The organism is Alteromonas antoniana (assembly GCF_019249295.1).
GTDB lineage: Bacteria > Pseudomonadota > Gammaproteobacteria > Enterobacterales > Alteromonadaceae > Alteromonas > Alteromonas antoniana.
In genome coordinates this window covers 1-115,343 of record NZ_JAESDH010000011.1, presented here as the reverse complement: position 1 = coordinate 115,343, position 115,343 = coordinate 1, and the positions used below count along the sequence as shown (strand labels likewise).

The following is a 115,343-nucleotide window of genomic DNA, read 5'->3' as shown; positions in this document are numbered from 1 at the left end:
TAGCCAACTCAGTGCCAGTGATCGTCGCCAATCGCACTGGTTTTGAAGCCTCACCGGTGGAAGGCGATCCGGGTATACAGTTCTGGGGACAGAGTTTTATCACCGGCCCGCAAGGCGAGATTCTGGCGCAGGCTGATGCCGACAGTGAACAAACTCTATCCGTGGAACTGGACATGTCACGTACCGAATCTGTGAAGCGTATCTGGCCTTATTTCCGCGATCGCCGCATTGACGCCTACGACGAACTCACCAAACGCTGGAGAGACTAACGCCAGCCTGGCTGTTGTGTAATCATTAAACGGCAGCGACCAAGTCAGAAGCCGGGACTACAACCTTCCCGGCTTCTGGCCTGTTACCTCATTCGGTGAATTTCACCGTTGCCGGGCAATCAGAATGTTAACGATGCTTCTCTGTGCTGTCTTTTATTCATCTACCCGCTACTCACATCACTATGGCACCTACCCCTTTGCAGTAGCCGCGAGCAGTACCTTCATCACTTCATCTGAAGTATTCTTTTTATATTAAAGGATCGCTTTGTAAAGCGGCAAGTACGCCTTACTTTTCAGGCGCATTCTTCAGCAAGGTGACAATATCTTCACTGCCATTGAGTTTGGCCAGATCAATCAAATAGTCTTTTTGCAGTTCATCCAGCTTACGCCCTGCCAGCAACTCTTTTACCCGATTTGTCTCGCCATTCGATATTGCGGCCTGAAGGCCTTCCATATTTGCGATAGCTTGTTCTGATGACATATCCAATCCCTTTTCGTTAACTCACAATGCGCACGATGATGTTGCCCACACTGATTTATATTCACTCATTACCTGCCTTTGCAGGCTGACGCGCTTAAAGTGACGTTCTGTTCTACAGGCTCTGTACGTGTGAATAGGACTTAAGGCACAACTCAGTGTAGATGCAGGAGTAAAATACAAATATACAGTGACCTTGCGACATTGATGTACTACGCTGTAAAACGCGCGATGGCAAATAACCGGACAGAGCCTGAGCTCGCTATGTCAGAGGTATAAAATGCGTTTTGTTTTGTTGTTACTGGTCTTCATTTTCGGACAGGTTCTGGCTGCACCGTCTTCTCTGAAAATCGCTGTCAATGTGGGCCCGCCGTGGGCATTTTATGATGGTGAGCAAGGAGTAGTGGGCATCGATGTCGATATTCTGACACATGCGTTCAGTGAGCTGGGCTACAAAACAGAGTTTCACTTGCTGCCTTACAACCGGCTGATCAAAGATTTTCAGGATGGCAAATTCGATGTTGCCAGCCCCGCTGCATTTACCGCAGCACACGGTTACTTCAGTACCTATTATCTTCCCTTTGAAGACGTGGCAGTTTCACTGAAGTCACGCAATCTGGACATTTCCAGTATTCAGGATCTCAGAGGCAAGCGCGTGATAGCCTACCAGTCGGCACGTAACGTATTAGGCGAAGAATTTGCTGAGGCGGTTGACGGGAACAGCTACCTTGAAGAGGCCGAGAGGGAAGTCCAGCTTACACTGCTAAAAAATGGAAAGACCGATGTAGTGGTGGGCGAAAAGCGCCTGCTCACTTACATCATGAGCAAGCGATACCCGGATGTGGCGCTTACCGTTCATCCCATCTTCGATATCAAACCCTATGGTGCCATCATCAAACAGGAGTTTCTGAGAGACCGCTTCAACCAGCAGATAAAGAAAATGCAGGCCTCCGGGAAGTTTCAGGAAATTATGGATAAGTGGCAATAGCTCTCTTTTCTCAAAGACGACTCACACTGCAATAAGAAGATTGACCTTACTTCACGGGAGGATAGATGCAGTTGTCGTACAGTAAGTAATGACGCCGCTGGCGTCGCGGCGCAAGCGCCAGTAGTACCTCATGATTAATATCCAGCCCGCCGGTATACTGGCCGAACGCGGGCATGATCATCATGGAATCGGTCATCAGAAAGCACCGCCCGCGAAAGCGGTGACGTTTCACCGCGCGCTGACATTTCGGATGGTAGTGCCCAATCATCTGATACGCCGCGTCCGGCTCATGCTCATGTGCCAGCTGAATCTGACCCGCCATCAGTGTATCTACCGCTACCCCGCCCATGCTAACGGGAATGTCCGGGTCGTGATTCCCCTGCACCCATACCCACTTTTGAGTACGTTGCTGCAGACGTGAAAGCAGCGCTTTGTCTTCTTCGCGAATACGGCTGAAGCTATGGCGGTCATGAAAACTATCCCCAAGGCACACCACTGTGGCTGGCGCATAGTCAGTAATAAGACCATCCAGTCTTAATAACGTGGCGTAGGTATCTAACTGCGATATCGGGTTACCGAAGCTGTGCAGAAAACTGCCTTTTTCGAGATGAAGATCGCTGACTACCAGCCAGTCCAGCTGCGGAAAATAGCAGGCGCCACGGGCATCCAGCAGAATTGGCATATCCGCCAGTCTGACCGGAAATAATCGTCGGCACTGATGTTGCGCTGAAAGCCAGTCAGGCGTGATTGCCACTGAGTAGTGCCCTTACATCATCCAGCATCGCTTGTGCTTCTGCGTATAAATCTGCCTGCTCTAACATCGCATGAGCTCCTGCACCTTTCACTTGCTCACTTCTGACATCCAGTACGATAGGAATCGCCATCGGAGAGACTTTTTCAAGATTTACCAGCACGGTGCTGTCCACAAAGCGTATCAGCATATCTGCCAGACGACGGAGGTCAAGCAACTCACGTTCAGCATCCGCCCGTGCCACAGACAATAAAATATGGTCGGGATCGTGCTCACGCAGTGTGTCGTAGATGAGATCGGTAGAAAACGTTACCTGTTTCATGGTTTTCTGACTGCTATGATAACGTTGTTCCGTTAGCCCGCTAACGACGGCGACCTGGCGAAAAGAGCGTTTCAGCATAGGCGCCTGCAGCATCCAGTCCTCAAGTTCATCGCCCAGAATATCCGGCTGGAACAGGCGGGCGAGTTGCGACGATGTCACCGGATTCACACTGCATACCGACAACCCGTAGTCTGTCACACTGAAACTCAGGGGTTTCACCCCGAATTTTTCCATACGCCGGGTCAGCAGCATTCCCAGCGTCTGGTTGGCTTTGCGCCCTTCAAAAGTATAGTAAAGCGTATACCAGGCGTTACGATACGGGAATTGCTCTATCAACACGTTTTCGGGATCCGGAATTTTCGAGAAAGCCTGTTGTAGCTCCAACCATTCCTGCACCTGCATGGGCAGCTTCTTCCACTGCGCTGGCTCTGCCAGAATAGACCTCACCCCATCCGCAAGATAGGTCGATAACGGCATCTGTCCGCCGACGTAACTGGGGATTTTAGGCTCGCCGCCTTTCACCGGCCGGGCATGAAGCTGCATGTCCCGGATCGCCTCAAACTTAAGCACCTCACCGGCAAAAATAAAGGTATCACCGGCGACCAGTTGGGAAGCAAAATACTCCTCGACTTCACCTATGATCTTGCCCTGATTTCCGCGTCGGATACGTTTCACTTTCAGCCTGCCGGCTTCTACGATAGTACCGATATTCTGCCTGTGTCGCTGAATCACCCGTCGATTGGCTGGTTCGTAACGCCCGTCGTCGCGTTTGGTCAGTCGCTGGTATCTTTCGTACGCGCGCAGCGCATACCCGCCATCTACGGTAAACCACCATAGTTTTTCAAAGGTCTCCCAGTCCACCCCCTGATAAGGCGACGCGTTAAGTACCAGTTTATAGAGTTGTTCCGGTGTATCCGCCTGGCTGCACAAACAGTTCAGGATAAACTGGGGGAGAATATCCAGCGCGCCGGACTGCGGTTTATCCCCGTCTAATTCGTCAGCCATGACGGCATTCAGCGCAGCCTGACACTCTAGGGCCTCAAACCGGTTCGCCGGCACCAACATCGCCCTGCTTGGCTCGTCCAGCCTGTGGTTCGCCCGCCCAATCCGCTGCAGCAGACGACTGACGCCCTTAGGCGCGCCCACCTGAATGACCTGATCTACGTCACCCCAGTCAATTCCCAGTTCCAGCGCCGACGTGCACACAATTGCCCTGAGAACACCCTGCGCCATCAGCGCCTCAGTTTTACGACGCTGTTCTTTACTTAATGAGCCGTGGTACAGAGCAATTGGCAATGCTGCCTTATTTTGTTCCCACAACATCTGAAACAATAATTCTGATTGCGCCCGGGTATTCACGAATACCAGTGTAGTCTGCGCCCGACTGACTGCCTGATAGATATCATCAATGGCGTAGCGCGCCATGAAGCCGCCAAACGGCATGCGTGTTTTTGATTCAAGAATGTGTATTTTCGGTTTGGTGGTAGCAGGCACCTGCAGGATCCCGGCAGGATTATCAGTCCCTCCCAGCCAGGACGCCAGCAGTTCTGGCCAGGCAACGGTCGCAGACAACCCGATCCGCTGACACTGCGGTGAAAACTGCTGCAGTCTGGCCAGAGCTAACGCCGTAAAATCCCCGCGCTTGTTAGCTATCAGGCTATGCACTTCATCCACAATGACGCGCTCGACGTTGCCAAACAACCTGTCGGCATCGGCATAACTTAGCATAAGCATCAGCGATTCGGGGGTAGTCAGCAACATATTCGGGGGCCGCTTGCGCTGACGCTGGCGTTTGTGCGACGGTGTATCACCAGTGCGGGTTTCCACGGTAATATCCAGGCCCATCTCCTCCACCGGCTCAAGCAGGTTGCGATGAATATCCTGCGTTAATGCTTTCAGTGGCGAAATATACAGCGTATGCAAGCCATCCCGTGGCGCGGTGTGAAGCGAGGTTAATGAGGGCAAAAAACCGGACAGCGTTTTACCGGCACCGGTTGGCGCAATCAACAGCGTGGCCTTTTCGGTTTGCGCTCGTTCCAGCATGTCGCGCTGGTAGTCTCTCAACGTCCAGCCACGCTTTTTAAACCAGTTAACAAACGGTTTCGGCAGAGTTATATCGACACTTTCTGACGGGGTCATTCAGGAATTCAGATTATTGCTATTTCCAAGACTATACGAAAGCAGTTAGGTTAAAGATTTTTCTATGTTTTCTTTTCAAATTGCGCTTGGCAAGCGTGCCCGGTGGATCTACAGTAGAAACCATAAAAATAAGTAGTTGCAGGTAGTATTGTTATGCGTAAGCAGGAAAAGGGATTTACCCTCATTGAACTCATTATCGTCATTGTCATACTCGGCGTACTGGCGGTGGTTGCCGCCCCCCGCTTTGTTGACTTCACCGATGACGCGCACCGCGCCACCGTATCGGGCACCGCCGCAGCTTTTGAGCAAGGGGTGAAGCAGGTGCATTATGCGTGGTTGATCCGCGGCAACAAACAGGCCGTTCAGGATTTCATTCCCATTTCAGACAGCGCTGTGGGCGGTGACCTGTCGGTCAATGAGTACGGCTATCCGGCGGATACCCGGGGCACCAGCCTGACGTTAAGCAGTGACAATGACTGTCTTGATGTTTGGCGAGCCGTACTCGCGACGCAGGACGCCAGTGTGGAAAATGACGACAGCGCAATGTATACCGCCACATACGATGGTGATTTCAGCTGTACTTACGATTACAACGCCGTAAGCGGTGTTTCGGTGATGTACAACTCCCAATCGGGCGAGGTAACTACCACGCTATAATCGCCAGTGCCGGCAAGAGTTCACTCGTGCTGTATTGCCGGCCCGCTGCACCGACCACGCCGCTCTGTTTTGCCATCAGGTTCATGCAGGGCGCTGACTTTTGGCCTCTTTACCCCACTACCGGCAGGTTTCTCTCTTTCAGATAATCCCATTTCACCATTACACCGTAAACGCTAGTCTGTATTGATCGCTACCCGGATTTTGCCGGGCGGTTATAACTGACTGGAGACTGTGTGCATCCCCGAGACTGGATGAGGGTTAACGACACTGGCTTATACTGTGAGCCTGCCGATGCGTATATCGACCCTATGGTGCCGGTCACCAGGGCCATCATCACACACGGCCATGCTGATCACGCCAGAGCCGGGCATGATCACGTTTATGCCACCCCCACTACCTTAAAAATCATGACAACCCGGTACGGGGAAGAGATGGCCAGAGAGCAAACTGCGCTGGATTACCGGCAGTCTGTGACACTGGGTGATGATAAAGATCCGGTAACTGTTACCTTTTATCCTGCCGGTCACATTGCCGGTTCGGCGCAGGCACTAATTGAGTATCGCGGAGCCAGACTGGTCATTTCGGGCGATTATAAACGACGTCCTGATCCCACATGTGAGCCGTTTGAGGTGGTGCCATGCGATGTGTTTATCACCGAAGCCACCTTTGGCCTGCCAGTGTTTACCCACCCCCCGATTGACCAGGAAATACAAAAGCTTCTTCATTCTCAACAGGTGTTTCCCGACCGTTGCCACGTGGTAGGCACCTATGCACTGGGAAAATGTCAGCGCGTGATACTGGCGTTGCGTGATGCCGGATACACCCGCCCACTCTATCTGCATGGTGCGCTTATTCGCCTGTGTGACCTTTATCAGGAACTGGGTGTGGCACTTGGCCCACTTGTGGCTGTCAGCGAGGTGGAAAACAAACAGGATCTGGCGGGTGAAATCATTCTGGCGCCGCCCTCGGCGCTGGCTGACCGCTGGTCTCGTTCACTGCCGAAAGTACGCACAGTGATGGCATCCGGATGGATGCAGATACGTGCACGGGCCCGACAGCGTCAGGCGGAACTGCCGCTGATAATCTCTGACCACTGCGATTGGCCGGAACTGCTGCAAACCCTTGAAGAAGTAAACGCACCGGAAGTATGGGTTACCCATGGCAGAGAAGATGCGCTTATTTATCAGGCAGAGAAAATGGGCTTTAACGCCCGCGCGTTATCGTTACTGGGGTATGAAGAAGAGGATGATAGCAGCGAATGAAAGCCTTCAGCGACCTGTTAGATCAGCTCTATTTCACCTCAGGCAATAATGCCAAAGCCGCCATTATTAAAGAGTACCTGCGCTCAACGCCCGACCCGGACCGGGGCTGGGCCATTGCCGCTATCGCAGGCACACTGAAATTCGACTTTTTTAAACGCAATACCGTAAAGACGCTGATGCTTGAACGGATTGATCCCGAATTATTCGCAATGAGCTACGACTACGTAGGCGAGATGAGCGAGACCGTAGCGCACCTCTGGCCCGACAGTCAGGCTACGCAAACAGACTCGATCCCGCGCCTTGCCGATATTGTCGAAGAGTTTCAGAATGCCAGCCGTCAGACAGCAGGCAAGCTACTGAGTGGCTATCTGGATTTGCTGGATGCGTCACAGCGCTGGGCACTGATAAAGCTTGGTACCCGCGGGCTGCGCGTTGGGGTATCAGCCAGAAGCATGAAGCAAATCCTTGCCAGTTACGGCAACGTCGATATAGAGGACATCGAATCGCTATGGCACGGCGTAGCGCCGCCCTACACTGAGCTGCTCGCCTGGCTTGAAGGCAAGGCGGAAAAACCGGATATTTCCGGTGAAGTCACCTTTCACCCGGTCATGTTGTCGCATCCCATCGATGATCAAACCCTTGAGCAGATAACGGTAAACGACTGGCAGGTGGAGTATAAATACGATGGAATTCGGGTACAGCTGGTCTGCACTGAAAAAGGCAAAGCCCTGTTCAGTCGCACCGGAGATGATATCAGTCAGGCGTTTCCCGATGTGCTTGAAGGCATTAGTGGCGATGGTGTGGTGGATGGTGAGCTGCTTATCATGCACGGCAAGGATGTTGACTCTTTTAATGCGCTGCAGCAACGGCTTAATCGTAAGAAACCACCCGCCAAATTAATTAAGTCGCTGCCCGCCGGCCTTATCCTTTACGATATTTTACGCAACGGCGACACCGATGTGACGCAATCTGCGCTGACAGAACGTCGACAAATACTCAGTCAGTGGATAGCCGGCCAGCAATGTTCGCATTTGCACCTCTCGCAAACTCTTAACCTGACAGACGCTGCGTCACTAAGAAAGAAACACGAACAGGCCTCTGATGATGTTGCTGTAGAAGGGCTCATGCTGAAGCGAAAAGACAGCCGGTATGTTCCCGGGCGGCCTAAAGGTCAGTGGTACAAATGGAAGCGCGATCCGAAACTGGTCGATGCGGTTATCATGTATGCACAGCGAGGACACGGCAAACGTTCCAGCTACTACTCCGATTTTACCTTCGGCGCATGGCAGGATGATAAGCTGCTGCCTATCGGCAAAGCCTACTCTGGTTTTACTGACGAGGAACTTAAAAAGCTGGACAACTGGGTCAGGCGCAATGCGGTTGGCCGTTTCGGCCCGGTCAGAGAAGTCAAAAAAGAACTGGTAATTGAAGTGGCGTTTGATGCAGTGCACCCTTCACCCCGCCACAAATCAGGCATTGCATTGCGTTTCCCTCGTTTTCACCGCATTCGCTGGGACAAACCGGCTGCGGAGGCAGATACTCTGGAGACCATCAAAGCGCTGATACACAGCACAGATTAGTGACTGGCCGCTACCGTTATGCCACGGTTTACTCGGTGTCGTCACCATGATTATTCATTGTTTGCAAATTAACCAACGCACGGAACCCCAAAAGGGTCTATACTCAATTATGTACCACAGTTTGGGCTAACAACACGTCAGCAACAGCTTTGACATACCGTAGACCGCAGAGTCACGCCGTTTTTCCACTTCAGGCAAATAACACATTACGCAGATCATTTAACTGTGGGGCTCATGCGCAGCAGGTGTCACTTCAAGCGTGCTGCCACAATGAATTCCAGGGCCCGTTAAGCCCTGCTCCAACGCCAGACTATAAGGTGCCCGACAAGTTCGCAGGGGCTTGATATGCAGCCCATACAAAATGACTTCCCTGTGTTCGCTACCGTACAGATTCACGTTGACCATGTTGCAATAATTATACAGATGGCAACGCCTACCACGTTTAAAAGGAAATACTATGAACGCGCAGATCCCGGTTTCCCCCGGACAAGTTACGCCTTTACATCCACTCACCACAAAAGAAGATCCACCTGTAGTCAGCCCGCACTGGCCCAAAGCACTTATTGTAAAGCGGAAAAGTCCAGAGCGCAGAGACGCCGGGCAACGACCTGAATAAAGTGAAGCCTGAACGTCAGCGTTGCCAGCGCTTGCGACAGTGCACTTAAGTCATATCGTTGCCATACCCAGCGTGTGTGAACGTGTTGTGTGCCTGAGAATATTATCATGATGTTTGTCATTGTCTGGCAGGACAAAATAAGGCGAAGAAACCGTGAAAACGAATTTCAGTGCACTTGACTCAATGAACCAATTGGGGATTCTGGCTTGCTACACAACGTTTATCCTTGCCATCACGCTGATTGACAGCCTTTCTTTCTTCACAGTATCACTCGCACCGCTACTGCTTTTACCGGTGGTGCTTTCAAGCTGGTATGGAGGCGTTCGCGTTGGGCTATTAATAGCATGTATCAGCGCCATTGCCGTCCTGTTTTCTCACAGTGTGGAGCTATCGTCAGGACTAACGCGAGTTGCTGTCTATTCATCGCTGGTCTATCTCACTGCATTCTGTATTCTGACCCTTCTGGTAAGCAATTTTAACGTTGCGTTTAAGATGCAAGCTGCTGCTGCAGAACATGATCCGCTAACCGGGTTACTTAATCTGCGAGGATTAACTACATTGATAAACGAAGAAATCGCCCGCTCTAAGCGCTACCACCATCCTTTTACTGTCGCCTATATTGATATTGATGACTTCAAGTCGGTCAATGACAGCGATGGGCACGCAAACGGTGACAGGCTTCTTTGTAACGTTGGCAAATTAATTTTGTCCTCTATCAGAGAAAGCGACTATACGGCAAGAATTGGCGGCGATGAATTCGTTTGTCTGTTACCGGAAACCGCGCAACAAGACGCCCGTCATGCGTTCAACAACCTGCGGACGAGGCTGGCGAATACCTTTGTTACAGAGCGAGTACCGGTGACATTCAGTGTGGGGGTTGTGACCTTCGAAAGTCCACCCGACAGCGTTCAGGAAGCACTGTCACTCGTCGACACCCTGATGTATAAAGTGAAAAAAGTTGGCAAAAACGACGCTGCCTACGAGATATACAACAGGCCCACTCTTCGTTAGCGCATCCGCTTTCCCATAGTTCGAAACCGCTTCCCCTGAATCCCGAATTTGTCATGTGATAGCGACCTTGTTGATACGCATGGAGCGTATCACGAGGTAAATACGCAACAGACTGGAAAAGTACACCTTCTCACTCACCCACCTCCCAGTAAGGTAGGGTTTTCGAGAAATACCCGTAATCGACGCTGCTCGGTCTCAGAAAAATCACGGCGAAGGCGGGCGGTTTTTTTTTCGTTAATCTGCGCTTGCGTCAGGTTTGATTCCGACAGGCTATTCATCCACTGCTGGTATGCATTGACGCGAGCCTTCCATTCTTCCTGAAGCTGCGATTTTTCCTGCATTCGCTGTGCAACATCATGGCCGAACTCAGCAGCTATAGCCTGATAACGTGTCTCTGGATTCTCGTAGGTATTGGCTAGCGAGCCAATGCGGTTTACTGCAAGGCTAGGCGCAAAGCTTGCCTGTTGATCAGCGGGCAGGGTAGCCAGCTGCGCATCAATAAGTCGCTGTTTTTCTGCATCAGACAAAGAGGCATCAGAAGCTATGCGCAGCCGTGCCAGCGCGGCCTCATCGTATTGCGCATCCTGTGAAAACAGATAATGGTATTCCTCGGCACTAAACACGTTGTGACGTAAATCGTTGCGGGCTTCAAGACGACTGGCGATGGCGTTAATGTCCTGCACATCTGCCTGCCCATCCAGGCTTTCCAGCTCGACTTTGTATTGTACATAACGCGCAAAAAGCGCTTCCAGGTAGGCCTGTGAATCAGACGTAAAGCCGCGCTTTGCTGCTGCTTTGGAATAAGCCTCTGTTAGTGCTGACGGGCTATTGTCTTCGTGCTCGAAAATAAACAGGTCGAATTCTGACTTCAAACCAAAGTGCAGTGAGAAGGTCTTACCGGTATCAGCGGTAGCAGCGGTTTCAGGCTGATTTTGAGAAAGAGACTGCGCCGGTTTCGAATTGGCCGCCATGTTGTCACTTCCTGCCTGCAGCGGAGTGGCACCATTTTCATCATCACCGACCAGCACACCATACAACAGGATCCCCAGCACAATGCCGGGGATCCCTGTCAGTAACAGCTTACGCACGCTTACAGACCAATCGACTTCAGACGATTTGCCTGGGTAATAAATACCTGAACCGGGTCTGTTTCAAACAGGTGGTGGATCCCTAACGTCTGATTCACCTCATCAAGATGGTTCATGCGATAATCATCACGGATAACGTATCCCAGCTGTGAACTACAGGACGACACCAGGCCATCATTCTTCTCACCAAACGCCAGTCCGGTAACTGCCAGTAACGGATCAGCCACATCCAGTACGTTGGTGTAGGTGCTGCCGCCGCTCCACGAGAAGTAGAACACGCCGTTATCCTCCAGAACTTTGCCATCGTTAGCGCAGTAGCTGCTTGGCAACCCCTCCGGATATCGCGCATTGAAACTCTGGCTGCCCTGGGTAGACAGGGAATTCAACGCGGCGATGCTGTCGGTGGGAAGCGCTGAAATACCGGAGCCTGATACCAGTTCCAGCACATTGGCGAAGGCGTTGAACACAGTGCCTGCAACGCCTTCCAGGGTGGAGCCATCCTGCAAACCGGCGCGGACAATATCAGCAACTTTGCTGCCGTGGTTCACCCCTGCAACCGATGTCACCGAAGCCACTTTCTCCGGTGCGACACTGGCCGCGTACCGGATAGTGGGGCCGCCGTGACTGTGGCCAATCAGGTTCACTTTATCCGCGCCTGAATGCGCAAGTACCTGGTCGATATATCCCAGCAACTGCTCGCCGCGAACTTCGCTTGAGTTAGCCGGTGACACGGTTGCGGTATACACCGTCGCCCCTTTGTTAGCCAGCTTGTAAGGAATTTTGTAAAAGTAATCAACCCATAAGACATCGTCAAAACCAAAAAGACCATGAACCAATACAATGGGATACTGGGTTTTGGCATACGTTGAGGCATTCGCCTGGGTAAAGGGCGTAATTAAAAAAGCCAAGAGTGCGGCGATTAGCAGTGTTCTTTTCATTATGTGTTCCTGTCGTCGTCCATCGCTCCCAACTACTCGGAGGTCAGATGTGTTAATAAGTTGTAACAGGATAGTTAATTGTTTTCGCTATTCAACCCCAGTGGTGAAGCTATGATCTGCATTGCGGTGACTTACACAGGCCAATAAAAATTTAACTGCATGATATAAAAGAAAAAACTAATAATCCGACAACAAATATAAACGACATTTACACAGTGTATCTTGAGGATAATTTTTATGAATGATGCTTGAGAATGAAATTAAGGGGAAACGAGTCAGGTTGTGGTCACACGTTAGCGCGTGACCACCTTGTTTGCGCCCTTAAGCAGGGCTTCTTTGTCAATTTTGTTGGGTACTTCAACACCGCGACGTGCCGCTGGCCTGGCTTCTATGCTGTTTTTCCAGCGTCGAAGTGATGACAGTCCGTCAATACTCACACCAGACCATTCGTAAGTACGCACCCAACACCAGTTAGCCATATCAGCAATACTGTAGTCACCTGCCAGCCATTCCCTGGAAGCGAGGTGTCCGTCCAACACCTCAAACAGACGCCGGACTTCATTTTGATACCGGTCAATGGCAACGGGTATTTTTTCTTCAAGATACCGGTGAAAAACATTCGCCTGTCCCATCATCGGACCGACGCCCCCCATCTGAAACATCAGCCACTGTATTACCTGACTTTTTTCTTTGGGGGTATCAGGTAAAAACCGGCCGGTTTTCTCAGCCAGATAAAGCATGATGGCCCCGGACTCAAATACCACATGATCGTCCGCGTCATGATCGACAATCACCGGAATGCGGCCATTCGGGTTCATGGCCAGAAAGTCCGCGGTTTTCTGCTCACCTTTCATCAGATTGACGGGGACTACCGTGTATTCAAGCCCCATCTCTTCAAGTGCTACAGAGGCTTTCCAGCCGTTCGGGGTCGCAGCGGTATAAAGCGTAATCATCAGGCTTTTGCACTCTCTCGCTGACTGACTCTTCCGTACCACTCTTTCAGGTTGTTATGCTTTTCCTGCAGACGAATATCCACTACCCGCCCAAAATCAATTGCGCAGAGTGCAGTGATGTCGGCAATGGTGAAGTGTTCTCCGGCAATATAGGGATAACGCTCCAGACGTCGCTCAAGAATGTTCAGGTACTTAGCAGCATTGACGCCCGCTTCTTTTCCGAAATCGGGAAACGGCGTCATGCGATCTTTAAAGTATCCCGTGGTGTGCTGGAAGCACATGCCTACCTGCAGCATCAGCGCCATTTCAACCTGACGCTGCCACATAGCAATGGTGGCTTTTTCCACCGGCGAGGTGCCCATTAGCGGCGGCTCCGGTTGTATAGCTTCAAAGTAGGTACAAATGGCATCGGTCTCCGCAATGCAGGTTCCGTCATCCAACTCCAGTACAGGCACTTTGCCCAGCGGATTTTTTGCACGCATTTCCGCACTCAGGTTTTCGCCTTTTTGAATATCAACCTGAACATAGTCCATGCTGATCCCCTTTTCAGCCAGGAACATGCGAACCCGACGGGGATTGGGCGCGGTTTTGGTTTCATATATTTTCATTTCTGACTCCGGCGGTTAATACGTTTGCCTGACTCACGCGTTCATTGGCACAGGCTGCAGATAACAATTCATTAACACTAAATGCCTTCGCGCTGCAGCGCAAATTAAACAAACTATGAAATATCTATTATTCAGATGAATGTCAGCATACGGCAGGTACAGCAGTGAACCTGGTCAGGTCAGACTATGAGTGTAATTCAGTCTCTTCGCAGATGCCTCAGACGTAGACCTCGGCGCTGCGAGAAAACAGTGGTAGGCAGCATGTTTAAAAATGCAGATTGCAGGGACTGTTCGGACCGGCTACTCAGCGCGCTTTTTTGCCTGATAACATTGCAGGTAGTTCACCGCGGTGCTGTCGCAGCACGACCAGGTTTGGGTAAATGGATTCATGCGCACGCCCGTCTCATGAATCAGGGTGAGGTTATCGCCGGTCCAGGCATTCAACTCTTCCGGTTTCACAAATTTCTTCCAGTCATGCGTGCCTATCGGGAGGTAACGCATGACATATTCGGCACCGATAATCGCCACAATATAGCTTTTTGCAGTCCGGTTCAGCGTAGCCAGAAACAATAACCCGCCGGGTTTTACCATCCGTGCACATTGCGCAATCAGCGCTTGCTGGTCCGGCACATGTTCGACAACTTCGGCGTTAATAACAATATCATATTGCCCGCCTTCCGCGGCCTTGTCTTCCGCCAGTTGATGCTGATAGGTAATATCCAGCGACTGCGACTCGGCGTGTCGCGTTGCGACCTCTACACTTAGTGCACTGGCATCTATGCCCAGCACATCTGCTCCGTGACGGGCGAATGGCTCACAAATAAGCCCCCCGCCAGAGCCTACGTCTAAAACCGTTTTGCCTTTCAGCAAGTCAGCAGATACAGGCTTGTTGAACTTTTTACTTAGCACCCGCAGCATTTCCTGCACCCGGGCTTCGTTGAAAGCCAGCGCCGTTTTGTATTTACCGTTTGGATCCCACCAGGATTCAGCGAGCTTATCAAACCGCGCGATTTCAGATTCAGACAGGTTCTGTTGTGGTTCTATCGGATCACTTAAACGACTTTTATCCAGCATATCAGTCTCATTTGCATACAGGTAAATACGACGAGCTCGTACTATGATACGGTTGACGACACAGAAAGATCCGGGGGAAACCGATGGCGAACGCAAAAAATATCTATGGAAAGCCGCTTCAGCTGTGCTGCGGAAATACCGGTTTTACGCGAGAAGGATTTTGCTACGTACCACCATCCGATTTGGGCAATCACAGCGTTTGCGCGGTAGTTGATGAAGCGTTTCTGGAATTTTCTCTTGCCCAAGGGAACGATCTCGTGACACCACGTCCTGAGCTGGCGTTCGACGGCTTGAAACCGGGCGACAAATGGTGCTTGTGCGCTGCTCGCTGGATGGAGGCCTATGAAGCCGGCGTTGCGCCCACGGTAAACCTGGCAGCAACCCACGAGAAAGCGCTGGATATCATCCCGCTGGCAGTTCTGGAGATGTACGCGCAATCTGACTGACATAAAAAAGCCGGACGCTGAGCGACCGGCTTGTGTTGCAATAAGTGCGGTTAAGTTGCAGAACGCTTGCTCTGCAACTATGAACAATCAGGCTTTGTGTGGATTACGAATAACCAGCAGCCGCGTTTCCGTCATATCTTCTATTGCATAACGGATACCCTCACGGCCCAGTCCGGAGTCTTTCACACCGCCATAAGGCATGTTGTCTACCCGCCAGCTTGGCACATCGCCAATGACGACACCACCGACTTCCAGTTCATCCCACGCTTGCTGAATTTTATAAATATCGCGGGTGAAAATTCCGGCCTGTAACCCGTAGCGGCTATTGTTAACCTCTTTTAGTGCCTCATCGTAGCTGTCGAAAGGCATCAGCACTGACAGCGGCCCGAAGGCTTCTTCGGCACTGGCGTCGCAGTCGGCAGGTACGTCTTCCATGACCGTCGCTTCCAGCATGGCGCCATCACGCTTCCCGCCGCAAAGTATTTTGCCTCCGGCCTTGTGCGCTTCCTGGATCCAATTGTCCAGTCGCTCGGCTTCATCTTCAGAAATCATTGGACCGATAAACGTATTTTCATCAGAGGGATCGCCTGATACCAGCGCTTCTACACGCTTCACGTAAGCAGCCTTGAACTCGTCATAAATTGCACGATGCACCAGCAAACGCTGCACGCTGATACAGCTTTGGCCAGACTGATAATATGCGCCTACGATGATCCGGTTGATAGCATCTTCAATATCAGCATCTTCATCCACGACGCAGGCCGCATTCCCGCCCAGCTCAAGCACAACAGGCTTCTTACCGGCTTTGGCCTTCAAGGCCCAGCCTACATCAGGTGAACCAGTAAAGCTGAGTAATTTCAGGCGCTCATCAGTGGTAAACAAATCTGCGCCATCGCGACTACAGGGCAATACCGAGAATGCCCCTTTGGGTAAGTCGGTTTCAGCAAGCACTTCGGCAATGATCAGCGCACCAATTGGCGTTTTCGATGCGGGTTTGAGTACAAATGTACAACCTGCAGCAATAGCCGGTGCAACCTTATGCGCCGCCAGGTTTAGCGGAAAGTTAAACGGCGAAATAAACGAGCACGGACCAATGGGCACTTTTTTCGTCATGCCCTGGTAACCTTTTGCCCGCGCTGATATTTCCAGATTGACCACTTCACCGTTAATACGTACGGACTCTTCCGAGGCAATACGGAAAGTATCAATCAGGCGGGTTACCTCGCCTTTCGCGTCATTAATCGGTTTTCCCGCTTCAATGCATAACGCATCCGCGAGCTCATCGAAACGTTCTTCAAAGCGTTTAATACAATGATCCAGCACCGCCTGGCGTTCATACGGCGTCATCTTGGTCATAGCCGGCTGCGCCTCCTCGGCAGCAGCAATCGCTTTATCGATGACCTCAGCATCAGCCAGTGCGACACGCGTGGCGACGTCACCGGTGTATTTGTTAGTAACTTCCAGGTCAGTATTGGCAAACACCGCTTCGCTTGCCAGATAATAGGGGTAGCTGTCCTTCATAGTGTTCTCCTTATAATTTTGCACTCAGTTCACGGATGGTGTGATGCAGGGTCTCATCATTCATGCTGTAATCAACAGGACAATCCACCACATGTACACCCGGTGTATTCAGGCACTCTTCAACGATGGGCCCCAGCGATTCCGCTGAGTCGACTCGCCACCCTTGCGCGCCATAACTTTGCGCATATTTAACGAAATCCGGATTACCGTAATCCAGACCAAATTCGTCAAACTGCATATTGCTTTGCTTCCATTTGATCATGCCGTAGGCATCGTCCCGCAGCACTACGACGACAATATCCAGGTTCAGACGCACTGCCGTTTCCAGCTCCTGGCTATTCATCATAAAGCCGCCATCTCCACACACGCTGAGCACTTTACAGTCGTTGTGTACCAGCTTTGCGGCAATAGCCGAAGGCAGTCCTGCGCCCATGGACGCCAGCGCGTTATCCAGCAACAGGGTGTTTGGCATATACGCCGGATAGTTTCTGGCAAACCAGATTTTATAAACGCCATTATCCAGCGTGACGATACCGTCCTCTGGCATGACTTTGCGGATGTCTCTCACAAAACGCTCGGGCAAAATCGGGAAACGGTTGTCATTCTCGGCTTCATTGCGGTGATTGACATAGGCTTCATGGACATCAAGGTAGAAATCCAGTTTCCAGTCGTTTTGTGGCGTAATGCCTTCTTTGATCTGCCAAACGCTGTTAGCGATGTCTCCCACCACTTCCAGCTGCGGGAAGTAAACCGGATCGACTGCCGCCGAATCGAAGTTGATGTGAATCACCTTCATGCCGTCGTGATGCATGAAAAACGGCGGTTTTTCTACCACATCATGGCCGACATTAATAATAAGGTCTGCCCGGGCGATGGCACGATGGACAAAGTCGCCATCCGAGAGGGCGGTATTGCCGACAAAGAGCTTGTCGCGCTCATCCAGAACGCCTTTCCCCATTTGCGTGGTGATAAACGGGATCCCGGTTTTATCGACAAATTCCCTCAGCATTTTCGCGGTTAGTTTACGGTTTGCACCAGCGCCAATGAGGATCACCGGCGATTTGGCTTTTTCAATCATGTCGATAGCAGCGTTAATTGCCTTGTACTCGGCAATCGGCCGGCGCGCCATACTTTGCTTTAACAACGGTAAACTGGTTTCTTCCTCTGCAATGTCTTCCGGCAACTCTATGTGCGTTGCACCGGGGCGCTCCTCGTGCGCGATCCGGAACGCTTCTCTGACCACCGACGGAATACGATCACCACTCACTACCTGAGAGGTATACTTGGTGATGGGACGCATCATATCCACAACGTCAATTACCTGAAACCGTCCCTGCTTACTGGTTTTAATCGGTTTCTGTCCGGTGATCATCAGCATTGGCATTGCTCCAAGCTGTGCGTAGGCGGCAGGCGTAACCAGGTTAGTGGCGCCCGGTCCAAGGGTAGACAGGCACACACCGACTTTTCCGGTCAGACGTCCGTAGGTCGCTGCCATAAAGCCTGCGCCCTGTTCATGGCGGGTCAGTACAAGTTTGATGTTAGAGGTTCTTAAGGACTCAAGAAGATCGAGGTTTTCTTCTCCCGGGATACCAAAGATATACTCCACGCCTTCGGCTTCCAGGGCTTTTACAAATAAATCTGACGCTTTCATCGTAAACAAACACTCCTTTTTTACGGCGTCGAGAAAGCACAGCACAGCCTACAGATACTCGTTGTCTGTCTTGCTGTCCGCGTATGCGCTCGCGCTTAAAAGGTTTTCAGAGACTGAAAACGGTTTCCTGCTTTCAGTTGGATACTATGCCTACGGTTTCCACCACGATTTCGATTACACGGATGTAATACTGTAAGTATGCTGGCGTAAACTGTATTTTCCCTATGGGCTTTGAATACCGCTAACACTAGGGTCTGTTGATCTTTACCAGAGAGATGAGAACGACAGGGTTGAAAGCCGGATAGAGGTAACACGCCGGGGGCGGCGGTGGGGCATTGATTGGTGCAACAGCAAGCAGGGTACGCCTTGGTGCAACGGCAAATCGGGCAGACGTTGACGCAATCGCAATCTACCATGCGCCGGCGTTAACACTACACGGATTCAGCGTTTATTTTTTTCTGCTTCCTCAAGTCGCGACTCCCATTGCTGCAGCTTTGCCTGAGTGGCAGTATCTACGCTGGCTTTGTTTTCTTTCACCCACCATTTTTCCAGAATCCGAACGTTTTTCTGATTTGCTTTGTAGAATACATCCGCAATGTCCCCAATCAGAGGAACAAAGCCTAATCCGAAGTCGATAGCCGAGTTTTTTACCATTTTAGTAAGCAGCGCTTTTGGCACACCCATCCGCTTTGCCAGCCAGATAATACGAAACGATGCGCCCAGCATCAGCGCGTCACCGGCACCAGGAATTAAGCCAATCAGGGAGTCGAGACCAACCCGAATAGGAATGATGGGGAGTTTTACCGCGGTATCTAACAGGTTCGCCATGTCCTGCGCTTTGCGCAATTCTTTTGGCGCCTGTACGTCGCCTTCTTGGTGTGATGATGACCGTGTCACTTCGCAGCTCCTTGTGCCCGTGCCAGCGCGGCACGTTGACTCATATTGTCATCTGTACGCCAGCCGTGCAAATTTCGCTCAACTAAAGAGAAAAGGAAATCCAAATGACTGTCATCGGCATTCAACGCTTCGATGTATTCGTAGCGTTTACCGCCCGCTTCCATAAAGTATTCGCGGTTCTCCTCGCCTATCTCCTCTATCGTTTCCAGGCAATCTGCGGAGAAGCCCGGACAACAAACCTGTACCGACGTAACACCATTGCCAGGCAGGCCTTTGAGAGTCTCGTCAGTGTAGGGTTTTAACCACTCTTCACGACCAAAGCGGGACTGAAAAGTCGTCATGTACTCGTCCGGCCTAAGCGCCAGCTCTTCCGCCAGCAAGCGGGAGGTTTTATGGCACTCGCAGTGGTATGGGTCACCGTTCATCAGGTAGCGTTTCGGTATGCCGTGATAAGAAAACAGCAGTTTGTCAGCTCTGCCGTGCTTTTCCCAGTGAGCACGGACTTTCTGTGCAAGCGCTTTGATGTATCCGGGTTCGTCGTGATAATGATTAACAAAACGCAGTTCCGGCATCCAGCGTCGGGCGGTGAAATCTTTGGCTACCGCATCAAAGGTCGACGCGGTGGTAGACGCGCAATATTGTGGATAAAGCGGCAAAACAACCAGCTTTCTGACCCCCTGCGCCAACATATTATCTATCACATCGCTCACCGCCGGATTGCCGTAGCGCATTGCAAAGTCAACCACAACGTCGTCGCCGTACGCGGCTTTACATTTGGCGGTAAGTTTATCGCACTGCGCTTTGGTAATAGACATCAGCGGTGAACCGTCTTCTGTCCAGACCGTGGAATACGCTTTTGCTGAACGCGCTGGGCGGATATTCAGAATGATCAGATTCAGTACAAACCACCAGATAGCACGAGGCACTTCTACCACGCGGGGATCAGATAAAAACTCTTTCAGGTAAGGTCGCAATGCTGCACTGGTCGGGCTCTCTGGCGTACCAAGGTTAGTGATCAACACGCCCAGTTTGTCTTTTTGCGAATGTGAAAAGTTGGTATTACCTTTGTACTTCATGAGAGGCTCGTATTCATTGTGAATAAATTTCGCTGACAGCAATCACTTGCCCACTGTGCGTTTACGCACAGATAAGGGATATAAGGGAATGGTCCCGAGGGCGACAGACTTATCAGCACATTATTTTTATTGACTGTATTATACTGATATCCAATCTGTTTTGATCGCTGCCAGGGCAAATAATCGTCCGCATCGTCCGATTAACGTAATCTATCAATTCGAAGACTGCGTTGTTTTGGGTCACGCACCCGGTAAGGCCCGGATGCGATATTACCGGGAGTAGGATCATCAGCCATTCACTTTGGCCTGACAGGTACCCTCTCACCTTACCGCCTGTTCACAGATCCGGAAGCTGCCTGCGCAATCGCTGCGGCATTTTCGCTTGCATAAAAAAAGCGGCTCAGGAGCCGCTTTTTGGTGAGTATTGTTCGTTCTGTTAAGGCTGGTAATACGTCGCAGCGCCAGGTCCCACCGGCATGCCAAGCAAGAATACCCAGACAAAAAACAGAATAGACCAGCCAAGAATAAATACCATGGAGTACGGCAACATCATGGCAATGAGCGTCCCCATTCCAAGGTCTTTCTTGTAGCGCGCAGCCATTGCCAGGATCAGGCCGAAATAACTCATCATCGGCGAGATGACATTGGTAACTGAGTCGCCGATCCGGTACGCCGCCTGAATCACCTCAGGCGCATAGCCGATAAGCATCAGCATCGGAACAAAAATAGGAGCAGTCACAGCCCACTGAGCCGAGGCGCTTCCCAGTGACAAGTTCACGATGCCACACATCAGGATAAACAGAATAAATACCGATGGGCCATCAAGCCCAACCGCTTGCAGCAACGCGGCTCCTTTCACCGCAAGTACTGTGCCCAGGTTTGTCCATTTAAAAAAGGCCACAAACTGCGCTGCGAAGAATACCAGGGTGATGTACAGACCCATTGCGCCCATACTCTTGGACATGGCGTCAATGATGTCACGGTCATTCTTCATCGTTCCTGCGGCGCGTCCGTAGACGAAGCCTGGGATAGCAAAAGTAATAAAGATAAAAGCAACGATTCCTTTAAGAAACGGCGAACCAGCAACCTCTCCCGTTTCAGGATGACGCAATATGCCGTTTTCCGGCACAATAGTCAGCGCCAGCACGGCACAAACCGCAACAAAAGACAGCCCCGCCAGCTTCAGTGCACGCTTTTCTTTATCGGTTGGCGCTTCCATTGACTGCTTTTCAAGCTCAACAGAGGCGTCGTTTTCGTCAAATTTCCCTAAGCGCGGCTCGACAATTTTTTCCGTTACCAGTGCCCCCATGGTGGCAACCACGAACGTACTGATAAACATAAAGTACCAGTTAACCTCCGGCCCTACTGCATAGTCAGGATCGATCATGTGCGCAGCGGCCTCTGTGATACCTGACAGCAAGGGGTCGACCGTCCCTAACAGCAGATTCGCGCTGTATCCAGCCGACACACCCGCAAACGCCGCCGCCAGACCTGCCAGCGGATGACGCCCTAATGAGTGGAATATCATGGCGGCAAGTGGAATAAGAACGACGTACCCAAGTTCTGAGGCCGTGTTAGATATGATGCCAGCAAAGACAATCGCAAATGTGACTACACGTTTAGACGCATTCATTACCAGCGAACGCATAGCTGCTGATAGCAAGCCGGAATGCTCGGCAACCGAGACCCCAAGCAAAGCAACTAATACGGTACCAAGGGGCGCAAAGCCCGTAAAATTGGTTACCAGACCGGTCACGATGCGTTGTAACCCCTCCGCACTCATCAGTGAAATCACTTCAATCATGCCATCAGCATTACGGCCCTTTGCGCCTTCAGGACGCGGATCAGCAACCGCGATATCAAAGTAACCAAGGATGCCACTTAACAGCACAATAAATACGGAAAGCAACGCAAACAGCGTTACCGGGTGAGGCAGCAGGTTGCCCAGCCATTCAACCGTCGCCAGAAATCGCGAGAACAAACCACTCTGCGACTGCTCTTGCGGCCGGTTTTCTACATTTGCATTATCGGAAGACAAAACATTCCCCTGTCGTTATTGCCTCAGGCTTATTATTGTTAAGTTACCGGGCATATCTGATACGTTGAGACAGACACACTTTTCAGTCAGATACCGGTTGGCGTCTCTCAGGACACCACGAATTGCCTGTGCTTTACTACTCAAACCGCGCGATTTTACCTGATTTCACTTAAATTTTGCAGTCAGACGCCGAAAAAATCCGCTATACCTGTAGTAAATGGCTTCCGCAGCGACGTAAACCTGACAGATATCATCAGGTTACATTATTCAGGTAATGGCTATTTTGTCAGTCAGATAGGGGCTTGCAGGGAAGGGCGGGTTTAGTATCCCGAAGGAGTATAGATTTATTCTGGTCTTATGCGACTTTACTCATAAAACCTGTCTTTTATGCGCTTAATGCTTCCTTTATTTCCGGCAAAAAAAAAGGCCGGTTAAACCGGCCTTTGTTGTGTCTTGCTTTAGGACTTAGTTGTCCGAACGTCCGCTTTTAGAGTTCATGAAGCGGAAGAACTCACTGTCTGGCTCTACCACCAGAATATCCTGCTTCGAGTTAAAGCTTTGTTCGTAAGCGTCCATACTTCTCAAGAAGCTGTAAAACTCAGCATTTTGCGAATAGGCATCGGCGTAGATTTGCGCTGCTAGCGCATCACCTTCACCGCGAACCTGACGCAGGTTACGCTCAGCTTCAGCAAGCATAACCGTCACTTTCGCATCGATATCTGCGCGAATGACTTCAGCCTGCTCCTGACCTTCTGAGCGGTGCTCTCTGGCCACGGCCGCACGCTCTGCGCGCATACGCTGGAATATCGAGTTACTGACTTCGGTTGGCAAGTTAATCTGCTTCACACGCACGTCAACAATTGCGATACCAAGCTCATTCGACGAGGTCGATGCCTGCTCCATTGCCTGGTCCATTAACGCGGTACGTTCACCAGAGACGATTTGTGCAATCGTACGGGTACCGAATTCAGAACGCAGTCCGTTGTTTACTTTCTGCTTCAGAAGCGCTTCTGCCTGTAGCTTATTACCGCCGGTTGACAGGTAGTAAGTGGCGAAGTCTTCGATACGCCATTTCACGTAAGAGTCGACGATTAAGTCTTTTTTCTCTGACGTTACAAAACGGTCTGGCTGATCATCCAGCGTCTGAATACGTGCATCCAGTTTCTTCACTGTATCGATGAACGGGATCTTAAAGTGAAGTCCGGGTTCAAACACGCGGGTATCACCAGAGGCGTCATCACGCTGCACTTTACCGAACTGGATCACGATGGCGCGCTCGCCCTCTTTCACCGTAAACAGTGCACCTGTCGACAGCACGGCCAGAATAACTATGATAATTAATGCTAAATTCTTCATGAATTATTCTCTCCCCTCGCGAGTGGTGCCGCCACGTAAACCGGTTGTCGGACTACTGTTACGATTACGCAACATCTCTTCGACCCCCTCATTTTGTAACCCTTCTAACGAGTTGCGATTATTGCGGTTAGGTGACGTGTTATTCTGGCGCTCCATAATTTTATCCAGCGGCAGATACAACATGCTGTTACCGTTTTGGCTGTCGACCATGATTTTACTGGTGTTACTAAACACTTTTTCCATGGTTTCCAGGTAAATACGCTCACGGGTTACCGTTGGGGCCCGCTCGTACTGTGGTAATAGCTCTGAGAAACGAGCGACTTCACCCTGCGCTTCCAGGATCACACGCTCTTTATATGCCTGCGCTTCTTCATTCATGCGGTTAACCTGACCACGGGCACGTGGTTCGATTTCACGGGCATAAGCTTCGGCTTCACGAATGAAACGTTGTTCATCTTCCTGTGCAGCGATGGCATCATCAAATGCATCTTTTACCTGCTCAGGCGGACGCGCATCTCGGAAGTTCATATCAACAATGGACACACCCATGTTGTAGGGTTCCAGAATCGACTGCAGTTCTTCCCAGACTCGCTGACGTGTTACTTCACGACCATCGGTCAGCACATCATCCATTGTCGAGTGACCGACAACGTAACGGATGGCACTGTCCAAAGCCTGACTCAGGCTGGTTTCCGGGCTTTCTACTGCGAAGGTCCAGCGATATGGGTCAACAATGCGGTATTGCATTTCCATTTCCACGCGAACCACGTTCTCATCCTCTGTCAGCATTGAGCCAGAAGACGACTTATCGCGAATAGACTCAACGTCAACCGGAATCACCGAGTCTACAAAGGTAGGCGCCCAACGCAAACCGGGCTCAACCTGTTGATAGTATTCACCGAAGCGCAGTACCACACCTCGCTCTGCTTCACGGATAGTGTAGAAACCGCTGATAAACCAGATTATGACCAACAGGCCAATCAGGATACCGGCACCGATGCCGCCCAGGCTTTTACCTGAACCACCACCGTTTCCACCACCCATTTTTCCGAATTTTCCGAATAAGTTTTTGAACACATCATCCAAATCCGGGGGTCCCTGATCGCGGCCACCGCGATTTTTCCAGGGGTCGTTATTTTTGCCACCCGGCTCATTCCAAGCCATGCTGATACTCCATAAAGTGATTAATAATTTTTCTTATCGAAGCCCGTACGTCTTGCATTATCCGTAATTTCAAGCAATCAATGACGTACTACGAAGTTCGACAAACCTTCATCCAGTCGTTTTTCCAGACGGTTCCAGTCAGCAGTGGGCATTCTCACGTCCACTACCCAGTCACCCTCTGAGTCGTATGCTTCATTCGATATACAATTCAGCTCGTATAATACTCCCCGCAGGTGACTCTGCACCGGGGGAATTCGTAATGTATAACTTACCATGCTTTGTGCAAGACACTCTGTCAGCGCCTCGCCGAGAAGTTCCGTTCCCTGTCCGGTCTGGGCTGAAAGCCATACACGGATGGGGACTCCTTCTTCATTTCTATCTATACGTGGTTCGATGCCTTCAAGTTTATCAATTTTGTTACAGATAACGAGTTGTTGAATCTCGTCGGCATCAATTTCTTCGAGGACTTCATTCACTTCGTCCATCGTTTCGCGGTAGTTGGCGTCTGCCATGTCTACCACGTGAAGCAACAAGTCCGCTTCTTGCGTCTCTTGCAGTGTCGCCTTAAAGGCCGCTACCAGATCATGGGGCAAGTGACGGATAAACCCAACCGTATCGGCTAAAATCGCCGGGCCTACGTCCTGGAGATCTATCTTTCTCAACGTCGGATCAAGCGTCGCAAAGAGTTGATCAGCCGCGTAGACATGCGCGTCAGTTATCGTATTAAACAGCGTCGATTTGCCTGCGTTGGTATAACCAACCAGAGATACGGTAGGAATTTCTGCACGCTTGCGGGAGCGACGGCCCTGCTCTCGCTGCTTCTGCACTTTTTCCAGACGACGCAGGATCGATTTTATCCGCCCGCGCAATAAGCGTCGGTCGGTTTCTAATTGCGTTTCACCCGGCCCACGCAGACCTATTCCCCCTTTCTGGCGCTCAAGGTGAGTCCAGCCGCGGATAAGGCGTGTGGAAATATGCCGAAGCTGGGCCAGCTCAACCTGCAACTTCCCCTCATGCGTGCGCGCGCGCTGAGCGAAAATGTCCAGAATTAACCCGGTTCTATCAAGAACCCGGCATTTGCAAATGGCTTCTAGATTTCGCTCCTGAGAAGGAGAGAGCGCATGATTAAAAATTACCACATTGGCTTCATGAGCCTTCACAGCGGCGGCAATTTCTTCGGCTTTTCCGGAGCCGACAAAATATTTAGCATGTGGTGCAGCACGCGACGTCGTTAACACATCGACAGCATCAACACCTGCAGAAGACACAAGCAGCTCTAACTCCGCAAGGTCTTCCTTACTATTTTCGTCAGCAAAATTGACATGAACGAGTACAGCCTGTTCACCGGCTTCATAACGGTCAAACAAGCGCGATACCTTTTTGTTTATTCACTTTTAGTATTTTCTGAGTCTCCTTGGGTAGAACTCGGCATTGTTATCGCTCTGGCTGGAACGACAGTAGAAATGGCATGCTTATAAACCATTTGGCTTACTGTATTTTTCAGGAGAATCACGAATTGATCGAATGATTCAACCTGTCCCTGTAATTTAATTCCGTTTACCAGATAGATGGAAACAGGGATACGCTCCTTGCGTAACGCATTTAAAAACGGGTCTTGTAATGATTGCCCTTTAGCCATTTGAAATCCTTAGTTTTTATTATTTCAGTAACTAACAATGCAGCTTGCTACCGCGCGTTAATGTATACCACACTCCGACACTTAAAGTGTGACTTTTGCTCTAATTGTAGTCAAATTATCTTTAGCAAATGTGTCAAGCCAGGTGAGGTCTTGCCATCCTCTCAACCACGTTAGCTGTCTTTTTGCTAACTGACGGGTTGCAATCACACCTCGCTCGCGCATTTCCTCTTTACTAAGCTGACCTTCCAGATACTGCCAAACCTGCCGATAGCCCACAGAACGTATAGAGGGTAAATCTTCATGAAGATCACCCCGTTCATGAAGTTTTTTGACTTCCTCAATGAACCCGTCAGCCAGCATTAAATCGAAGCGCTGGGCAATACGTTTGTGAAGTACGGCTCTGTCTTGTGGCGCAATCGCAAACTGCGTGATTGCATACGGACAGGGTTTTCCTTTTTCCTGCTGCCATGCCGTCAGATTTTTTCCGGTGCTTTGATACACTTCCAAAGCCCGTAACAGTCGCTGCGGATCATTAGGATGAATTCGTTTAGCGCTTACCGGATCAACCCGGCTCAATTCATCATGTAATCGCTGCCAGCCTGTCTCTCTGGCTTGTGCTTCTAAACCAGCACGCACCTTTTCATCTGACTTAGGTAGTGGCGAAATGCCATTTATCAAGGCATTAAAGTACATCATTGTACCACCGACCAGAATCGGCACCCGATTTCGGTCGTGAATATCCCCTATCAGACTTATAGCATCTGCACAGAACTCTGCCACAGAATAACTCTCAGTGGGGTCCAATGTGTTTATCAGCCAGTGAGGAACTGCGTCCATCTCCGCTTGTGAGGGCTTGGCTGTACCAATGTCCATACCGCGATACACTAATGCGGAATCGACACTGATAATTTCACAATCTACCTGATCGGCAATCTCCAGTGCCAGGCCTGTTTTACCTGACGCCGTAGGTCCCATAATCGCTATGACAGGCAATGCATCATTTGTGCCATTAGCCATCCGTTTGCTCCATGCAGGCAATCAGTGCTGATAGTGGGCGGACTGTACCAAACTCGCGGATCCATTCCCACCGCTTTGCGGTCGATTGTGCGTCAAACCACTGCCAGACGGGTTGACCGGCATTATCGTCCTGCTCGATGATGAGTTTACCCAGCAGTGCAGGTATGTCGTTTACCGAGTGAATAGGGTGTTCGAGCATCGGGCCAAAAACGGCGAGCCATGGCAGATGCCGTGTTCCGGCAGGTACTTGTTGTAAGCGGCATTTGCCGGCTGCGCGACTAACCACAAACGACGAGGCGTTCAACGTATCAAGGGTTTCTTTGCTGACGTTTTCTCCGTGCACCGATACCGGCATCAGAAGCGGCTGTGAGGTACTTGCACTGCCAATCAAATCTTCTAGCCATAGCGCAGCAAGCCTGGTGGCATTAACCAGGTAGGCGTTATTGTCGTCACTAAATAAACGATGCTTAGGATCCAGGGCAATCGCGGATAGCAGAGGACTCACAGCACCTGAACTGTCGCCATTTGGCGTCATTAACTGTTGGTAATTCGCCTGGTACTGACTATCGCTAACATTACGTGCCGGGCCCGTGCGTCCTCTGGACGGACTTTGACTGCGTGGCAATGCTGCCTGCGATGCCGGTGGCGCAGTATAAGTCGCGCCTGATTGTCGTTCCGTTGCCGTATTCGCCGGTGTTGCCGAAACCAGCGGGCGAATATAATCGTGCTCAGGGGACGTCGATGCAGGGGTTGCCAGGGCATCTGCATGTGATTGTGGCATCAGTGCATCGGCGACAGTTTTGCAAATAAAATCATGCACCAACCGGCTCTGCTGAAAACGTACTTCATGTTTCGCCGGATGCACGTTTACATCAACATCCTCTGGCGGAACAGTCAGATATACGACAAATGCAGGTTGCTCCATGATGCCCCAGGCACTTTCATAGGCTTGTCGTATGGCATGCAGAATCAGTTTGTCGCGCATACCGCGGCCGTTCACAAAACTAAACTGACAATCCGTGCTGCTTCGCAACACATTTTCGTTGCCAAGCCAGCCTTCAATCACAATGCCGTCGTACTCTGTGTGACAATAAATGGCGTTGCTTAGAAACTTCTGCCCAGCGACAGCGCCTATTCTCGCCGCGCGATCCTGCTTATCTACGGCAAGGAATCGTCTTACCGTTTTGCTATTGTGGCGAAGAATAAACGTCACCTCCGGGTGACTTAGCGCAATCCGCCGGATGACATCATCGATATGCTGAAATTCGGTTTTTTCGGTGCGTAGAAATTTACGTCTTGCGGGCGTGTTGTAGAACAGATCTGCCACATCTATGGTGGTGCCGTCGGGATGCGCAACCGGGTTAAGCTTTACCGCCATGTCACGACCCTCACAATGAGCCTGCCAGGCCTGCTCCTGCTCAGCCGGTTTCGAGCTCAGTGTCAGGCGGCTTACCGAACTGATACTGGCTAACGCTTCACCGCGAAAGCCCAGCGACAAAATGCGCTCTAAATCTTCCAGAGTACTGATTTTACTGGTGGCGTGACGGCTGAGCGCGAGCTCCAGTTCATGCTGGGGAATACCGCAACCGTTGTCACGCAATCTGATGCGCTTGTGACCGCCTTTCTCAATAGCCAGTTCGATTTTTGTCGCACCGGCGTCCAGACTATTTTCAACCAACTCCTTCACCACAGAGGCAGGACGCTCGACGACCTCACCTGCTGCGATCTGGTTAGCCAGTCGGGGCGGCAATAACTGTATAGGCAATGGTATTTCCGTTTGTTTGTTGTTTTCAGGTGCTGGGGATGGTCAATACCTGTCCGATTCTGACCACGTCGCTTCGCAGATTATTCGCTTCTTTAATACTGCTGACTTTCACGTTGTAACGTTGCGCCAGAAGTGACAAAGACTCACCGCTACGCACTCTGTGTGTGCGGTTTCTCTCTTTTTGTGCAGCCCACAGGGTACCATCGGGTGGCACCTGCTTAAAATAACGCTTCGAGGCATTAAAGATAGAAACCGCGAGTCGTTCTCTGTGTTCTGCCCAGTTCAGGTTTTTCTCTTCCTGCGGATTAGAGATGAAGCCTACCTCCACCAGTATTGAGGGAATATCGGGCGATGTCAGTACCGCAAGGCTTGCTGCTTGTGGCGTGCGCTTGTGCAACGAAGTGATTTTGCGCATTTCCTGAATAACTTTATTGCCGAGATCGTAGCTGGTAGCCATGCTGTGATCCATCGACAGCCCCAGAATCGTCTCTGCCAGATACCGTTCGCTGGCCTTGTCTGTTATGACTTCTGCCGCACCGCCCAGCAGTTCAGAGTGTCGCTCTGTGCGTTCCATCCATCGTCCCAGTTCCGTACCGGCTCGTCCGGTAGATAGTACCCAGACCGATCCGCCGCGAGGTTCCGGCTGGGTAAACGCGTCGGCGTGAATCGACACCAGTAAATCGGCTTTTTGTTTGCGCGCAATCTCCGGGCGCTTATTCGGTGAAATATAGTAATCGCCGGTACGCGTCATTACCGCGCGCATGCCTGGCTCCCGGTTAACCATCGCCTCCAGCTTTTTCGCAATGCTTAATGTGATATGTTTTTCATAACTTCCTGAAGGGCCGATAGAGCCCGGATCTTCGCCACCGTGACCGGCGTCAATCGCAATAATAATGTCGCGGTCACGTTCGTTACTGGAGCTGTCAATCACCACACCAGAGGGGCCGGAGCGTTGCTGAGAATCTTCTAAATCGATAACAAGCCGGTGTCCGTAGGGCTTAGTAGGCGTCATCGCAAATAATGTCGGCTTCGCTTTGCGGGACATATCGATAACGATGCGTGCAGACTGGTTATTTTTGGGCGTGGAGTAGCGGATCCGCCGCACTAAATCACCACTTTTATCAATGTCGCTTAAATCCGCGGAATCAGATGTGTTAGCGAGGTCAATTACCAGCCGCTCAGGGTTTGATAGCGGAAAGTAGCTGTAATCAGGCGCCTGTTTCAGATCCAGAACTACCCGGGTACTGTTTGGTGAAGGCCAGACACGAATACCATCAATGCCGTTTTGCGCCGCATAGGCGGCTGTGGAACTTAGCCACAGGCAACAGATTGATATTAACAAGCGCAACATATTTTGCCTTTTCGCATTTATTCTGGTTGTCTCAAGGCCACACCGGCTCAGATATGTTTGCAGTGTTGCAGCACCTTGCTGCCCTGAGCACTCTTGGCCTGCACCTGAAAACGTCTGCCGTCACCGTCTGTGGTTATACTAATCACTATGTCTGCGGATGCCAAGCATCCCTCACCTTTTTCGGCCCATTCAATAAGACTGACCGCATTATCCGAGAAGTAATCACGGATCCCCATGAATTCCAGTTCTTCCGGGTCAGCCAGTCGATACAGGTCGAAATGATAGATTGAGACCTGCTCCAGTTCGTAGGGTTCCACCAACGTGTAGGTAGGGCTTTTTACTGTCCCTTCATGCCCGAATGACTGAATAAAATAGCGGCTGAATGTGGTCTTCCCAGCTCCGAGGTCACCTTCCAGATAAATCACAGAAGGCGCTGGAAGCATCGTTTTTATCGCGCCGGCGATATCTTCGGCCAGAGTTGATGTATCCGATTCGGACGCTGCGAAATACGCACTGTGTGGGTATGACATGAACCTTTCTCTACTACAATAGGCGCGACCTGACCGGAAATTTCCGAAGTATTTACAGGGCCTGCGCCTCTGCACTACTGATTGATCAATGCGCGCACCGCTTCAAACAAATCGCTGGCAATCATACCACGTTGCCCGTAAAGGCGTGCGACTTCATCGCCCGCTTTTGCATGCAGTGTGACGCCATATTTTGCTGCGATATCCCGCTCTAGCCCCTGTGCCAGCAACGCACCGAGAATGCCGCTTAACACATCACCACTGCCTGCCGTTGCCATTCCGGGGTTACCATGACGGCACACCCAGGTTTTGGACTCGTTATCAATAATGGTGCCTGCCCCCTTTAGTACACAGGTGGCATGATAACGCTGAGCACACTGACGGGCGTAATTAAAACGCTCTGACTCAACATCGTCCACTGACACGCCCAGCAACCGACCAGCTTCACCAGCATGCGGTGTCAGGATGCAGTCTTCAATCGTATACGCGGTAGCCTGCTTACTTAACAGGTTGAGTGCATCGGCATCAATAACCAGCGGTTTGGGGTGGGTCTGACAATGTTTTAGCGTAGTGGCGAAGGTTTTTTCCGCCCACGCATCCTGACCCAGCCCCGGGCCAATAACCACACAGGTGGCCCAGTTAAGTGCCGCTTCCAGATCCTGATCTGTCACCATCAGTTCGGGGCGTCCGGCACTGACCTGCACCGTGGACGCCTCGTGGACATAAACTCGCACCATGCCTGCGCCGCTGCGTAGGGCTGCCTCACTACTTAATCGAATGGCGCCTGCGGTCCCGCGATTTCCGCCTACACATAAAAGTCGCCCATAAGTCCCTTTATGGGAATGAACATCGCGGGGGCCCATGCCCTTAAACTGTTCGATATCTAATAACGTTGCGGTAGCCCGCGCCTGCTCCAGAAAGGCTTTGCCGATACCCAAATCATCGTAGACCAGGGTGCCACAGGACTGTTTTCCTGCACCTGTCGTCAGGCCAGGTTTAATACCGACAAACGTGACTGTGACGTCTGCCTCAATACAGCGCCCGAGTGACTGCCCGGTGTTAGCATCCAGGCCAGAGGGGACATCCACACTGACTACCGGTTTATCTGAACCGTTTACGGCATCAATGATTTCGGCAAATTCATTGCGGATATAGCTGTTTATCCCGGTTCCAAGTAACGCGTCAACGATAAGCCCGGCTTTTTCCAGCGTCTCTTTGCTGAATTTCTGAATTTTGCCGCCAGCATCGAGCCAGCGCTTTTGTGCTTCGCCGGCATCCCCCTCTAAAATACGATGAGGTTCGACTGCACAGACATACACCTGCTTACCGGCTTTTTTTGCATGCAGGGCAGCGATGTAGCCATCGCCTGCATTATTGCCCTGCCCCACCAGCACCAGATAGGCATCGGTATTTGGCAGCAAATGCTGACATTGTTTGAACACCGCCTCGCCGGCGCGCTGCATCAGCGTAAACATGTCACAGCCGCTTTTCTCTGCCGCCACACGTTCGTTTTCTCTGACCTGATCGGCGCGATAAAGTTTATATGATAAGCTGGTAATGAGTTGAGTATCTAACATGAGCGCATGTCCACTTTACATTCAGTCGATTTAGTACGTTTAGCAGACGATATCAAGGCTTGGGGGCGGGCGCTAGGCTTTCAGCACGTCGGTATCAGTGATATTGACCTGGATCAGCACGAGAAATACCTCGAAGCCTGGCTGGAAAAAGGCTATCACGGCGATATGACCTTTATGGCAGCCCACGGCACCAAACGCTCCAGACCCGATGAACTGGTTCCCGGCACGCTTCGGGTTATCAGCGTGCGTATGGATTACCTGCCGCCCGATGCGTCCTTCGCCAGACACTTATCAGATAGCAACATTGCCTACATCAGCCGCTACGCACTGGGTCGCGATTATCACAAAGTGTTGCGCAAACGCCTTAAGCAACTGGGCGAGAAAATTGAATCTGAACTAGCCGATACAGCATTTCGTCCGTTTGTCGATTCCGCTCCGGTGTTAGAACATGCCATCGCGGAAAAAGCCGGTATTGGCTGGACGGGCAAGCATTCACTGACGCTTTCAAAAGAAGCCGGATCCTGGTTTTTTCTGGGCGAGTTGTTTATCAACCTGCCGTTACCCACCGACTCGCCTGTTGAAGAAGGCTGTGGTAGCTGTACTGCCTGTATGACGATTTGTCCTACCCAGGCTATTGTCGCACCCTATACTGTTGATGCCAGAAAATGTATTTCTTATCTCACCATTGAATACGACGGCGTAATACCCGAGGAATACCGCGAGGCTATGGGTAACCGCATTTATGGCTGTGACGATTGTCAGTTGGTGTGCCCCTGGAACCGCTATGCGAGCGTGACTGAAGAAGAAGACTTTCTGCCACGAAAAACACTTCATGGCGAAACCTTGCTGAATCTGTTTTGCTGGGATGAAGCGACGTTTTTGAAGAATACCGAAGGCTCGCCCATACGTCGTATTGGTTTTCAGAAGTGGCAGCGGAATATCGCTATCGCGCTGGGCAATGCGCAATACGCTAAAGATATCGTTCACGCACTTGAAAACAGGCTAACGTCATCGTCCGACATACTGCGCCCACATATTGAATGGGCACTGGAAAAACAAAAAGCCAGGGAAAAACGTCATACCACAGAGGAAAACCGGCAGCTATTACGCCTGACACGAGTAGTAAAAAAGGGGTTACCCAGAGATGCATAAGAGCAGCGGCGCGGGAACGGCCGCTGCTTAAGCGATGTAAAACAAACTCGCTGTCAAAAGGCTCGCGCCGACGTCAGGTGGAGAATAAAATGCGTGCGGCTGCCGTCGCTTGAAGTATTGCTGGACGTTCCTGAATATTCCCACCACGGCTGCTCCTTCATTTCGTTGATAATGCTTTCGAAACGCTGGTGCTCACCTTCAAACTGTCCTACCAACTGGCATTGTGCATCATCACACTGAATTGAGTGCAAATACACATTTTCGCCATCAGGGTGCAGCGTAAAGAAATCCGCGAGCTGGGTAGCGGCCTCAAAATTCTGTTCATTTTCATCAAAATTGTCGGCCCAGTCAGAGTGTGTCTCGCGCATCTTTTTTCTGGTTTCGCTGCCAGCCTTTACCGCTTCTACCGACTCTTGAGTCGGCGCAACCTCTTCTGCCATGAACTCTGCCGACCTCTGCGTTGGTGCAGCGGCAGTTTCTGCCGCTTCAACAGAGGCGATCACATTCGCATTAAGCAAGTCACCGATACGTTCAGCGTCAGTCTCAGAACTGGCAGGTTGCTTATCCATCGCTCCGGCAACACGCACTTTATCTGCCTCACTGCTTTCAAGTTTCGCGCGATAGTAGCCGAACTGATAGCCTGCAACAGCGATAAACATAACCAGTGGTATCAGTAACCAGGTTTTCATGTAACCCTCACCTTATTATTGTTTGTGGTAGGGACGACTTAATTCGTGAACCGCATTAACGAACACCCCGGCATTATCGGGTGGCACATCCAGGTGAATACCGTGGCCAAGATTGAAAACATGACCACTGCCGTTCCCATAGCCTTCAAGGATCGTCGCCACTTCCTGTCGAATGCGCTCAGGGCTGGCATACAGCATGGAAGGGTCCATATTCCCCTGCAATGCTACCTTATCTCCGACTCGCTTTCTGGCGTCTTCAATATTGATAGTCCAGTCAAGGCCGACAGCATCACAACCTGTTGCCGCAATGGCTTCTAACCATTGCCCGCCGTTTTTGGTAAACAGCGTTACCGGCACTTTACGGCCATCAGCCTCACGTTTCAGGCCTGAAACAATTTTATGCATATACTGCAGAGAAAAATCTTTATAATCACGCGGCGATAACACCCCACCCCAGGTATCAAAAATCATTACCGACTGCGCACCCGCATCGATTTGAGCATTAAGATAAGAGGTTACTGAGTCGGCCAGCTTCTCCAGTAGCTGATGCAGCGTAGCGGGTTCTGCAAACGCCATTTTCTTGATTTTAGTAAACGCCTTACTGGTTCCACCCTCTACCATATAGGTTGCCAGTGTCCACGGACTGCCGGAGAAACCAATCAGGGGCACCTCACCTTTCAGTTCGCGACGAATCGTTCTGACCGCGTTCATCACATACTGTAATTCCCCTTCAGGATCGGGAATACCAATTTTATCCACATCTGCTTTGCAGGTTATCGGATCTCGGAAGCGGGGGCCTTCACCCGTTTCAAAATACAGGCCCAGCCCCATTGCATCAGGAATGGTCAGAATGTCTGAAAACAGGATGGCAGCATCCAGAGGAAAACGACGCAGCGGTTGTAATGTCACTTCGCACGCCAGTTCAGCGTTTTTGCAAAGCGACATAAAATCGCCGGCTTGTGCACGGGTAGCTTTGTATTCTGGCAAATAACGCCCGGCCTGACGCATCATCCAAACCGGCGTCGCATCGACGGGCTGTTTCTGCAATGCCCGCAGATAGCGATCATTTTTTAACTCTGGACGTTGTGGGTTTGTAGAATCGTCTGCCATGGTTTCCTCTGTCAACACTACGTAGGGAAAATGCTAATTAGCCTGTAGCCGCATCACCCCAGCCTTTCAATTAGGGCGCGAGTATATCAATTAATCCTGTCGACGGGGCGAAAAAAGACAAATCCTCTTGCTCCGCATCAAACAATAATCTACCGACAATCACGATTCACAGCGCCCTCTCTTAAACTCACACCTTTTTTGTAATTTTTACAAAATTATTGCGCAAAGAATTGTATTTTTTTCATACTAAAGGATAAATTCACTTGCTTTGGTAGTGAGCGTTTGCTAGTTTGGTAATCAGCAACAACAAAGAAGCCCGTTAACGGGACCGATGCTAAAACTACTGGAACCCTGCCTTGCGCAGGGTTTTTTATTTTACTTTGCCAAGAAGCGAAAAAGTCTGCTTATCTTGCTTCTGCCTCTCGATAACGTGGTTACACTCTCGCTCTGAGTATCCGGATTTTTTACTGCTCACTTTGAAGTTTTGCGATGGTCGCCGCAATCAGTTGCCCCGCAATGGACAATTTAGGGGGTATCTTTGGTAACGCATCCAGGCTGAACCATTGCGCGTCATCAATTTCATTTTCCTCTGGCACAATCTCCCCTTCAGCATATTCAGCGATATAACCCACCATTAATGAGTGCGGAAACGGCCAGGGCTGACTGCCGAAATATTCGATATTTTTGACCTTTACGCCAACTTCTTCCAGAACTTCACGGTGAACAGCTTCTTCGAGGCTCTCGCCGCTCTCCACAAATCCGGCTAGCGTGGAATACATATTCAGTTCACGATGGCGGACACCGCGGGCTAGTAACAGCTTTTCGTTGTCATGAATTGCCACAATAATGCAAGGCGATACGCGGGGATAGCACCGGTGCTGACACTGATGGCAATGCATGGCCATCTCCCAGTCAACCTGTTCCATGGGACTTCCGCACTGTCCACAGAAGCGGTGAGTTCTCAGAAAATGGACGTATTGCCACGCCCTGCCCACCATGCTGAAAGCATCAACCGGGGTGTTCATCAGAACGTCGCGCAGGGTAACGGCATCCCAGTCGTTTTCCTCTATCCGCTCGCTGCCCATATCAACGACAAATGTGGGATGATCAGCATCCACGTTGTCTGCATCCAGCGGAGACAGCTGGCGCACGTCATCGACATATTCTGATAAGAATGGAAAGGCTTCAAAAGTAGTAACCGGCGGCGTGTTCTCTCCTTTCGCTACCACCAACCGACTTCTGGAAAAAATCAGCCAACGTGCCCGGCACGTCAAATTCTGAGGCGACAGTTTTTTCATCATTGACGTCAATACTCTTTCATTTTTAATAATTCCAGACTAACACACTATTACCAACCGGTGCGGATCAGAGCAACTTCTGCGACGTGTTTTACGTCGTTTGTGTATGAGTAAGTGGCGATAAAAAGGCAAATTTGTACTGCGTCTTTGCAGTGTTATACTGAGACAAATAAAGAGACGACAGCACGTCTTTACAACCAGGCGGGTAAGCATGTTAAACAAACTGGAACAGGCTAAGGATAAGTGGGGCGGCAGACACACCATTATTGATAACTGGTTGCATGCCCGACAAATGCTACTTATCAAATATTGTGAATTGGCTGGCCTTTCCGGTGGACATGACCAGGCGCCGCAATCTCACGCACTTCCTGACGCTTCCGCCATTGATGCATTCTGTGAAGCGATGATGGATTACCTGTCTGCAGGTCATTTCGAGGTTTACGACATGCTCGTCAACGATGATGCAGAGGGACAGGCGCTCAAGCAAAAGCTCTATCCGGAGATTGCGGTAACCACGGATAGTGCACTGACCTTCAATGACGCCTACACTGATGCAGTATCTGCAGAGCAAGCCTCGCAGTTTGATACTGATCTGGCGTCGCTTGGAGAAACTCTGGAAGTTCGGTTCGAGCTGGAAGATCAGCTTATCGGCCACATGTATCACTCTGAACAGGCACTCGCTTCTGCGGAGATCGCCGGGTGAATAATCCTGACATTACCAATAACATAGCGCTCTTTGCAGGGAGCATTGATAACATATGATGGTACTTTGTTAATGAACAATGCGACACTCGTTAGTGCAACACTTATCAGTAAAGCCAGGGCGTACTGTGAACAACGTAATGCCCGGTTTACTCCACTCAGGGAAAAGGTCTACCAGATTCTGTTGAGCAAACATGGTCCTATGGGAGCTTATGAGCTTCTTGATGCTCTCAAAGAGACAGAGTCCAGTGCCAAGCCGGCTACCGTCTATCGCGCACTGGATTTTTTGCTTGATTTCGGATTTATTCACCGGCTCGAATCTACCAATGCATTCGTAGCCTGCTATCATTTCGGCTGTAACCACCCAGTACAGTTCCTAATTTGCGACAGTTGTGGTGACGTTGCAGAGATACAGTCTGAAGGACTACAGGACACACTGGACAAGCAGGCCAAAGCACACGGTTTTTCTGTATCAAAACAAACGATTGAAGCGCACGGACTCTGTGCCGATTGTCAGCAAACGGACAGCGCTGAGTCCAAGGAGCACTCGCATGAATGCTGATTTTGTAAACCCGTTCATTTCGGGTCTAATGAATGTCATGGAAACGATGGCACAGACGAAATTAACGCCTGGGAAGCCTAAGCGTAAGCAAAGTGATATCGCGAAAGGCGATGTCTCAGGGTTGATAGGGATGGTTGGTCCGGAAGTAAGAGGATCAATGTCCATCACGTTCGATGAATCGCTGGCACTCACAATTATGGAGCGCATGGTCGGTGAACGACCGGAAAAAATAGACGCGGAAGTAGGTGACATGGTCGGTGAAGTCACGAACATGATTTGCGGAAACGCAAAGCGCGATTTGGCTGAGCGCGGCTACGAATTTGGTATGGCTACGCCCATCGTCGTCTCCGGAAAGCAACACAGCATCAGCCATCAGGTTGATGGTGCAAAGATTATTCTTCCCTTTATGTGCGATGAGGGACTTGCGCACCTGGAAATTTGCTTTGACAAATAAACCTTTCTGGCACTCTGAAAATATTATACTCAGCCCCTACCCCAGGGGATTTCACATCATTACGAATGACATTCTGGATGCGTTACCACAAATTCGGGATGTAGAAGTAGGCCTTCTCCATCTCTGGTTACAGCATACCAGCGCCAGTCTGACCGTTAATGAAAACGCAGATCCTTCAGTCAGAACTGATCTGGAATCGTATTTCAACCATACAGTGAAAGAGGATTCTGCTTATTTTATTCACACTTATGAAGGTAGCGACGATATGCCTGCGCATATTAAGTCGAGTATAATGGGATGTGAAGTAACAATCCCTGTACAGCAGGGAAAGCTTCAGCTTGGCACCTGGCAAGGCATTACTCTGGGCGAACACCGCAACCAGGGAGGCGCTCGCCGCATTGTCGCCACGTTGCAAGGCTTAGTGAGGTAAACTTCCCAAACCATTGCCAATTGTAAAAAATGGCATGATGTGTGCTTTATTCCCAGCATTATCAAAAAATTGGTAACACTCAACGTTATACAGGATGTGACTATGAAAAAAACATTTACTATGGCAGCACTCTCCCTTGCTGTTCTTTCATCATATGCCCACGCTCAGGAAACCACTGAGCCAGAATATGAAAACTGGATTGGTATTTTTGGTACTAAATACAAAACTTCACCTGACCGTCCGCTTGATCAAGGCATCTATGATGACGGCGAAGGTTTTGGTCTGGAATACGGATTCCGATTTACACAAAGCTGGGCCGCACGTGTTGAGTATACGGCATTAGAACTGGACTACCTGGAAGGCTCTACAGCCGCGCGTAACGACAGCGGTCACATGATTGGTGCCGACGCGATGTATTTCATGCCAAACGACTGGTGGTATCTGTTCGGTGGTTTCAAGCACCAGAGCATGGATGAGTCATTTACGCTTGGTAATATCGGTATTGGTAAACACTGGAATGCCGGCGAAAAAGTTAAATTCATCACTGAAATCGCGGCCTATCAGGATTTTGGTGAAGACTACAATGATTACAGCGTGAAGCTGGGTCTGGCAATCGCATTTGGCGGCACAGGTTCAAGCTCAACGTCTTCTGCACCTAAAGACAGTGACAGCGACGGTGTGGTAGATAGCCGTGATCAGTGTCCAATGACTCCAATGGGTGTGGCAGTAGACTCTACAGGTTGTGCGGTAGATGCAGACAACGATGGCGTAATGAACAACATGGATCAGTGTCCTAACACGCCAGCTGGCGCTGAAGTGGATGCCCGTGGTTGTGAAATTACCATCAAAGACAGCGATAACGACGGCGTTGCAGATGCAGACGATCAATGTGCTGACACACCAATGGGTGACAAAGTTGACAGCACAGGTTGTACCGTATTTGACGAAGAAGATGTGTCTATTACACTTCGCGTTCTGTTCGACAACGAAAGCTCTGTTGTGAAGCAGCCAAATGACCCTGAAATCCAGGAGTTTGCTAACTTTATGAAGCGTTACGGTAACACCAGCGCAACCATCGAAGGTCACACATCTGCACCAGGTTCTGAGTCTTACAACATGCAACTGTCTCAAGCACGTGCTGATGCGTTCCGTGACGTACTTGTTCAGCGCTATGATATTGAGCCTGACCGTCTGGAGACTGTTGGTTATGGTGAGACACAACTTCTGGATACATCAGGTACAGCAGAAGCGCATCGCGTAAACCGCCGTATCTCAGTAACGGTATCAGGTACAGTTAAAGTTCCTGAAGAACGTTAATCTGACACATAACTTTTGAAAAGCACTGCCACCGGCGGTGCTTTTTTTTGCATTAATTTCTGCCAATAGGCAATAAGGTCTGACTGCTTAGCCAAGCTATGATGCAATGTTGAAAGGCTCGTTATATTACGGGGTTTAGCGCAGCGTAGTTAAGCGAAATTTAAATAAGATCAAAAGGGAAAAACACGCCCGGAGGGTGGGGCAAAGCGTACCTGCGAAAAAAGGACAACCTCTGATAACGCACAACGCCAGACGTTGCGTTTAAGAGCGATAACCGCCAGAGACCAGTTATCACCAAGACCGTAATACAACGTTAGTAAGCGTCTTCGATTGCAGGACCTGCATAATTGTCGAATCGGGAAAACTGGCCCTGGAAGGTAAGGCGGCTGGTACCAATCGGACCGTTACGTTGCTTACCAATAATGATTTCCGCGACGCCTTTGTCTTCACTGTTCTCGTGATACACCTCATCGCGGTAGATAAACATGATCAAGTCAGCATCCTGCTCGATAGAGCCGGACTCACGAAGATCCGAGTTAACCGGACGTTTATCGGCGCGCTGCTCTAGTGTACGGTTAAGCTGAGACAGGGCTACAACCGGCACTTCCAGCTCTTTCGCCAGCGCTTTAAGTGAGCGCGAAATCTCAGCAATTTCCAGCGTACGGTTATCACTTAATGAGGGTACCCGCATTAGCTGCAGATAATCCACCATGATCATACTGATACCGCCACGCTCTCTGGCAAGTTTGCGCGCACGGCTTCGCACATCCATCGGAGTCAGACCGGAAGAGTCATCGATAAACAGGTTATCGTTGTCTTTCAGCATCGCCATCGTATTCGAAATACGGGCCCAGTCTTCATCGTCGAGCTGAGCGGTACGGATCTTGGTCTGATCAACCCGGCTTAGCGACGCCAGCATACGCATCATGATTTGCTCTGAGGGCATCTCAAGTGAAAACACCAGCACAGGCTTTTTCTCTGCCAGCATGGCGTTCTCGACCAGGTTCATTGCAAAGGTTGTTTTCCCCATAGATGGACGCGCGGCCACGATGATCAGATCTGAAGGTTGCAGGCCGCTGGTCTTTTTGTCCAAATCCGTAAACCCCGTAGTAACACCGGTCACTTCCTTGTTGGTTTTGATCAGGGCTTCAAGGCGATCGATGGTTTTACCCAGCACAGACTCTACGTCTCTTGGCCCCTCGTTCTCGCCGGTTCGCTTTTCCGCTATCTCGAAAACCCGGCTTTCTGCGAAATCCAGAATATCAGCACTATTGCGGCCTTCGGGATTGTAGCCAACCTCAGCGATTTCGTGGGCAACGCCAATAAGTTCACGGGTTATTGCCCGTTCACTGATGATTTTAGCGTAAGACACCACGTTGGCAGAACTGGGCGTATTTTTAGCCAACTCTCCCAGATAGGCGAAACCGCCGGCATCTTCCAGATCATCATGTTTCTCAAGCTGTTCTGATACCGTAATAAGATCAACAGGATGACTATCGCCGAGCAGACGCATAATGGCGCGGAAGATTATCTGGTGTGAACGGTTATAAAAGTCTCTGTCAGTGATAAGTTCAGCAACTTTGTCCCAACTTTCAGGATCGATAAGCATGCTGCCAAGAACAGACTGCTCCGCCTCAATACTATGAGGAGGGACTTTCAATTTCTCGATATTCTTATCAGTTTGTGTTTGAGAGACCACTTTCACAACGTCATTTCAGGTTTATGCGGGTCGGATATTATGCGCTATTTGCTGCGAAAATAACATCGGCGTCGGTGAAAAAAGTCCTGTACCGCGTTCTGTTTTGAAGACCGGGCTACGCATTTCCGCCGTGGTTCAGGCTCTTTGCTCAACATGGCGTTTACAGGCAAGCAGAGACTCCGACACTAATCGGTAAGCATGAGGGCCACGCGGGCGGCAATCCAACCGCCTATCTTTTCACCGTCCTGATAAAAGCCCCTTACGTTTCAGTTTTTTTTGCATGGTCACGTGATAAGCCGCACTCCTGAATCGGCCACGAGATGCTGAAAACAGCCTAAAACTGACCCGTTTTTTAATGAAAGTATCCTTTTTCCCTCTTACAAACGCAGGTATATTGTCATGTTCATCAAAAAACAAATGTGTAAATCGGCCCAGGGACAGGCTTTGAATCAGTGGTGTCGACGTAGTGCTCAGGCTTTTATTTTTTCTTTTTTTCATTTGCGGTGTCTTTGCCGCACAGGCGACCAGTGATATTGAAAACCGCTATGAAACCGAACGCGATCGCTTACTTTCACTTCCCTATGACGACCGTCTGAGCGCCCTCAAGGCCAGCGATGTTTTCGATACTACGTCTGTTCTGGGTAAATACTTCTACGACTCGGTTTACCTCAATGCTGCTCGCACTGACAGTGGCTTTACACTTTCTGACACCGAACTGGCGACTCTGAAAAGCAGCTATCCGCGTATTTTTCTGGAACATGAAATTATGCGAGTGTGGTCTTCTCTTGCTCCCTTCGAGAAAATGCAACGCGAATTACAGGCTTTCGCCGATCTCGCTCGGGAAAATGGCTGGCCGCGCATTGAGCGTCTGGCGATATCGTTTCTTGTCAGCACTCTGATTGAGCAAGGGCGTCATTATTCAGCCATCATGTTAATGGAAGAAGTCAGTCAGATGGCGGTCCGGCAGGATCACTATCAAACGGTGTTTGACTATCCCCTGGTCGTGCTTTACTGGGACATGGCTGATGCCTATTACTGGTCCGGCAATTACCATCAGGCCGATATTTATTGTCAGAAATTCCAGAATATTGTGCCGGATGATGCCTACAACCAGATGCAGGGCGAACTTTGTAAAGCCCGCAATCAGTACAAGCTGGGAAATTACCAGGCTATGCTGCAGGCCAGCAGTGCGGTATTAGATGAAGCAAAGAAAACCGGCCATTTGACACTGGCATTGAGTGCCGAGAAATTCATATCAGCTGGTCATTTTGAACTCGGTAATATTCGGTTGGCCAAAGAGTTCGCTGACAGCGCACTTCGTTTTGCTAATGAAAATGAACTGGCCTACCCGGAGGACTTATTCGACATTCATTACCTTCTTGCCCGCGCAGCGGCGGCTAACGACGATCTGGATGCAGCGGTTTCTCACCTCTCGGTGATGGAAAACAATAGCCGCTATGCGACGGGCTCACAGTTTGACAGGAAGTTAAATGAAGTGCGGGCGGAAGTGGCGGCACTGCAGGGCAACCATAAATTGGAAGCGAGCTTGTATAAAGCCATGTTGGAAGAAGAGCGTGATCCTGATGCGGCCGCTGTGGCATGGGAGGACTTCTCCAGCATCGCCGACAAACTGACAGCCCAGGAAGCGTCGTTACTGAAGGTAAAATCTCAACTCGACCGCGCGCAAACCAGAAATATGACCACCGTCGCGCTGTTTACCACCACACTGAGTATCGTCGGCTTTATTGCGTTTTGGCGGATCCTCAGGCAAAAGCAGAAAATCGAAAGCTTTTCCCGCTTAGATCACCTTACCAGCGTGAGTAATCGCTGGCACGCACTGGACATTATCCGTCGCCGGCTGTCTACCATGGACCGGCGTGCTGACGTTTCCTGCGTTGCGCTTATCGATGTAGATCGCTTCAAGCAAATCAACGACCAGTTCGGTCACCACGCAGGCGATGACATGCTTATCCACATTGCCAAGTTATTTAAATACCAAATTCGTCGCCAGGATGTATTTGGCCGCTATGGCGGCGAAGAGTTTGTGATGCTACTGGACAACACCGAGCTGCATGACGCCAGACAGAAAGTGGAAGAACTACGCACTATTCTTGCTGCCCACCGGGTAGCAGGAATGGAAAGCGTGCTGCCGCTTCGTTTCTCTTGTGGACTGGTTGAGGTATCAGCGAACGCGGATATCTCCGACGTTATCAGTCAGTGCGACAGTTTGCTCTATAAAGCGAAAAATAATGGCCGCAATCGAACCGAAGCCGCAGTCTACACACCGGGTCAGACGCATCAGCGCACTTAAATCGCTGCTTCCGCTGGCGTAATGTCGTTTTCGCTCTTTTCAAGGGTGAAGAATACGCCATCCCAGGGTAAGTAGGTGACGATATTGTCCTGCATCAGCAACGTTTGCCCGGGTCTTGCTACGTTGTCGGAACACTGCAATTCAATGCGGATAATGTCGCCTTGTTCAAAGTCCAGCCTTTCACGACTGATGTGGTAGGCAGCCTGAAACGCGTCCTCGCTCATCGTTTCACGTTTGTACGTTGGCGTCAGACAGGACTCCTGAGCCAGTTGCGCACGCTCAGTATCGTAACTGAACGACTTCCCAAGCCACTGATTTGCCTCTGACTGCGACATTGCAGTCATACCGGGTAACGTGGCTTGCGTTACCACCCAGGTGCCCTCATACGTTTCTGACACATCAGTTTTACAACTAACCAGTGAAACTGCGGCTCCCATAAACGCGGTAAAAAGTAATGCTGCTTTGCTAATCGGGAAGTGAATCATAACCAGTAATGCTCTCCATATGGCTCCTGCAGGGCCAGATTGTGTTTCCTTGTCCAAATGCGTCCACGCACCGACATTACCTTAGGAAATTAGCAGGATTCGCTGTATTGTCTGATATCCCTCGCCTGATATATCGCATTGGCGAGAGAGATACTCACCAGAGACGTTTTCAGGTGTAATAGGTTCCCGCAGGCCAGTCCAGATGACTGAGTTTTGCGATTAATCCCGACCTATGCAGTGGTTGCGGAAAAGGAAACTATCTTGCTCAACAACGTTGACCCGTTGGGTGGGTCAGTCGCTCATCGTTACGCGGGGTAATGTAATGCGCGCAACGTCAAAGGAATATCCTGTGATAGTTGTGTTTATGGGGGCAGAAGAGAAAAAATCAAGGGGCCGATGCGACCCCTTGATGATGCGCAGACTGGTTTGGACTATTTTGCTCCCAGCGTAATTCTGCCACTGACAGTGGACACATCCACTCTGCCGTCTCCGCCATTATGCGTGAACTCCAGCCAGCGACGCGGACCATATTTGGCTTTTTGCATTTCGTCATCGGAAAGATCGTTAATAATGCGACCACCAGCGTGGGCCTGAATATCGAAGCGGGCTGACACATCTTTCTGAAAGTTGAAGTTCATGCTACCGCCAACAGAAGAGCCTCTGACAAAGCCCCTGGCGGCCAGGTTCATAGTGGCATCGACACGTCCATTAACAGTTTCGATGTTTAGATCATTGACCGATTCCATCGCAAGCTCAATATTACCGTTAACCGAAGTTACCTTAACCTCCGGACTATTAGTCCGGATATTGATATCGCCATTTACCGTGTCCATACGTAAATCTTTACTGCTACGGTGTTCTCCGGATATATCTCCGTTTACTGTTTCAATAGAGACATCCCCCTCAACATCACGAATGTCGATATCGCCGTTAACTGATTCCAGGCTGACACGTCCCGATACCTTCTTCACATCCACGCTTCCGTTAATGACTTCGACATTCACACTGTGGTGGAGATCTTCTATTTTTACACCCGCATTAATTGACGTGTAGTCGACGAAACTTGCGCGAGGCACGTAAATTGTCAGATCGTCACCATCACTTTTTTTCCAGTTACGCCAGTGGCCGGGATCCCTGGCAATTTCAACTTTGATGACAATTTCATTGCCGTTCTTCTCGAAGATAAATTCCTCAGTATTGTCGCTAAGCTCACCCGTAACCTGAACTTCATCTTTATCCCAGCCAATAATTTCAGCGCTGCCGTTCATATGTTCAATTTCAACAAACGGACTGTCAGAGGTGGTTATGCGTTGATCGACTTGCTCCCTGGCGATACTCGCATGGCTGAACGCGACAATTCCAAGCCCCAGTAACAACTGACATTGCACGCTTACTGATTTCATTTTTGCTAATACATTCATCATCATTCTACCTTCTTAAATTTGCTGCCACTTGGGCGCGTGCACTCGCTCAATTAGCGCAATTTGTTGTTGATATACGTTCTGTAACATCCGTAATAACGCGGTATTATCCGGATCTTCATTCAATGCGGCTTTAATCGCATTAGCGGCCTGGTCCAGCTCGGTAAGCTGAGCCTGCCAGTTTTCAGTCAGCGCAGGCGTATCGGTATACTGCACTAACAGTGACTGTTTCTGCTGCTCATGTTGCTGGCTTAATGCCTGTACCAACTCGGTACCGGTAAGCTGACCCGATGGCGTTACCGGCATGCGGTTAAAACCAAACCAGCTTAGACAGGCAACCAGCGCGATACTGGCAGCAATGGCATATAGGCCACCACGGGAAGCGGGTTTGACGGCCTCATCTGCGGGCTGCTCCATACCCAGTTCGATTCCCCGCCACAAGTCGCGGTTGGGTGCTTTATTCCGGGGTAATGCATCCAGCTTTTGCTGTAATTCCTGGTCAAAATTAGTCATTGTCGTAACCCATCCACTCTTTTAACAACTGCTTGGCGCGATGAAACTGCGCTTTGCTTGAGCCCACTGCCATATTCAGCATGCTCGCAATTTCCTCGTGCCGATACCCCTCTATGGCGTGTAACACGAATACCATACGGGCACGTTCGGGAAGTCGAACAATATAGGACTCCAAATCGACCTCTCCGGTTGACGCTTCTGCGTGAAACTGTTCCGCCGCGCTGCCTTCAATATTAAACATCCGCTGAAACCAACCACGCTGTTTACGCATATAGCTCACGGTAATGTTCGCCGTTACGCTATGCAGCCAGGTTGAAAACTTACTTTTGTGGTTGTAATTACCCAGCTTTCGCCAAAGCTGAATAAACACTTCCTGCGTCGCATCCTCGGCCAGCGCATGATCGCCGGTTAACCGATAGCTGAGCGCGTGTACACGGCCAACGTAGGCATCATAAATCTGATGGTATGCCTGTTTATCGCCGGACTGTGCCGCCTCAATAAGTGCTTTTTCGCGCGCTGTGGTGAAAGCCGCCTTGGCATCTACCACAGTACATTGCGAGTTTTCCATGTCTTCAATTGCCTGCTATCTCAGTCAGTTACAAGACTGACTTGTTCTTGTTATGAGGTTAGTCGTAGCGTACGCTACAAAGGTTTAAACGCGCAAAAAACTTTTTTATTCGCTATATCAACATTGACGATGATTTTCATCAGGGAGTCCCTATGCACGTGCTCGCCTTATACGCCGCAACACCACAACCATTCGGCCCCCGTGGCGCCCCAAGTAGTATTATCAAATCGCCGGTGCCGTTTCTCAGCGTCAATAGTAACGGCACCGAGCAGGATGAACAGGGAAATAAAAAATTGCACGGCGGTCCGGAAAAAGTACTTCATCAGTACAGCCTTAAGAACTACGAACTGTTACGGGCACACTACCCTGACAATGCTTTTGAGGCAGGAAGCATCGGCGAGAATATGCTTGTTGAGGGGATGGAAGACGATACGGTTTTTATTGGCGACATCTGGCAGTTTGGTGAAGTGATTTTGCAAGTAAGTGCTCCCCGCGCGCCCTGCAATAAAATATCCCATCGTTATGAGATTAAAAATCTGGATCGCTTTGTCGGCGAACATGGCGCGACAGGCTGGTACTACCGGGTTCTTCAAACCGGAACGCTGAGAGTAAACGATGACGTCAGACTCCTTGAACGTGCGGATGTCACCGTTTCAGTAAGAGATCTGATGCAGTGTACTTACAACAAAACTGATAAAGATGCCGCCAGGGCCTACGCGATTTTGCCGGTGCTCGACGACGAATGGCGCATCAAGTGTGAGAAAGTTGCAACCAAAAGCTAGTGTCGCTCAGGCTCACAGCCAAGTGACTAAACAAGGCGGTCTCTTGCCGGCCTAACGGGTTATGTCACTGGCATTCGCAGCCTTGGTGTCTTAGGCCACGCTGGCAACCCGCTTCTGCCAGGCGTGTCGTGATGCATTTTTGAACATACCACAGTCGCGAGCGCCTTGGTTTTTGAAATAAAATTCAGCCTCTTAAGGTCTTTCTCTGTGCTTGCCCGTATACAGCTCAGAGGCAAAAACCGGAGGATAACCGTGATAAGCCAGTTTCTACCCCACGTCGTCAGCGAACGCCGCTGCATGATTGCCGCTTTATTACTCTCACTTGGTATGACGACAACCGTATATGCCAGTCAGACTGCAGACACTGTTACTGCGCAGGAGTTTGTAGACTTGCAAGAGGGAGACAGTCCCCACGCAGGCTACCGGCGCGCCCATGCCAAAGGGGTCTGCATTACGGGGGAATTTCGCGCTAATGGAAACCTTAGTGATATCGTAACTACCCCATTGTTCGCCCCCGGCGTAACACCATTTACCGGGCGCTATTCGATAGCAGGCGGCAACCCTTACGCACCTGATCTATCCTCTCCAGTCAGAAGCCTGGCGCTGAACTTTGCTCTGTCTTCACCGAATCAATGGCGGATCGCGATGAATACGCCGCCGGTAATGGCGGTTACTAACCCTCATGATTTTTACCAGCAGATCGTGGCCATCAAAAAAGGACCTGAGGCCGTGAAAGCCTTTTTCAAAGATCATCCCGAATCGAAAGACTTCATGACATGGCGGGCCAGCTACTCGCCAGCAGGCAGCTTTTCCGGCGAGACCTACCACAGCCTAAACGCGTTTTATCTGCACGATAAACAAGGCAATCAACAAGCCGTAAGGTGGAAGATGGTGCCAGCCAGCGCGGCCCCGTTTGATGAGACTGAAGGCCCCGACGCGCTACAAGAACGACTGGCACAACAGCTGGACGCTGCCCCGGTGGTATATGACTGGGTATTTACCCTGGCTGGGGCTGACGATGATGAAAATAATCCTGCCGTAAAATGGCCCGCGTCGCGTGAACAGCGCGTTGCCGGACAAATTGTCATAACCGACTGGCAGCCCCAGTTAGAGGGTAATTGTCATAGTCTTAACTTTGACCCGCTCGTATTGCCCAATGGCATATCGGCCACGGAAGATCCCATTTTGCGGGCTCGCTCGGCTGCTTATGCCGAATCGTATCGCCGACGTGCCAGAGAGGCATTGGCTGGCGCACTGGAAGGAGAACGGGATGGAGAATAACAACCGTTTTCCGCTTGCTATGCGTTTACTTCACTGGGCGATGGCCGCGTTAATTATATCTATGTTACTGGCTGGCCTTGCAATGGTCAGGTCGCTTGAGCCTTGGCAGCTCACTATTCTTACAGCGCATAAAGCGTTTGGTCTGCTGGCTTTTGTTCTGGTTATTCTGCGCATCGCCATCAGAATGAAGTCACAAACGCTCCCTTTACCCTCGTCACTGTCTCGTGTGCAAAAGCGTGGCGCGATTGCGTCGCACTATGTGCTTTATGCGCTAATGGTGGCCATGCCCGTTAGTGGGTACCTGATGCAGTATGTTGCCGCCAGGCCAGTGGAGATATTCGGTTTATTCACACTACCGGCTTCACTCACCGCTGACATTGAGAGTTACGGGTTGTTTCGGGAAATCCATGGCTACCTTGCCATCGCGTTTATTGCGATGATTTTATTGCATATATCAGCAGCCCTGCATCATCACTTCGTGCGCAAGGATTCCGTACTGAAATCGATGCTTTAGGCTCAGATGCGCTCTCATCCAGGTATGCAGAGCATTTTGTCTGATACTCCGGGCCACGTGATTGTCATTACTGACTGGGACGTCGGGGAAAGGTCATACTTGATTGGTGTGCGCGGTGTCAAAAACTGGGATATCCATTTCACGGAGATGGCCGCTGACTCAACGCTTCGGGGCGCTGTTCGCCAGGATGTTCATCACTTTTTATACTGACATAAAAAAAGCCGCAACGTTTCCGTTGCGGCTTTTTCAATTCAAAACGTCAGCGATTAGGCTTCAGCGATGATAACAACCTTAACAGAGGTCATTACGTCTGAGTGAAGCTGCAGGTCGATGTCGTATTCGCCTGTTTCACGCAGTGTACCAGTAGGCAGTTTAACTTCTGCTTTTTCTACTTCTACGCCAGCTGCAGTGATGGCATCAGCGATGTCGCGAGTACCAACAGAACCGAACAGTTTGCCTTCTTCACCAGCAGGTGCAGCGATAGTCACTTCATCCAGCTCGTTCAGCTTCTCAACACGCGCTTCAGCGGCTTTCAGCTCGTCAGCAATTTTCGCTTCCAGTTCAGCACGACGTGCTTCGAACTTCTCAACGTTTTCTTTCGTTGCAGGTACTGCTTTACCCTGTGGAAACAGGAAGTTACGTGCATAACCTGATTTAACGTTTACCTGGTCGCCCAGGCCGCCAAGGTTGGCGATTTTATCTAGTAAGATGATATCCATCTAAGCTACCCCTTAAACTTCGCCAATTACTTGTGAGAATCAGTGTACGGAAGCAGTGCAAGAAAACGTGCACGCTTAATCGCAGAAGACAGCTGACGCTGATACTTCGCGCTAGTACCTGTGATACGGCTAGGGACAATCTTACCGCTCTCTGTGATGTAGTTCTTCAGAGTAGCGATATCTTTATAATCAATCTCGGTCACGCCTTCTGCAGTGAAACGGCAGAACTTACGACGTCTGAAAAAACGAGCCATGGGTGTTCTCCTTAAGCGTTGTCTTCAGTGGTTTCAGTTTTCTTTTCTGCGCGCTCTGTACGAGGAGCAGAATCGTCACGACGCTCACGGCGAGGCTCTTCTTTAGTCATAGGAGAGGCTTCAGTTACCGCATCTTTAGTGCGCATAACCAGGTTACGCAGGATAACGTCGTTGAAGCGGAAAGCATTTTCCAGCTCGTCAACAGCTTCAGCAGTCGCTTCAGCGTTAATCAGAACGTAGTGTGCTTTGTGCAGCTTCTCGATTGGGTATGCCAGTTGACGACGGCCCCAATCTTCTAAACGATGAATCTGACCACCGTCTTGCTTCAGGATAGTGGTATAACGCTCGATCATACCAGGTACTTGTTCACTCTGATCAGGGTGAACCATAAATACGATTTCGTAATGACGCATTAAACGCTCCTTACGGTTGTAGCCTCGGCAGAACAGCCTGCTGCATAGAGACAAGGAACTAGGTTTGGTTGGCTGTAAGGGCGCGCATTATATAGATCAATTGTTCACCACACAAGCAGTTTGTGGGCGGGCATTGCTTAAACACCGGTCGCGTTCAACACGCAGTTAAATCAATAACTAACGCATTTATCATTTGATGATTGGTATTTAAGACACCATCGCGTTTTGATGTACTTATTTTATAGTAAATCAATGCCAGTTGAGAATGCACTTAGTCAAGTTACTCACAATCGCGCTTCGTTTAATTCGGCTGTTTAGTACGTAAACCCGACTTTGCCACAATGAACTTTCCATCTAAAAGAGTAGTGGTCTAACCGCAGAGTTATCAATACACTGAGTTACCACTCCTGTACAAGAATGCCATTGCCAGTCGCTCTAACTCTTACCTTATAACGTTATCGACCAAAACAAACGTTGCTGTTTCAATTTGTTAAGAAACACTCTCCGAAATTCAAGGCACAGCTGTTTCGGTGTAAACCTTCCCTTCAATTTGTTCTAATCTGGAGGAGTTTATGCAAAGCGTTGAGGTAACTCTACCCGCGATGACCATCATCACCCAACTGCAGCAAGCAGGGTTCACCCCTAATCCTGAATTTCACTTCAACTTCCAGAACTATTCATCTGTTCAGTATTAAGGCTCAGGTGATTTAAATAGACTGTATCAGCCTTTTTAAGGGACCAAGTATAATTAAATGGAGATTATCATCTTGAACGAATTAACTTTTAAAGAGCTTAATAGTATAAGTGGTGCCGGTTTGGACGAAAGTGTATGTGTAGCTGGTTTTGGTGCATTGGGTGCACTAGGCGGCTTTATCGGTGGTGGTATTGCTACTGCAGGGATAGGTATGGGTGCTGGTGCAGTTTGGGGTTTTGGATTTGGAACGCAAATTGGCACTGCAGTTTGCATACCTTAAGGATAGAGAAATGAAAGAATTAAACCTTGACGAGAGCTCACAAGTTTCTGGCGGTGATTGCATGTCCAACTGGGCTGTTGGTGGTGGTATCACCGGTGGAATAATTGGTGGTGTCGCAGGCTTTGTGGGAGGTTTTGGTTTCGGAGCCGGAGCTGGCATTACGGGTGGCAGCTCTTTAGGATCAGCAATTGGCACAATTGGTGGCGCATACTTTTGTTATCCATAATCAAGAGAGGCATGTGCCTCTCTTTCTGGTAAGTAGAATGACTGTACTATTTTTTTTAAATTACACAACGACATTGTTTCTCGTATTTATACTCACGAGTGTGCTCACACCCGATAACCTATTCATGCGTTTTGTTTTTTATACAACTATTGCTGCAATGGTGGCATTGGTTTGTTGGGTATGGGGCAGATATTCAATAATTAAACGCGGCAAGTATATCTATATTCATACATTCCCAACTTTCACTAAAATCAGCGTAGAAGAAGTCGAGAATCTTATCGTTACCGACAAACATGTACTGGTTACTAAAAAAGAGGGAAGTCAGACGAAACATCACTTTATGTTTGGACCGTCTGGAGGTATTCATGACTCTGTATCTCCATTGATCATCAATCAGATTAAAAGGCTATGACTAACGCTTTCTTGGGGGAGTTATAATTAGATTAAGCGTTATTAACTTCAACAAGCTCAAATGTTGTTCCCGGTTCGCCTTGAATCAACACGCGACATTGTCCCCAGGATTGCGGAATGCTCCAGATGAAATTCTCAGCAACAGTAAATTTTTCGCGGTGAGATTCGCAGCGCACTTCAACAGAATCCAGGTCGCCATCGATATAGGAAAAGCCAAACTGGTTGCGGGTAAGAGTGTAGAATTGAGAACCACTGTCTTTTACCGCTAACGCTATACTCATGGGCGACTTAGATTCGATCAGCGCATTAATCTCTTCAACTACAGGCGCGAGCTCTGCACGATAAGCTTCAGCGCCATCTAACTCCAATAGTTTATCGAATGACTCTAATGCCAGCGCGTAATAGCCAAAATTGACTTCGAGCGCGAATATCTGCCTTATCAAGTCAGCTTTGAACGCGTCTTCGAATTCTGACTGATTCGCACTGTTAAGCGCTTTTGAGTAACTATTTAGTTCTCGCTGCACGTCGTTAAGACGGCGCGCCAGTTTGCCATCCAATGTATAAAAATACGTACTTTCGTAGCGATTGAAGTTACGTTTTGCTTCTAGCTTGGCCATTTTCTCATCGGCCAGCGCGAACTTTTCTTCGCTGAGCAAACCTTCAATTTCTCGATACGCGCGAATGAAGCTACGTTTAGCTCCCGTATTATCTTCAAGAAGAAAATCAATCCGGATTGCTTGATGACATTGCTCAGTAGGTGCCCCATTTTTCATGGCAGGATCAAATTTCCAGCGTTTCAAGGCGCGAACAGCTTCGTGCCTGAAAGCTTTATGACCACTATAGTCATCGACGATGACATCTTCGACTGCACCTTCTTCATTAATAACGTAACTCATTGTTACCCAACCTTCGGAACCCGTTCTTGCGGCTTCGGCTGGGTACCTCGGATTCGCCCTCTCAACAGGGGTAGCTGTCTGAAATCCTGAAATACGCTTTATCTTATCGGGTGATACTTCTTCGATGGCTTTCTTATCGACTTCATCACACGGGAAATCCTGCGCGTTTGTGACCAAGGTCATGGACGCACAGACAAACCCAAGGAAAAATTTATATAAAGATGGCATTTGAATTCCTTTTCCAACAGTCTATTTAACCGACCGGGGTCCGCTCCGGTTTCAGCCTAACATGTTTCCAATATTAAAGCCGAAAAGCAATATTAATCCAATCAGTGCGAGTATTGTCGGAAATGGTACCTTGCCAATATTAATTGGTACCTGAAATGCGGGTTTTGCCGACTCTTCAGCATATTTCAATCGATAGCGTATCAACGCAATATTCACAATAATGAACAAGGTAAACACAAAAATATTGCTTAAACTGGCAACAATTTTTAAGTCGCCAATTAACGCAAAGATTATCACCACAATACCTACAAGAAAAATAGCAGAGCGGGGAGTGCCGCTGCCTTTATCCACTTTTTCGAAATGATTGATATAGGGAATATCGTTATCTCTTGCCACATCGAACATCAGGCGGCTAGTGGAGATGGTATTGCTGAGAATGGTTTTACTGGTGGCAAATAGGGCAACGCCAATGAGTATTGTTGCCCAAGTTTCGCCGCCAGTTTCCCGCATCACCGCAGCCAGTGGACCATCTGCTTTGGCCAGCTCTTCTGCGCTCATAACACTGACTGCGCAGACCGCGATTAGCAAATAAAGCATTAATACAATGAGCCCTGAAATAATTAACGCCTTGGGCAAATTTTTTCGGGGCTCCTTGGCTTCCTCAGCCATCTTCACTAAATCTTCAAAGCCAACGTAGCTGAAAAAAATCAACGCACCACCGCTTAACACGCCAATATACCCCAGCTCTGCAGGTTCGAAGTAATTCGCTTCACCCACAGAAGGTGCGGCAAACAGAATGACCGCGCCAAGTCCGATGATCGTGACGATGGTTGCAAAGTTATTGAACAAAGATGACTGACGCATGCCAAAGGCATTGACCATAACCATCAGAACCACAATACCCGTGGTACTTATCCAGCCAGGGATCTCAATAAGGCGACTCAGATATTCACTGAAGCTAATGGCGATAGCAGCAGGCGCAACCACCCCGGTAAGAAACATGACGACAGAAAGCACCAGCGCAAATCGTGGGCCAAATGCCCGTTTTACAAATTCAAAGCTGCCTCCTGCGTCGGGATAGCGACTAACGAATTCAGCGTAGGAGAGACTGGTTAACAGTGCAACTACAGCAGCAATAAGAAACGATGCCCATAAAAGGTTGCCACTAAAAGCCGCTGCCTCGCCAATGATCGCATAGATACCAGCGCCCACGACGCCACCCACACCAAACAAAATGAGATCGAACAACGAAAGGGTTTGTTTCAAGCCGCTATTTTCTGACATAAGGTATCCTGTTTTACTGACCGTATGCAGCTTGGTTACGATGGCAATAGGAAAAAGACACAAAAAAGGCCACTGATACGAACGCCCCAATCTACGTCGTTCAATTTAAGGCTTCTTCACCTGCTCAGTTGACGGGAATTGCTGCGAGTTTTACGCAGCACTTGAAAGCAGGCGCAAATGAGGACGTCGAATGTCAGCTCCTTGACTTTAGCAGACAGGCAAGAGGGGGCCGCCCTCTGGCATAACAAGTCGCTTTTTTTGGGTGTTCCTACAAATTTGCCACCTACACCCGGCCTGACTGTGGCTCTGGCTCACACTGTTACGATCTAACGCTATCAAGTCGGAGCAAACGGAATGGCTTCAGGAAATCACCAAAATCCCGACACCGCCGAGCGCAGCAAGCGACCACATAACCGTATTTCGGTGAATTTTTTCGCCCATCACTGCCGCCACGCCCAGTGAAAAGATTGCGCTGGTAGCAATAAGCGTTTGCACGATACCCGCCTTGGCATTAGCAAAGCCCAGCATCTGAAAATACATGGCAAATACCGTCCCCAGCAATGTGGCAATCGCAAACATGCCCCACATTTTTAACGGCTTACTACTGGTTGGCAGCCAGCGTTCCCGTCGCAGCAACATAAATAGCGCCACCACGACAAGCCCACCGATTAACCGCCAGTTTGCGGCCTCAGCGGCTCCGATCTCGTATCCGGTAAGAATATCGCGGCTTATTACCGCGCCGATAGCCTGACACACCGCAGCGATAACTGCATACAGGTAGCCGACTGAAGGCACAATCTCGGCGGAGAACCGGCGTTTGGATTTAATCACCATGTCGACCGAAATGATAACCAGTGCCACCCCCAGCCACTGCTGCCAGCTAAGCCACTCGGCAATCCATACCATGGCCAGCAAGGCGGCAAATATCGGCGCCAGTGTTTCGGCCACCAGCACCGTCTGGCTATCGCCAATACGCCGCAATGCGAGGAAGAAAAACGTATCGCCAATGCCAATCCCGATCACACCGCTAAGCAGCAGCCAGATATAAGCTTCAGCCGGTAAGCTGGATAGCGGCACAAACAGCAGAATCACAACCGAGAGCACGATGATAGTGAAAAGCCCTTTCCACAAGTTCATCGATAATGCTGAGAATGACCCGCCAAGGTGACGAAACAGGCGTGCGGCGATTGCCCAGCTTAGCGCGGTTGTCAGTGCTGCAATTTCTCCGGTCATACTTGTGTTTATTGGTCTTAGTGGCAAAAAGGGCCGCTAGGCTACCAAAAATCGATGCCTAAGGGTATTGAAGCGGTATGTCTGGCAACAGATTTCTGCGTCATATTTCACATGTTTACCGCGCAAACCGGATTCCTGTCTATACTTTGAATATCTGAACATTTATTGCATTTTGCCATTCAGCTGAAACTGGCGATGCCGTTAATAATAAAAGACTTACTATGCGCTGTTTGAGGAATCCCCTATGAATCAACGCCTCTCTCTTACTGTGAAACTCATGTCGGTTGTCGGCGCGCTATTTGTGTTGCTGGCACTGGTATTTATTACGGTAAGTTACTTTTTGCTGGACGATGCCGAGCAGGACATTAACCGCCATATCAGTGAGGAAGTAACCTCTCAGATTGAGGCCACGATGTCAGCCAAGGCATCTCAGTACGCGGCACAAACACAAACCCTTATGGGCACAGCGCATCAGGTACCCTATAACCTCGCCGCAGCACTTGCTGCAAGCATAGAAGCCAGTGACAGTAATTCGCTCACACGGGAGCAAACCGAACGCATGGTGCGAAGTCTCCTCGCTGCCGGCTCGACGTCCAGTATGTACGCACAGTTTGAGGCCAATCAATTTGATGGCAACGCCTCGGCGTTCTCAGGCGGAGCCTCACACTCAGTCCCCGGACGCGGCAGCTTTGAGGTGTACTTTGTACGGGAGCAAAACGGTGCAATTCAACAGATCCCTATCGATGACGCCGATGAGAAATATGATGCCACACTGGATGAGTTTGGGTTTCGTGCCGCCGAGTGGTATTTGTGTAATAAGGACAACATGAAGCCCTGCGTAGCGAACCCCTACAACTATGAAATCCGCGAAGGCTACGAGGAGCTCATGACCAGCTTAACGGTGCCGGTGATTGCAAACGGTCGCTTCCGGGGTGTTGTCGGCGTCGACCTTAATCTTCCTATCCTGCAGCAACGCGCCAACGATCTGAAAGCGTCTTTATACAATGGTGAAGCCGAAGTGTACGTGATTAGCCAGAACGGTATGGTGGCTGCCGCCACCGATGCCACGGATAAACTGGCCCGTCCTTTCACTGAGGTATTTAACGATGACAGTGTCAGTGAAAAGATTCTGTCGGTATCGGGCAAGCCAGAGTCGGTGCAAATTGACGATATGCTTTATGTTACCCGCCCAATAACGCTATCGCTTCCGCAAGTGGACTGGCAACTGGTTGTCGGCGTCAACGTGAATGCGGCGCTTGCGCCGGTGGCCACAGTAGAGGGCCTGATTTCTTCAGCCATCAACTCGTTACTTACCACACAGTTTGTGGTGGCAATGATAACCACGTTAATTGCCTTGTCGCTCATCTATCTGTTCACGCGCGGCATTATTCAACCAGTGAAGCAGGTTGCAGATCGTATGACCGTATTGGCCGGTCAGGGTGGCGATCTTACTCAGGATATCCAGGTCCATTCCCACGCCGAGCTGATACAGCTTAGTCAGGCCTTTAATCTGTTTAAAGAGAAAGTGCGAGAGTTGCTTGAGCAAGCGAAGGAATCATGTGAACAGGTTATCAAACAAAGCGAGCAAACGCAGTCGCGCGCGGCTGCTACCAACGAGCAAATTCAGGTGCAGCAATCTGAAATAGACAGCGTGGTAACCGCCATTACAGAAATGTCGCAAACCGCGCATGATGTGGCCCGCACTGCCAGTAATGCCGCGGATAACGCCGATACTGCCAACAAATCAGTGCAGCAGACCGAACAGGAAATTTCGCATTCTACCGAGTTGGTCATGGAGCTCTCCGGCGAAATGAAGGATGCCTCAAAGGCCGTTAAAGCGGTATCCGAACGCAGTACCGATATCAAGAAAATCCTGGACGTCATCGGCGCTATTGCAGAGCAAACCAACCTGCTGGCGCTGAATGCCGCCATTGAGGCCGCCCGGGCAGGAGAAAACGGCCGCGGCTTCAGCGTGGTCGCTGATGAAGTTCGCTCACTGGCCTCAAAAACGGCAGACTCGGTGGGTGAAATCAGTAAAGTTATTACGGCGCTGCAAAGCGAGGTGGATAATACAGTAGGCATTATCGAGCAAGGCAACACCAAAGCAGAGCAGGCATCGTCACGAACCCAGGAAGCGCTACAGAAGATGCAGGAGACCGTGCTACAAATTGATGAGATCAGTCAGCACATGACACAAATGGCAGCTGCTGCAGAAGAGCAAAGTCAGGTCAGTGAAGAGTTAAACCGGAATATGGTCGTTATTGGCAACGCCACCAAAGAGGTATCGGCCATATCAGAAGCCTCGCAGGAAAGCTCAGAAGCCATTTCCCGCGAAGTGAACACGCTAAGCGACTTGCTGAGTAAGTTAAAAACCAGACGGTAAGCGCCCACCCGGATAAGTGCTATTACCTGGTATACGCTTGTCGAAAAGAAAGCTGAACAAGTCAGCTTTTCAAAATAAATAAAAAAGGAGGCGTGCTGCCTCCTTTTTCGTTTCTTTATATTCGTTAGTCGAACCGGGTAACGTGATTGTCGCCAATTTCCCGCACCCAGATATTGCGAAAGCTTACCGGGTTTGAATGATCCTGTAGTTGGAGTGGTGCGCAACCATGTGCCTCGTAAGAGGCTGGCCCAATCCATTCGGTTTTACCCAGAATTTCAGTATGATTCTGCACCAGCACGCCGTTGTGCAGCACGGTCACATATCCGGGTTTTACCAGCTCTTCTCCATCGAACTCAGGCGCATTGAAGATAATGTCATATTCCTGCCACTCTCCGGGCTCGCGCATGGCGTTTACCAGCGGAATAGTTTGCTTATAGACACTGCCCGCCTGACCGTTGGGATAAGTCTTGTTATTGTACGAGTCCAGTACCTGGATCTCGTAGCGCTGCTGTAAAAAAATGCCGCTGTTATTTCGTTGCTGACCTTCCAGCCCGGCAACGTCTGTTGGCGTTTTCCATTCAAAATGAAGCTGGATATCACAGAAACTTTCTTTCGTTTTAATATCCCCGGTGCCAGGCTTGACTGTCATGGTGCCATTACCCACCGTCCACTGCGCGTCGCCGCCGTTTACCGATTCCCATGCTGACAGGTCAGTGCCATCGAACAGAACCACGGCGTCAGAAGGCACGTCGCCGGCTTTCGCTTCTACCACTGGTGGCACAGGCTTCCACACTTCTGTTTTTGCTGCCTGCTGTTCACGGGTAAGGCGATCATCATCCGTTGCCATCGCACAGGCAGAAAGCGCGCCAATGCCCGCCGTCAGCGTTATTAGCCCTATTGAGTGCATCTTCATTACCGTTTCCTATCTTTTAAATTTGTCATGTTTGCCACCGATGTTCAGGTCGCCCACGCTCGGTCACCTTTTTTGTAATCCAGCTCACCGTTGTAGTAGCCCGGTACCGCGACATAGCGCAATACCTTTGTGGCGCCCACTTCCGAGGTGAAAAAGGTATACAGTGACATCTGCTTCACTAAAGAAAATGCGTGAGGAAGAGGCTTGTCCGAGTCCGGCTTACGATCGCTGGGCTTGTCCGTTGCCACATCCCACAGTCCCACTTTCTTATTGTAGGCGTTCGCTTCACGGTCCAGCTCGCTCAGCAATGTTGTTTTGCTGTCGCTGTCCAGCAGCAAAAATGGTTTCCCAAACTGTGCTTTTGCACGCGTGTCGATATCGTTAAGCCCCGCTTTAAAATGCGCTCGCTGCGCGTCGGTGTAACAATCGGCAGCAATTACGGCAATTGTCGCCCCCACGTTCGCGTCTTTTGCCCCCGGCGTATCGGTTTTAGGTAAAATTACCTCTGCGACATCATTGATGAAGCTTACGTCCTCTTTCGAGAATGGCGTATCTTTTAACGGTACAGGCGGCACCTGGTCATAGGCCAGCGCAGGCATGCCTACCATGGCGGTGCCGGTAGTCACCGCTATCAGTTTCAACAGTTCACGACGTTCCATTACAGATTCCCCCGCTTCAGTTCTTCAACCGCATGATGTGCAGCTCGCGCTGTCAGCGCCATGTACGTCAGCGACGGGTTCACACACGATGCCGATGTCATACAGGCACCGTCAGTCACGTACACATTTGGCGCATCCCACACCTGGTTGTGCTTGTTCAGGACTGATGATTTCGGGTCACGCCCCATGCGGGCAGTGCCCATTTCGTGGATCCCCATGCCCGGCGCATAGTCCGCCTCAAAGCCATGGACGTTTTTGAGGCCGGCAGCTTCGAACATATCCACCGCATCCTGCTTCATGTCTTTACGCATGCGCATTTCGTTTTCGCGAATTTCTACGTCCATGGCAAGCACAGGCAGGCCCCATTTGTCCGTCACCTGTTTATTCAGATAGATACGGTTGTCGTGGTGCGGCAGCATTTCACCAAATGCGGTCATACCAATTTGCCAGTGGCCCGGTTCACTAATGGCATCTTTAAGATCTGCCCCAATGCCCAGCTCAGCGATATCCCGCCGCCAGCCCTGACGGCTGGCTGAGCCCTGATAACCAAACCCGCGCAGATAATCACGCTTATCACCGCCCCAGTTGCGGAAGCGGGGCACGTAAAATCCTGATGGGCGACGGCCATAGTAATATTTATCATCGTACCCCTCGACTTCAGCAGACGCGCCGACGCGGAAGTGGTGATCCATGACGTTATGCCCAAGCTCGCCGGAACTGCTTCCCAAGCCGCCTTCCCAGACGTCAGTGGCCGAGTTCATGAGTAGCCAGGCAGAATTAAAGGCCGATGCATTCACAAACACAATTTTGGCGTTGAATACATAGGTCTCATTGGTTTCGGCATCAATAATTTCCACGCCTGTTGCGCGCTTGCGGTCCTTATCGTACAGAATTTCTTTTACGATGGAGAAAGGTCGCAATGTCAGGTTACCGGTTTTCATTGCCATCGGCAGTGTCGAAGACTGGGTACTGAAATAGCCACCATACGGGCAGCCCAGCCAACATTTGTTGCGGTACTGACAGTTTGCCCGGCCCTGCTCAGGCTTAGGCTGAGTCATATTTGACGTTCGGCCTGAGATAATATGCCGGCTGCCTTTAAACGCTTTTTGCACGCGGGCGGCGACATCTTTCTCTACGCAGTTTAACTGAATCGCGGGCTGGAACTGCCCGTCCGGCAGCACGTCCAGTCCATCGCGGTTGCCGCTGATCCCGGCAAAGCGTTCAACATAATCGTACCAGGGTTCAACATCTTCATAGCGGATAGGCCAGTCTACGCCAACGCCCTCGCGACCATTTGCTTCAAAGTCGTCTTTGTTCAAACGATAACTCTGGCGGCCCCACAGCAGCGAGCGGCCCCCAACGTGGTAGCCCCGGTACCAGTCAAAGCGCTTGTCTTCGACGTAAGGGTTATCTTTCTCATTCGCCCACATTCCAAATGTAGACTCGTTAAGTGGATAGTCACGCTTAAGCACCGGATACTGCTCTTTCATAAGCTGCGTCGGCATATCACGATGTGGATAATCCCAGGCTTCTTTATGCGCATTATCATAGTCCTTGATATGCTCAATATTCTTGCCCCGTTCCAGCATCAGTACTTTCAGGCCTTTCTCCGTGAGTTCTTTTGCAGCCCAACCGCCGCTTATCCCCGAACCCACGACAATTGCATCGTAATTATTACTCGCCATGCTTTATCCCCTTCAGCACTACGTTGAGTGGCGTCATTACTTACACGTCACAAATCTGAATCGCCTTTCTCAGGGATTCATTTTTGCCCGCATTGGATTCTGGCGTGGGAATAAATTCCTGTGCCAGATAACCCTTGAAGCCGGTATCCATAATGGCCTGTGCGATAGCCGGATAATATAGCTCCTGGGTGTGATCAATTTCATTTCTGCCAGGCACACCCGCGGTGTGGTAATGGCCGAAATAGGGGTGGTAGTCGCGAATAGTACGGATGACATCCCCTTCGTTAATTTGCATATGATAAATGTCATAAAGCAGCTTGAAGTTGTCAGACCCTAATGCCCGACACAACTCGACACCCCAGGCTGAGTTATCAGCCATATAGTCAGGATGATCGATTTTGCTGTTAAACAACTCCATCTGGATCGTCACGTTGTGCTTTTCAGCGTGCGGCAGAATGCGCGATAAGCCATCCACGGCGTTTTTCAGACCGGTTTTGCGATCCATCCCCCGGGCATTGCCGCTGAAGCAAATCAGATTGCGATATCCTGCCTCCGCGACCAGCTCTATATGTTTGAGGTAGCGGGCTTCCAGCTCATCGTGTAATTCACGGTGAATAAAGCCGTCTTCAAGACTGATTTCCGCACCGTTACACATAGAGGAATCAATGCCGTATTTTTTCAGCACCGGCCAGTCTTCCGGCCCCACCAAATCAATCGCCGCAAAGCCCAACTCTTTGACCAGCTGACAAAGCTGCTCTATCGACAGATGGCCGTAGGTCCAGCGGCTCACTGAGTGATTCACATTACCTTTGAGTGCGCTTCCTGAATCTACTGTCATTCTGGCTCCTGCACTGCTTTTCCATGACAAGACGCCGGCACCGGCCACTGCCATGCCTTTAAGAATATTGCGACGGGTTTTATCCTGCATCGGTGCTCACCTTCTCGCCTTTGAACAGCAGCAGGAACAACACCAGCACGACGGCAGCAAAGCCTGCAGGGAACATCCAGATATCTGCCCAACTGTGGCCGGTATCCAGCGCATAAGCATCGGTAATTTGTCCGGCCACCCAAAAACCGATAAGCATACCAACGCCGTAGGTGGCCAGCGTGATAAGGCCCTGGGCTGCACTTTTGATTTTCGGTGACGCTTTGGCATCGGTATAAATTTGCCCCGAGACAAAGAAGAAGTCGTAGCAAATGCCGTGTAAGGCGATACCGATAATCAGTAGAGCTATGCCTTCATCGGCGTTGCCGTAGGCAAACAACACATACCTGAGTACCCATGCTGCCATACCAATCAGCAGGGTGAGTTTGATGCCGAAACGATTCAGAAACACAGGCAACAGCAACATGAACAGCACTTCAGATACCTGGCCGAGTGTCATCTTCCCGGTTGCATTCTCCACCCCAATCTCGGTAAGAAACGGGTTGGCGTTTTGATAATAAAAAGCCAGCGGAATACAAATCAGCACTGAAGACAGGAAGAACACCAGGAAGTTACGGTCTTTCAGCATGGCCAGCGCATCAATACCCAGTACGTCTTTCACGCCGGTTTTCTCACCCGCGCCTTTTGGCGGCGTGGCTGGCAATGTAAAGCTGAATAACCCCAGCGCCAGTGACGCGATAGCGCAGAGCATAAAGGTATTGCGCAGCATGCCATCAGCGATGCCTGAACTGGAATCCCATGAGAATACGTAGCTGATCACCAGGCCAGCAACAATCCAGCCGATGGTGCCCCAGACCCGAATTTTTCCAAACTCTTTCGACGGATCCTGCATTTGTCCGAACGAGACCGAATTCACCAGCGCCAGTGTTGGCATGTAGGCAATCATGTAACCCAGCACAAACGGATAAAACTGCGAGAAATCCTGTGCCTGATACAACATGTACATCAGTGCCGCGCCCAGTAAATGCAGCACGCCCAGAATACGTTCAGCGTTGAAATAGCGGTCGGCTATCAGCCCGATAATGAAAGGCGCGATAATCGCCCCCCACGACTGGGTAGAAAAGGCCATTCCCACCTGTCCGCCTGACGCCGACAGGGTATTCGCCAGATAGGTGCCTAATGTGACAAACCAGCCTCCCCAGATAAAAAACTGAAGAAACATCATGATGCTGAGACGTAAGGTAATCATTGTGCTTGTTATCCTTCTTTACCCGGTATGTCGCGCTTAGTCTTTAAGACCAAGGATCCGGCGATTACGCGATTCACTGCTTTGCGCTCCGGCAAAATCATCAAAGGCTTTACCAGCGCGCTGAATAATATGATCGGCAATAAAGGGAGCGCCTTCTGCGGCACCCTGTGCGGAATCTTTCAGACAGCACTCCCATTCCAGCACCGCCCAGCCATCGAACCCATATTGGGTCAGCTTGCTGAATATGCCTCTGAAATCGACCTGTCCATCGCCCAGTGAACGAAAGCGTCCCGGACGATTTACCCAGTCCTGGTAGCCGCCATAGACACCGGCACGACCGGTAGGATTGAACTCTGCATCTTTCACATGGAAGGCTTTAATACGGTCGTGATAACGATCGATAAAGTCCAGATAATCCAGTTGCTGCAGCACAAAGTGGCTGGGATCGTAAAGAATGTTTGCGCGCGGGTGATGATCAACCGCATCAAGAAACTGCTCAAAGCTGATACCGTCATGCAGGTCTTCCCCCGGATGAAGCTCATAGCATACGTCTACGCCTGCCTCTTCGAAGGCATCCAGAATCGGTAGCCAGCGTGACGCCAGTTCTTTGAAGCCTTGCTCAACCAGACCCGGCGGACGTTGCGGCCACGGATACACCAGGTGCCACATTAGCGCCCCTGAAAATGTCGCATGGGATTTCAGCCCCAGTCGCTGACTGGCCTTCGCCGCGCATTTCAGCTGATTCACAGCCCACTTGGTGCGCGCGTCAGGGTTGCCACGCACCTCCTCGGGTGCAAATCCATCGAACAATTCATCATAGGCCGGATGCACGGCGACCAACTGGCCCTGCAAGTGTGTGGAAAGCTCGGTTATCTGTACGCCCGCCTTTTCACAGTCGGCCTTGATGTTATCGCAGTACTCCTGGCTTTCTGCCGCTTTCTCTAAATCGAACAGTGAGGGGCCGGTTGGCACCTGAATGCCCTTATAACCTAATCCTGCTGCCCATTCAGCCATACCGGTAAGGGTATCGAAAGGCGCTTCATCGCCTGCAAACTGTGCCAGAAATATGGCCGGACCTTTAATTGCTGTCATCTTTCGCTCCTTACTTTACAGTTGCGGGCCGGGAACCGGCAGCCATTTGGTGTCGCTGGCGCCGCTCTCTACCATGGTCTCGATAAACGCCATACCGCGCTGACCATATACAATGCCCGGAACGCCATCAGCGGTGTGCTTGTCACCGTTTCTCACGGCTTTGGCAAATGACGTGTACAGGTTTGCCATGGCCTCCAGATACCCCTCAGGGTGCCCGCCTGGAATACGACAGCGACTTATCGCTTCGTCACATAAACCCGGCTGTCCAAGCCCGGCTCGCAGCACCTGATAGGGTGCACCAACCGGACGGAAAATCAGTGAGTTCGGTTCCATTTGCCGCCATTCCAGGCCACCTTTATCGCCATACACACGAATTTTCAGACCGTTCTCTTCACCGGCACAAACCTGGCTGGCAATCAGCACGCCACTGGCACCCGCAGTCGTTTTCAAAAACGCCGCACCATCATCGTCCAGTCGACGGTTTTCCACTACGGTATTCATTTGTGCGCATAAGTGAGACACCGTGTGTCCGGTCACAAATTCCGCCATGCTGAACGCATGCGTACCAATGTCGCCCATGCAGCCGCTACCGCCGGCCTGAGCCGGATCGGTCCGCCACGATGCCTGTTTATTGTCGGCTTCTTCAGGCGCTGACAACCAGCCCTGAGGATATTCGACCAGGATTTTGCGAACCTCACCGATTTCGCCCTGTTCAACCATATGCTTTGCCTGCCACACCATGGGATAGCCCAGATAGGTGTGCGCCAGACCATATAAGCAGTCTGACGCGTACAGCGCGTCCGCTAACGCATTGACCTCTGCGAAGTTTGCGCCGGCCGGTTTTTCGCAAAACACGTGAAAGCCATAGTGGATTGCGGCTTTGGAAATGGGTACATGCAAATGGTTTGGCGTCACAATCGCCACTACCTGCATGCGCTCGTTCTCGTCTTTCGCAGCTTCAGCTTCGAGCATATCTTCCCAGCTTGCGTAGGCTCTGTCCGGCGCAATACTCAGAGAGTCAGCGGTTCGCTGATTGTTGCCCTCGTCCCGGCTAAACGCCCCGCACACCAGTTCATACTGGCCGTCGAGTGCCGCTGCGTGACGATGCACTGCGCCGATAAAGGCACCTTCTCCACCACCGATCATCCCCAACCGGATTTTTTTCATAACTGGCATGGCTGCTCCTGTCTACAGACCGAATTGCACGCTAAATGTTGCATAATTGTAACCCTGGATTCGAATGTAACGGATTACATTTTACCTTGTCAACGGCTCTCATCGCATTTTACCCGTTTAAGCCACGCCAAATGTTAACTTAAGGTAACAAGATCCACCCCCAGATAAAGAAAAAGCTGTTTTTTTCTGGTAATTTCAGTCATTTTAAGTATTATTTTTACACAAATGTTAACGGTTACATTTATCAACACGGACGATTTGACAGGAAATTAGCCACTTATGCCCAATATTCGTGAAGTCGCAGACCACGCCGGAGTTTCGGTAGCGACGGTTTCAAGAACACTGCAACAGCCACAACGCGTATCGCCGAAAACACGGCAACGGGTAATGGAGGCGGTAGCGGCGACCGGATATAAACCCAATTTGATGGCGGTGAAGTTTCGTTCGGGGAAATCACACAATATCGTGGTACTGGTACCCACCGTTGCCAACGTCTTTTTTGCGCGGGTGATCAGCGGCATGCAGGAAGCGGCAGCCGAGCAGGGCTATGCCATTTTGCTGGCGAACACCATGGGCCGAAGCGATATTGAGGATGACTACACCAAGATGGTACAGACAGCACAAGCTGACGGTCTTATTCAGTTACGTGCCCACAACCCGTTTGATGTCAGTATGACTAACGCAAATGGCCTGCTTCCCATGGTGAATGCCTGTGAAGTCTTAGACAACATTCCCTGCCCAACGGTTACCCTGGATAACCGGGCAGCAGCGAGGGTAATGACAGAACACCTGTTGTCACTTGGCCATACCCGTATTGCATTAATAAAAGGACCACAAGGTAGTCCGCTTACCCGTGAACGACTGGCCGGGTACAGAGACGCCCTTTCCGAAGCGAACATTCAATACGATGAGTCGTTGTTGTTTCCCGGTGATTTTACACTTCGTTCCGGCTTCGATGCCGCGACTTCCATTCTAAAAGCTGCCCAGCGACCAACTGCCGTATTCTGTGAAAACGACGAAACGGCCATCGGGGCAATGCAGCGCTTCAAGCAGGCCGGATTATCGATTCCTGATGATATTTCGGTGGCGGGCTTTGACGATATTGATTTTGCTGCCTATGCGGATCCGCCTCTTACGACGATTTCGCAACCGGCTGAAGAGTTTGGCCGCACCGCGGTCTCGCAGCTGATAGATGTACTGAATGGCAAAACCCGCCGGGCGCCTAAAATCATTATTCCGTTTGATCTGGTCGTTCGCAGAAGCACCGGCCCGGTTCCCGTTACGCAACAACAACACGCTCTTAAGGAGAAAGCAGAATGACGCAGTTTGATGGACGTTCAAAATCCCAACTGGTTCGCCGCCAGTTTCTGAAATGCACTGCCGGAGCGTTTGCTCTGGCAACACTTCCGCTGGGAATGGCTAAAGCGGCAAGCACCGCCCGCTTACCCGTCGGACTGCAGCTTTATACGTTGCGTGACATGATGACGATAAGCGTACCAGCCACGCTGGAACTGGCTTCGGCGGTAGGCTATACCGATATGGAATTTGCCGGCTACTTTGGTTACAACGCCAAGCAAATAAAACAGCTACTCAACGAAACCGGTCTCAAAGCGCCCTCAGCACATATTCCGCTGACCGAGTTTGAAAAAGGGTTAGACAGCATCATTGAGGATGCCAAAACCGTGGGGCATCATTATGTTGTTTTGCCCTACCTGACCGAGGCCCAGCGCGGTACTAAAATCGACACCTACTATCAGCTGGCAGAAAAGCTGAATCGCTGGGGAGAGGCACTGAAGAAAGAAGATATTCAACTGGCCTATCACAATCACGATTTTGAGTTTGAAACACGCGATGGTGAAGTGCCTTATGATGTGCTTCTGAATGAAACGGATGCTGAAAACGTAAAAATGGAGCTGGATCTGTACTGGACCGTGAAAGCCAAACAGGATCCGCTTGCACTGTTCAACCAGCATCCCGGACGCTTCCCACTGTGGCATGTTAAAGACATGGATACACAGGGCGAGTTCGCCGATGTTGGCACCGGCACGATAGATTTCAAATCCATCTTTGCCCACGCCAGTAAAGCCGGACTGGAGTTTCCGTTTGTTGAGCGCGACCAGACTGACGATCGCCTGCGCACGATTCGCCAGGGCTTTGACGGCCTGTCCGCACTACGCAAGTAACTCGCATCACGATATTTCCGGTCAGCACCCCGCTGACCGGCCTGCTTGCGCATTGCTTTGACGGCGTTTGCCAATATCTTGTGTCGCTTTACCAAACGCAGTTACACTAGTCACCTCATCCCCGGCATGTCAGGTTTTTCCGGCAGTGCTTAGAGTAGACATTTCCTGTGACTGCGTTGTCAGTCACGTGTAGTAGGAGCGTGTATGACAGCTACCCTTAGTCAGTTCAGCCAATGGCTGTCCCAGTATTATTCCGAACTCAGCCTGATGCTGATGGCCACGATTCTGGTGGTATACGGCGATGTAGTAAACAAACATGCTAAAGCGCTGATGTCTTCCTGGCACTTTGTCATTCGCACAATCGCATTTGTGCTGCTTTGCGCTTTTGGTTATGGCCTGATGACATTATATGGCGCGCCATTTTTACTGCACATAATCAAATATCTTCCATGGCACCTGCAAGGTGTCGGGTTTGTATCCGCCTTCATTCTTCTTGGCATACTGGCTGAAAAACGTCGGTACATGTAGTCGCTGCCCCTATTAACGACGACTGCGTGGCTTTCGTAGCAAAACCTTTTGCCACGCAATTGCCTGTGTAATCAGGCGCGTTACTGTATTCGTCATGGCCGCACTACCAATTTCAGATCATTGCGGATGGGAACCGGGCGATGTTCAGGCATAAAAAAACCGGATAACGTTATCCGGTTTTTTATAGACGATTGAGGAAGATGCGAATAATTCTATCGTCACATCTTCCTTAACAAGGACGTTATTTCTTGAGGTACTCTCGGATCACATAATGCAATATGCCGCCATGTTCAAAGTAGGTGAACTCATTAGCAGTGTCGATGCGCACATCCATCATCACCTTCTTGGTCTCACCGTCGTCTGACGTTATCACCACTTCAACTTCTTTCTGACCTTTAGACACCGCGCCGATAGAGAAACTTTCGTCGCCGCCGATCTCCAGTGATGACGCACTGTCTCCCGCCTTAAACTGCAATGGTAATATGCCCATACCAATCAGGTTAGAGCGGTGGATGCGTTCATAGCTTTCAGCCATTACCGCGCGCACACCCATCAACGCTGGGCCTTTTGCAGCCCAATCACGACTGGAGCCGGTACCGTATTCCTTACCGCCAACAACTACGGCCGCAATGCCATCATCCTTATAGCGCATCGCCGCGTGGAAGATAGACATCGGATCGCCGCTGGGATAGTGCGTTGTCGCACTGCCCGTCGTGCCCGGTGCCAGCTGATTTTTCAGCCTGACATTGGCAAACGTACCGCGCATCATCACTTCGTGATTACCACGGCGTGAACCATAGGAGTTAAAGTCGCTCGGGTCGACACCCTGTTCCTGCAGGTATTCGCCGGCAGGGCTTTCCGGGGCAATCGCGCCGGCCGGGGAAATGTGATCAGTAGTTATCGAGTCCCCCACTTTCACCAGACAGCGCGCTTTTTCGATGCCCTGAATCGCTTCCGGCTTCTCTCCCATGCCCTGGAAGAAAGGCGGGTGCTTGATGTAAGTAGAGTCCGGCCAGTCATAAACAGATGTTGAGGAGACATCCAGGTTATTCCAGATCTCATTGCCTTTGAACACATCGGCGTACTTGGCTTTAAATAAATCGCCGGATACAAACTCACGCACCATTGACTGTATTTCATCTTCCGTCGGCCAGATATCTTTCAGATAGACAGGTTTTCCGTCTTTACTCTGACCCAGAGGCTCGGTAGTGATGTCTATTTTCATATTACCGGCCAGCGCATACGCGACAACCAACGGCGGCGAAGCCAGATAGTTGGCGGCAACATCAGGGTGAATACGCCCTTCGAAATTACGGTTTCCGGACAGTACAGATGTCACGGTTAGTTTGGCCTTGCGAACGGCATCGCTTATTTCGTCCGGTAGCGGGCCAGAGTTACCAATACAGGTAGTACAGCCGTATCCCACCAGGTTGAAGCCCAGTGCTTCCAATGGTTCCATCAGTCCGGCATCTTCCAGATACTGCGTCACCACCTGCGATCCGGGCGCCAGAGACGTTTTCACCCAAGGCTTACGGACCAGCCCAAGTTCCACAGCTTTTTTCGCGACCAGACCGGCACCAACCAGCACGGAAGGGTTTGAGGTGTTGGTACAGCTGGTAATTGCTGCGATGACAATAGCGCCATCTTCTAAATTAAATTTATTACCACGGAATTCCACATACGAATCATGCTCTTCGTCCAACTCGGGCGTTGCGCCGCCTTCAGCCACAAAGTCTTTCTCTTCATCCAGCACTTTCACATCCAGCTGCGACTGATACCAGTCTGTGAATGCGCCAGCGGCCTGTGCCAGTGGAATACGATCCTGTGGACGCTTGGGACCGGCAATCGACGGTACAACGTCGCTTAAATCCAGCTCCAGTGTCTCGTGGTAAGTCGCATCTTTAGTATGGTCGTCATGCCACAGGTTGGCTGATTTCGCGTAGCTTTCTACCAGCTCAATCTGCTCATCGCTACGGCCAGTCAGCTTCAGGTAATCCAGTGCGACTTCATCAATCGGGAAAATACCGCAAGTGGCACCATACTCTGGTGCCATGTTCGCAATGGTGGCGCGATCGGCAGTTGTCAGGTGTTTCAGACCCGGCCCGAAGAATTCTACGAACTTACCCACTACACCGTGGTTTCGCAGCTGTTCGGTAATCGTCAGCACCATGTCCGTTGCCGTGACACCCGCCGGAAGCTTTCCGGTCAGACGGAATCCGACCACTTTTGGAAGCAGCATTGTGACAGGCTGACCCAGCATTGCAGCTTCAGCCTCAATGCCGCCTACGCCCCAGCCGAGGATCCCCAGACCATTTATCATAGTGGTATGGGAATCGGTTCCCACCAGCGTGTCAGGGTAAACATAGGTGGTGTCGCCATCTTGCTTGGTGAAAGCGCAACGCGCCAGATATTCCAGATTCACCTGATGCACGATACCGCGACCTGGCGGTACCACTTTAAAATTATCAAAAGAAGATTGTCCCCATTTCAGGAACTGATAGCGTTCACGGTTACGCTGAATTTCAACGTCCGTATTTTTGTCAAATGCGTCTTCTTCGGCGAAATAGTCCACCATTACGGAGTGGTCGATAACCAGTTCCACCGGATTAAGAGGATTGATAGCCTGAGCATCACCGCCCAGCGTATCAACTGCATCCCGCATCGCGGCCAGGTCTACAATCGCCGGTACACCGGTAAAGTCCTGCAAAATAACCCGTGCCGGAACAAAGGAGATTTCCTGTTCGGCGTCGTCACTGGTATCCCATTTAGCGACATGATCGATATCTGCGCTGTCTACGAACTCCTCGTTTTCGTGCCGAAGCAGGTTTTCAAGGAGGATTTTAATGCAGAATGGGAGGCGCCCGAGGTCATAGTTCTGAGCTACCTTGTCGAAACTGATGGCCTGATAGTCTTTGCCACCTACGCTGAGCTGAGAATAGGATTGATATTTCACGCGTTCACCGTCCTTTTGATATTTGCCTGTTGATGCGTTCGGGCAGGATCGCCCGCGCAATAGCCGTATTTTTATCAGGTGTATACGAAACAAAATGGCAAAAAAGTTCACCCCAGATTCTGATGAAGGTTTGAATACGTTTATAGCCGTTCAGTTTGAGTTTGGGTATTTACCTTCTAAGCTGGTCAACAATATTTTAACATTCGGTTTCATCCATACCGCGATCACGCTATGCTTTTCGTTATGGAAACAATAACAATGCGCTATGGCCTGGAAGAAGCAACACCCTCTCATCGATAAACTACACCTTCAACCACATCCTGAGGGCGGTTACTATCGACAAATTTTCAGTTCCAGTTACACGGTGCGATCCCATGCACATGGCGAAGAGCGGCCTGCGCTCACTCACATTTATTTTCTGCTGCTGGAGGGCCAGGTCAGTCGCTTTCACCGGGTACTGCATGATGAAATCTGGAACCACTATGAAGGTGCGCCGCTACGCCTCTATCAGATCCAGCAACAGCAATTAAAAGAATCCCGTCTTGGAGGCGAAGAGGATGACTACGCCTGCGTAGTGCCCGCTGGTTATTTCCAGGCAGCGGAATCCGCCGGCGACTATTCTCTGGTAGGATGCTCGGTAGCACCGGGGTTTGATTTTGCTGATTTCAGCTTTATTGATGAGCCATCGCTGTCTGCCTGGATCGAAGTCGCACATCCACAAATGCAGCGTTTTCTGTAAGTTGCTGTAACTTGAGACATGACATCCTTACAACGCAGACACGGTAGCTTCACCCTGTCTGCGCGGCGTTGTTTCCATACCACCATTCTGATCTGAATTACGTTTTCAGCTGGTATTATCTCCTCGTCTGCGCTGGATTTTTAGCGTGTGATCAAGGATGATAAGGCCAACTTATCATCCGCGTTGATGCCAAACGCTGCGATGCATTCTGCACATTTTCATTCAACTCATACCAACGGGTATCTCAACTATGTATAAACTGGTACTTATTCGTCATGGAGAAAGTCAGTGGAATCTGGAAAACCGATTCACTGGCTGGCACGACGTCGACTTGACTGACACCGGTGTAGCACAGGCTACTACCGCCGGCAAACTGATGAAAGAAGCTGGCTTTGAATTTGACCTGGCGTACACCTCTGTGCTGCTGCGCGCAATCAAAACCCTGAACATCGCGCTGGAAGAAATGGGTCAGCACTATATTCCGGTAGAGCGTCACTGGCGGCTGAACGAGCGTCATTACGGTGGTCTTACTGGTCTGGATAAAGCAGAGACAGCAGAAAAGCATGGCGAAGAGCAGGTGAAAATCTGGCGTCGCAGTTTTGATGTACCGCCTCCGTTTGTCGACGACGACAGCGAGCATTTCCCGGGTCATGACCGCCGCTACAGCCATGTCGATCAGGACATCCTGCCGCGTGGTGAAAGCCTCAAGCTAACCATTGAGCGTGTACTGCCTTACTGGCATGATCAAATCCGCCCTGCGATCCAGGACGGCAAGCGCATTATCATCGCTGCGCACGGTAACAGCCTGCGTGCTCTGGTGAAGTATCTTGATGGCATGTCTGACGAAGACGTACTGAGCCTGAACATTCCTACCGGCGTGCCTTTAGTGTACGAGCTGGATGAGAATATGAAGCCAATTTCAAAAGAGTACCTTGGTGACGCTGATGCCATCAAAGAAATGATGGATGCGGTAGCCAAGCAAGGCAGCAAGAAGTAACGCAGTCTTCTTTGCAGCGCCTTATCGCGCAGTACGACACATCCAAAAAAAGGGCCGCAAGGGCCCTTTTTTATTATCTCATCGTTTTACGTCAGATTGCCGTCAGGCTCGCCTGACGTTTTTTCGGTTTTCGCACTACTGCAACCACGCATAGCTTAACTTCATAAATACTGATTTTTCAGATTCGGTAAGTTCCTGAAGCGGCGCTTCCTGTATTCCCGAGCTGGCTACGCCGACAAAGAACTTGGTGAGTGGATTGACCTTATACGAATACAACAACTGAAGGCCAAAAGACCGCGTAAGCGGCTCAACCTCAGCGTCATAATTATCCGGGTTGCGGTGGATGTTAGTGTAAGCTGCTATCAGTCTGACAAACTGACGCGGATCGAACTGATACGTCACCCGGATATCGCTCAGACGCGCGGTAAATAACTGCACATCTTCCACGTCTAAGTCGCTGTAGGTATGGCGAAGACGCACTTGCGTGTGCTTCCCAAGATTCATATCCAGCTGCGATTCGGTGTAGAGCTGCTCGCCTAACCGGTTGTTGGCAAAGTCGATTTGATCGCCGCTACGAACAAACGTATTGAAAAAAACGAAAGGGCTGGGTCGTGACTCGACATAAAAACTGGTTGAGGACTCTTCGAACAGCGAAGTGTTTCCATCCACCATGAGCACAGACGGATCAAAACGCAAACCCACCCGCTCGCGCTTTACATGACCTAACTCAACAAATGACTGCATAGTGCCCCGAATACTGATATACGCTTCCAGTTCCCGCTCTAGCAGCTCACCATTGTCGTTGTGTGAGATGTCCCAGTCGCCGTTAATGCGAATTCGGTTCCACCAGCTTTTGTCGTTCCACCACATATAGCCGCCACCAAAAACAGATTTGTGAAAGTCCGCTTTGGTTTCAAAGCCGAGGTCGGCACGAAAATCGCTATCGTTGGCATAATGGTCAGCACGCACAAACCAGTCGCGCTCTTCATGAATGTAATTTACCCGCCAGGAGGACCCGGTAAACGCCTCGTCATGACGCGTGCGAATTGCCGTTTCGCTGGAGTCCTCGCTGCTGATGCAGTCGTTATCGCAAAAATCCTGATAAAGCGTGAACGGGTATTGGGTATCAGATATCACATACTGCGCCCGCAGGGTGTCCTGCGGCGTAATACGATACTTGGCATCCACGCCACTTACGTAGTTATGGTACTCATCAGCATCTCGCAGCGTCGACACCATACCGATAGACAAATCGTTACTAACGTCGTAACGGTAGCGAAACGCGGCATTTACCGTCTCACTATTAATTTCTGCCACGCTGGAACTTAAATTACCCGGCACGATAAAGCGGGTTACCTGATCGTCTGCCACAAACGCGCCAAAGGTGTGATCGCCCAGCTGGCCGGTTAGCTTGGCACCGTAATCCGGCGTCGCGATATTGCGCGTGTAGACCAGCGTCTGGTTTGTTGAAAAATACCCCGCGTTTTCGACGAAGAAAGGCCTGCGCTCATCAAAATACAATGAAAAGGTATTGTTGATACTGACCTGCGCTACGTCTGCCTCCACCTGTGAGAAGTCCGGATTAAGCGTTGCCTGCAACGACACCTGCGGCGTAATGCCCCACTTGATATCCAGTCCCAGCTCTTTGGCTTCGGTATCGTCCCACTCGCGCGTTTCAAACGGATCCCGGGACTTGCCTTTACCCAGCACTATCGTCGGCACGATTGCCAGGTTGTTGCTTTGCGTGGCAGACTCGAAACCTTCCACATCGCCCATCTGGCAGAGCATACAGGCATTATTTCTGTCCAGCGGCAGATTCGACAGTCGTAAGCGGTCTTCTCTGGGATAAAAACGCACGAACTCCGCGCCCCAGGTCTTGCTTCGCTCACCTTCTTTGAAATTCAGTGTGCGAAGGGGTATGGCCATTTCCACCACATAACCGGTGTCAGTAATTTTTCCGGCAGACTCCCAAATGGCGTTCCAGCTGTCGCTTTCGTTGCCGGTCATCTCGTTTTCAATCGCGTCAGCCTGAACGCCCAGCGGATTGACAAAAAACTGATAGGCAAGCCGCTCGTTATTAAACGTATCCAGCTTGACGCCGACTAAGTCGTCACTCCAGATACGGTCGCGATCCCGATAAAAAGCGCTGATAGCAGCAGGATCCGGATCGCTGGCAATAAACGCAATATGCAGATTGTCGCCATCTTCGAATATCAGCACATCGGTTTTTACTGGTGCGGCGGTGTTTTCAAATGGACGCGTCACAAATCCCAGTGAAAGGCGGTTAGCTTTAAGCCACTGCGACTCATCGAGGGTGCCATCCACGCGCATGTCACCCTCAATAAACGGGATGAAAGTCGCGGTGTCCTCGTTCATACCAAATGGCTTGCTGGACGGTGTTTCTTGCTTTTGCTCTGTGGGGGGCGTTGTCTGCTCTGGCTCATCCACACCCGCAACGGCGCTGGCAAACCCTCCCCATCCCAGGAGAAGTGCCGCGGCAATGCGCTGGTACATAGTATTACCTGTTTCTTGTTATTTTAGCGCCGCGGATTGTGCCATAAACAGGAAAAGTCTCAGGTGTTACTCGACAGAGTTACTAAATAGTGCGTTTACAGGAGGTAAATGGCTCACTGGCATTAAGCCCGGATAATCACCCGCTTTGTCTGATGAACTCCAGACATTTCAGGTAGATGCCGTTGGTCCAGCCGAAGCCCAGCTGGACATCGTATTCGCCTCCGCCAGCGGCCGTACCAGGTTGTAAAACATCATACTTCTCCAAAATGGCATGATGCTTTTCAAAATAGGTATCGACACAGTGAACCCAACGCGTCGCAATGTCACGAGCTTGTGTCTGGTAGCCATAGTTGTTCAGCCCCGCTATAGCAAACCATTGCAGCGGCGCCCATCCATTGGGTGAATCCCATTGTTGTGAGGTGGATGTAAGAGTGGTCACCAGCCCGCCTGGCGCTATGAATTTTTTCAGGTGCTGACTAACGGTTTTCGCCTGTGTAGCAGACGCAAGCGATGTAAACAACGGGACGGTTGCCGCCAGCGACCAAACACGGGTATTGACCTGCTTATGTCGATGCCAGTCGAAGAAGAAACAATGTTCTTCATTCCAGAGATAGCGATTTATTGCGGATTTTCGTCGTACAGCGGCCTGTTCATACTGCGTCGCCAGCGTCGTGTCCTCGCGATACAGTGACGCCAGTAAACGCTCAACCGCAAACAGCAAGGCATTGAGATCAACAGGAACAATGTTCGATGTGCAGATACGCGCCAGACTGTCACTGTCATCAAACCAGCGGGAGCTGAAGTCCCAGCCAGATTCACAGGCAGCGCGTAAATCCTGAAAAAAGCGCGGCTTGTCTTCAATACCAGACGCCGACTCAATATCCTCAACATATGACTCTGGTCTTGGCGTCATTGCATCATCAAAGTACCGGTTTAACAGGCTGCCATCAGGCATACCGACCACGCGTCGTCTGGCATCGCCGGCGGAAACAGTATCAGCACCATCCATCCAGAATTCATATTCCCGGCGGATCCCTTCACGGCATCGTTGATGAAAACTGTGATCCTGTATGTCTGACGCCACCAGTTGATAAAGTAAGCCAAGCACAGGGGGCTGGCTTCGTGATACATAGTAAGCCCGATTACCGTTCGGGATACAGCCGACATCCTGCTGTATAGCCAGAAAGTTCTCGATCATCGAAACCACCATGTCGACGCGTCCGCTGAGCTTCAGCCCGAGTGACGTGAAATAACTGTCCCAATAATAGATTTCCCGAAAACGCCCGCCCGGCACTATATAGGGCTCAGGCATGGGGATCAGACTGGAGAGGCTGGTGCTGTCCGGTTTCTGGCTAAGCACATCCCACATTTGCTGAATATAGGCCTCTGCATTGGCATGGCGCGCAGAAGATGTCAGCTCGACGGGCGCGGGCAACGTAAAGTTGTCTTCAACAAACCCGCGTAGTGAAAACCCATCCTCGTGGCGCGCTTTCTGATAACTGGCATCTACCGTAGCCCAGTCGGATTTCGGAGAGGCGTCAGCAAAGGTTTTGCTGTCGCTAAACAGCTCCTCCAACTGCACCCGTTGGAACAATTCAGACTCAAAGAACGGCAGGGTTTCACGCCATAAGGAAAAAGGTTGCTCAGTCACACCGATGCTCCTGCCGGTTGCTGCAATAGTGGCGCGGAAACGCGCCTGAAAAAGAACAGAGTGATGAGCATGCCGGCGATAGGCACTAACGCCAGTGAGAACGCTCGCTGGCCGCCCATTGAATCAAAGATAAATCCGGTGATAACTGAGCCGGTAGTGCCGCCCAGCGCCGAGAACACCACAATCAGCCCTGTCATCGGTGCTTGCTGAACTTTAGGTAACGCGCTTAGCATGACCGAGTTAATCACCGGATAGATTGGCGCCATCATCAGACCAATCAGCGGAATAAGAAACGCCGCCAGAGGCGCGTCTGCGAGCCCGACGACACTGCCTGCAGGTACGCGTTCTGCCAGCGGAAGACTCAGCAGCATAATTGCCGCCATTCCAACCAGACATGTATTAATAAACGGATACCAGCTGACCTTTCGCAGTATTCCGCCAGCCAGAAGCCGGCCCACAGCCAGCGACACGGCAAACACACTGGTTATCTGAATACTGATATTTACCGGCAGCCCCAGCACCTCGCGGTTAAATGTAGGCAACCAGGTACCAATACCCTGCTCGATAAGCACGTAAAGGAATACCGACAAAACAAAAATCAACACCAGAGGACGGTATGCCAGCTTCAGCATCGCCATAAAAGCCTGCGCCGGGGTATCTTCCTGTTCATCCAGTCCGGGTTTGGCGATAGGCGCAAACAGAACCAACAAAGCGATAAACAAACACAACGCCGCCAGCAGATAATACACATTCATCCAGGCTAAGTTGGCGCTGTCAGCCGGGTCGATAAACGCGCTGAAAATCCAGTAACCGGACAGCACGCCTAACATGAAAATACCTTCCACAATGTTCATCAACGATGAATGTTCGCGGGTAGATGATGAGAGCTGCCCGATAATGGCGTAAACCGAGACTTTCACCAGCGCAAAAGCCGTACCGACTCCGGCGAAAAGCAGCTTGATTACCCAGAACTCACTGATAACAGGCGTGACTACACACAACACACCCACCAGCACCAGTCCGGCCAGCATAGCCAGCTTATAGCCCACTCGCGGGATAAAAGATGCCACCAGAAAAGAGACAGCCGCAATCGACAGATCTTTAAAGCCTTCCAGCGTACTGGCATCTGGCTTTGAAATATCGAAACTGTTAATGGACTGTAGAATCACCGTGCCAACGCTGTTAAGCAGAATAGCAAAAACAAAGTAACTGGCTGCAATCGCCGCAATGATGAGTAAACGAGGCATTTGTAACACTCTGTTAACTAACTTTTGCCGGAGTCTAGCCCGCGTCAGATAAAAATGCAATCGTTTGCAAAGTTAATTTTCTGCACGTGTTGAACGGCGAACCTGTAGCGAAATATCCACCGTATCAGAGCCGGTAGGCTGGCCTTCAAACTGCTTTAATAACTGCGACACCATCTTTTGTGCAGCCTGTTGAGTATCCTGCCTGATCGTGGTGATAGACGGATGCATCAGCTCAGCCAGCGTAATATCATCATAGCCGACAATACTGACATCTGCGGGAATATTGACGTAGCGCTCTTTCAGCGCTTTCAGGGCACCCAGCGCCAGCATATCGCTGATACACACAATGCCGTCGAAATTAAGTCCGTGCTGGCGCACCGTATCGTTAATGCAGTCGTAGGCTGCTTTTGACGTGATATCGATGGGCTTTGTCAGTGCAGGGTCTGGCGTGAGTCCATGTTCACGCAATGCCTGCTCGTAACCGGCATGCCGCTCGGTCATTTCGGCGTGATCAGGATCGCCTAAAAACAGAATGTGTTTACAGCCACCCTCGATCAGGTGCGTAGTAGCAAGGTAGCCACCACGACGATTGTTTCCGCCAATGATCGGATAAGACGATGGGGTAGTTGGCTCGCCCCATACCACCAGCGGCACGCCTGCTGCTGCGGCTTTGTCTATCTTCTCATTACTTTTACCCTGTCCCACGACAATGAGACCGTCGGCGCGCTGGCTGGTGATAAAATAATTCGCCCAGTCATCGCTGGCCATAAACGAGTTCGACAACAACAGTTCGTAACCGGCGGCGTTTAGCGCTTTATTGAGCTCTGCAACAATCTTCAGCAAAAAAGGGTCTGAAATGCTCTGCTCGGTGTCATCAATAAGATTGAGGATAACAGCAATGACGTTCGTTTTTTGCGTGCGTAAGCGGCTTGCCGCGGCATTTACGCTGTAATTATGTTCTCTGGCCAGTGACTGCACTTTCTCCCGCGTAGCCTGCTTGATCAGCGGGTTGTTTTTCAGTGCCCTTGATGCGGTAGAGGTGGAAACGCCGGCCAGTTGTGCAAGATCTGCCAGGGTGAATTTTGCGTCTGATTTCACACTTTCACTATATTAAAATTTCGTAAGTCTGTCTGAAGCCTACCGCATCGTATCCGAAGAGCCAATTATTCCTTCGACCAAAAACCACCTTCATGCAACAGCGACGAGGTTTTCACACTATCAGGCGGCACAACTTCCAGTGTTTGCACGCGCGAACGCCATTAACATTTTATTTTCACTTTTTTGCAATCGTTTGCATTTTACTATTGCAATCGATTGCAAACCGATCTAATTTGTCTCCCACCGCTGGATGGCAAGACAAAAAATTAACCAGATATCGTCATTCAGTTAACAACTCCCTTGTTCAATAATCAGGAGCACTCTATGAATACGCGGTTCTCAAAACGGTTACTCGCCAGTGCTATAGCCACCGCACTCACCAGTCAGGTTGTGATGGCGCAGGAAGTAAAACCTACCAAAGAAAATACTGAAGTTATCGTGGTGAGTGGTACACCTGGCGGCGCCGGGATCCGAAAGATAGACGCCAGCTTTGCTGTTACCAACATTGATGCCAGTGACATTGAGCGACTGGCCCCGAAATCTACGGCCGACCTGTTTAAAGCCATCCCGGGCGTATGGGTAGAAAGCTCTGGCGGTGAATCCGGTGCCAACGTATTTGTTCGAGGCTTCCCCGGCGGCGGTGATGCGCCCTTTCTGACGATATCGCTGGAAGGCTCACCTATTTATCCGGCACCTACACTGTCTTTTCTGGAGAACTCGCAGCTTTTCCGTATTGATGAAACCATCGAGATGGTAGAAGGCTTGCGTGGCGGCCCTAACCCGGTTGTCAGTAACGGCCAACCCGGCCTTACCACCAACTTTCGCTTAAAACGAGGCGGTGAATCCACAGAGGCGCTGGCTAAATATACCACCTCGGATTACGGCCTGAACCGTGTTGATGTCGTCGCAAGTGGCGCACTTGATGATGATCTCTATTATATGGTGGGCGGCTATATCAAAAGCTCACCTGGCATACGTGATGCGGGCTTTCAATCGGAAGAAGGCAATCAGTTTACGGTAAACATTACCAAAGAATTTAATAACGGTGAGCTAAACCTGTACACCCGTCAAACCGACGATCACGGTACCTGGTATTTGCCCACACCACTGAATGTTGATGGCATTGATGCTGAATACACACAAATCGGGCCACTGAACCGTCAGGCAACTATTTCTTATGGTCCTGACAATACATCGCAGGCATTTGATTTTGGTAATGGTCGTGGCTGGGATGGCCACGTTAGTGGCGGTAGTCTGAAGCTGGACCTGGCTGACGGATGGCGGATCGTAGATCGCTTTAACCTCACCAAAGGGGAAGCCAATACCTTTGGTCTGGTACCGGACGGCGCTGCCACCACGGTTGCAGACGTTGCCGATAATGGCGAGAGCGCCACCGGCAGTGTGACTGGCACCACTTATGGTGGCAATACCCCCATTCAGCAGATTGGCCGCTGGGTGGTGTTAAAAGACATAGAGTCGTTCACCAATGACCTGGCCATTTCCAAACAATTTGATTCCATCGACGTGGCGGTGGGCTTGTATACAGCCACGACCAAAGCCGAAGACTGGTGGAGCATTGGCAATCAGGCATACCATGTTCTGACACCGGGCGGCGAAATGCTTGACGGCATCGAATGTAATGCCAGTGATGAGGGCTGTGGCTGGGGTTATGATATCAATTCAGTAGGCGATGCCTCCACCTTTGCCACCTATGCAACAGCCACTTGGTACGCTACCGCAGACCTTAGCGTTGACTTAGGCCTTCGCCGCGAAAACCACGAAGTGAACTACTCGGTGGATGAGGGGCTGGATGGGCAAATCACCAAAGCGCTGAGCTATGATGAAACCAAAACCTCCTGGACGCTTGGCGCAAACTACGCCTTAAACGATTTCAGCGGTGTTTTTGTGCGCATGAACCGCGGCTACAAAATGCCTTACTTCGATGATTTTCGTGATAACTGGGGCGCCTATACCGGCGGTAACGAGTTGATTAAAGAAGTCACTCAGGGCGAGTTGGGCTACAAGTTTATGGATGACAATATCCGTTTCTTCGCTACCGCCTTTATGAACGAGGTAAAAGGTGACACTTTCGTACGCAGGCCAGGCGCACCAGCCGAAATTCTGACAAACGAAGCCTACGGTATTGAGCTGGATGGTAACTACGAGCACGATTCCGGGTTTGCGCTGAACCTGAATGCCACATTCCAGGAAACGGAAATTACTGCCAGTGCCACCAACGAAGGCAACGAGGCACAGCGTCAGCCAGGCTGGCAAGTGCGCATGACGCCAAGCTATGGCTTTGAAACCAGCAACGGTATGTATGGCTCGGTCTATGCAACGCTGTCTGCGGTAGACGATCGTTTCGGTAACAACGAAAACACCGTGGTTCTGGAAGGGTATGAGAAAGTCGACGTGGGCGTTACGCTGGACCCGACCGACAATTTGCGCGTGCAGTTGTCTGTGGACAACCTGACCGACGAGCAAGGCATTACAGAGGGCGACCCGCGTAATCCTGATGCACCAAACGGACGCTACATCATGCCTCGCAGCATCAAACTGAGTGTGTCCTATCAGTGGTTCTGATAACCACCGCTCTGCCTTAAAGAGAGCCAATCGGCTCTCTTTTTTATTCACTGGATTTTTCCTGCCGCGAATAGCAACAACGGTGCTTTAACAGTCAGTTCTCCTCAATCACAGCGATGCTCTCACAGTATATGTCTGGAAGAAAGATGGTACCGTCCCTGTTGCTACCTCTGCGACCCAACTGTCTCTGGCCTATCTTGACGGCAACTGCTTAGTCGTATCTAATTATTGACCCCACATGCCTGCTATTTATCATCATTTCCTAAGATGAAATATCAAGGTATACCAAAGGAATTGGCGAATTGACTCGCCTGTTAGTAAAGGAAACACACATGAAATTATCACATAAAGCGCTTGCTGCCGCACTGACGCTGGCTTTCTCATCTTCTGCCATGGCTGACTGGAGCGTCTCCGCTGCTTACAACCAGTTTTCAGGCGATGCTGAGTACATTCGCGATATAAGTTTAGGTGCTGCGACTGTAGGCATCGGTTACGAATATACTTACTCGGATTCACGCTTCTCTTTTATGCCGGAATTACGTATCGGCACCGGCGTAAAAGATGACGAAGGGGACTTTGGAATAGCGGATGCCGGTATTATTACAGTTGAAATAAAAACTTATACTGCGCTGAGTCTACGCGGGCAGTATGAGATCAATGATTCAGTCTCTGTTTTTGTTCAACCGGCTTATGCAAACCTCGACGTCGAAGTGAGTGCTCTTGGAGAATCGGCTTCTGACGATGAGTGGGATTTCGGCGTAGGCGCCGGACTTATCGCGCGAGCCAATGAGCAATTCTCGTTTGAAGTCAGCTACGAGCGCTTTGATGACACAGACGTAGTAAGTGCAGGGTTTCGTTATCACTTTTAACATTTGCGCTGAAAGCAGGCGGCAAGTGAGCTGTTACATCTGGTAACTATCTGATTTCGTGTAGCGCTTGACGACTATCGGAAATTAGAATGTAATCCCGCACCTGACGGTGCTGGTCTGAATTTGTCATCTCAACCGACAATGAAAAAGGCACTCCATAAAGGAATTGGCGGAAACACCCGCCTGTAGTTAAAGGAAATACACATGAAAGTATCCTATAAAGCATTAGCTGCTGCGCTGACACTGGCGTTCTCATCCTCTGCCCTGGCTGACTGGAATCTGTCTGCCTCGTACAACAACTTCTCTGATGATACCGACGGTATTGATATCAGTATGGGCGCGGTCACCGCCGGCGTAGGCTACAAATATGAGTACCCGAATTCTAAATTTTCGGTGATGCCTGAACTGCGCATCGGCACCGGCGTAAAGGACGATGATTTCGTGCTGTGGTATGGAGACATGGGCCTTAGCGCGACAGTGGAAATTAAAACCTTCACAGCATTAAGCGTTCGCGGACAATATGAAATCAGTGATTCCGTTTCTGTCTTCGTACAACCTGTCTATGCAAACCTTGATGTTGAGGTTTCATTGTATGGTGAATCGGCTTCTGACGATGAGTGGGATTTCGGCGTAGGTGCCGGACTTATCGCGCGAGCTAATGAGCAATATTCGTTTGAAGTCAGCTACGAGCGTTTTGACGAGACTGACGTGATAAGCGCAGGCGTCCGCTATCACTTTTAACAGGTCTTAATAAGACGCAACCAATGATATTCACAACGCGTCTTTGCTAAGAAAGAGCCTGAACGTCTCTGAATCAGCCCGCGACAGCGATATAAGTCCATTTTCTGCCTTCTGGGTAATAAACTTTCGCAAAGCGGGCTGTCTTGTTTACCAGTCGCGGAATAACAACTCAATGGTATTTCGATACACATCAAAGTAAGTCTGTTCTCTCCATCACCTCGACAAGTATAAACGCGCGTCTGCCCCAGACGTCATCCCGGATGAAAATGATCTTGAGCTACGCTTTATGGTTATTAACCGTGTTGCGTTTAATAAGGAAACGTTATGCCTCTTTCATCCCCCGTTCTGATCTTCGATGTGAATGAAACCTTACTCGACATGCAGGCAGTAAAATCTGCTATAGCCGCTGCACTCGATGGCAATGACACTCTGGTGCCGGTGTGGTTTTCTACCTTGCTTCACCACTCTCTGGTGGAGATGGCGAGAGGTAAGTTTAACGCGTTTTCTGAAATCGGAGCCGCAGCGCTGGTAATGGTCGCGGCGAGTGAAGGAAAAACGATATCACTTGAGCAGGCGCGGGATATTATCACGACTCCCATGTCCTCTCTGCCACCTCATGATGATGTTATTACCGGGCTTAGTGAGCTCAGGAACCGCGGTTACACACTGGTAGCGCTGTCCAATTCATCGGAAGAAGGACTTCACCAGCAATTGGCGAACGCCAACATCGCGCATTTATTTCACGCAATACTGAGTGTGGAGACGATACGCACCTACAAGCCGTTTCCTGAAGTGTACAAATGGGCATTAGCACAGACGAATACACAGGCCAAAGAGGCGATGATGATTGCGGCGCACGGATGGGATCTTGCCGGAGCGGCGGCCTGTGGAATGAAAACCGCGTTTATTAAACGACAGGGGAAAGTACCTTATCCCCTCGCTGAAGCTCCGGATTTTTCGGTATCAGGGCTGCGGGAACTTACTGCAATTCTGGACAAACTCTGACAAGACCGCGTCACGCCAGAGTTTACCCTCTGCTCACAATGGCTTAGTTAATTGAGAAGCCTTTTGTTGTGCAAGATGATTTCTTACTCTCCAGCGCTTTTAGCTGCTTTTTGAGCCACTCTCCCTGAATGGAAGATTTGGTTTCTTTCAATTCTTTACTAACACGGGAAATTTCTTTGCTCACACCATTACAGGCACCCTGTGTTGGTTGAAATGTGTTTGCCAGTAGAGAAGGTGAAGCAACAAGAAGTGTTATTGCCAGAACGTTACGAATTTTCATCAGTGCCTCCGACGCGAAGAAGTCTATGGTATTAAGTTTCATCCGCAGCGCTGGTTCACAAACCGTTCCAACTTTGCGGGTCATTTCGTATCATTGACTATAGCACTTCATTTTCAGTTTTCAGGTGCCGGATACCATACGTAAGAATGATTTTTAGCCAGTTTTCCGCAGCGTTGCGGGACCACACCACCCAACGCGTCACTGACTCACTGTCGGCAATATGAAACAGTATATCCGAGTATACTTATCATATGGTTGCTTAAAGAATTGAAATATCGGTATTTTCCAAATGCCGATACTACAGGCGACTGCCCGCTTTCATTTCTGCAAAGCTTTGCAGCAACCTTTCAGCCATATCATTGAGCGAACACACATGATCTGCCGCGCCCTTTTCTATCGCTACTTTAGGCATACCGAACACAACCGAGCTTGCTTCGTCCTGACAAAATGTCACCGCGCCCTGTTGCCTGAGCCTCAGTAGTCCGTCAGCACCATCACTTCCCATGCCAGTAAGCAGCGCGGCAACGACATTATTTCCCGCCGCCTCAGCCAGAGAGCTAAAAAGTACATCCACCGAAGGCCGGTGTCCGGAAACACGTGGACCGTCATCCAGTTCGGTGCGGTAATCTGCGCCGCTGCGCCTGACGCGTAAATGACGATCTCCCGGGGCGAGATAAACCGTTCCTGGCAGTAACCGCTCACCGCCCTTAGCTTCGAGCACGTTAACCTGACAACATGCATCCAGTCGACGTGCAAACGCAGAGGTAAAACCCGGCGGCATGTGCTGGGTAACCACGGTTGCCGGGGCATTGGTGGGCAATTGCATAAGTATATGCTTTATGGCTTCCGTCCCACCGGTAGAGGCACCTAGCGCCAGTAGCTTTTCTGTGCCGGAAAAACGCAGCGGCGCAGTTGCTGTCGTTTTTGCTACCGAACGGGAAAGACGAGCCCGGGACGCGGTGACAATTTTACTCACAATCAACTGACGATAACTTTCAATACCTTGTGCAACGCCGATCTTCGGTTTAGGGACAAAATCCACTGCCCCCAATTCTAACGAGCGCAAAGTGGCATCTGCACCCTGTTGGGTCAGCGTGGAAATCATCACCACGGGTGTAGGACGTGACTGCATTAACACTTCCAGAAAGCGTAATCCATCCACTTTTGGCATTTCGATATCTAATGTAATAACGTCAGGCTGCTGTTCGATCACCATCTTTTTCGCTACAAACGCATCCGGCGCAGCACCTACCAGCGTGAGTTCCTCCGACTGATTCACAATTTCACTGAGCAGTTGCCGTATTAACGCACTGTCATCTACCACTAACACTTTTATTGCCATAGTGGATCCCCTGCCTGCTGTGGTGAAGTGTTTACCGGCTCACGGTTTATGATAAGCCGGTGATGCTGCTCACGGTCCAGCAGCGTGCTGTTATTAAACTCGCGAATTCTCTTCATATAGACATTTCCTAGTGCCGGCAGAAAGTACACCTTACGCGCATACGTATTTAGCAGGTCGCTGGCAACAAGGCGGATCCCCTCGGTTTTTAAAAAGTGAATCACAAAATCGGCATTCACCATACCGATGTCCTGTGTAGAAAGGCCGGGAAGCATATAGGCGCCGCCAAATACTTTAGCTACCAGCCGGCGTTTATCTGCTCCCAGCTTCAACAGATCATTAATCAGCACTTCCATCGCGTGCACGCCGTATTTAGTCGCAATACAGCCTGGATCGGTTACCGGTTGCGTGGTGTCAGGCAACATAAAATGATTCATGCCACCAATCTCCAGCACGGGATCGTACAGGCAGGCTGCTATGCACGATCCCAGCGTTGTCACTATAAGCTTGTCTGATGAAGCCACGTAATACTGCCCTGGCAGGAGTTTTATCGCATCGCGGGAAAAGCGGCTGTCAAAGTAGGTAACCGGACCAGAATCTATTGCGTCGGCTACGGTCATTGTGCATGCCCGCGCGCTGGCTGATAAATGGTTTTTCCTACCGGCACCACCAGGTTTGATTGTGCATTGAAATTTTCAGAGTGCCCGGCTATATACAATCCGTTTGGCTTCATCTTCGAGACCATCTTTGTCAGGATCCGAAGCTGTGTTGGCTTGTCGAAATAAATCATCACGTTGCGGCAAAAAATCACATCCAGTTTATCCGGCACCTGCCACGACGAATCCGTCAGGTTTATTCTCCGAAAACTGACCATATTCCTCAGCTCATCGGCTACCCGTACTTTGCCGGTATTAGCGCCTTTGCCACGATAGAAGAACTGTTTTTGTCGAGCAGGTGAGAGTTTCGACATGCAGGCTGCCGGGTAGATCCCCGACCTGGCTTTGTCCAGTACACGCGAGTCGATATCCGATGCAATGATTTTTACTGGCGGCCTGAAGCTGCCATACATTTCTGCGACCACGATGGCAATGGAGTAGGGCTCCTCACCGGTACTGCTGGCTGCACACCAGATAGTATCGATACCGTCGCCCTGCTTTTCAATAAACCTGGCAAGCGCGTCAAAGTGATGGGGCTCACGAAAAAATGACGTCAGATTTGTCGTCAGCGCATTGATAAAGTGTTCAACTTCAGACTCGTCTTGTTCAACACGCTTAAGGTAATCACTGAAACTCGACATACCCAGTACGCGAATGCGACGAACCAGCCGACTGTATACCATGGCATCTTTCGAATCTGATAACTTAATGCCGGCCTTCCGCAGAAGGCAGCGTCTGACCTTTTCAAAATCTTCCGGCTCATAAGCGAATTCACGCTGCTTTGCCGGGCTTTCAGCGACAGCACTCATACTCAGAACGCCTCCCACTCTTCATCTTGCGGTGATGCCGCTTTCACGGTTCTGAAAGATGGCACTGGAAGTATTTCACGTGCCTCTTTCGTTGCCGTTCTTACCGGAGGCGGAACCAGTGTGCTACTTCTCGTGGGCTTTGGCATCGCATCGGAAACGTTAAACTGTGAAACCTGATCTGCCAGCTGTGATGACTGATGGCGAAGGCTGTCAGCCGCCGCAGCAGCCTCTTCAACCAAGGCCGCGTTTTGCTGAGTCATTTCATCCATTTGCACTACCGCCTTGCTGACCTCCTCGATTCCCGAGGCCTGCTCTGCGGATGCCGCAGCAATTTCGGACATGATGTCATTCACCCGTTTAACCGCCACGACGACTTCGCCCATCGTTTCACCGGAACGTGACACCAGCTTGTTACCATTAGTGATTTTGCCAACTGAGTCAGAGATAAGCGCTTTGATATCCTTCGCAGCTTCTGCTGAGCGTTGCGCCAGCGTGCGTACTTCAGATGCCACAACCGCAAATCCTCGCCCCTGCTCGCCAGCGCGAGCAGCCTCAACAGCGGCGTTGAGTGCAAGAATGTTAGTTTGAAAGGCAATACCATCAATCACGCCGATGATGTCAGCAATTTCCTGGGCTGAGTCGTTAATCTCGCTCATGGTTGTCACCACTTGCTGTATTAATTCGCCCCCTTCCCCGGCTACCGAGCATGCCTGCGCGGCCAGTCCGTTTGCCTGTTCAGCGTTCTCGGCGTTAAGTCGAACCGTACCGGTAAGTTCCTCCATACTGGAAGCCGTTTCTTCGAGACTGGACGCCTGTTGCTCAGTCCGGCTGGATAAATCAGCGTTACCGGTCGCAATTTCATGAGACGCGGTATTAATAGTTTCTACCGCTTCGTTGATGCTGCCTATCATGCCGCGCATCTGCTCGATAAACTGATTAACTGATTCACCAAGAGCCTGAAATTCACCGTCCAGCGCGACATTCACTTCGCTGGTCATGTCGCCCGCAGCCATGCGCGCCATCACGGCTTTCACTTCATCAATAGCGACGGTGCGGGCAGTGACGTCGGTGGCGTATTTCACCACCCGGAAGGGCTTTCCTTCCTGATCCAGAATGGGGCTGTAGGTAGCCTGAATAAACACATCACTGCCGTCTTTTGCAATGCGGCGGAATTCACCACTCACATGCTCCCCATTATTGAGACGCTCCCAAAACGCTTTGTACTCCGGGCTGTTGCGGTAAACGGCATCAACAAAGATGCTGTGATGTTTCCCCTGTACCTCTTCAAGTGTGTAACCCACCGTGCTCAGAAACAAATCATTAGCAGAGCGGATTGTGCCATCGAGGTTAAATTCAATCACTGCCTGAGACTTTCCTATCGCTGCTATCTGCCCTTCAAAATAGGCATTGCGCAGCTTTTCTTCGGTAATGTCGACAGCATATTTTACGACCCGTACAGGCTTTCCATCGATGCCGAATATGGGGTTGTAGGTCGCCTGGATCCAGATAACACTGCCGTCTTTACCCACGCGTTTAAACTCGCCGGAAACAAACTCTCCTGCCTGCAGCTTGTCCCAAAACGCCTTGTACTCCGGACTGTTTTGCTGTGCCGATGGGACGAACATGCGGTGATGTTTACCGACAATATCATCCAGTGCATAGCCTAAGGTGTTCAGAAAGTTATCATTCGCGGTGATGATATGTCCGCTCATATCAAACTCGATCACCGCCTGTGAGCGGTTAATGGCAGTTAGCTGCCCCTCAAAATAAGCATTTTTTGCTTTCTGCACGGTTATATCGCTGGCAATTTTTACTACCTTGAAGGGCTTACCGTTCTCATCTAGCACGGTGTTGTAAATGGCGTGAAGCCAAATGTCACTGCCATCTTTTGCTACACGTTTATACTCACCTTGCTGGAACTCGCCGCGACCCAACGCTTTCCAGAACGCGTTATACTGCGGGCTGATTTTGTATTGCGCATCAACAAACATACTGTGATGTTGTTCTTCAATCTCATCCTGCGCATACCCGGTCACATCAAGAAACTGCTGATTTGCTCTGAGGATGGTTCCGTCCAGTGCAAACTCGATAACCGCCTGGGATTTATTTACCGCAGTAATCTGCCCCTCAAAATCGGTCTGTTCACGTTTTTGCGCAGTGATATCTGTTGCGAACTGGACAATGCGCACGACCTCACCCACACCGTTAGTTACCGGCATATATGAGGCCTGCAACCAACGCGCTTCGCCATGTTTTGTCATCATGATGACTTCCAGGCTGAGCGTTTCACCCTCCAGTAGCCTCTGCCACACGGTTTCGTGCTGTTCTGACTGAAATGTCAGCAGATGACGGTAAGGCTTGCCATTAAGATCGGACAAGGAATAACCTGTGCTCTGCAGACACAACTCGTTCGCTGCGACAATCGTGCCGTCTGGCAAAAACTCGGTAACAAGCTGTGCTCGGGAAAAGGCATTTAATAACGCGGTATTAGTTTGTGCCTTGTTATTGTCTGACCACTCAACGAGGTAGCCGGTGATGATCTGCGTCTCATCATGCAACGGGTTAATGGTCACCGTAAACACATGCCCCTGAGACGACAATTGACAACACTGCCTGTCTTGCGGACGCAAAAATGCCTCATTGATCTGTGGATACATCTGGCTCAGGTGACCAAAGTGACTTTCCCGTAAGTCTGTAGCTGCAGGAAAGAAATGTTGAAAATGCGCACTGTTAGCTGCGACTAAGCGTTGCATTGCAGCGTTGATATAGGTGACTTCCCGCTTATCATTCAACACCATCAGACAAGCGGTAGACAGATCCAGTGCCTGTGACTGCCACAACACCTGTTTTTTCGCCGCATTAAGCGCTTCTTTACTAAACATTTTCAACACGCTCATGATATTACCTCTGTGACTTCTGACCTTTTGCCCCCGGTACACCTGTACCGATCCCATCAATAGTTTTTAAAACGCTTCCCATTCCGCTTCCTGCGGTGTCGCAGGTTTCAGTTCAGTAGCGCGAGTAATCGTTTTTGGAGCCAGTGATTTTGGTGATGGCACCACAGGCGCAGGCATCACCATTCTTGGCGCTGAACTTTTTCTGCCACTCGACTCATCCAGCGTAAATGTAGAAACGCGCTCGTTTAGCTGCCCTGCCTGTTGCTGCAAACTCTCAGCAGCGGCGGCGGCTTCTTCAACCAACGCAGCGTTCTGCTGGGTCATTTCATCCATCTGCACAATCGCTTTATTCACCTCTTCGATCCCGGTGGCCTGCTCAGCAGAGGCCGCAGCAATCTCAGACATGATGTCGTTCACTCGCTTAATCGCCGTAACCACATCATTCATGGTGTCTCCGGACTTCTTAACCAGCGCGTTACCCCCTGCTATTTTGTTCACCGAATCAGAAATCAACTCTTTAATGTCTTTGGCTGCCTCTGCCGAGCGCTGCGCCAGACTGCGCACTTCTGAAGCTACGACCGCAAATCCGCGGCCCTGCTCTCCTGCGCGGGCCGCTTCCACTGCGGCGTTTAGCGCCAGAATATTGGTTTGAAAAGCAATGCCATCTATCACACCGATAATGTCTGAGATTTCCTGTGCTGAAGTATTTATTGCGGTCATCGTGCTAACCACTTCGCGGATCACCTCACCGCCCTCATTAGCCACTATGGTTGCCTGTGATGCCAGCGTGCTGGCCTGATTGGCGTTTTCCGCATTCAGACGAACGGTACTGGTGAGCTCTTCCATGCTCGATGCTGTCTCCTCCAGGCTGGAGGCCTGCTGTTCTGTGCGTGTAGACAGATCGCTGTTACCCGTAGCAATTTCACTGGAAGCGGTGTTAATGGTTTCCACGGCATCGTTAATGTTGCCAATCGTGCCGCACATCTCTTCGACAAACTGATTTATCGCACTGCCCAATGTGGCAAATTCACCTTCAAAATGCGCATCGATGCGCGACGTTAAATCACCGGTGGACAACCGCGTCATTACCTCGCTGATGCTGCCGATGATATTTTTCATATCACCGGTAAAGGTATTAATGGTATCAGCGAGCTCCTTGAGCTCTCCCTCAAACTGATGCTCAATATGACAGTCGAGATTACCGCGAACCAGCTCACTCATTGTGCGGCGAATATCGTTGACCGCCTGCTTTCGCTGCGTGATGTCTGTGGCGTACTTCACCACCTTGTAGGGCTTACCGGTGTGGTCAAAAATCGGGTTGTAGGACGCCTGGATCCAAATCTCGCGCCCCCCTTTGCCAAACCGTCTGAATTCGTCTGTAAAGAAGCTCCCTTGTTTCAGTTGTGCCCAAAACTGACCATATGCAGGACTGCTGGCATAATCCTGTGACACGAACATACTGTGATGCTGCCCTTTGATTTCATCCAGCGTGTATCCGGTAGCAGCCAGAAAATGCTCGTTTGCGTGCAAAATAGTGCCATCGACAGTGAATTCGATGACGGCCTGAGACTTATTGATAGCAGCGATTTGCCCCTCGAAATAGGCTGACTGTAGTTTTGCTTCGGTAATATCTGTAGCAAATTTCACTACACCGACAACCTCACCCTTGTTGTTGCGAATCGGGTTGTACGAGGCCTGGATCCAGACTTCTTTGCCTGATTTACCAACACGGTTAAATTCACCGGATTTCACTTCCCCGTCTGCCAGTGATTGCCAGAAGCGGCGATATTCATCGCTTGCCGCATAGTCACTGTGCACAAACATACTGTGATGTCGACCAACAATGTCATCGAGTTGATAGCCGGTAGTCGCCAAGAAATTATCATTGGCATTTTTGATGTTACCCTTGGTATCAAATTCAATGATGGCCTGGGCTTTATCTAATGCATCCATTTTGCTGCTGTTGAGCAGAAATTCAGTCTGATCAACCCATTCCAACATCGTGCCCAGGTTATTGCCTTTAGGGTCTAGCAGCGGAGAAAAGGTAAGCTGGAATTCCAGTTGACCGACTGTTAAAAAGGTAGTCACTGGCTCGCGAAGCGTTGCCAGCGAGTGTTGTTGCCCTGACGGCGCACGGTAGAACGGCTCGATGCTTTGTCCGAGAAGGCTCCCCGCCGAAAAAGACGGAAAAACCTTTCTGAACTCTGACTCGAAATCATTTAGCAGGCGACTTACTGCCACATTCGCGAACACAATATTGCGCTCGACATCTGCCATCATGATGCAGGAGGCAGTCGTCTGTACTGCCTGTTCATTTCGTTTTGCCTGCTGATGTGAGCTGGCAGCTTGCAAGCCGGGAATTACGTTGAATAAACCCATAGCTATTCTCCTGATGTCTGGCTGGTCATTTCAACAAGCCCCAGCTCATTGCTGGCAATTAAAGATTCAATGTTGACCAAGATAACCATAGTGCTATCGACGTCGGCCAAGCCATGTAAGTACTTACTATCAAACGTCACTCCGAACTCGGGTGGCGGTAAAATATCATCGTCTGCCAGACGCACGACATCTGAGACCCCGTCAACGACGATCCCCATGATGCGGCCGTGCACGTGCAGCATGATCACAATGGTGAACTCGTTGTATGTGGGCTCGCCAACATTAAACTTAATGCGTAAGTCGACAATGGGAACGATGTCTCCGCGAAGGTTAATCACCCCTTTCATAAACGCTGGTGCATTGGCAATTTTTGTGACCTGTTCGTAACCACGAATTTCTTTTACTGTGGTGATGTCCAGCGCGTAATGCTCCTCACCCAGAACAAAGCTCAGAAATTCGCGATGCGAAGTGGTGTTTTCAATGTGTTGCAGTGCGGCTTCGCTCATGCTGTTAACTCCTCAGAAATTCCGGTGGTACAGGCGTCGGCCAGTGAGTCTGCATCCAGGATCATGGCAACTTTGCCATCTCCCATGATGGTGGCTCCCGCGACACCGTCGACCTTCTTGTAATGCTGTTCCAGGCTTTTAATTACGACCTGTTGCTGTCCCATCAGGCTGTCTATCAGTACGCCGTAGCGTTTTTTGCTGCTTTCCAGAAGTACGACGATGCCTTCTGTCGGCGTCTGAATAGCGCCGTCAACCTGCATGTGATTGTGAAGGTGTACCAACGGCCAGTACTGATCACGGATCCACAGCAATTGCTCATTGCCCAGCGTCTTCAGTTGCTCCGGAAGAGGCTGAAATGACTCGATAACATTAAGCAGCGGGATAACAAAAATCTGGTCTCCCACCGACACGCACATACCATCAACAATAGCCAGGGTCAGAGGCAGGTGAATGAAAAACGCAGAGCCTTCTCCGGCAGTAGACTCGATCTCAATCCGGCCACCAATTGACTCGATATTTCGGCGTACCACATCCATACCTACACCACGTCCAGACACGTCTGTGACTTCAGAGGCGGTAGAAAAGCCGGGCTGAAAAATTAGCTGCCAGACATCGGCATCAGCCATATCATCGCTGACCGGCAAGTGGTTTTGGGAAGCCTTTTCGAGAATGCGTTCACGATTAAGTCCTGCACCATCATCGGTGATACTGATGATAATGCTGCTGCCTCTCTGGGAGGCCTTTAATATCACGTTGCCAGACTCTGTTTTGCCAGCGGCAACGCGCTTTTCAACGGTTTCGATACCGTGGTCGATACTGTTTCTGACCAGGTGTGTTAACGGGTCCACTAACTTCTCAATAAGACTTTTATCGATTTCAGTAGCACCGCCCTCAATATGCAGAGTGACTTTTTTGCCTAACTTCGCAGACAAGTCGCGCACCACGCGCGGGAAACGGTTAAATGTCATGTTCAGTGGCAACATGCGCATCGACATCACCGACTCCTGAATTTCGCGGGTGTTCCTTTGTAGCTCGTCTATTGCCAGTTGTAAGCGCTCACCTACCTGGCCGTCTACTTCCTGGCCTACCATTGACAACATAGACTGAGTGATTACCAGTTCACCTACCAAATTCACCATCGCATCGACTTTTGTGGTATCCACCCGGATAGAAGCGGCTTCTTTGCCTGAGGAACTGGTTTTTACCGGCTTGCGAATAGTTTGTTTTGGTGTGGATGCCGAAACGGGCTCGGGTTCTTTTGAAATAGCAGGGGTCTCGAAGAAACCAAAGCCATCATCATCGTTGTGCTTCGATGAAGCGCAATCTTCGGTATCTTCAGGCGACTCGCCTTCAGGCAGTGGTGCAAACAGCCCAAAGCCCTCGATATCATCTCCGGCATTTTCAGTTTGTCCGCAGAGCTCATTATCATCATCAAAGAAGCCAAAGCCATCGTCTTCAGTGTTAGCACTTTGGTTATCTTCAACTGCCACTTGTGCTGTGTTGTCCGCACAAAGGCATGCCTCTAGCGCGCTGATCGCTGCCTCAATGGCTTCCTGTGGCACGTCGGAATCGTTTCGATACGCCTGTAATGTATCGTTCAGCACATCCAGCGTTGACAACAAGAGATCAACGATATCGGTAGTAACCTGCTGTTGACCGTTTCTGGCACGATCCAACAGGTTTTCCATAACGTGGGTCAGATTGGTCAGCGCATCAAACCCGAAAATACCGCTGCCACCTTTGATTGAGTGCGCCGAGCGAAAGACAGAGTGTAACGCTTCAGCATCCGGAGACGCCGGGTCCAGCGCCATGAGTTGACGTTCCATTTCCTGAATATGTTCGTCACTTTCGTCAAAGAACACACCGTGGAACTGTTTAATATCGATGGACATACTTCGCCTCCGGAGACCTGACTAGCCAACAACCCGCTTCATGACTTCAAGCAGCTTGGTAGGATCGAACGGCTTTACCATCCATCCGGTTGCGCCGGCTGCACGCCCTTTAGCTTTCATGTCGTCACTGGCCTCAGTCGTCAGCATAACGATTGGCGTGCTTTGGAAGCCTGCCAGCGCCCGCAGGGACTTAATCAGCGTTAATCCATCCATTCTCGGCATGTTCTGATCAGTCAGAACAAAATCGAATCGTGATGCCTGGCACTTGGTTAACGCATCTTGCCCGTCGACAGCCGTAGTCACTGCATAATTTGCACTTTTTAAGGTCATTTCGACCATTTGGCGGATCGAGACAGAATCATCAACCACTAGTATGTTTTTGCTCATAGCACTATCCTCATGTTTCCTTATTTCTGGCTACGTGTTAGAAAAATTCCACGTCGCCCGCATTCATCGACGTCGCTGAAACCGGGTTATGATCCAGCACACCGCGCTCGGTAAGCGCTGCCCGGTAATCCTGTAGCTTTTCAGTCAGTGTCGCGATGTCATTGCTGTTTGTTTGCGAGAGGCCGTCGATAACCAGTTCCAGAATAGACATGGTGTAAGCAAGGTTTTGCGAGTTAATATCACCGAACTGCAAGCCCCTTACCGCATCATTAATTGCCTGTGTAAGCTCTTGCCCAACGGACTCCAGTGTTCTGGTCGTATTGATATCGGATTCGGCTTTGGTGATGATCCGCTGCAATTGTGTACTAATGCTGTCTCTTGCGCGGGCAATATGCGACATATCCTGAGAGGCGACGAAGGTTGCGGTACGATTCAGTTTGTCTACCATGTTTCGAATGTCATCGATTTGTTGCTTAATGACACTACTGAACTCCGTAGACCGGGTAGACAGCGCCCGCACTTCGTCAGCCACCACCGCAAAGCCGCGGCCGGCTTCACCAGCCCGCGCCGCTTCTATCGCGGCATTTAACGCCAGCAAGTTCGTCTGCGCCGAAATATCGTCGATACCCGACAATGCCTGCACGACGGTGGGCATTGCCGACTGAATGTCCTCAACTTCCGTTAACAGACCCTGAGTTGACGACGTCATTTGATCAGTTGATGCAAGGAAATCAGATAAGGTGTTGTCTGTGTCATGGGCAAAGGTGCGCATGGTGTCTGCATAAGCAAGACCGTCTTCATCACCGCTTTGCAATAGAGAAAAAATGCAATCGCTTTGCTGCGCACACAGCGCAGTGAAACGGCTGAAAGACTCGCTCAGTGTGTCTACCGCATCATTCTGTGTAGTAACGATGCCGTTCAGATTCACGTTGCAGTCGGTCAGAACTGAGGAAAGCTGCGCCGTGGTGTTAAGAAAGTCTTCGGGGGCCAGTTGCTCGCTCATTCGTGCCTCGCAGGCAGCTAACTGCGATTCGAACATGGCGCGTTGACTCTTGCTCAGCCAAAGCAGGTAACCACTTAAAGCAGATAACGTCGCAAGAGAAACCATAGCAAACGATGCCACATAACATCCCCAGGCAATCAATACTGCGGCGATGACAATCGGGAGCTGTAAGCTATGCGATTTCGTGTTACCGCTATTTTCTATTGAATCAACCAGCACTTTTTTCTCCAGCGAATGCCCCAGGGGGGGCAAACCGTCACGTTGACGTAATGACAATGTGGTTAATTATGCGCCAATTTCTTACATTGGAAATTATACTTTAGATTATTTAGTACATTTTATTACTTGTGCGCACAATGTGACATTTGCGACACGCCATCACAAAAATGCTTATTCTACCGAGAAGAGTTAACCTCTTCTTCCGCTTGCACGTATAATGATCTGACTCAAAGCAGCAAGCCGACGATGCCTGGAAAGCATGCGAGAAAAGGCTCCCGCCGGCATATTCAGTAGAGGAATAAAACATGACAATGAAAGTACTGTGGATGACACTGATGCTTGGTGTGGCAGGCTGCACGACACTGCCCACGCCAACGGACGTTGATAACGCGGACTATGGTGCCTATCCTGCAGATTTTGAGGCAATAGCAAAAAACTACTATCGCGAAAAGCTCAGTGATCCTGACAGCGCCCGCTATCAACTGATTACTACACCTGAACGTTACTGGTTAGGTAACGAACTTGACGATGTGTATTACGGCTATCTGGTTTGCGTCACTCTGAACACCAAAAACCTGTTTGGTGGGTATAAAGGGTACCAGACTGACGGTTTACTCATACGTAACGGTAACGTGATTAAATATGTCGAAGAGGGATCGTGGTGGGGCAAAGACATTTGCACGGCTCCGGCAACCTGATAGCTACAGTACCGTTTTTACAGGCTGAAAGCAGTTCCAGTGGCGTGTTCCTGATAACTCTGGCTGCCGCTTACCACTGATGCCTGTTACAACGCTTCTGTATTCGCGAAGGGTAGCACAGAAGCACCGCACGTTAGAGCCTGCGGGCCAGTCTCACAGGCGGCAATACCCGCGTTGCTGCTTTCACGTTCTTAAACTACAAGCAAGGATCAACATCACGTTTGTTGCCTGAACCGTTAATGCACGTGAGGGTGGTTGTGTGGGTGAGAATGCAAATGGTCGTCATCATCACGACAGGGCTCACCGGGCAGTTCAAACTCGATGGTGGTGTGTGACAGATGAAAAGGCGCAAGCTTTTCGTTTACCTGTTGTTTCAGCGCTTTCAGCGTTTGTGCGTCAACGCTTACGTTCAGCACCAGATGTGCTGTAAGTACATGTTGCTCACCATCCAGTGACCACAAATGTACATGATGTATTTCTTCCACATGTTCTACACTGAGTAACGCCTGCTTAATTTCTTTATGTTCAACGTCATCAGGCACGCCTTGCAGGAATAACTTCATGGTCTGTATGACGTAACGCACCACATTAAACAGAATAAACAGCGTAAATCCTATGGATAAAAGAGGGTCCAGAATGGGCCAGTGAAAGAAATGCAAAGTAATAGCGACAATCAGTACTGCCACCCACCCCATGGTGTCCTCGATCAAGTGCCAGTTCAGCACTTTTTCGTTCATTGAATGGCCACCGTGAAGTTTATAAGCAGCCAGCCCATTCACCAACACGCCCAAAATCGCCAACCCAATCATGCCTTCGGTTACCGGCATCTCAGGTGCCAGCAGACGGGGTATCGCCTCCGACAACACCCAGACCGAGCCCGCCACCAGGATCACGCCATTGATCATGGCGCCCAGCAAACTCAGTCGTTTGAAACCATAGGTATACTTGTGCGTCGCTTTTTGATGGCCCAGTTTTCCCAGATACCAGGCCAGTCCAATGGAGAGGGTATCGCCAAGATCGTGGACCGCATCAGCCATGATAGCGACACTGTTAGTTAACCAGCCCCCAATAAACTCAATAATGGTGAAAACAAAGTTCAGCCAGAACGCAAACCCGATACGGCTGGTATCGGTCTCTTGTCCGTGTTCGTGATGTCCGTGCTGATGCATATGTGCCTTTTGCGCTCTGTTGATCTTAACAATTCAGTATGGCTTTTCCCTGAACATGGTGCGAGAGCCGCGACAATAATTCAATGGTTTCTTCCCATGAAAGGTGGATAAGCTAGTCAAAAGGCTGGCCCTTATACCTGAATGTTTGCGGTAACGGCGAGGTAAGCTCACAAACTGGTCGTCTGGCTGACGGGGGGAGCAATAACCAGCGTTCCCGATGTGCTTTTCCGGCCTCTATGGCGTCATCGGTATCAAGGCAGGAGCTTGTAATTGAATCAGGCATTAAGATCCACCGCGGCGCATCACCAGATGTTCCCTCAGACTGCCATTGCCAGGCAGCCTGCACTTGCAGAGACAGTGGAGTATGGTAACCAAAATGCACCACCGTAAACGGGTTAAATAAAATGAATTGCTCTTTGGTATCGATTACCGCGACTTCTGCATTGTCGGGAAGATGCCGTTGTGCCACCTCAAAAATATTGTGCGGTGTACGGGCTACATTTATCGATGGCGCGCCCCACAGGCTGTAACTAAGCCAGAGCACTATCGAGAAAGCCGACCATATAGCAATGCTGTTTTTCCGGGTCAGCAACACCGCCAGCGCGCAGGCTGTTCCAGTCACGATCAGCCACCATGTCAGTTCCACGTCATGCTTGATATACAGTGCCGGTAGTGGCCCGTTTCCGGCCAGTGCCAGCGCCCCCAGCACTACCATGGCTGACGAGATTAACAGGGTAAAAAGCAGCAATAATCGCCTGACACCAGTACGCGCATAAACACGTTGCAAGAAGGGCGCGGCAGCCAGTATCAGCATGGGTAACGCAGGCAGAATGTAGACCCCTCGTTTGCCGCTGCTGATGCTGAAAAATAACACGGTCAGCAGGGAGAACATCAGTGGCATCACTACCCCGGCCCGGCGCAGTTTAACAGCGTCTTTCCAGTATCCCGCAAGCCAGGGGAAAAGCAGGATCACCGGGAGCCACGCCCATGGCACAACATGGGTTACGTAATACCAGAATGGCTTGATGTGATGCCATGCATTGGCATACCGGGTTACAGTTTGTTTGAGCAAAATATTGTCGCGATAGGCGACAAACGCACTGTTTCCCGAAGCCTGTACTGTCCATATCATTGGCAGCAGCCACATCGCCAGCGTTGCCAGCAGCAACATCACACCAATAAGCCACTGACCTGCAGTTAACCGGTATAAATTGTTTCTTGCTGACTGTGAGCGCAGTAAAAAAGAATAAGGAACCAGCAGCAGCAGCGGAAGAAATCCCACGCCTTTGGTCATGATCCCCAGTGCCATAAACACACAGGCGGCATACCACCAGCGATGTTGACCAGGAAACAAGGTGGCCCGTAATACGCCATAACAACCCAGCGTGATCCACATACACACTGTGGCATCAATCTGCGCTGTTTTTGCCTGCAGTATAAACTGAAACGTAAAAAGGAGCGTGAATACCGCAAGCCAGGCAGCTTGCCGACCATGCAGGCGACGAGTCAGGTCAAAGACGGCCAGCGCTGCTACCATGCCAGACAACGCAGAGGGAAGCAGAAAAGCAATTTTCAACGACCCGGTTATCAAAAACACGCCAGCTATCATCCACATGAAAACCGGCGGTTTATCGGGATACAGCTCTCCGCCCCGCATGGGAAATAACCACTGCCCGGTTTCTACCATTTCTCTGGCAACCTGAGCAAAACGAGGCTCATCAGCGGGCCAGGGATCCCGCAGCCCAATCCCCGCCAACAATACTGTACCCAGCAACAGCGCCAACCATAACCAGTCGCGTTGTGGAACATGAGTCTTTTGAGTCAACATCGTTACATCTGACTCCGGCTGGCAGGCACAATAGAGGCGTGATACCAATGATAGATATATGCACTTAAGCCAACAGAAACTGCAAACAGGATAAGGCTTACAGAAAACTGCCAGGCAGATACCTGTTCAATGCCCGCCCCTAGCAGGGCAAACACCACCAATTGCGGTAAATAGCCTGCCGCGGATGCCAGTAGAAAAGCGCTACCGCTGACAGGTGTTACGCCTGCCACCAGATTTGTCAGCGCGTTACTGCCTACGGGAAACAGACGGATAGCCAGCGTCGCGGAATAGGGTCGAGCGTCCATGACCGGTTTCAGTTGACGAAAAAGGTGCGGAAACCGGCGCTTTACCCAATGAGATAAAAAGCGACGGGCAATCCAGAAACCGCCTATGCAGGACAAACAACAGGCGACTAGTGACAGTGCTACGCCTCCTGCCGCACCTAAAAGGCTGCCAAAATAAAACGCAACTACCTGACGCGGGAAGCCAAATACCATGGCTACACCTGCTGCAAGTGTGATCGTTATCCAGCCTGCCAGACCAAAGCGGGACAGCCAGCCTGTCACCATCGCCGGCACCAACGAGTCGGAATTGGCCACAACGCGCACTGCAACCACCAGCGATAAACATAAAACCAGCACCGAGAACATCGGCAGTATTTGTTTCCCTTGCCGGACCATCGCCTCAACTTTCATCGGTGTGCAACATAATTTCCGGACGAGGACAACGGCGCTGTAACCACAGCACCCCCAACATATCGACGATCCCTACGCCAAGACGACTAAGCAGTGTATATTTTGAGGTACCGATCACGCGCTCACGGTGATTTACCGGAACGACGGTAATGCTGCCACCAATACGACGCACCAGTGCTGGAATAAACCGGTGCATATGATCAAAAAAAGGCAACATCATAAATGTGTTTCTGGGAAACAACTTAATACCACAGCCGGTATCAGGTACCTGATCATTCAGCAGTCGCTGACGAATGGCATTGGCCACTCTGGACTGTATTCTTTTAGAGAAAGTATCTCTGCGCGTGTGCCGGAAGCCCGCAATACAGAAGTGCTCAGCGGTTTGTGTACTGGCGCACTGAAGCATGGCGGGAATATCCGCCGGATCGTTCTGTCCGTCAGCGTCCATCGACACTATCCATTTCCCCTTCGCCCGGGATACGCCGGAATAAAGCGCAGAAGACTGGCCCGCACTGTTGCGGTGTAGCAGCAGCCTTATTGGCACATCGCCTCTGGCTTGCACAGCTTCAATTTCCGTCTTTGTATTATCTGTACTGCCGTCGTCGATGTAGATGATTTCGTAGCAATAGTTGCCGGGGATAGCTTGACGGATTTCAGCTACCAGCGGCTCAATATTTCCTTGCTCATTACGGGCCGGAATGACAATAGACAGGTCCAAGGCTTACCTCGACAGGTGTTTTTTCGCATACCGTAATAGGAAAAACTTAAGAGAACCTTAAGCAGAGCATATTCATGCTGACAAAAGCCGTTAACCAGTTATCGCTGTTAACCTGTCGGGGGAAGACTGCCACTCACGCGCGTTGAGCAATCTGCCCGGACGCCGTAACGGTACCGGTAACCTTAATTGTTTGTACAATTTGCACATTTACGGCCGTGATATGGCTGGCAACTACTACGGGGATCGTAATACCAAGGCGCGACAAGAAACCGGAGACCCGGCGGATATTCTGCGTATCCAGCCCTTCGAAAGGCTCATCCACCAGCAGTACATCGGGCCTGCTCAGCGCGGCGCGTAACAGCGCCACACGTTTACTTTCACCGCCAGACAAGTGTCTCCCCCCCTGTCCAAGCCAGCTATCCAAAGGTAGTAGGTGGCTAAGCCCCAGCGCTTCAAGCCCCTCAATGAGCTCACTTTCCGGCGCTTTGAGGTCCCCTGGACAGAGGTTTTCACGCAGTGTGCTGTGTAAGATGACGGGCGCTTGTTCGACGTAGATCCAGCCTTTTACCAGCCCCTGCCCGATAGTGTCACCATCAACCACCCGCTCACCGGTATAGCGAAGATGCCCGGCTAATGCCTGCAGTATGGTTGATTTGCCGCTTCCCGACTCGCCCTCAATCAGCGCAACGCCGCGTGCGGGTAAAACAAAGTCGATAGGCGGCACACTACGATCTGCCGCCGCAAATTGTCTGACTTCAATGCCTGAGCGCGGCCTGAACTGCCCTGCATCGCCTACTGGCACAAAAGACAATGAAGACATTGCCCGCTGACTTTGTCGATAGGCGGTCAGAGCCGGCCCGGCTTTAAACGAGCGCCCCAGCCAGTCCGGTGCTGCCAGCAGTAGCATAGGAATGATTACCGCCAGTGGCGCGTGCAGCACACTTAGCGGCGCTAACAGCATCACACTGACTAGTAAGCCAATACACACGCCCTGAAACAACCACTCCGCGCTTTCAGCTGCCCGTCGGTTATCCCGCTGAGCCTGCCAATAGTTTGTTGCACTGGGGGCTCCGGGCAGGCTGACGTTGCCGTTCTGGCTTCGCACACGCAAATGCCACAACGAGCTGGTATCCAGAAAATGTTCAGACTCAAAGCGGAAGCGCTGCTCATGGCGTATTTCTCTTGCCGCGATTTGCAATCCCCGTAATACCAGTGCGAGTTGAATCAGCAGCCAGGCTATGCCTAACAACACCAGAGAATACGTGCCCGGTAAGTCCAGCCATGTCGCCGTAACTAACGCCGCAAGCAACATCACAATGGCGCTGGCCTGGTGGGTAGCCCAGCCAATCCACACAGAGGCCAGATTTTCGGTATGCCGGGATAGTGCTTCGACCACCCACTGACGCTCCTCAATTCGCTTGCCTGCCAACTGACTGAATAATCCAAGACGCCAGTTGCGGGTTCGGTTGAGCATGTCTTTATGTCCTGCCCACATCTGAGCATAACCTGCGCCGATTCGTATTAGCGCCAGTGCTCTTATCACCACAGCGGGTACGACATAGTTAAAGCCCACCGGCGCAATGGCGCTGGCGGCAATAAACCAGGAAGCAATAATTAATACCAGAAGACCGCTTGCGCCATGGAATACCGCCAGCAGAAGGGTGAGCCAGGGAACACGCGTGAACGTCATCGCTGCTGTACCTCTGCATTTTCTATCAGCCACACTTTGTCGAACCAACATTCAGGCAGTGTTTTATGCGATGCCCAAATCACGGTTTTGCTACTACAGCACACTCGCAGCAACTCGATGATGGCAACATGTTGTTCCTGAGGTAAATGTGCGGTGGGTTCATCAAGTAACCACACATCAGCGTCGCGCAACAATAACCTCGCAATAGCCAGGCGCTGGGCCTCTCCACCGGACAATGGCGGATGTTCCCCAAATGGCGTATCCAGTTGGTTCTCCAGTTGCTTTGCCCAGGGTGAAAGCTGTACCTGCGACAACACCTTCCACAACCTCTCATCAGCGTAATGATCATCCAGGCACAGATTCTCGCGAAGTGTCCCCGGCAGCAAGGCTACCTGCTGTGACAGATAAACATACTGGCAATTCAGTCTGTGACTAGCGTCGCGCTGTCCCGCCAGCGCTTCCAGCAACAGCGTTTTCCCTGCACCGGAGGCCCCCTCAAGCCGAACCCAGTCACCTTTTGATATGGACAGCATGGATGCCGTCAGCTTTGGCGATGCCAGCGAAAAGTCAGCAAAGTGCTCGCCCCCGAAACTCCCGGCTGGTCGACTCGCCAGGCAGTCATGGGGTTCTGACACCAGCTCTCCCAGTGCCTCAGCAGCAGACTGTGCCAGTGCCTTTTGGTGGTAAATTTGCCCCAGGGCTTTCATTTCGGACAACAGCAATGGCACGGTGAGTAAAATCCACAGGCCTGTCAGTAAATCGATTTCCGGGCCAACCTGAATTTCACCCAGTAACGTAAAACCAATAAACACGGCAACCAGCGCCACACAAAGCGTAGCGAAAAAATCCAGTACCGTATTCGACAAGAACGCCACGGTGACCACTCGCATGGTCGCATTATTCAGTTGCTCACTGGCACGGTTCAACAGCGCTTTTTGTCTGTCGTAGGCGACAAACGATGCCAGCATGGGCAGGGCTTTCAGCCGGTCAACAAACATGCCTCCCAAGCGCTCAAATGCCAGAAAGTGCCGCTGATGAAGATGCGCAGCCCCCTTTCCAACCACAATCATAAACAGCGGCACGACGGGTAATGCAACCAGCAGACCGGCACCGATGACCGGATTCATCCAGCCGATAACGGCAAGTACCAGTATCGGTACCACTGCAGCGATGGATTGTTGCACTCGGTACTCATAATGCCAGTCAGCAATTGCAGGAAGGTGCTGAAGCCATAAGGTTTGCCAGTAGTATGCCGACTGTTGACGTATCAGCGCATGCTGCTGACAACTGAACTGCGCGATAAGACGCTTTTCCAGCGTCAGCAACAATGTAGCTTTTGCCTGCTCGGTTTGATGTGCACGAACACGTTGCAATAACCAGGCACCTGTCAGACAGATGAGCATCCCCAGCAGCGGTGTCTGAGACGATAGGGTGTCGTTAACGATCCAGTCCTGTATCAGAACAGCAAAGTACCAGTAAGCCAGAATCATGCTGATGGCTCTGCTGACGCCTAAAAACACCAGTAAGGAAAAGACGCCGCGTGGCGCAGCGTCTTCTGTTGCTACCGTGGTACGAAACCATTTAGGTAGTGAGACGGGAACCTCGGCCGACATTTAGTCGACCGTATCAGGACGGTCCATGTCCTCGGTAGCTTCAAGCCACATGGCATTGATAATACCGAATGAGCAAGCGAGTAATACGCCCAGGATCCAGGTGAAATACCACATAAGACCTCCTAATAAATCGCGTGTGATTTGTCCAGATCATCATTTTTGATCCGGCCACGCATCACGTAAAAGCTATAGGCTGTATAGCTCAGTACAATCGGTACAAAGATACAGGCAACCACAAACATAATTTTCAGCGTTAATTCGCTGGATGTTGCATCCCACATGGTGAGGCTCGCCTCAGGCATGGTGACGCTTGGCATCAGAAACGGGAACATTGAGAACCCGGCGGTTAAGATAACACCGGTGATCATCAGTGCGCTGAAGACAAATGCCCACCCCGCTTTTCCTACTTTAGAGAAAAAGGCACATGCCAGTCCACTGAAAATACCCAGTGCCGGTGCCACTATCATCCACGGATACAGCGTATAGTTATTTATCCACGCACCGGCTTCCATCACCACGGTTTTCTTCAGCGGGTTGGACGTCGCCAGGGCATCAACGGTGGATGTCATCACAAAACCGTCGATACCGAAGGCTACCCATAAACCAGCAATGACAAAAAGCAGCACTGTCACCAGGCTCAGAATGACCGACACGGCCCGCGCACGAACCTCAATGAACCCATCGGTTTTCATCTGCAGCCAGGTTGCACCATGATTCAGCAACATGCCTACGGAGATAAGACCGCTTAACAGCGCGAACGGCATTAGCAACCCAAAGAACGATCCGGTATACGTTGATTTCAGGGTGTTATCCAGCTCGAATGGCACGCCTAACAGCAAGTTACCAAAAGCCACACCAAATATCAGCGACGGAATAACACCGCCGGCAAACAGTGCCCAGTCCCAGTATTGACGCCATTTGGCACTGGGCAGTTTACTGCGGTAATCAAAACCAATGGGACGCATCCATAATGCTATCAGTGTGAGCGCCAGCGCCAGATAAAATCCGGAAAAGGCGGTCGCGTATATCATAGGCCATGCGGCGAAGATGGCACCACCTGCCGTAATAAACCAAACCTGATTGCCATCCCAGTGGGGGCCAATCGTATTAATCATTACCCGGCGCTCTTTGTCGTTTTTCCCGATCAGCGTTAGCAGCGCGCCAACACCAAGGTCAAACCCGTCGGTAACGGCAAACCCGATCAACAGTACCCCGACCAGGCACCACCAGATTATCCGCAGCACTTCATAGTCAATCATGCGCTTGCTCCTTTCATAGTCAGACCCAGTTCATCATCCAGTATCTCATTATCTTCCGGTGGAACCGGCCCTTTTTTGGCAAATTTTTTCATCAGATAAAAGGCAATAATGAACATCACGGTGTAAAACGCGGTGTAGGCTACCAGCGTGATAACTACATCCGATACTGCCAGATTGGATACCGATGCATGGACCGGCAAAACTTCGGCGATAGACCAGGGCTGACGACCATATTCAGCAACAAACCAGCCTGCTTCAGAGGCAACCCACGGTAACGGAAGGCTATACAAAGCCAGTTTCAGCAGCCAGCGCGGCTTGGTAATACGATGTTTGGTGCTGTAGTAAAACGCCAGTGCGAACACAGCCAGCATGATAAAGCCACTGATTACCATCAGACGGAAACTCCAGAACAGCGGGGTAACCGGCGGAATACTGTAATCCACGGCGCTCTGTACATTGGCGTCAGAAGGTTGCGTAATATCGTCAGTAAAAGGTTGCAACAACATGGCATAACCAAGGTTATCTTTATTGTTGTCGAACACATCGCGCTCGGCAGCGGTTGCCGTGCCTTCCCGAACTTCATCGAGGTACGTGTAGGCCTGTACACCAGAGAGAATTTTTTCACGGTTCTCTTCTTTAATTTCTTTAAGTCCCATGACTTCTTCGTCAAACGAGCGGGTTGCAATGATACCCATCACCCACGGAATTTTTACCGCGTAGTCGGTACGCTCTTCCTCATCGTTGGGAATACCGAACAAGGTGAAGCCAGCAGGAGCGGGATGCGTCTCGAACTCCGCTTCCACAGCGGCCAGTTTTACTTTCTGTACATCACCTAACTCATAGCCGCTTTCATCGCCCAGCACGATAACGGATAGAATTGCCGCCATTCCGAAGCTGCTGGCAATGGCAAACGACCGGCGGGCAAACGCGATATGTTTATGATTAAGCAGGTAGTACGCGGAAATCGCCAGCACGAACATGGCACCTGTGACATAACCAGCTGAAACGGTATGGACAAATTTTACCTGCGCCACCGGATTGAAAATTACGTCAGCGAAACTGGTCATTTCCATGCGCATGGCTTCAAAGTTGAACTCAGCGCCTACCGGATATTGCATCCAGCCGTTGGCAATGAGGATCCACAGGGCAGAAAAGTTAGAGCCCAACGCCACCAGCCAGGTAGTCATCAGGTGTTTGACTTTGGACATTTTGTCCCAGCCAAAGAAGAACAGCCCCACAAAAGTGGATTCCAGGAAAAAGGCCATCAGCCCTTCAATCGCCAGCGGCGCACCAAAGATATCGCCAACGTAATGCGAATAATATGACCAGTTCATACCAAACTGGAATTCCATGGTCAGGCCGGTTGCCACTCCTATCGCGAAGTTTATGCCAAACAACTTGCCCCAGAATTTTGTCATTTCTTTATAAATTTCCTTGCCCGTCATCACATAGACCGACTCCATGATGGCCAGCAGGAAACTCAGCCCCAGCGTGAGTGGGACAAAGATAAAGTGAAACATGGCTGTTAGCGCAAATTGCCACCGCGATAGTTCTATTAACGTATCGCTCATGAGGTTTCTCCTATTACTTAAAAATATGCGGTCAACATCAGCTTCAGTTGCTGTGTTACACCTCGCCACACCATCGATGAAACGAAGGCTATGAGCTCACCTCAGCACGGAATGTGCCAGCTTATGACATCGGTCCTTGAGATATTCCCGTTCTTTAACCCAGATCAACTTTTCTCAAAAAAAGCTTTATTAATAAGGGCTTAGAAAAACAAAAATAACGTAGAAGACGACTGGCGTGTCTTGCAGACTAGTAAATCACACCTGGTAGTGGGGCGAATTGATCTGAAGCAAAGGAGGGGGATAAGGAGCCTGCCAAAAATGACATTATGAGTGTCATTTTTGACAAAAAGAACCTGCTTCTGGCGCCACAAGTGAGGACCAGAACGCAGGGATGGCTACATTGGGTGACAATATGCCGGGTTACTGCGCAGGGTCAGCCGGAACCGGCTCTGGGCGCCAGAACAGCGTAAATGCACCGCGAAGATCGCCTTCACTGAACCCTGTGGCGCTGTCTTCGGGATAGTGCTGACTGATTGCCGCTTTTACAGGATCGGCGATATCGACGCCGTGACAGGTGGTACAGACTTCACCGGTGCCAATGGCTTTCATATAACGAAAAGTTTGCGTTTTCTCGTTCCACTGCGTGGCTTCAAGCGGCCCCTTAGCCACTGAGGCTGACATGGCTTCGGCAAAGCGGCGTAACTGCTCACGCTCCCACGTGTCAGGCGCATTGTCCGGGTTTCTTACCCTGAGACTAGTGCGACCTACTTCCCAGCCATCCTGGCTGAGCGATTGCGCAATTGGCATCGCGGCTTCCTTGCATACACGGATCCCTGCAACCGGGCCGCCCTGTTTGATTGCCGATTGCAATGTGGAGGAGAGCTGCTGCCCCAGCGCTTTAGCATGCTCACGAGCCTCCTTTGTCAGTGACGCAGGCATAGGGGACGCCTGCAAGGTAAAGCAAGAAAATGCCAACAGTGCTGGTAGCAAATAGTGCCGCCGATTTGTCTTCATTTGTCCAGTCTCTCTATTCCCAGCGCCTTTAACACGTATTTTTCATACACCGGTTCGCTGTTCCCGGTTTTCATTTTACGCATGAAATACTTCTCGAAGGCAATTTTCGCCAGATGCACCCATTTTCCTTTTTTAAACCAGGTCACATTGCGAGGCGGAATTTGCGGCATTGCCACAAACGCTGCGCCAGTATCTCCCATGTCAGCAAGACAGATAGCATGCCAGGTACCTTTGCAGTGCGGCTCAGCGCCGTCTTTAATAATAGCCTTTAAATTGTGCGCTATCGCCGTCATCATGGTTTCAATCATATAACCGGTTTTCGGAGTGCCGGTGGGTACCGGTGTGCTTTCAACCGGCGGAATCGCCACACATACACCACCGGAAAAGATATTGGGGAAGGCTGGTGAGCGCTGATACTCATCGGTAATGACAAACCCTTTGGGGTTACACAGTCCCTCCACGTTCGCAACAGCATCAACCCCGGCAAACGGTGGGATCAACATCGCGTGACTGAAAGGTATGTCGTGGGAGTATTCCACTTCGCTTTTCCGGTTTAGCTCAGACACATGCATCACACCCTCTTCGACAGCATCCACAGTGGCATTGCACACCCATTTAATATTACGCTGACGAAGTTCAGACTCCAGCATCGATTTGGAATCCCCGACACCACCCAGCCCTAAATGCCCGATGTAAGGTTCGCTGGTAACAAAGGTGATGGGCACTTTGTGGCGGATTTTCGCGTCGCGCAGCGCTTTATCCAGAATAAACGCATACTCATATGCCGGTCCGAAACAGCTGGCGCCCTGAAATGCTCCCACTATCACCGGGCCGGGGTTTTTAGTGAGCTTTTCAAAATCCTCATAACACTGCAAGGCATGATCAAGGGTGCAGACTGACTGTGTAAATGCGTCCGGACCGGCCCCGGCTATCGCGTTGAAAGCCAGTTTCGGTCCGGTAGCGATGATCAGATAGTCATACTCAATGCATTCGCCGGTATCAGTAACAAGCTGGTTGCTGGCGGTGTCTATTTTCTCAACCCGTGCGCACACGAAGCTGATATTCTTTCTGGACAGATACTTATCTATTGGCAGCGTGATCGCGTCTGGCTCGCGCCAGCCCACCGCAACCCAGGGGTTGGAGGGTACAAAACGAAAGGTATCCCGCTCATTCACCACGACGACGTCGTGCTCTTTTCCCAACGCTTCCTTCACTTCGTACGCTGCTGGCATGCCACCAGTGCCTGCGCCTAACACCACTACTTTAGCCATAATATTCTCGCTTATTTTTGTATTACCGGCCGCCTTCAGGCCATGTTAACGAGATGTGAAACCAAGATATGTGCCAGCTGCGCGAGTCAACCTGAACGCGCCTGTTTTTATTAGATTTTTCTAATATTAATATTTGGTGTATGCTCAGAAGCAGTGGTGACTTGTCACTTTTGTCAGTACGCATTGCCATTTTTGGCAGGGAGTGAATCATGAACGCGTCCATTATCCAGTCAATGATCCAGGCCATCGATAAGCCGGCGATTTATATCTCCCCTGACTACGCCATTCAAGCCGTCAATCAGGCATATCGGGATACCTATCCAGATGAGGTGGTAATCGGGCACAGCAAATGCTACTGGATTTCACACCGAAACCAGAAACCCTGCGATCAATGTGGTGAAGCCTGTCCGATGGCGCAGTGTAAGGAAACTGCGCTCCCGGTGAGCGTGGTGCACATTCACCACACCAGCGAGGGAAAAAGCTATTGCGACATTCTGATGAAACCAGTGAAAGATGAAAATGACAAGATAGTGGGCTTTCTGGAGATCCTGGATAAGCTCAGCTTTGCCTCTGCCGAATCGGAAGCGAAAAAGATGATAGGTATCTCCGCCCCCTTTCGCACCATGTTAAATACCGTGAACCGGGCCGCACAATCAGACATTGCCGTGTTGCTGCAGGGTGAAACTGGATCTGGTAAAGAGCTGGTTGCCAGCGCGCTTCACCAGTCAAGCAAGCGTAAAGACAAGCCCCTCGTCGTTATCGAATGCACCGGCCTGAACGAAAGCCTGTTTGAGTCAGAGCTGTTCGGTTACGAAAAGGGCGCATTTACCGGCGCAACCACCAGTAAAAAAGGGCTTATTGATGCGGCTAACGGCGGCACCGTGTTCTTTGATGAGATAGGGGATGTACCACTGAATATGCAGGTGAAACTGTTGCGCTTGCTGGAAACACAAAGCTACCGTCCGGTAGGCGGACTGAAACCCAAAACGTCGGACTTTCGCCTGGTGTGTGCGACACATAAAAACCTTTTAAAAATGGTTGAGAAAGGTGACTTCCGGCAGGATTTGTACTATCGCATCGCTGGCTTTCCGATCTATCTGCCTTCACTGCGGGAGCGCGCTGACGACATTCCAGCGCTTAGTGCGCACATGCTACGTTGCAGTGAACATGGCCATAAAAAATTCAGTGAAGCTGCGCAGCAGATCCTCAACGGATATGCATTTCCCGGCAATATCCGTGAACTGAAAAACATTGTTGAGCAAGCGGCCCTGCTGGCTAACGATGACATCATTTACCCGCAGGACCTGCCAGCCTATATCACGCAGTCTCACAGCAATGATGACAGCGGCGAGGCGCGAATACGCACCCTGGACGACGCCGAGGCCGATTATCTGCGTGATATTTGTGAAAATTATTCCGGTTCGCCTGACTCACTCGCAAGACAGTTAGGAGTGAGCACCCGAACGTTATACCGAAAGCTTCAGCGGTATCAGATCAAGCTAACTGCGGACTAACCACCAGCAGCGTGGCCTCCCAAATCAGCTTCAGCGCCAGCAGGGTGACTATCCAGCGAAACACGCGAAGAAAACGCTCGGGCGGTATTTTTGACAAAATTTTAAGGCCAGCCCAGGTGCCAATAAAGCCGCTTAACACCATCGCGGAAATCAGCCCCAACCATGCAAAGAACTGAAATCCGACAGCTGTGAACACAACTGCCTTGAGGATATTCTGAAAGGTCATGCAACTGGCAAAGGTCGCGGTGATCTGCATTTTGCTGTAACCATTGCGATGTACAAACGCCGCTACCAGCGGGCCGGTCGCCCCCACAAACATGGCAACGAGTGTGGTCACCGCCCCGGCCAGCATTCGCCCTAGGGGTGACATTTCCCGCACCTGGGGTTTACTTCCCCATACCAGAAACAAAATGAACCCTGCCACTGCATACTGAATAACAACCAGTGGTAACTGCACAACCACCAGCGATGCCAACAAAGCGCCAGGCAGTGCGCCCAGACTAAAATATATCAGCATTTTCCAGTCGATATGGCGCCGGGTCATTACTGCGCGATTCCCGTTGGAGCCTAACTGTACCAGGCCATGCAGAGGAATGAGCGCGGCTACCGGCACGGTCGTGGCCATGACAGCCAGCAGAAGGACGCCGCCACCGATCCCCAAACTCGCGGTTATCAGCGAGGTGAATCCGGCAAGCACAATCAGTCCGGCTGCAGTCAGAAGCGTAATAGCACCGTCTGCCGTCAGCAGACGCGTTAACAGCTCATCCATTGTTGATTGTCGTTACCCTGCACGTTTGCGATTCAGCACCGACACCACTAATAAACTCGGCATCGCCATGATGCTCCCAGTACAGGGTATTTGCTCCCTCATAGCGCGTGCCACTGGCAGCTTTTTTCTGCCATAGCAGTAATGTGCTGGGTCCGCCCTCAATTATCATCGCGGGCGCAGGGGTATCAAAAAATCGTGCAACATAAACGCGTTCCTCCGGACAAGCAAGAGCGGCCTGTGCAGTCGGCTTCACCAGCGCGTATTGCGCCTGCAGCTCACTAATGCGTTCAATGTATTGATCGCGCACGCAGCGAGTCAGGTCCGTTGCCTGCCAACAGGCATCACGGCCTTTTATCCAGCCTCGTTGCATGGCTTTGAGCGTCATTTCCTGCTGCCCACTTACTTTTCCGAGCGCGTTCATATACGTGTCCTGAAGCCAGGTATCCAGTGCCGCCAGCGATGCTGACTGACAAATCGCCTGCTCTGCCTGGCCAGGGTTATCATCACAGGAAAACGTCGGCTTCACATTCAGTGCAGCAAGCACCGAATCACACCATTCAAGCGTGCCTGCCTGCGGAAACGATGTTTTTCCCTGCCGACCAAGCTGATGCTCGATACTGCCATACCATTCGCGACTGCCGACATCCGGTCCATGGCCCTGTCCATCCTGAGCAGATATGTAATGTCGGACCCGGGAAATGATGGCAGCAGGACAAGCATCAAGGTTGACAGGGACGGTCGCAGTACCAGTGTCAGTGGACGCGGGGGGCGACTGCTGGCAGCCTGAAAGCAGTAAAGTAGCGAGCGCAATCACCAGATAAATAAAACGCATAGTCAGTCCTGTAATACGATGAGCAGAGGGTGGCACATGACGTCCCCCCCTCTGTCACTATCATGCCGTTTGAATAAGTTCAGATTACAGGAATTTCCGCGCTACGCCACAATACACATTGACATGCAGAGAGGTGAGGCTGGAATGGATGATAGTCGCCCACGTGAATGAATACGCGTAGACAGCGCTGAAAAAAGAGGTTTCTGCAGTTGCTCTGAGTCTACAATCAGCAACGCATCAGTGACGCTCACGCGGCATAGGTAAGTGTTCACTGGCAGGCGTTTACAAACTCAGGAGCGTTCATTTTGAAGCTCTGTGGGTTGTGAGGCCGGTGAACGCTTTGTCAGATTCAGCCAGAATATCATTTCGAACAGCACACCGAGAAGGACAAATACCACGATCCCGCCGTGCACCCCCATGGCATAACAAACGACTATGGCGTCAACCCGAAATTTAAGCTGTTTTTTCTTCCCACACGACGCCATCTCTCACCATCGAA

General features: G+C 50.6%; 104 protein-coding genes (1 of these 104 running past the window's edge). 33 read left to right on the top strand and 71 right to left on the bottom strand.

The genetic code is table 11. The features are described from left to right. A protein-coding gene (locus tag JKP77_RS11165) for a carbon-nitrogen hydrolase (RefSeq protein ID WP_218311252.1) crosses the window boundary here: on the top strand, positions 1–269 show its end. 625 nt of this gene lie to the left of the window's left edge; 269 of the gene's 894 nt are visible here — the last part of the coding sequence; its start codon lies beyond the left edge, outside the window; the stop codon is at positions 267–269. A 286-nt stretch (positions 270–555) separates the two neighbouring features. Here JKP77_RS11165 and JKP77_RS11160 read toward each other — a convergent pair whose 3' ends face one another. Beyond that, positions 556–750, bottom strand: a complete 195-nt coding sequence (locus tag JKP77_RS11160) for a hypothetical protein (protein WP_218311251.1) — start codon at positions 748–750, stop codon at positions 556–558. Positions 751–1,027: 277 nt separating this feature from the next. Between JKP77_RS11160 and JKP77_RS11155 the strand changes: the two genes are divergently transcribed. Beyond that, on the top strand, positions 1,028–1,735 hold the full coding sequence (locus tag JKP77_RS11155; RefSeq protein WP_218311250.1) for a substrate-binding periplasmic protein: 708 nt from the start codon (positions 1,028–1,030) through the stop codon (positions 1,733–1,735). Between the two features lie 46 nt (positions 1,736–1,781). Here JKP77_RS11155 and pdeM read toward each other — a convergent pair whose 3' ends face one another. Continuing rightward, entirely contained in the window at positions 1,782–2,489 is a 708-nt protein-coding gene (gene pdeM / locus JKP77_RS11150; protein WP_218311249.1) for a ligase-associated DNA damage response endonuclease PdeM, read from the bottom strand. Next, on the bottom strand, positions 2,473–4,947 hold the full coding sequence (locus JKP77_RS11145; RefSeq protein ID WP_218311248.1) for a ligase-associated DNA damage response DEXH box helicase: 2,475 nt from the start codon (positions 4,945–4,947) through the stop codon (positions 2,473–2,475). The genes pdeM and JKP77_RS11145 overlap by 17 nt, the downstream gene beginning before the upstream one ends. Before the next feature lie 153 nt (positions 4,948–5,100). Here JKP77_RS11145 and JKP77_RS22550 point away from each other — a divergent pair, with 153 nt between their 5' ends. From JKP77_RS22550 to JKP77_RS11120, 5 genes are all read left to right on the top strand, one after another. Then, complete coding sequence (locus JKP77_RS22550; RefSeq protein ID WP_218311247.1) at positions 5,101–5,604, top strand: prepilin-type N-terminal cleavage/methylation domain-containing protein; 504 nt, start codon at positions 5,101–5,103, stop codon at positions 5,602–5,604. A 233-nt stretch (positions 5,605–5,837) separates the two neighbouring features. Further along, positions 5,838–6,866: a ligase-associated DNA damage response exonuclease gene (locus tag JKP77_RS11135; RefSeq protein WP_218311246.1), complete on the top strand. Its 1,029-nt coding sequence runs from the start codon at positions 5,838–5,840 to the stop codon at positions 6,864–6,866. Continuing rightward, the gene (locus tag JKP77_RS11130; RefSeq protein WP_218311245.1) at positions 6,863–8,446 is read left to right on the top strand and encodes a cisplatin damage response ATP-dependent DNA ligase; all 1,584 of its coding nucleotides are present in this window, start codon (positions 6,863–6,865) and stop codon (positions 8,444–8,446) included. The genes JKP77_RS11135 and JKP77_RS11130 overlap by 4 nt, the downstream gene beginning before the upstream one ends. A 457-nt stretch (positions 8,447–8,903) precedes the next feature. Beyond that, positions 8,904–9,062 carry a hypothetical protein gene (locus JKP77_RS11125; protein WP_218311244.1) on the top strand — a complete coding sequence of 53 codons (159 nt, stop codon included), beginning with the start codon at positions 8,904–8,906 and terminating at the stop codon, positions 9,060–9,062. A 153-nt stretch (positions 9,063–9,215) separates the two neighbouring features. Next, the gene (locus JKP77_RS11120; RefSeq protein WP_338024864.1) at positions 9,216–10,073 is read left to right on the top strand and encodes a GGDEF domain-containing protein; all 858 of its coding nucleotides are present in this window, start codon (positions 9,216–9,218) and stop codon (positions 10,071–10,073) included. 134 nt (positions 10,074–10,207) lie between these two features. Here the strand turns inward: JKP77_RS11120 and JKP77_RS11115 are convergent, their stop codons facing one another. The 5 genes from JKP77_RS11115 to ubiG form a co-directional block, all read right to left on the bottom strand. Then, on the bottom strand, positions 10,208–11,161 hold the full coding sequence (locus JKP77_RS11115; RefSeq protein ID WP_218311243.1) for a lipase secretion chaperone: 954 nt from the start codon (positions 11,159–11,161) through the stop codon (positions 10,208–10,210). A 2-nt stretch (positions 11,162–11,163) separates the two neighbouring features. Next, positions 11,164–12,099 (bottom strand): lipase family alpha/beta hydrolase, encoded by a 936-nt coding sequence (locus tag JKP77_RS11110; protein WP_218311242.1) that lies wholly within the window; start codon positions 12,097–12,099, stop codon positions 11,164–11,166. A gap of 293 nt (positions 12,100–12,392) precedes the next feature. Next, positions 12,393–13,052 carry a glutathione S-transferase family protein gene (locus JKP77_RS11105; RefSeq protein WP_218311241.1) on the bottom strand — a complete coding sequence of 220 codons (660 nt, stop codon included), beginning with the start codon at positions 13,050–13,052 and terminating at the stop codon, positions 12,393–12,395. Beyond that, positions 13,052–13,660: a glutathione S-transferase family protein gene (locus JKP77_RS11100; protein ID WP_218311239.1), complete on the bottom strand. Its 609-nt coding sequence runs from the start codon at positions 13,658–13,660 to the stop codon at positions 13,052–13,054. The genes JKP77_RS11105 and JKP77_RS11100 overlap by 1 nt, the downstream gene beginning before the upstream one ends. A 300-nt stretch (positions 13,661–13,960) precedes the next feature. After that, positions 13,961–14,734: a bifunctional 2-polyprenyl-6-hydroxyphenol methylase/3-demethylubiquinol 3-O-methyltransferase UbiG gene (gene ubiG / locus JKP77_RS11095; protein ID WP_218311238.1), complete on the bottom strand. Its 774-nt coding sequence runs from the start codon at positions 14,732–14,734 to the stop codon at positions 13,961–13,963. An 83-nt stretch (positions 14,735–14,817) separates the two neighbouring features. Here ubiG and JKP77_RS11090 point away from each other — a divergent pair, with 83 nt between their 5' ends. Beyond that, positions 14,818–15,180, top strand: coding sequence for a DUF2237 family protein (locus JKP77_RS11090; RefSeq protein ID WP_218311237.1), 363 nt, complete (start codon positions 14,818–14,820; stop codon positions 15,178–15,180). Positions 15,181–15,267: 87 nt separating this feature from the next. Here the strand turns inward: JKP77_RS11090 and JKP77_RS11085 are convergent, their stop codons facing one another. The 14 genes from JKP77_RS11085 to JKP77_RS11020 form a co-directional block, all read right to left on the bottom strand. Next, positions 15,268–16,701: an aldehyde dehydrogenase family protein gene (locus tag JKP77_RS11085; protein ID WP_218311236.1), complete on the bottom strand. Its 1,434-nt coding sequence runs from the start codon at positions 16,699–16,701 to the stop codon at positions 15,268–15,270. A gap of 10 nt (positions 16,702–16,711) precedes the next feature. Continuing rightward, the gene (locus JKP77_RS11080; RefSeq protein ID WP_218311235.1) at positions 16,712–18,352 is read right to left on the bottom strand and encodes an acetolactate synthase large subunit; all 1,641 of its coding nucleotides are present in this window, start codon (positions 18,350–18,352) and stop codon (positions 16,712–16,714) included. 441 nt (positions 18,353–18,793) lie between these two features. Then, a complete protein-coding gene (locus JKP77_RS11075) occupies positions 18,794–19,249 on the bottom strand; it encodes a DUF4112 domain-containing protein (RefSeq protein ID WP_338024863.1) in 456 nt (151 codons plus the stop codon). Beyond that, positions 19,246–20,325 carry a ferrochelatase gene (gene hemH / locus JKP77_RS11070; protein ID WP_218311234.1) on the bottom strand — a complete coding sequence of 360 codons (1,080 nt, stop codon included), beginning with the start codon at positions 20,323–20,325 and terminating at the stop codon, positions 19,246–19,248. Before hemH ends, JKP77_RS11075 begins: the two co-directional genes overlap by 4 nt. A gap of 436 nt (positions 20,326–20,761) precedes the next feature. Then, positions 20,762–22,363, bottom strand: a complete 1,602-nt coding sequence (locus JKP77_RS11065; protein ID WP_274608655.1) for an AbgT family transporter — start codon at positions 22,361–22,363, stop codon at positions 20,762–20,764. 465 nt (positions 22,364–22,828) lie between these two features. Then, positions 22,829–23,719: a protease modulator HflC gene (gene hflC, locus JKP77_RS11060; RefSeq protein ID WP_218311232.1), complete on the bottom strand. Its 891-nt coding sequence runs from the start codon at positions 23,717–23,719 to the stop codon at positions 22,829–22,831. A gap of 3 nt (positions 23,720–23,722) precedes the next feature. Further along, positions 23,723–24,883, bottom strand: a complete 1,161-nt coding sequence (gene hflK, locus JKP77_RS11055; RefSeq protein WP_218311231.1) for an FtsH protease activity modulator HflK — start codon at positions 24,881–24,883, stop codon at positions 23,723–23,725. A 77-nt stretch (positions 24,884–24,960) separates the two neighbouring features. Then, entirely contained in the window at positions 24,961–26,250 is a 1,290-nt protein-coding gene (hflX, locus tag JKP77_RS11050) for a ribosome rescue GTPase HflX (RefSeq protein WP_218311230.1), read from the bottom strand. A 17-nt stretch (positions 26,251–26,267) separates the two neighbouring features. Next, complete coding sequence (gene hfq / locus JKP77_RS11045) at positions 26,268–26,522, bottom strand: RNA chaperone Hfq (protein ID WP_218311229.1); 255 nt, start codon at positions 26,520–26,522, stop codon at positions 26,268–26,270. A gap of 81 nt (positions 26,523–26,603) precedes the next feature. Further along, a complete protein-coding gene (miaA, locus tag JKP77_RS11040; RefSeq protein WP_218311228.1) occupies positions 26,604–27,539 on the bottom strand; it encodes a tRNA (adenosine(37)-N6)-dimethylallyltransferase MiaA in 936 nt (311 codons plus the stop codon). Further along, a complete protein-coding gene (gene mutL / locus JKP77_RS11035) occupies positions 27,532–29,304 on the bottom strand; it encodes a DNA mismatch repair endonuclease MutL (protein ID WP_218311227.1) in 1,773 nt (590 codons plus the stop codon). Before mutL ends, miaA begins: the two co-directional genes overlap by 8 nt. A gap of 25 nt (positions 29,305–29,329) precedes the next feature. After that, a complete protein-coding gene (locus tag JKP77_RS11030; RefSeq protein ID WP_218311226.1) occupies positions 29,330–30,655 on the bottom strand; it encodes an N-acetylmuramoyl-L-alanine amidase in 1,326 nt (441 codons plus the stop codon). Between the two features lie 47 nt (positions 30,656–30,702). Then, complete coding sequence (tsaE, locus tag JKP77_RS11025) at positions 30,703–31,185, bottom strand: tRNA (adenosine(37)-N6)-threonylcarbamoyltransferase complex ATPase subunit type 1 TsaE (protein ID WP_218311225.1); 483 nt, start codon at positions 31,183–31,185, stop codon at positions 30,703–30,705. A 74-nt stretch (positions 31,186–31,259) separates the two neighbouring features. Next, a complete protein-coding gene (locus JKP77_RS11020) occupies positions 31,260–32,759 on the bottom strand; it encodes an NAD(P)H-hydrate dehydratase (protein ID WP_218311224.1) in 1,500 nt (499 codons plus the stop codon). A gap of 6 nt (positions 32,760–32,765) precedes the next feature. On the opposite strand from JKP77_RS11020, the gene queG reads away from it, so the two are divergent. Continuing rightward, complete coding sequence (queG, locus tag JKP77_RS11015; RefSeq protein WP_218311223.1) at positions 32,766–33,911, top strand: tRNA epoxyqueuosine(34) reductase QueG; 1,146 nt, start codon at positions 32,766–32,768, stop codon at positions 33,909–33,911. Positions 33,912–33,964: 53 nt separating this feature from the next. Here queG and JKP77_RS11010 read toward each other — a convergent pair whose 3' ends face one another. The 3 genes from JKP77_RS11010 to nudC all read right to left on the bottom strand — a co-directional run bounded on the left by JKP77_RS11010 (position 33,965) and on the right by nudC (position 37,011). After that, complete coding sequence (locus tag JKP77_RS11010) at positions 33,965–34,600, bottom strand: hypothetical protein (RefSeq protein WP_218311222.1); 636 nt, start codon at positions 34,598–34,600, stop codon at positions 33,965–33,967. A 15-nt stretch (positions 34,601–34,615) separates the two neighbouring features. Beyond that, positions 34,616–35,710 (bottom strand): uroporphyrinogen decarboxylase, encoded by a 1,095-nt coding sequence (gene hemE / locus JKP77_RS11005; RefSeq protein ID WP_218311221.1) that lies wholly within the window; start codon positions 35,708–35,710, stop codon positions 34,616–34,618. A 464-nt stretch (positions 35,711–36,174) separates the two neighbouring features. Further along, positions 36,175–37,011, bottom strand: coding sequence for an NAD(+) diphosphatase (nudC, locus tag JKP77_RS11000; protein ID WP_218311219.1), 837 nt, complete (start codon positions 37,009–37,011; stop codon positions 36,175–36,177). Between the two features lie 208 nt (positions 37,012–37,219). On the opposite strand from nudC, the gene rsd reads away from it, so the two are divergent. The 5 genes from rsd (at position 37,220) to JKP77_RS10975 (ending at position 40,473) form a co-directional block, all read left to right on the top strand. Beyond that, on the top strand, positions 37,220–37,711 hold the full coding sequence (rsd, locus tag JKP77_RS10995; RefSeq protein WP_218311218.1) for a sigma D regulator: 492 nt from the start codon (positions 37,220–37,222) through the stop codon (positions 37,709–37,711). A 72-nt stretch (positions 37,712–37,783) separates the two neighbouring features. Next, positions 37,784–38,272, top strand: a complete 489-nt coding sequence (locus tag JKP77_RS10990; protein ID WP_218311217.1) for a transcriptional repressor — start codon at positions 37,784–37,786, stop codon at positions 38,270–38,272. Beyond that, on the top strand, positions 38,262–38,726 hold the full coding sequence (locus JKP77_RS10985) for a chemotaxis protein CheX (protein ID WP_218311216.1): 465 nt from the start codon (positions 38,262–38,264) through the stop codon (positions 38,724–38,726). The genes JKP77_RS10990 and JKP77_RS10985 overlap by 11 nt, the downstream gene beginning before the upstream one ends. Beyond that, the gene (locus JKP77_RS10980; protein WP_246601177.1) at positions 38,716–39,156 is read left to right on the top strand and encodes a secondary thiamine-phosphate synthase enzyme YjbQ; all 441 of its coding nucleotides are present in this window, start codon (positions 38,716–38,718) and stop codon (positions 39,154–39,156) included. Before JKP77_RS10985 ends, JKP77_RS10980 begins: the two co-directional genes overlap by 11 nt. Before the next feature lie 102 nt (positions 39,157–39,258). Beyond that, complete coding sequence (locus JKP77_RS10975; RefSeq protein ID WP_218311214.1) at positions 39,259–40,473, top strand: OmpA family protein; 1,215 nt, start codon at positions 39,259–39,261, stop codon at positions 40,471–40,473. Between the two features lie 313 nt (positions 40,474–40,786). Here the strand turns inward: JKP77_RS10975 and dnaB are convergent, their stop codons facing one another. After that, positions 40,787–42,178 (bottom strand): replicative DNA helicase, encoded by a 1,392-nt coding sequence (gene dnaB, locus JKP77_RS10970; RefSeq protein ID WP_420840066.1) that lies wholly within the window; start codon positions 42,176–42,178, stop codon positions 40,787–40,789. A gap of 460 nt (positions 42,179–42,638) precedes the next feature. Here dnaB and JKP77_RS22680 point away from each other — a divergent pair, with 460 nt between their 5' ends. Further along, positions 42,639–44,483 carry a GGDEF domain-containing protein gene (locus JKP77_RS22680; RefSeq protein ID WP_218311213.1) on the top strand — a complete coding sequence of 615 codons (1,845 nt, stop codon included), beginning with the start codon at positions 42,639–42,641 and terminating at the stop codon, positions 44,481–44,483. On the opposite strand, the gene JKP77_RS10960 is transcribed toward JKP77_RS22680, so the two are convergent. The 4 genes from JKP77_RS10960 to JKP77_RS10945 form a co-directional block, all read right to left on the bottom strand. Then, entirely contained in the window at positions 44,480–44,968 is a 489-nt protein-coding gene (locus JKP77_RS10960) for a hypothetical protein (RefSeq protein ID WP_218311212.1), read from the bottom strand. The genes JKP77_RS22680 and JKP77_RS10960 overlap by 4 nt on opposite strands. A 431-nt stretch (positions 44,969–45,399) precedes the next feature. Then, positions 45,400–46,395, bottom strand: a complete 996-nt coding sequence (locus JKP77_RS10955; RefSeq protein WP_246601176.1) for a DUF4097 family beta strand repeat-containing protein — start codon at positions 46,393–46,395, stop codon at positions 45,400–45,402. A gap of 9 nt (positions 46,396–46,404) precedes the next feature. Further along, positions 46,405–46,902, bottom strand: coding sequence for a hypothetical protein (locus JKP77_RS10950; protein ID WP_218311211.1), 498 nt, complete (start codon positions 46,900–46,902; stop codon positions 46,405–46,407). After that, positions 46,895–47,470, bottom strand: a complete 576-nt coding sequence (locus JKP77_RS10945; protein WP_218311210.1) for an RNA polymerase sigma factor — start codon at positions 47,468–47,470, stop codon at positions 46,895–46,897. The genes JKP77_RS10950 and JKP77_RS10945 overlap by 8 nt, the downstream gene beginning before the upstream one ends. Before the next feature lie 152 nt (positions 47,471–47,622). On the opposite strand from JKP77_RS10945, the gene JKP77_RS10940 reads away from it, so the two are divergent. The 3 genes from JKP77_RS10940 to JKP77_RS10930 all read left to right on the top strand — a co-directional run bounded on the left by JKP77_RS10940 (position 47,623) and on the right by JKP77_RS10930 (position 50,047). Further along, entirely contained in the window at positions 47,623–48,252 is a 630-nt protein-coding gene (locus tag JKP77_RS10940; protein WP_218311209.1) for an MOSC domain-containing protein, read from the top strand. A 297-nt stretch (positions 48,253–48,549) separates the two neighbouring features. Beyond that, positions 48,550–49,533: a catalase family peroxidase gene (locus tag JKP77_RS10935; protein WP_218311289.1), complete on the top strand. Its 984-nt coding sequence runs from the start codon at positions 48,550–48,552 to the stop codon at positions 49,531–49,533. Then, the gene (locus JKP77_RS10930; protein ID WP_218311208.1) at positions 49,523–50,047 is read left to right on the top strand and encodes a cytochrome b; all 525 of its coding nucleotides are present in this window, start codon (positions 49,523–49,525) and stop codon (positions 50,045–50,047) included. The genes JKP77_RS10935 and JKP77_RS10930 overlap by 11 nt, the downstream gene beginning before the upstream one ends. A 266-nt stretch (positions 50,048–50,313) precedes the next feature. Here the strand turns inward: JKP77_RS10930 and rplI are convergent, their stop codons facing one another. Genes rplI through rpsF form a run of 3 tightly spaced genes read right to left on the bottom strand, consistent with a single transcriptional unit; the run spans position 50,314 to position 51,433 of the window. Next, positions 50,314–50,766 (bottom strand): 50S ribosomal protein L9, encoded by a 453-nt coding sequence (rplI, locus tag JKP77_RS10925; RefSeq protein ID WP_218311207.1) that lies wholly within the window; start codon positions 50,764–50,766, stop codon positions 50,314–50,316. Between the two features lie 26 nt (positions 50,767–50,792). After that, positions 50,793–51,020: a 30S ribosomal protein S18 gene (gene rpsR / locus JKP77_RS10920; protein ID WP_012519954.1), complete on the bottom strand. Its 228-nt coding sequence runs from the start codon at positions 51,018–51,020 to the stop codon at positions 50,793–50,795. 11 nt (positions 51,021–51,031) lie between these two features. Then, the gene (rpsF, locus tag JKP77_RS10915) at positions 51,032–51,433 is read right to left on the bottom strand and encodes a 30S ribosomal protein S6 (RefSeq protein ID WP_218311206.1); all 402 of its coding nucleotides are present in this window, start codon (positions 51,431–51,433) and stop codon (positions 51,032–51,034) included. Positions 51,434–52,185: 752 nt separating this feature from the next. Here rpsF and JKP77_RS10910 point away from each other — a divergent pair. Genes JKP77_RS10910 through JKP77_RS10900 form a run of 3 tightly spaced genes read left to right on the top strand, consistent with a single transcriptional unit; the run spans position 52,186 to position 53,045 of the window. Further along, positions 52,186–52,407, top strand: a complete 222-nt coding sequence (locus tag JKP77_RS10910; RefSeq protein WP_218311205.1) for a bacteriocin-like peptide — start codon at positions 52,186–52,188, stop codon at positions 52,405–52,407. Positions 52,408–52,417: 10 nt separating this feature from the next. Further along, positions 52,418–52,633 (top strand): hypothetical protein, encoded by a 216-nt coding sequence (locus tag JKP77_RS10905; protein WP_218311204.1) that lies wholly within the window; start codon positions 52,418–52,420, stop codon positions 52,631–52,633. A 37-nt stretch (positions 52,634–52,670) separates the two neighbouring features. Further along, positions 52,671–53,045, top strand: a complete 375-nt coding sequence (locus JKP77_RS10900; RefSeq protein WP_218311203.1) for a hypothetical protein — start codon at positions 52,671–52,673, stop codon at positions 53,043–53,045. Positions 53,046–53,076: 31 nt separating this feature from the next. On the opposite strand, the gene JKP77_RS10895 is transcribed toward JKP77_RS10900, so the two are convergent. From JKP77_RS10895 to JKP77_RS10885, 3 genes are all read right to left on the bottom strand, one after another. After that, on the bottom strand, positions 53,077–54,168 hold the full coding sequence (locus JKP77_RS10895; protein ID WP_218311202.1) for an energy transducer TonB: 1,092 nt from the start codon (positions 54,166–54,168) through the stop codon (positions 53,077–53,079). A 51-nt stretch (positions 54,169–54,219) separates the two neighbouring features. Then, the gene (locus JKP77_RS10890; RefSeq protein ID WP_218311201.1) at positions 54,220–55,452 is read right to left on the bottom strand and encodes an APC family permease; all 1,233 of its coding nucleotides are present in this window, start codon (positions 55,450–55,452) and stop codon (positions 54,220–54,222) included. A gap of 360 nt (positions 55,453–55,812) precedes the next feature. Further along, positions 55,813–56,685, bottom strand: coding sequence for a DMT family transporter (locus JKP77_RS10885; RefSeq protein WP_218311200.1), 873 nt, complete (start codon positions 56,683–56,685; stop codon positions 55,813–55,815). 244 nt (positions 56,686–56,929) lie between these two features. Between JKP77_RS10885 and JKP77_RS10880 the strand changes: the two genes are divergently transcribed. Beyond that, a complete protein-coding gene (locus JKP77_RS10880; RefSeq protein WP_218311199.1) occupies positions 56,930–59,068 on the top strand; it encodes a methyl-accepting chemotaxis protein in 2,139 nt (712 codons plus the stop codon). A 124-nt stretch (positions 59,069–59,192) separates the two neighbouring features. Here the strand turns inward: JKP77_RS10880 and JKP77_RS10875 are convergent, their stop codons facing one another. From JKP77_RS10875 to JKP77_RS10845, 7 genes are read right to left on the bottom strand one after another with little or no spacing between them, the layout of a single operon-like run. Further along, positions 59,193–59,981 carry a 3-keto-disaccharide hydrolase gene (locus JKP77_RS10875; protein ID WP_218311198.1) on the bottom strand — a complete coding sequence of 263 codons (789 nt, stop codon included), beginning with the start codon at positions 59,979–59,981 and terminating at the stop codon, positions 59,193–59,195. A 44-nt stretch (positions 59,982–60,025) separates the two neighbouring features. Then, positions 60,026–60,640, bottom strand: coding sequence for a gluconate 2-dehydrogenase subunit 3 family protein (locus tag JKP77_RS10870; RefSeq protein WP_218311197.1), 615 nt, complete (start codon positions 60,638–60,640; stop codon positions 60,026–60,028). Further along, positions 60,640–62,325 (bottom strand): GMC oxidoreductase, encoded by a 1,686-nt coding sequence (locus tag JKP77_RS10865; protein ID WP_218311196.1) that lies wholly within the window; start codon positions 62,323–62,325, stop codon positions 60,640–60,642. The genes JKP77_RS10870 and JKP77_RS10865 overlap by 1 nt, the downstream gene beginning before the upstream one ends. Positions 62,326–62,365: 40 nt before the next feature. Continuing rightward, entirely contained in the window at positions 62,366–63,253 is an 888-nt protein-coding gene (locus tag JKP77_RS10860; protein WP_218311195.1) for a hydroxypyruvate isomerase family protein, read from the bottom strand. Then, entirely contained in the window at positions 63,243–64,460 is a 1,218-nt protein-coding gene (locus tag JKP77_RS10855) for a nucleoside permease (protein ID WP_218311194.1), read from the bottom strand. Before JKP77_RS10855 ends, JKP77_RS10860 begins: the two co-directional genes overlap by 11 nt. 36 nt (positions 64,461–64,496) lie before the next feature. Further along, positions 64,497–65,552 (bottom strand): sugar phosphate isomerase/epimerase family protein, encoded by a 1,056-nt coding sequence (locus tag JKP77_RS10850; RefSeq protein ID WP_218311193.1) that lies wholly within the window; start codon positions 65,550–65,552, stop codon positions 64,497–64,499. Between the two features lie 15 nt (positions 65,553–65,567). Then, on the bottom strand, positions 65,568–66,719 hold the full coding sequence (locus tag JKP77_RS10845) for a Gfo/Idh/MocA family protein (protein WP_218311288.1): 1,152 nt from the start codon (positions 66,717–66,719) through the stop codon (positions 65,568–65,570). A gap of 288 nt (positions 66,720–67,007) precedes the next feature. Here JKP77_RS10845 and JKP77_RS10840 point away from each other — a divergent pair, with 288 nt between their 5' ends. The 3 genes from JKP77_RS10840 (at position 67,008) to JKP77_RS10830 (ending at position 69,439) form a co-directional block, all read left to right on the top strand. Beyond that, entirely contained in the window at positions 67,008–68,048 is a 1,041-nt protein-coding gene (locus tag JKP77_RS10840; RefSeq protein WP_218311192.1) for a LacI family DNA-binding transcriptional regulator, read from the top strand. Continuing rightward, on the top strand, positions 68,045–68,911 hold the full coding sequence (locus JKP77_RS10835) for a sugar phosphate isomerase/epimerase family protein (RefSeq protein ID WP_218311191.1): 867 nt from the start codon (positions 68,045–68,047) through the stop codon (positions 68,909–68,911). The genes JKP77_RS10840 and JKP77_RS10835 overlap by 4 nt, the downstream gene beginning before the upstream one ends. Positions 68,912–69,115: 204 nt before the next feature. Next, complete coding sequence (locus tag JKP77_RS10830; RefSeq protein ID WP_218311190.1) at positions 69,116–69,439, top strand: DUF3392 family protein; 324 nt, start codon at positions 69,116–69,118, stop codon at positions 69,437–69,439. Between the two features lie 241 nt (positions 69,440–69,680). Here the strand turns inward: JKP77_RS10830 and acnA are convergent, their stop codons facing one another. After that, entirely contained in the window at positions 69,681–72,392 is a 2,712-nt protein-coding gene (gene acnA, locus JKP77_RS10825) for an aconitate hydratase AcnA (protein ID WP_218311189.1), read from the bottom strand. Between the two features lie 265 nt (positions 72,393–72,657). On the opposite strand from acnA, the gene JKP77_RS10820 reads away from it, so the two are divergent. Both JKP77_RS10820 and gpmA read left to right on the top strand, forming a co-directional pair. Beyond that, positions 72,658–73,131: a cupin domain-containing protein gene (locus tag JKP77_RS10820; RefSeq protein WP_218311188.1), complete on the top strand. Its 474-nt coding sequence runs from the start codon at positions 72,658–72,660 to the stop codon at positions 73,129–73,131. 250 nt (positions 73,132–73,381) lie between these two features. Beyond that, positions 73,382–74,128 (top strand): 2,3-diphosphoglycerate-dependent phosphoglycerate mutase, encoded by a 747-nt coding sequence (gene gpmA, locus JKP77_RS10815; RefSeq protein WP_218311187.1) that lies wholly within the window; start codon positions 73,382–73,384, stop codon positions 74,126–74,128. Positions 74,129–74,263: 135 nt separating this feature from the next. On the opposite strand, the gene JKP77_RS10810 is transcribed toward gpmA, so the two are convergent. The 4 genes from JKP77_RS10810 to JKP77_RS10795 all read right to left on the bottom strand — a co-directional run bounded on the left by JKP77_RS10810 (position 74,264) and on the right by JKP77_RS10795 (position 80,638). Then, positions 74,264–76,642 carry a carbohydrate binding family 9 domain-containing protein gene (locus JKP77_RS10810; RefSeq protein ID WP_218311186.1) on the bottom strand — a complete coding sequence of 793 codons (2,379 nt, stop codon included), beginning with the start codon at positions 76,640–76,642 and terminating at the stop codon, positions 74,264–74,266. A 136-nt stretch (positions 76,643–76,778) separates the two neighbouring features. Next, positions 76,779–78,293, bottom strand: coding sequence for an alpha,alpha-trehalase TreF (gene treF, locus JKP77_RS10805; protein WP_218311185.1), 1,515 nt, complete (start codon positions 78,291–78,293; stop codon positions 76,779–76,781). Further along, a complete protein-coding gene (locus JKP77_RS10800; protein WP_218311184.1) occupies positions 78,290–79,540 on the bottom strand; it encodes an MFS transporter in 1,251 nt (416 codons plus the stop codon). The genes treF and JKP77_RS10800 overlap by 4 nt, the downstream gene beginning before the upstream one ends. Positions 79,541–79,612: 72 nt before the next feature. After that, positions 79,613–80,638, bottom strand: a complete 1,026-nt coding sequence (locus JKP77_RS10795) for a LacI family DNA-binding transcriptional regulator (protein WP_218311183.1) — start codon at positions 80,636–80,638, stop codon at positions 79,613–79,615. Positions 80,639–80,962: 324 nt separating this feature from the next. Here JKP77_RS10795 and JKP77_RS10790 point away from each other — a divergent pair, with 324 nt between their 5' ends. The 4 genes from JKP77_RS10790 to JKP77_RS10775 all read left to right on the top strand — a co-directional run bounded on the left by JKP77_RS10790 (position 80,963) and on the right by JKP77_RS10775 (position 85,836). Beyond that, the gene (locus tag JKP77_RS10790) at positions 80,963–83,221 is read left to right on the top strand and encodes a TonB-dependent receptor (RefSeq protein WP_218311182.1); all 2,259 of its coding nucleotides are present in this window, start codon (positions 80,963–80,965) and stop codon (positions 83,219–83,221) included. Positions 83,222–83,553: 332 nt separating this feature from the next. Further along, a complete protein-coding gene (locus JKP77_RS10785) occupies positions 83,554–84,090 on the top strand; it encodes an outer membrane beta-barrel protein (RefSeq protein ID WP_218311181.1) in 537 nt (178 codons plus the stop codon). Positions 84,091–84,294: 204 nt separating this feature from the next. Next, positions 84,295–84,831: an outer membrane beta-barrel protein gene (locus tag JKP77_RS10780; RefSeq protein ID WP_218311180.1), complete on the top strand. Its 537-nt coding sequence runs from the start codon at positions 84,295–84,297 to the stop codon at positions 84,829–84,831. A 324-nt stretch (positions 84,832–85,155) separates the two neighbouring features. After that, positions 85,156–85,836 (top strand): haloacid dehalogenase type II, encoded by a 681-nt coding sequence (locus JKP77_RS10775; protein ID WP_218311179.1) that lies wholly within the window; start codon positions 85,156–85,158, stop codon positions 85,834–85,836. Positions 85,837–85,879: 43 nt separating this feature from the next. On the opposite strand, the gene JKP77_RS10770 is transcribed toward JKP77_RS10775, so the two are convergent. From JKP77_RS10770 to JKP77_RS22540, 10 genes are all read right to left on the bottom strand, one after another. Then, positions 85,880–86,116, bottom strand: coding sequence for a hypothetical protein (locus JKP77_RS10770; protein WP_218311178.1), 237 nt, complete (start codon positions 86,114–86,116; stop codon positions 85,880–85,882). Between the two features lie 298 nt (positions 86,117–86,414). Further along, on the bottom strand, positions 86,415–87,458 hold the full coding sequence (locus tag JKP77_RS10765; protein ID WP_218311177.1) for a protein-glutamate methylesterase/protein-glutamine glutaminase: 1,044 nt from the start codon (positions 87,456–87,458) through the stop codon (positions 86,415–86,417). After that, on the bottom strand, positions 87,449–88,075 hold the full coding sequence (gene cheD / locus JKP77_RS10760; protein WP_218311176.1) for a chemoreceptor glutamine deamidase CheD: 627 nt from the start codon (positions 88,073–88,075) through the stop codon (positions 87,449–87,451). The genes JKP77_RS10765 and cheD overlap by 10 nt, the downstream gene beginning before the upstream one ends. Further along, positions 88,072–88,920 carry a CheR family methyltransferase gene (locus JKP77_RS10755; RefSeq protein ID WP_218311175.1) on the bottom strand — a complete coding sequence of 283 codons (849 nt, stop codon included), beginning with the start codon at positions 88,918–88,920 and terminating at the stop codon, positions 88,072–88,074. The genes cheD and JKP77_RS10755 overlap by 4 nt, the downstream gene beginning before the upstream one ends. 2 nt (positions 88,921–88,922) lie before the next feature. Continuing rightward, on the bottom strand, positions 88,923–91,817 hold the full coding sequence (locus tag JKP77_RS22545; protein WP_218311174.1) for a methyl-accepting chemotaxis protein: 2,895 nt from the start codon (positions 91,815–91,817) through the stop codon (positions 88,923–88,925). Between the two features lie 66 nt (positions 91,818–91,883). Beyond that, complete coding sequence (locus JKP77_RS10745; protein WP_218311173.1) at positions 91,884–94,196, bottom strand: methyl-accepting chemotaxis protein; 2,313 nt, start codon at positions 94,194–94,196, stop codon at positions 91,884–91,886. Between the two features lie 2 nt (positions 94,197–94,198). Then, positions 94,199–94,702, bottom strand: coding sequence for a chemotaxis protein CheW (locus tag JKP77_RS10740; RefSeq protein WP_218311172.1), 504 nt, complete (start codon positions 94,700–94,702; stop codon positions 94,199–94,201). Next, complete coding sequence (locus tag JKP77_RS10735; protein WP_218311171.1) at positions 94,699–96,594, bottom strand: chemotaxis protein CheA; 1,896 nt, start codon at positions 96,592–96,594, stop codon at positions 94,699–94,701. Before JKP77_RS10735 ends, JKP77_RS10740 begins: the two co-directional genes overlap by 4 nt. Positions 96,595–96,615: 21 nt before the next feature. Further along, a complete protein-coding gene (locus JKP77_RS10730) occupies positions 96,616–96,981 on the bottom strand; it encodes a response regulator (RefSeq protein WP_218311170.1) in 366 nt (121 codons plus the stop codon). Between the two features lie 37 nt (positions 96,982–97,018). Next, positions 97,019–98,260, bottom strand: coding sequence for a methyl-accepting chemotaxis protein (locus JKP77_RS22540; protein WP_274608654.1), 1,242 nt, complete (start codon positions 98,258–98,260; stop codon positions 97,019–97,021). 248 nt (positions 98,261–98,508) lie between these two features. Here JKP77_RS22540 and JKP77_RS10720 point away from each other — a divergent pair, with 248 nt between their 5' ends. Beyond that, positions 98,509–98,901, top strand: coding sequence for a hypothetical protein (locus JKP77_RS10720; protein ID WP_218311169.1), 393 nt, complete (start codon positions 98,509–98,511; stop codon positions 98,899–98,901). 236 nt (positions 98,902–99,137) lie between these two features. On the opposite strand, the gene JKP77_RS10715 is transcribed toward JKP77_RS10720, so the two are convergent. The 11 genes from JKP77_RS10715 to JKP77_RS10665 all read right to left on the bottom strand — a co-directional run bounded on the left by JKP77_RS10715 (position 99,138) and on the right by JKP77_RS10665 (position 111,729). Then, positions 99,138–100,070, bottom strand: coding sequence for a cation diffusion facilitator family transporter (locus tag JKP77_RS10715; protein WP_218311168.1), 933 nt, complete (start codon positions 100,068–100,070; stop codon positions 99,138–99,140). Positions 100,071–100,182: 112 nt separating this feature from the next. Continuing rightward, entirely contained in the window at positions 100,183–101,898 is a 1,716-nt protein-coding gene (locus JKP77_RS10710) for an ArnT family glycosyltransferase (RefSeq protein WP_218311167.1), read from the bottom strand. A gap of 2 nt (positions 101,899–101,900) precedes the next feature. Further along, positions 101,901–102,593 carry a TVP38/TMEM64 family protein gene (locus JKP77_RS10705; protein WP_218311166.1) on the bottom strand — a complete coding sequence of 231 codons (693 nt, stop codon included), beginning with the start codon at positions 102,591–102,593 and terminating at the stop codon, positions 101,901–101,903. Continuing rightward, on the bottom strand, positions 102,583–103,311 hold the full coding sequence (locus JKP77_RS10700) for a glycosyltransferase family 2 protein (protein WP_218311165.1): 729 nt from the start codon (positions 103,309–103,311) through the stop codon (positions 102,583–102,585). The genes JKP77_RS10705 and JKP77_RS10700 overlap by 11 nt, the downstream gene beginning before the upstream one ends. A gap of 133 nt (positions 103,312–103,444) precedes the next feature. Then, the gene (locus JKP77_RS10695; protein ID WP_218311164.1) at positions 103,445–105,001 is read right to left on the bottom strand and encodes an ATP-binding cassette domain-containing protein; all 1,557 of its coding nucleotides are present in this window, start codon (positions 104,999–105,001) and stop codon (positions 103,445–103,447) included. Further along, positions 104,998–106,614, bottom strand: a complete 1,617-nt coding sequence (locus JKP77_RS10690) for an ABC transporter ATP-binding protein/permease (RefSeq protein ID WP_218311163.1) — start codon at positions 106,612–106,614, stop codon at positions 104,998–105,000. The genes JKP77_RS10695 and JKP77_RS10690 overlap by 4 nt, the downstream gene beginning before the upstream one ends. Further along, positions 106,615–106,728, bottom strand: a complete 114-nt coding sequence (gene cydX / locus JKP77_RS10685; RefSeq protein WP_218311162.1) for a cytochrome bd-I oxidase subunit CydX — start codon at positions 106,726–106,728, stop codon at positions 106,615–106,617. Positions 106,729–106,736: 8 nt separating this feature from the next. Beyond that, positions 106,737–107,873, bottom strand: a complete 1,137-nt coding sequence (gene cydB / locus JKP77_RS10680) for a cytochrome d ubiquinol oxidase subunit II (RefSeq protein ID WP_218311161.1) — start codon at positions 107,871–107,873, stop codon at positions 106,737–106,739. Beyond that, positions 107,870–109,444, bottom strand: coding sequence for a cytochrome ubiquinol oxidase subunit I (locus JKP77_RS10675; protein ID WP_218311160.1), 1,575 nt, complete (start codon positions 109,442–109,444; stop codon positions 107,870–107,872). The genes cydB and JKP77_RS10675 overlap by 4 nt, the downstream gene beginning before the upstream one ends. 420 nt (positions 109,445–109,864) lie before the next feature. Beyond that, positions 109,865–110,383 carry a Tll0287-like domain-containing protein gene (locus JKP77_RS10670; RefSeq protein WP_220100140.1) on the bottom strand — a complete coding sequence of 173 codons (519 nt, stop codon included), beginning with the start codon at positions 110,381–110,383 and terminating at the stop codon, positions 109,865–109,867. Positions 110,384–110,454: 71 nt separating this feature from the next. Further along, entirely contained in the window at positions 110,455–111,729 is a 1,275-nt protein-coding gene (locus tag JKP77_RS10665) for an NAD(P)/FAD-dependent oxidoreductase (RefSeq protein ID WP_218311158.1), read from the bottom strand. A 209-nt stretch (positions 111,730–111,938) separates the two neighbouring features. Between JKP77_RS10665 and JKP77_RS10660 the strand changes: the two genes are divergently transcribed. Further along, a complete protein-coding gene (locus JKP77_RS10660) occupies positions 111,939–113,243 on the top strand; it encodes a sigma-54 interaction domain-containing protein (protein ID WP_246601175.1) in 1,305 nt (434 codons plus the stop codon). On the opposite strand, the gene JKP77_RS10655 is transcribed toward JKP77_RS10660, so the two are convergent. Next, positions 113,224–114,012, bottom strand: a complete 789-nt coding sequence (locus tag JKP77_RS10655) for a sulfite exporter TauE/SafE family protein (RefSeq protein WP_218311157.1) — start codon at positions 114,010–114,012, stop codon at positions 113,224–113,226. The genes JKP77_RS10660 and JKP77_RS10655 overlap by 20 nt on opposite strands. Next, a complete protein-coding gene (locus JKP77_RS10650; RefSeq protein ID WP_218311156.1) occupies positions 114,005–114,844 on the bottom strand; it encodes a lysozyme inhibitor LprI family protein in 840 nt (279 codons plus the stop codon). The genes JKP77_RS10655 and JKP77_RS10650 overlap by 8 nt, the downstream gene beginning before the upstream one ends. Positions 114,845–115,343 lie beyond the last annotated feature (499 nt).

Bases quoted from the DNA above. Each gene is read 5' to 3' on its own strand.
- JKP77_RS11160 (WP_218311251.1), bottom strand. From the start codon at position 750: ATGTCATCAGAACAAGCTATCGCAAATATGGAAGGCCTTCAGGCCGCA.
- JKP77_RS11155 (WP_218311250.1), top strand. From the start codon at position 1,028: ATGCGTTTTGTTTTGTTGTTACTGGTCTTCATTTTCGGACAGGTTCTG.
- JKP77_RS11145 (WP_218311248.1), bottom strand. From the start codon at position 4,947: ATGACCCCGTCAGAAAGTGTCGATATAACTCTGCCGAAACCGTTTGTT.
- JKP77_RS22550 (WP_218311247.1), top strand. From the start codon at position 5,101: ATGCGTAAGCAGGAAAAGGGATTTACCCTCATTGAACTCATTATCGTC.
- JKP77_RS11130 (WP_218311245.1), top strand. From the start codon at position 6,863: ATGAAAGCCTTCAGCGACCTGTTAGATCAGCTCTATTTCACCTCAGGC.
- JKP77_RS11125 (WP_218311244.1), top strand. From the start codon at position 8,904: ATGAACGCGCAGATCCCGGTTTCCCCCGGACAAGTTACGCCTTTACAT.
- JKP77_RS11110 (WP_218311242.1), bottom strand. From the start codon at position 12,099: ATGAAAAGAACACTGCTAATCGCCGCACTCTTGGCTTTTTTAATTACG.
- JKP77_RS11105 (WP_218311241.1), bottom strand. From the start codon at position 13,052: ATGATTACGCTTTATACCGCTGCGACCCCGAACGGCTGGAAAGCCTCT.
- JKP77_RS11100 (WP_218311239.1), bottom strand. From the start codon at position 13,660: ATGAAAATATATGAAACCAAAACCGCGCCCAATCCCCGTCGGGTTCGC.
- ubiG (WP_218311238.1), bottom strand. From the start codon at position 14,734: ATGCTGGATAAAAGTCGTTTAAGTGATCCGATAGAACCACAACAGAAC.
- JKP77_RS11090 (WP_218311237.1), top strand. From the start codon at position 14,818: ATGGCGAACGCAAAAAATATCTATGGAAAGCCGCTTCAGCTGTGCTGC.
- JKP77_RS11085 (WP_218311236.1), bottom strand. From the start codon at position 16,701: ATGAAGGACAGCTACCCCTATTATCTGGCAAGCGAAGCGGTGTTTGCC.
- JKP77_RS11080 (WP_218311235.1), bottom strand. From the start codon at position 18,352: ATGAAAGCGTCAGATTTATTTGTAAAAGCCCTGGAAGCCGAAGGCGTG.
- hemH (WP_218311234.1), bottom strand. From the start codon at position 20,325: ATGAAGTACAAAGGTAATACCAACTTTTCACATTCGCAAAAAGACAAA.
- hflC (WP_218311232.1), bottom strand. From the start codon at position 23,719: ATGAAGAATTTAGCATTAATTATCATAGTTATTCTGGCCGTGCTGTCG.
- hflK (WP_218311231.1), bottom strand. From the start codon at position 24,883: ATGGCTTGGAATGAGCCGGGTGGCAAAAATAACGACCCCTGGAAAAAT.
- hfq (WP_218311229.1), bottom strand. From the start codon at position 26,522: ATGGCTAAAGGGCAATCATTACAAGACCCGTTTTTAAATGCGTTACGC.
- miaA (WP_218311228.1), bottom strand. From the start codon at position 27,539: ATGGCTAATGGCACAAATGATGCATTGCCTGTCATAGCGATTATGGGA.
- JKP77_RS11030 (WP_218311226.1), bottom strand. From the start codon at position 30,655: ATGTTGCGCTTGTTAATATCAATCTGTTGCCTGTGGCTAAGTTCCACA.
- tsaE (WP_218311225.1), bottom strand. From the start codon at position 31,185: ATGTCATACCCACACAGTGCGTATTTCGCAGCGTCCGAATCGGATACA.
- JKP77_RS11020 (WP_218311224.1), bottom strand. From the start codon at position 32,759: ATGTTAGATACTCAACTCATTACCAGCTTATCATATAAACTTTATCGC.
- queG (WP_218311223.1), top strand. From the start codon at position 32,766: ATGTCCACTTTACATTCAGTCGATTTAGTACGTTTAGCAGACGATATC.
- JKP77_RS11010 (WP_218311222.1), bottom strand. From the start codon at position 34,600: ATGAAAACCTGGTTACTGATACCACTGGTTATGTTTATCGCTGTTGCA.
- hemE (WP_218311221.1), bottom strand. From the start codon at position 35,710: ATGGCAGACGATTCTACAAACCCACAACGTCCAGAGTTAAAAAATGAT.
- nudC (WP_218311219.1), bottom strand. From the start codon at position 37,011: ATGATGAAAAAACTGTCGCCTCAGAATTTGACGTGCCGGGCACGTTGG.
- rsd (WP_218311218.1), top strand. From the start codon at position 37,220: ATGTTAAACAAACTGGAACAGGCTAAGGATAAGTGGGGCGGCAGACAC.
- JKP77_RS10990 (WP_218311217.1), top strand. From the start codon at position 37,784: ATGAACAATGCGACACTCGTTAGTGCAACACTTATCAGTAAAGCCAGG.
- JKP77_RS10985 (WP_218311216.1), top strand. From the start codon at position 38,262: ATGAATGCTGATTTTGTAAACCCGTTCATTTCGGGTCTAATGAATGTC.
- JKP77_RS10975 (WP_218311214.1), top strand. From the start codon at position 39,259: ATGAAAAAAACATTTACTATGGCAGCACTCTCCCTTGCTGTTCTTTCA.
- JKP77_RS10960 (WP_218311212.1), bottom strand. From the start codon at position 44,968: ATGATTCACTTCCCGATTAGCAAAGCAGCATTACTTTTTACCGCGTTT.
- JKP77_RS10955 (WP_246601176.1), bottom strand. From the start codon at position 46,395: ATGATGATGAATGTATTAGCAAAAATGAAATCAGTAAGCGTGCAATGT.
- JKP77_RS10950 (WP_218311211.1), bottom strand. From the start codon at position 46,902: ATGACTAATTTTGACCAGGAATTACAGCAAAAGCTGGATGCATTACCC.
- JKP77_RS10945 (WP_218311210.1), bottom strand. From the start codon at position 47,470: ATGGAAAACTCGCAATGTACTGTGGTAGATGCCAAGGCGGCTTTCACC.
- JKP77_RS10940 (WP_218311209.1), top strand. From the start codon at position 47,623: ATGCACGTGCTCGCCTTATACGCCGCAACACCACAACCATTCGGCCCC.
- JKP77_RS10935 (WP_218311289.1), top strand. From the start codon at position 48,550: ATGATTGCCGCTTTATTACTCTCACTTGGTATGACGACAACCGTATAT.
- JKP77_RS10930 (WP_218311208.1), top strand. From the start codon at position 49,523: ATGGAGAATAACAACCGTTTTCCGCTTGCTATGCGTTTACTTCACTGG.
- rplI (WP_218311207.1), bottom strand. From the start codon at position 50,766: ATGGATATCATCTTACTAGATAAAATCGCCAACCTTGGCGGCCTGGGC.
- rpsR (WP_012519954.1), bottom strand. From the start codon at position 51,020: ATGGCTCGTTTTTTCAGACGTCGTAAGTTCTGCCGTTTCACTGCAGAA.
- rpsF (WP_218311206.1), bottom strand. From the start codon at position 51,433: ATGCGTCATTACGAAATCGTATTTATGGTTCACCCTGATCAGAGTGAA.
- JKP77_RS10910 (WP_218311205.1), top strand. From the start codon at position 52,186: ATGGAGATTATCATCTTGAACGAATTAACTTTTAAAGAGCTTAATAGT.
- JKP77_RS10905 (WP_218311204.1), top strand. From the start codon at position 52,418: ATGAAAGAATTAAACCTTGACGAGAGCTCACAAGTTTCTGGCGGTGAT.
- JKP77_RS10900 (WP_218311203.1), top strand. From the start codon at position 52,671: ATGACTGTACTATTTTTTTTAAATTACACAACGACATTGTTTCTCGTA.
- JKP77_RS10895 (WP_218311202.1), bottom strand. From the start codon at position 54,168: ATGCCATCTTTATATAAATTTTTCCTTGGGTTTGTCTGTGCGTCCATG.
- JKP77_RS10890 (WP_218311201.1), bottom strand. From the start codon at position 55,452: ATGTCAGAAAATAGCGGCTTGAAACAAACCCTTTCGTTGTTCGATCTC.
- JKP77_RS10885 (WP_218311200.1), bottom strand. From the start codon at position 56,685: ATGACCGGAGAAATTGCAGCACTGACAACCGCGCTAAGCTGGGCAATC.
- JKP77_RS10880 (WP_218311199.1), top strand. From the start codon at position 56,930: ATGAATCAACGCCTCTCTCTTACTGTGAAACTCATGTCGGTTGTCGGC.
- JKP77_RS10875 (WP_218311198.1), bottom strand. From the start codon at position 59,981: ATGAAGATGCACTCAATAGGGCTAATAACGCTGACGGCGGGCATTGGC.
- JKP77_RS10870 (WP_218311197.1), bottom strand. From the start codon at position 60,640: ATGGAACGTCGTGAACTGTTGAAACTGATAGCGGTGACTACCGGCACC.
- JKP77_RS10865 (WP_218311196.1), bottom strand. From the start codon at position 62,325: ATGGCGAGTAATAATTACGATGCAATTGTCGTGGGTTCGGGGATAAGC.
- JKP77_RS10860 (WP_218311195.1), bottom strand. From the start codon at position 63,253: ATGCAGGATAAAACCCGTCGCAATATTCTTAAAGGCATGGCAGTGGCC.
- JKP77_RS10855 (WP_218311194.1), bottom strand. From the start codon at position 64,460: ATGATTACCTTACGTCTCAGCATCATGATGTTTCTTCAGTTTTTTATC.
- JKP77_RS10850 (WP_218311193.1), bottom strand. From the start codon at position 65,552: ATGACAGCAATTAAAGGTCCGGCCATATTTCTGGCACAGTTTGCAGGC.
- JKP77_RS10845 (WP_218311288.1), bottom strand. From the start codon at position 66,719: ATGAAAAAAATCCGGTTGGGGATGATCGGTGGTGGAGAAGGTGCCTTT.
- JKP77_RS10840 (WP_218311192.1), top strand. From the start codon at position 67,008: ATGCCCAATATTCGTGAAGTCGCAGACCACGCCGGAGTTTCGGTAGCG.
- JKP77_RS10835 (WP_218311191.1), top strand. From the start codon at position 68,045: ATGACGCAGTTTGATGGACGTTCAAAATCCCAACTGGTTCGCCGCCAG.
- JKP77_RS10830 (WP_218311190.1), top strand. From the start codon at position 69,116: ATGACAGCTACCCTTAGTCAGTTCAGCCAATGGCTGTCCCAGTATTAT.
- JKP77_RS10820 (WP_218311188.1), top strand. From the start codon at position 72,658: ATGGCCTGGAAGAAGCAACACCCTCTCATCGATAAACTACACCTTCAA.
- gpmA (WP_218311187.1), top strand. From the start codon at position 73,382: ATGTATAAACTGGTACTTATTCGTCATGGAGAAAGTCAGTGGAATCTG.
- JKP77_RS10810 (WP_218311186.1), bottom strand. From the start codon at position 76,642: ATGTACCAGCGCATTGCCGCGGCACTTCTCCTGGGATGGGGAGGGTTT.
- JKP77_RS10800 (WP_218311184.1), bottom strand. From the start codon at position 79,540: ATGCCTCGTTTACTCATCATTGCGGCGATTGCAGCCAGTTACTTTGTT.
- JKP77_RS10790 (WP_218311182.1), top strand. From the start codon at position 80,963: ATGAATACGCGGTTCTCAAAACGGTTACTCGCCAGTGCTATAGCCACC.
- JKP77_RS10785 (WP_218311181.1), top strand. From the start codon at position 83,554: ATGAAATTATCACATAAAGCGCTTGCTGCCGCACTGACGCTGGCTTTC.
- JKP77_RS10780 (WP_218311180.1), top strand. From the start codon at position 84,295: ATGAAAGTATCCTATAAAGCATTAGCTGCTGCGCTGACACTGGCGTTC.
- JKP77_RS10775 (WP_218311179.1), top strand. From the start codon at position 85,156: ATGCCTCTTTCATCCCCCGTTCTGATCTTCGATGTGAATGAAACCTTA.
- JKP77_RS10770 (WP_218311178.1), bottom strand. From the start codon at position 86,116: ATGAAAATTCGTAACGTTCTGGCAATAACACTTCTTGTTGCTTCACCT.
- JKP77_RS10765 (WP_218311177.1), bottom strand. From the start codon at position 87,458: ATGGCAATAAAAGTGTTAGTGGTAGATGACAGTGCGTTAATACGGCAA.
- cheD (WP_218311176.1), bottom strand. From the start codon at position 88,075: ATGACCGTAGCCGACGCAATAGATTCTGGTCCGGTTACCTACTTTGAC.
- JKP77_RS10755 (WP_218311175.1), bottom strand. From the start codon at position 88,920: ATGAGTGCTGTCGCTGAAAGCCCGGCAAAGCAGCGTGAATTCGCTTAT.
- JKP77_RS22545 (WP_218311174.1), bottom strand. From the start codon at position 91,817: ATGAGCGTGTTGAAAATGTTTAGTAAAGAAGCGCTTAATGCGGCGAAA.
- JKP77_RS10745 (WP_218311173.1), bottom strand. From the start codon at position 94,196: ATGGGTTTATTCAACGTAATTCCCGGCTTGCAAGCTGCCAGCTCACAT.
- JKP77_RS10740 (WP_218311172.1), bottom strand. From the start codon at position 94,702: ATGAGCGAAGCCGCACTGCAACACATTGAAAACACCACTTCGCATCGC.
- JKP77_RS10735 (WP_218311171.1), bottom strand. From the start codon at position 96,594: ATGTCCATCGATATTAAACAGTTCCACGGTGTGTTCTTTGACGAAAGT.
- JKP77_RS10730 (WP_218311170.1), bottom strand. From the start codon at position 96,981: ATGAGCAAAAACATACTAGTGGTTGATGATTCTGTCTCGATCCGCCAA.
- JKP77_RS10720 (WP_218311169.1), top strand. From the start codon at position 98,509: ATGACAATGAAAGTACTGTGGATGACACTGATGCTTGGTGTGGCAGGC.
- JKP77_RS10715 (WP_218311168.1), bottom strand. From the start codon at position 100,070: ATGCATCAGCACGGACATCACGAACACGGACAAGAGACCGATACCAGC.
- JKP77_RS10710 (WP_218311167.1), bottom strand. From the start codon at position 101,898: ATGTTGACTCAAAAGACTCATGTTCCACAACGCGACTGGTTATGGTTG.
- JKP77_RS10705 (WP_218311166.1), bottom strand. From the start codon at position 102,593: ATGAAAGTTGAGGCGATGGTCCGGCAAGGGAAACAAATACTGCCGATG.
- JKP77_RS10695 (WP_218311164.1), bottom strand. From the start codon at position 105,001: ATGACGTTCACGCGTGTTCCCTGGCTCACCCTTCTGCTGGCGGTATTC.
- JKP77_RS10690 (WP_218311163.1), bottom strand. From the start codon at position 106,614: ATGTCGGCCGAGGTTCCCGTCTCACTACCTAAATGGTTTCGTACCACG.
- cydX (WP_218311162.1), bottom strand. From the start codon at position 106,728: ATGTGGTATTTCACCTGGATCCTGGGCGTATTACTCGCTTGCTCATTC.
- cydB (WP_218311161.1), bottom strand. From the start codon at position 107,873: ATGATTGACTATGAAGTGCTGCGGATAATCTGGTGGTGCCTGGTCGGG.
- JKP77_RS10675 (WP_218311160.1), bottom strand. From the start codon at position 109,444: ATGAGCGATACGTTAATAGAACTATCGCGGTGGCAATTTGCGCTAACA.
- JKP77_RS10670 (WP_220100140.1), bottom strand. From the start codon at position 110,383: ATGCCTGCGTCACTGACAAAGGAGGCTCGTGAGCATGCTAAAGCGCTG.
- JKP77_RS10665 (WP_218311158.1), bottom strand. From the start codon at position 111,729: ATGGCTAAAGTAGTGGTGTTAGGCGCAGGCACTGGTGGCATGCCAGCA.
- JKP77_RS10660 (WP_246601175.1), top strand. From the start codon at position 111,939: ATGAACGCGTCCATTATCCAGTCAATGATCCAGGCCATCGATAAGCCG.
- JKP77_RS10655 (WP_218311157.1), bottom strand. From the start codon at position 114,012: ATGGATGAGCTGTTAACGCGTCTGCTGACGGCAGACGGTGCTATTACG.
- JKP77_RS10650 (WP_218311156.1), bottom strand. From the start codon at position 114,844: ATGCGTTTTATTTATCTGGTGATTGCGCTCGCTACTTTACTGCTTTCA.